Annotated in this window: 117 protein-coding genes and 1 riboswitch (1 of these 118 only partly in view); of the genes, 75 read left to right on the forward strand and 42 right to left on the reverse strand. The window is 47.0% G+C overall.

Annotation, left to right across the window (positions count from 1 at the left end):
• The 12 genes from B2U10_RS04495 to B2U10_RS04550 all read left to right on the forward strand — a co-directional run.
• Window positions 1-564, forward strand: a 564-nt coding sequence (locus tag B2U10_RS04495) for a phosphotransacetylase (protein WP_290785921.1), incomplete at its 5' end; no start/stop codon positions are given.
• A 70-nt stretch (window positions 565-634) separates the two neighbouring features.
• A riboswitch (purine riboswitch) is annotated at window positions 635-734 on the forward strand.
• A 76-nt stretch (window positions 735-810) separates the two neighbouring features.
• On the forward strand, window positions 811-1,395 hold the full coding sequence (locus B2U10_RS04500; RefSeq protein ID WP_035411444.1) for a xanthine phosphoribosyltransferase: 585 nt from the start codon (window positions 811-813) through the stop codon (window positions 1,393-1,395).
• On the forward strand, window positions 1,392-2,693 hold the full coding sequence (locus tag B2U10_RS04505) for a nucleobase:cation symporter-2 family protein (RefSeq protein WP_290785923.1): 1,302 nt from the start codon (window positions 1,392-1,394) through the stop codon (window positions 2,691-2,693). The genes B2U10_RS04500 and B2U10_RS04505 overlap by 4 nt, the downstream gene beginning before the upstream one ends.
• A 220-nt stretch (window positions 2,694-2,913) precedes the next feature.
• Window positions 2,914-4,290, forward strand: coding sequence for an amino acid permease (locus tag B2U10_RS04510; RefSeq protein ID WP_290785926.1), 1,377 nt, complete (start codon window positions 2,914-2,916; stop codon window positions 4,288-4,290).
• Between the two features lie 120 nt (window positions 4,291-4,410).
• Window positions 4,411-4,710 carry a rhodanese-like domain-containing protein gene (locus B2U10_RS04515; protein WP_035411426.1) on the forward strand — a complete coding sequence of 100 codons (300 nt, stop codon included), beginning with the start codon at window positions 4,411-4,413 and terminating at the stop codon, window positions 4,708-4,710.
• A gap of 154 nt (window positions 4,711-4,864) precedes the next feature.
• Window positions 4,865-6,844 (forward strand): methyl-accepting chemotaxis protein, encoded by a 1,980-nt coding sequence (locus B2U10_RS04520; protein ID WP_290785929.1) that lies wholly within the window; start codon window positions 4,865-4,867, stop codon window positions 6,842-6,844.
• 168 nt (window positions 6,845-7,012) lie between these two features.
• A complete protein-coding gene (locus tag B2U10_RS04525; RefSeq protein ID WP_035411421.1) occupies window positions 7,013-8,200 on the forward strand; it encodes a DUF2157 domain-containing protein in 1,188 nt (395 codons plus the stop codon).
• Window positions 8,197-8,640 carry a GDYXXLXY domain-containing protein gene (locus tag B2U10_RS04530; RefSeq protein WP_035411417.1) on the forward strand — a complete coding sequence of 148 codons (444 nt, stop codon included), beginning with the start codon at window positions 8,197-8,199 and terminating at the stop codon, window positions 8,638-8,640. Before B2U10_RS04525 ends, B2U10_RS04530 begins: the two co-directional genes overlap by 4 nt.
• Before the next feature lie 373 nt (window positions 8,641-9,013).
• Window positions 9,014-9,871 (forward strand): SAM hydrolase/SAM-dependent halogenase family protein, encoded by an 858-nt coding sequence (locus B2U10_RS04535; RefSeq protein WP_035411414.1) that lies wholly within the window; start codon window positions 9,014-9,016, stop codon window positions 9,869-9,871.
• Window positions 9,868-10,419: an ECF-type riboflavin transporter substrate-binding protein gene (locus tag B2U10_RS04540; protein ID WP_056064409.1), complete on the forward strand. Its 552-nt coding sequence runs from the start codon at window positions 9,868-9,870 to the stop codon at window positions 10,417-10,419. Before B2U10_RS04535 ends, B2U10_RS04540 begins: the two co-directional genes overlap by 4 nt.
• A 70-nt stretch (window positions 10,420-10,489) precedes the next feature.
• Window positions 10,490-12,193, forward strand: coding sequence for a DUF3744 domain-containing protein (locus B2U10_RS04545; RefSeq protein ID WP_035411408.1), 1,704 nt, complete (start codon window positions 10,490-10,492; stop codon window positions 12,191-12,193).
• Window positions 12,184-13,008, forward strand: coding sequence for an energy-coupling factor transporter transmembrane component T family protein (locus B2U10_RS04550; protein WP_035411405.1), 825 nt, complete (start codon window positions 12,184-12,186; stop codon window positions 13,006-13,008). The genes B2U10_RS04545 and B2U10_RS04550 overlap by 10 nt, the downstream gene beginning before the upstream one ends.
• A 61-nt stretch (window positions 13,009-13,069) precedes the next feature.
• On the opposite strand, the gene B2U10_RS04555 is transcribed toward B2U10_RS04550, so the two are convergent.
• From B2U10_RS04555 to folE2, 4 genes are all read right to left on the reverse strand, one after another.
• Window positions 13,070-14,863 carry a carbon starvation CstA family protein gene (locus B2U10_RS04555; protein WP_035411402.1) on the reverse strand — a complete coding sequence of 598 codons (1,794 nt, stop codon included), beginning with the start codon at window positions 14,861-14,863 and terminating at the stop codon, window positions 13,070-13,072.
• A gap of 139 nt (window positions 14,864-15,002) precedes the next feature.
• Window positions 15,003-15,698, reverse strand: coding sequence for a LytR/AlgR family response regulator transcription factor (locus B2U10_RS04560; RefSeq protein ID WP_035411399.1), 696 nt, complete (start codon window positions 15,696-15,698; stop codon window positions 15,003-15,005).
• Window positions 15,679-17,445: a LytS/YhcK type 5TM receptor domain-containing protein gene (locus B2U10_RS04565; protein ID WP_290785934.1), complete on the reverse strand. Its 1,767-nt coding sequence runs from the start codon at window positions 17,443-17,445 to the stop codon at window positions 15,679-15,681. The genes B2U10_RS04560 and B2U10_RS04565 overlap by 20 nt, the downstream gene beginning before the upstream one ends.
• A gap of 109 nt (window positions 17,446-17,554) precedes the next feature.
• Complete coding sequence (gene folE2, locus B2U10_RS04570) at window positions 17,555-18,460, reverse strand: GTP cyclohydrolase FolE2 (protein WP_035411393.1); 906 nt, start codon at window positions 18,458-18,460, stop codon at window positions 17,555-17,557.
• A gap of 325 nt (window positions 18,461-18,785) precedes the next feature.
• Between folE2 and B2U10_RS04575 the strand changes: the two genes are divergently transcribed.
• The 8 genes from B2U10_RS04575 (at window position 18,786) to B2U10_RS04610 (ending at window position 25,627) form a co-directional block, all read left to right on the forward strand.
• Window positions 18,786-19,643 carry a TerC family protein gene (locus B2U10_RS04575; protein WP_035411391.1) on the forward strand — a complete coding sequence of 286 codons (858 nt, stop codon included), beginning with the start codon at window positions 18,786-18,788 and terminating at the stop codon, window positions 19,641-19,643.
• A gap of 164 nt (window positions 19,644-19,807) precedes the next feature.
• On the forward strand, window positions 19,808-20,572 hold the full coding sequence (locus B2U10_RS04580; protein ID WP_035411388.1) for a TerC family protein: 765 nt from the start codon (window positions 19,808-19,810) through the stop codon (window positions 20,570-20,572).
• Window positions 20,573-20,623: 51 nt separating this feature from the next.
• Complete coding sequence (locus B2U10_RS04585; protein WP_290748306.1) at window positions 20,624-21,757, forward strand: YfbR-like 5'-deoxynucleotidase; 1,134 nt, start codon at window positions 20,624-20,626, stop codon at window positions 21,755-21,757.
• Entirely contained in the window at window positions 21,754-22,956 is a 1,203-nt protein-coding gene (locus tag B2U10_RS04590; RefSeq protein ID WP_035411382.1) for a multidrug effflux MFS transporter, read from the forward strand. The genes B2U10_RS04585 and B2U10_RS04590 overlap by 4 nt, the downstream gene beginning before the upstream one ends.
• Before the next feature lie 150 nt (window positions 22,957-23,106).
• Window positions 23,107-23,334: a hypothetical protein gene (locus B2U10_RS04595; protein ID WP_035411379.1), complete on the forward strand. Its 228-nt coding sequence runs from the start codon at window positions 23,107-23,109 to the stop codon at window positions 23,332-23,334.
• Window positions 23,324-23,845 (forward strand): hypothetical protein, encoded by a 522-nt coding sequence (locus tag B2U10_RS04600; RefSeq protein WP_035411376.1) that lies wholly within the window; start codon window positions 23,324-23,326, stop codon window positions 23,843-23,845. The genes B2U10_RS04595 and B2U10_RS04600 overlap by 11 nt, the downstream gene beginning before the upstream one ends.
• Window positions 23,842-25,362: a flotillin family protein gene (locus B2U10_RS04605; RefSeq protein WP_029343201.1), complete on the forward strand. Its 1,521-nt coding sequence runs from the start codon at window positions 23,842-23,844 to the stop codon at window positions 25,360-25,362. Before B2U10_RS04600 ends, B2U10_RS04605 begins: the two co-directional genes overlap by 4 nt.
• Before the next feature lie 49 nt (window positions 25,363-25,411).
• Window positions 25,412-25,627, forward strand: coding sequence for a hypothetical protein (locus tag B2U10_RS04610; RefSeq protein ID WP_290785937.1), 216 nt, complete (start codon window positions 25,412-25,414; stop codon window positions 25,625-25,627).
• Window positions 25,628-25,689: 62 nt separating this feature from the next.
• On the opposite strand, the gene B2U10_RS04615 is transcribed toward B2U10_RS04610, so the two are convergent.
• Window positions 25,690-26,538 (reverse strand): DegV family protein, encoded by an 849-nt coding sequence (locus tag B2U10_RS04615; RefSeq protein ID WP_035411370.1) that lies wholly within the window; start codon window positions 26,536-26,538, stop codon window positions 25,690-25,692.
• A gap of 16 nt (window positions 26,539-26,554) precedes the next feature.
• On the reverse strand, window positions 26,555-27,376 hold the full coding sequence (locus B2U10_RS04620; protein WP_290748296.1) for a lipoate--protein ligase family protein: 822 nt from the start codon (window positions 27,374-27,376) through the stop codon (window positions 26,555-26,557).
• A 145-nt stretch (window positions 27,377-27,521) separates the two neighbouring features.
• Here B2U10_RS04620 and B2U10_RS04625 point away from each other — a divergent pair, with 145 nt between their 5' ends.
• The 3 genes from B2U10_RS04625 (at window position 27,522) to B2U10_RS04635 (ending at window position 30,984) form a co-directional block, all read left to right on the forward strand.
• Window positions 27,522-28,829 carry an HD domain-containing protein gene (locus tag B2U10_RS04625; protein ID WP_035411364.1) on the forward strand — a complete coding sequence of 436 codons (1,308 nt, stop codon included), beginning with the start codon at window positions 27,522-27,524 and terminating at the stop codon, window positions 28,827-28,829.
• Window positions 28,826-29,683, forward strand: coding sequence for a phosphotransferase family protein (locus B2U10_RS04630; RefSeq protein ID WP_290773757.1), 858 nt, complete (start codon window positions 28,826-28,828; stop codon window positions 29,681-29,683). Before B2U10_RS04625 ends, B2U10_RS04630 begins: the two co-directional genes overlap by 4 nt.
• Window positions 29,684-29,805: 122 nt before the next feature.
• On the forward strand, window positions 29,806-30,984 hold the full coding sequence (locus B2U10_RS04635; protein ID WP_056064376.1) for a NupC/NupG family nucleoside CNT transporter: 1,179 nt from the start codon (window positions 29,806-29,808) through the stop codon (window positions 30,982-30,984).
• A 55-nt stretch (window positions 30,985-31,039) separates the two neighbouring features.
• Here the strand turns inward: B2U10_RS04635 and B2U10_RS04640 are convergent, their stop codons facing one another.
• Together B2U10_RS04640 and B2U10_RS04645 are read right to left on the reverse strand one after the other, a co-directional pair.
• Window positions 31,040-31,684 carry an NAD(P)-dependent oxidoreductase gene (locus B2U10_RS04640; protein WP_290773759.1) on the reverse strand — a complete coding sequence of 215 codons (645 nt, stop codon included), beginning with the start codon at window positions 31,682-31,684 and terminating at the stop codon, window positions 31,040-31,042.
• A 72-nt stretch (window positions 31,685-31,756) separates the two neighbouring features.
• The gene (locus B2U10_RS04645; protein WP_023466792.1) at window positions 31,757-31,942 is read right to left on the reverse strand and encodes a 2-hydroxymuconate tautomerase; all 186 of its coding nucleotides are present in this window, start codon (window positions 31,940-31,942) and stop codon (window positions 31,757-31,759) included.
• Between the two features lie 169 nt (window positions 31,943-32,111).
• On the opposite strand from B2U10_RS04645, the gene B2U10_RS04650 reads away from it, so the two are divergent.
• Together B2U10_RS04650 and B2U10_RS04655 are read left to right on the forward strand one after the other, a co-directional pair.
• The gene (locus B2U10_RS04650) at window positions 32,112-32,636 is read left to right on the forward strand and encodes a hypothetical protein (protein WP_290785940.1); all 525 of its coding nucleotides are present in this window, start codon (window positions 32,112-32,114) and stop codon (window positions 32,634-32,636) included.
• A 65-nt stretch (window positions 32,637-32,701) separates the two neighbouring features.
• A complete protein-coding gene (locus B2U10_RS04655; RefSeq protein WP_023466794.1) occupies window positions 32,702-33,196 on the forward strand; it encodes a YwhD family protein in 495 nt (164 codons plus the stop codon).
• A 35-nt stretch (window positions 33,197-33,231) separates the two neighbouring features.
• Here the strand turns inward: B2U10_RS04655 and B2U10_RS04660 are convergent, their stop codons facing one another.
• Entirely contained in the window at window positions 33,232-34,077 is an 846-nt protein-coding gene (locus B2U10_RS04660) for a metallophosphoesterase (protein WP_290785944.1), read from the reverse strand.
• A gap of 90 nt (window positions 34,078-34,167) precedes the next feature.
• Entirely contained in the window at window positions 34,168-35,724 is a 1,557-nt protein-coding gene (locus B2U10_RS04665) for a BCCT family transporter (RefSeq protein WP_290748276.1), read from the reverse strand.
• A 378-nt stretch (window positions 35,725-36,102) separates the two neighbouring features.
• Here B2U10_RS04665 and B2U10_RS04670 point away from each other — a divergent pair, with 378 nt between their 5' ends.
• From B2U10_RS04670 to B2U10_RS04690, 5 genes are all read left to right on the forward strand, one after another.
• On the forward strand, window positions 36,103-36,774 hold the full coding sequence (locus B2U10_RS04670) for an NAD(P)H-dependent oxidoreductase (protein ID WP_290748274.1): 672 nt from the start codon (window positions 36,103-36,105) through the stop codon (window positions 36,772-36,774).
• A 144-nt stretch (window positions 36,775-36,918) separates the two neighbouring features.
• Window positions 36,919-37,761, forward strand: coding sequence for a polyamine aminopropyltransferase (speE, locus tag B2U10_RS04675; protein WP_290785947.1), 843 nt, complete (start codon window positions 36,919-36,921; stop codon window positions 37,759-37,761).
• 114 nt (window positions 37,762-37,875) lie between these two features.
• Window positions 37,876-38,748, forward strand: a complete 873-nt coding sequence (speB, locus tag B2U10_RS04680) for an agmatinase (RefSeq protein ID WP_023466800.1) — start codon at window positions 37,876-37,878, stop codon at window positions 38,746-38,748.
• A gap of 525 nt (window positions 38,749-39,273) precedes the next feature.
• Complete coding sequence (locus B2U10_RS04685) at window positions 39,274-40,062, forward strand: DUF4397 domain-containing protein (protein WP_035411338.1); 789 nt, start codon at window positions 39,274-39,276, stop codon at window positions 40,060-40,062.
• Window positions 40,034-40,639, forward strand: coding sequence for a class F sortase (locus B2U10_RS04690; protein ID WP_052019137.1), 606 nt, complete (start codon window positions 40,034-40,036; stop codon window positions 40,637-40,639). Before B2U10_RS04685 ends, B2U10_RS04690 begins: the two co-directional genes overlap by 29 nt.
• 50 nt (window positions 40,640-40,689) lie before the next feature.
• On the opposite strand, the gene B2U10_RS04695 is transcribed toward B2U10_RS04690, so the two are convergent.
• From B2U10_RS04695 to B2U10_RS04735, 9 genes are all read right to left on the reverse strand, one after another.
• Window positions 40,690-41,991 carry a globin-coupled sensor protein gene (locus B2U10_RS04695; protein WP_056064050.1) on the reverse strand — a complete coding sequence of 434 codons (1,302 nt, stop codon included), beginning with the start codon at window positions 41,989-41,991 and terminating at the stop codon, window positions 40,690-40,692.
• A gap of 170 nt (window positions 41,992-42,161) precedes the next feature.
• Window positions 42,162-42,386 (reverse strand): hypothetical protein, encoded by a 225-nt coding sequence (locus tag B2U10_RS04700; protein ID WP_035411332.1) that lies wholly within the window; start codon window positions 42,384-42,386, stop codon window positions 42,162-42,164.
• A gap of 86 nt (window positions 42,387-42,472) precedes the next feature.
• Complete coding sequence (locus tag B2U10_RS04705; protein WP_023466808.1) at window positions 42,473-42,679, reverse strand: heavy-metal-associated domain-containing protein; 207 nt, start codon at window positions 42,677-42,679, stop codon at window positions 42,473-42,475.
• Window positions 42,676-44,805, reverse strand: a complete 2,130-nt coding sequence (locus tag B2U10_RS04710; protein ID WP_035411329.1) for a heavy metal translocating P-type ATPase — start codon at window positions 44,803-44,805, stop codon at window positions 42,676-42,678. Before B2U10_RS04710 ends, B2U10_RS04705 begins: the two co-directional genes overlap by 4 nt.
• 13 nt (window positions 44,806-44,818) lie before the next feature.
• Window positions 44,819-45,115, reverse strand: coding sequence for a metal-sensitive transcriptional regulator (locus tag B2U10_RS04715; RefSeq protein ID WP_035411326.1), 297 nt, complete (start codon window positions 45,113-45,115; stop codon window positions 44,819-44,821).
• A gap of 119 nt (window positions 45,116-45,234) precedes the next feature.
• Complete coding sequence (locus B2U10_RS04720) at window positions 45,235-46,770, reverse strand: DHA2 family efflux MFS transporter permease subunit (protein WP_290748258.1); 1,536 nt, start codon at window positions 46,768-46,770, stop codon at window positions 45,235-45,237.
• 259 nt (window positions 46,771-47,029) lie between these two features.
• Window positions 47,030-47,356: a bacillithiol system redox-active protein YtxJ gene (gene ytxJ, locus B2U10_RS04725; RefSeq protein ID WP_035411320.1), complete on the reverse strand. Its 327-nt coding sequence runs from the start codon at window positions 47,354-47,356 to the stop codon at window positions 47,030-47,032.
• Window positions 47,357-47,362: 6 nt separating this feature from the next.
• Entirely contained in the window at window positions 47,363-48,991 is a 1,629-nt protein-coding gene (locus B2U10_RS04730; protein WP_290748253.1) for an acetolactate synthase large subunit, read from the reverse strand.
• On the reverse strand, window positions 48,988-50,424 hold the full coding sequence (locus B2U10_RS04735; RefSeq protein WP_035411314.1) for an NAD-dependent succinate-semialdehyde dehydrogenase: 1,437 nt from the start codon (window positions 50,422-50,424) through the stop codon (window positions 48,988-48,990). The genes B2U10_RS04730 and B2U10_RS04735 overlap by 4 nt, the downstream gene beginning before the upstream one ends.
• 349 nt (window positions 50,425-50,773) lie before the next feature.
• Here B2U10_RS04735 and B2U10_RS04740 point away from each other — a divergent pair, with 349 nt between their 5' ends.
• From B2U10_RS04740 to B2U10_RS04755, 4 genes are all read left to right on the forward strand, one after another.
• On the forward strand, window positions 50,774-52,474 hold the full coding sequence (locus B2U10_RS04740; protein WP_290785954.1) for a glycoside hydrolase family 13 protein: 1,701 nt from the start codon (window positions 50,774-50,776) through the stop codon (window positions 52,472-52,474).
• Window positions 52,475-52,582: 108 nt separating this feature from the next.
• On the forward strand, window positions 52,583-53,005 hold the full coding sequence (locus B2U10_RS04745; RefSeq protein WP_231496909.1) for a DUF1934 domain-containing protein: 423 nt from the start codon (window positions 52,583-52,585) through the stop codon (window positions 53,003-53,005).
• Window positions 52,995-53,414, forward strand: coding sequence for a hypothetical protein (locus B2U10_RS04750; RefSeq protein WP_050677289.1), 420 nt, complete (start codon window positions 52,995-52,997; stop codon window positions 53,412-53,414). The genes B2U10_RS04745 and B2U10_RS04750 overlap by 11 nt, the downstream gene beginning before the upstream one ends.
• A 55-nt stretch (window positions 53,415-53,469) precedes the next feature.
• Window positions 53,470-53,907 (forward strand): NUDIX hydrolase, encoded by a 438-nt coding sequence (locus B2U10_RS04755; protein WP_290785957.1) that lies wholly within the window; start codon window positions 53,470-53,472, stop codon window positions 53,905-53,907.
• A gap of 48 nt (window positions 53,908-53,955) precedes the next feature.
• Here B2U10_RS04755 and B2U10_RS04760 read toward each other — a convergent pair whose 3' ends face one another.
• Window positions 53,956-54,303, reverse strand: a complete 348-nt coding sequence (locus tag B2U10_RS04760) for a hypothetical protein (protein ID WP_035411302.1) — start codon at window positions 54,301-54,303, stop codon at window positions 53,956-53,958.
• A 206-nt stretch (window positions 54,304-54,509) separates the two neighbouring features.
• Here B2U10_RS04760 and B2U10_RS04765 point away from each other — a divergent pair, with 206 nt between their 5' ends.
• From B2U10_RS04765 to B2U10_RS04790, 6 genes are all read left to right on the forward strand, one after another.
• A complete protein-coding gene (locus B2U10_RS04765) occupies window positions 54,510-56,645 on the forward strand; it encodes a (Fe-S)-binding protein (RefSeq protein ID WP_290785960.1) in 2,136 nt (711 codons plus the stop codon).
• 154 nt (window positions 56,646-56,799) lie between these two features.
• Window positions 56,800-57,168 carry a MerR family transcriptional regulator gene (locus B2U10_RS04770; protein ID WP_035411297.1) on the forward strand — a complete coding sequence of 123 codons (369 nt, stop codon included), beginning with the start codon at window positions 56,800-56,802 and terminating at the stop codon, window positions 57,166-57,168.
• A gap of 36 nt (window positions 57,169-57,204) precedes the next feature.
• Window positions 57,205-58,527: a hemolysin family protein gene (locus B2U10_RS04775; protein ID WP_035411294.1), complete on the forward strand. Its 1,323-nt coding sequence runs from the start codon at window positions 57,205-57,207 to the stop codon at window positions 58,525-58,527.
• Between the two features lie 178 nt (window positions 58,528-58,705).
• On the forward strand, window positions 58,706-60,382 hold the full coding sequence (locus B2U10_RS04780) for a LytS/YhcK type 5TM receptor domain-containing protein (protein ID WP_035411291.1): 1,677 nt from the start codon (window positions 58,706-58,708) through the stop codon (window positions 60,380-60,382).
• Between the two features lie 89 nt (window positions 60,383-60,471).
• Complete coding sequence (locus tag B2U10_RS04785) at window positions 60,472-61,503, forward strand: aldose epimerase family protein (protein ID WP_290785963.1); 1,032 nt, start codon at window positions 60,472-60,474, stop codon at window positions 61,501-61,503.
• A 70-nt stretch (window positions 61,504-61,573) separates the two neighbouring features.
• Window positions 61,574-62,428, forward strand: coding sequence for a DegV family protein (locus B2U10_RS04790; protein ID WP_035411284.1), 855 nt, complete (start codon window positions 61,574-61,576; stop codon window positions 62,426-62,428).
• Between the two features lie 48 nt (window positions 62,429-62,476).
• On the opposite strand, the gene crcB (B2U10_RS04795) is transcribed toward B2U10_RS04790, so the two are convergent.
• A complete protein-coding gene (crcB, locus tag B2U10_RS04795) occupies window positions 62,477-62,827 on the reverse strand; it encodes a fluoride efflux transporter CrcB (RefSeq protein ID WP_035411282.1) in 351 nt (116 codons plus the stop codon).
• On the reverse strand, window positions 62,828-63,226 hold the full coding sequence (crcB, locus tag B2U10_RS04800) for a fluoride efflux transporter CrcB (protein ID WP_290785966.1): 399 nt from the start codon (window positions 63,224-63,226) through the stop codon (window positions 62,828-62,830). It lies immediately after the preceding gene.
• A 154-nt stretch (window positions 63,227-63,380) separates the two neighbouring features.
• On the opposite strand from crcB (B2U10_RS04800), the gene B2U10_RS04805 reads away from it, so the two are divergent.
• From B2U10_RS04805 to B2U10_RS04815, 3 genes are all read left to right on the forward strand, one after another.
• Window positions 63,381-64,850, forward strand: a complete 1,470-nt coding sequence (locus B2U10_RS04805; protein ID WP_290785970.1) for a methyl-accepting chemotaxis protein — start codon at window positions 63,381-63,383, stop codon at window positions 64,848-64,850.
• A gap of 112 nt (window positions 64,851-64,962) precedes the next feature.
• A complete protein-coding gene (locus tag B2U10_RS04810) occupies window positions 64,963-65,898 on the forward strand; it encodes an NADP-dependent oxidoreductase (protein WP_290785973.1) in 936 nt (311 codons plus the stop codon).
• 169 nt (window positions 65,899-66,067) lie between these two features.
• Complete coding sequence (locus B2U10_RS04815) at window positions 66,068-66,652, forward strand: DUF4352 domain-containing protein (protein WP_290785976.1); 585 nt, start codon at window positions 66,068-66,070, stop codon at window positions 66,650-66,652.
• A 263-nt stretch (window positions 66,653-66,915) separates the two neighbouring features.
• On the opposite strand, the gene B2U10_RS04820 is transcribed toward B2U10_RS04815, so the two are convergent.
• Together B2U10_RS04820 and B2U10_RS04825 are read right to left on the reverse strand one after the other, a co-directional pair.
• The gene (locus tag B2U10_RS04820) at window positions 66,916-67,698 is read right to left on the reverse strand and encodes a nucleotidyltransferase domain-containing protein (protein WP_290785979.1); all 783 of its coding nucleotides are present in this window, start codon (window positions 67,696-67,698) and stop codon (window positions 66,916-66,918) included.
• A 104-nt stretch (window positions 67,699-67,802) separates the two neighbouring features.
• Window positions 67,803-68,153 carry a winged helix-turn-helix transcriptional regulator gene (locus B2U10_RS04825; RefSeq protein WP_290785982.1) on the reverse strand — a complete coding sequence of 117 codons (351 nt, stop codon included), beginning with the start codon at window positions 68,151-68,153 and terminating at the stop codon, window positions 67,803-67,805.
• A 121-nt stretch (window positions 68,154-68,274) separates the two neighbouring features.
• Here B2U10_RS04825 and B2U10_RS04830 point away from each other — a divergent pair, with 121 nt between their 5' ends.
• Complete coding sequence (locus B2U10_RS04830; RefSeq protein ID WP_290785985.1) at window positions 68,275-69,126, forward strand: VOC family protein; 852 nt, start codon at window positions 68,275-68,277, stop codon at window positions 69,124-69,126.
• A gap of 44 nt (window positions 69,127-69,170) precedes the next feature.
• Here B2U10_RS04830 and B2U10_RS04835 read toward each other — a convergent pair whose 3' ends face one another.
• On the reverse strand, window positions 69,171-69,956 hold the full coding sequence (locus B2U10_RS04835) for an NUDIX domain-containing protein (protein ID WP_290785987.1): 786 nt from the start codon (window positions 69,954-69,956) through the stop codon (window positions 69,171-69,173).
• 272 nt (window positions 69,957-70,228) lie between these two features.
• Between B2U10_RS04835 and B2U10_RS04840 the strand changes: the two genes are divergently transcribed.
• The 3 genes from B2U10_RS04840 to B2U10_RS04850 all read left to right on the forward strand — a co-directional run bounded on the left by B2U10_RS04840 (window position 70,229) and on the right by B2U10_RS04850 (window position 72,930).
• Window positions 70,229-70,810, forward strand: a complete 582-nt coding sequence (locus B2U10_RS04840; protein ID WP_290785989.1) for a DedA family protein — start codon at window positions 70,229-70,231, stop codon at window positions 70,808-70,810.
• Window positions 70,811-71,084: 274 nt separating this feature from the next.
• Window positions 71,085-72,452, forward strand: a complete 1,368-nt coding sequence (locus tag B2U10_RS04845; protein ID WP_056064001.1) for a PepSY-associated TM helix domain-containing protein — start codon at window positions 71,085-71,087, stop codon at window positions 72,450-72,452.
• Window positions 72,445-72,930 carry a FixH family protein gene (locus B2U10_RS04850; RefSeq protein WP_035411256.1) on the forward strand — a complete coding sequence of 162 codons (486 nt, stop codon included), beginning with the start codon at window positions 72,445-72,447 and terminating at the stop codon, window positions 72,928-72,930. The genes B2U10_RS04845 and B2U10_RS04850 overlap by 8 nt, the downstream gene beginning before the upstream one ends.
• 57 nt (window positions 72,931-72,987) lie before the next feature.
• Here B2U10_RS04850 and B2U10_RS04855 read toward each other — a convergent pair whose 3' ends face one another.
• On the reverse strand, window positions 72,988-73,992 hold the full coding sequence (locus tag B2U10_RS04855; protein WP_290785991.1) for a hypothetical protein: 1,005 nt from the start codon (window positions 73,990-73,992) through the stop codon (window positions 72,988-72,990).
• Between the two features lie 242 nt (window positions 73,993-74,234).
• On the opposite strand from B2U10_RS04855, the gene B2U10_RS04860 reads away from it, so the two are divergent.
• From B2U10_RS04860 to B2U10_RS04870, 3 genes are all read left to right on the forward strand, one after another.
• Entirely contained in the window at window positions 74,235-75,605 is a 1,371-nt protein-coding gene (locus B2U10_RS04860) for a copper amine oxidase (protein WP_290785994.1), read from the forward strand.
• A 63-nt stretch (window positions 75,606-75,668) separates the two neighbouring features.
• Complete coding sequence (locus B2U10_RS04865) at window positions 75,669-76,196, forward strand: copper resistance CopC family protein (protein WP_290785998.1); 528 nt, start codon at window positions 75,669-75,671, stop codon at window positions 76,194-76,196.
• Between the two features lie 47 nt (window positions 76,197-76,243).
• A complete protein-coding gene (locus B2U10_RS04870) occupies window positions 76,244-77,179 on the forward strand; it encodes a copper resistance D family protein (protein ID WP_290786001.1) in 936 nt (311 codons plus the stop codon).
• Window positions 77,180-77,230: 51 nt separating this feature from the next.
• Here B2U10_RS04870 and B2U10_RS04875 read toward each other — a convergent pair whose 3' ends face one another.
• The 3 genes from B2U10_RS04875 to B2U10_RS04880 form a co-directional block, all read right to left on the reverse strand.
• Window positions 77,231-79,024 (reverse strand): acyltransferase family protein, encoded by a 1,794-nt coding sequence (locus B2U10_RS04875; protein ID WP_290786004.1) that lies wholly within the window; start codon window positions 79,022-79,024, stop codon window positions 77,231-77,233.
• Window positions 79,025-79,160: 136 nt separating this feature from the next.
• Window positions 79,161-79,322, reverse strand: a complete 162-nt coding sequence (locus tag B2U10_RS15540) for an ATP-binding protein (RefSeq protein ID WP_313533213.1) — start codon at window positions 79,320-79,322, stop codon at window positions 79,161-79,163.
• Complete coding sequence (locus tag B2U10_RS04880) at window positions 79,323-79,460, reverse strand: hypothetical protein (protein ID WP_290748191.1); 138 nt, start codon at window positions 79,458-79,460, stop codon at window positions 79,323-79,325.
• Window positions 79,461-79,622: 162 nt separating this feature from the next.
• On the opposite strand from B2U10_RS04880, the gene B2U10_RS04885 reads away from it, so the two are divergent.
• Genes B2U10_RS04885 through B2U10_RS04895 form a run of 3 tightly spaced genes read left to right on the forward strand, consistent with a single transcriptional unit; the run spans window position 79,623 to window position 82,051 of the window.
• A complete protein-coding gene (locus B2U10_RS04885) occupies window positions 79,623-80,666 on the forward strand; it encodes a bifunctional transcriptional activator/DNA repair enzyme AdaA (RefSeq protein ID WP_290786007.1) in 1,044 nt (347 codons plus the stop codon).
• Window positions 80,663-81,709 carry a DNA alkylation repair protein gene (locus B2U10_RS04890; RefSeq protein WP_290786010.1) on the forward strand — a complete coding sequence of 349 codons (1,047 nt, stop codon included), beginning with the start codon at window positions 80,663-80,665 and terminating at the stop codon, window positions 81,707-81,709. Before B2U10_RS04885 ends, B2U10_RS04890 begins: the two co-directional genes overlap by 4 nt.
• Complete coding sequence (locus tag B2U10_RS04895) at window positions 81,710-82,051, forward strand: GNAT family N-acetyltransferase (RefSeq protein WP_290786013.1); 342 nt, start codon at window positions 81,710-81,712, stop codon at window positions 82,049-82,051.
• A gap of 37 nt (window positions 82,052-82,088) precedes the next feature.
• On the opposite strand, the gene B2U10_RS04900 is transcribed toward B2U10_RS04895, so the two are convergent.
• On the reverse strand, window positions 82,089-82,667 hold the full coding sequence (locus B2U10_RS04900) for an AAA family ATPase (protein WP_290748180.1): 579 nt from the start codon (window positions 82,665-82,667) through the stop codon (window positions 82,089-82,091).
• 132 nt (window positions 82,668-82,799) lie between these two features.
• On the opposite strand from B2U10_RS04900, the gene B2U10_RS04905 reads away from it, so the two are divergent.
• Window positions 82,800-83,327 carry an NUMOD4 domain-containing protein gene (locus tag B2U10_RS04905; protein ID WP_290786016.1) on the forward strand — a complete coding sequence of 176 codons (528 nt, stop codon included), beginning with the start codon at window positions 82,800-82,802 and terminating at the stop codon, window positions 83,325-83,327.
• 47 nt (window positions 83,328-83,374) lie between these two features.
• Here the strand turns inward: B2U10_RS04905 and B2U10_RS04910 are convergent, their stop codons facing one another.
• The 6 genes from B2U10_RS04910 to B2U10_RS04935 form a co-directional block, all read right to left on the reverse strand.
• Window positions 83,375-85,024 carry a methyl-accepting chemotaxis protein gene (locus tag B2U10_RS04910; RefSeq protein ID WP_290786019.1) on the reverse strand — a complete coding sequence of 550 codons (1,650 nt, stop codon included), beginning with the start codon at window positions 85,022-85,024 and terminating at the stop codon, window positions 83,375-83,377.
• Window positions 85,025-85,111: 87 nt separating this feature from the next.
• Window positions 85,112-85,288 (reverse strand): hypothetical protein, encoded by a 177-nt coding sequence (locus tag B2U10_RS04915; protein ID WP_023466867.1) that lies wholly within the window; start codon window positions 85,286-85,288, stop codon window positions 85,112-85,114.
• 143 nt (window positions 85,289-85,431) lie between these two features.
• Window positions 85,432-85,836, reverse strand: coding sequence for an NUDIX hydrolase (locus B2U10_RS04920; RefSeq protein ID WP_056063969.1), 405 nt, complete (start codon window positions 85,834-85,836; stop codon window positions 85,432-85,434).
• Window positions 85,833-86,483: a Type 1 glutamine amidotransferase-like domain-containing protein gene (locus tag B2U10_RS04925; protein WP_290786022.1), complete on the reverse strand. Its 651-nt coding sequence runs from the start codon at window positions 86,481-86,483 to the stop codon at window positions 85,833-85,835. The genes B2U10_RS04920 and B2U10_RS04925 overlap by 4 nt, the downstream gene beginning before the upstream one ends.
• 48 nt (window positions 86,484-86,531) lie before the next feature.
• On the reverse strand, window positions 86,532-87,530 hold the full coding sequence (locus B2U10_RS04930) for an ABC transporter permease (protein ID WP_290786025.1): 999 nt from the start codon (window positions 87,528-87,530) through the stop codon (window positions 86,532-86,534).
• Window positions 87,523-88,203, reverse strand: a complete 681-nt coding sequence (locus B2U10_RS04935; RefSeq protein ID WP_290786028.1) for an ABC transporter ATP-binding protein — start codon at window positions 88,201-88,203, stop codon at window positions 87,523-87,525. Before B2U10_RS04935 ends, B2U10_RS04930 begins: the two co-directional genes overlap by 8 nt.
• Before the next feature lie 149 nt (window positions 88,204-88,352).
• Between B2U10_RS04935 and B2U10_RS04940 the strand changes: the two genes are divergently transcribed.
• On the forward strand, window positions 88,353-88,790 hold the full coding sequence (locus tag B2U10_RS04940; RefSeq protein ID WP_290786031.1) for a hypothetical protein: 438 nt from the start codon (window positions 88,353-88,355) through the stop codon (window positions 88,788-88,790).
• The gene (locus tag B2U10_RS04945; protein WP_290786034.1) at window positions 88,787-89,149 is read left to right on the forward strand and encodes a hypothetical protein; all 363 of its coding nucleotides are present in this window, start codon (window positions 88,787-88,789) and stop codon (window positions 89,147-89,149) included. Before B2U10_RS04940 ends, B2U10_RS04945 begins: the two co-directional genes overlap by 4 nt.
• A gap of 55 nt (window positions 89,150-89,204) precedes the next feature.
• Here B2U10_RS04945 and B2U10_RS04950 read toward each other — a convergent pair whose 3' ends face one another.
• On the reverse strand, window positions 89,205-89,594 hold the full coding sequence (locus B2U10_RS04950) for a RidA family protein (protein ID WP_290786037.1): 390 nt from the start codon (window positions 89,592-89,594) through the stop codon (window positions 89,205-89,207).
• A gap of 89 nt (window positions 89,595-89,683) precedes the next feature.
• Here B2U10_RS04950 and B2U10_RS04955 point away from each other — a divergent pair, with 89 nt between their 5' ends.
• The 3 genes from B2U10_RS04955 to B2U10_RS04965 are packed head-to-tail and all read left to right on the forward strand — an operon-like array spanning window position 89,684 to window position 92,868.
• The gene (locus B2U10_RS04955) at window positions 89,684-90,007 is read left to right on the forward strand and encodes a nucleoside triphosphate pyrophosphohydrolase (RefSeq protein WP_290786040.1); all 324 of its coding nucleotides are present in this window, start codon (window positions 89,684-89,686) and stop codon (window positions 90,005-90,007) included.
• Window positions 90,004-92,316: a DEAD/DEAH box helicase family protein gene (locus B2U10_RS04960; RefSeq protein WP_290786043.1), complete on the forward strand. Its 2,313-nt coding sequence runs from the start codon at window positions 90,004-90,006 to the stop codon at window positions 92,314-92,316. The genes B2U10_RS04955 and B2U10_RS04960 overlap by 4 nt, the downstream gene beginning before the upstream one ends.
• 54 nt (window positions 92,317-92,370) lie before the next feature.
• Window positions 92,371-92,868, forward strand: coding sequence for a type II toxin-antitoxin system HicB family antitoxin (locus tag B2U10_RS04965; RefSeq protein WP_290786046.1), 498 nt, complete (start codon window positions 92,371-92,373; stop codon window positions 92,866-92,868).
• A 194-nt stretch (window positions 92,869-93,062) separates the two neighbouring features.
• Here the strand turns inward: B2U10_RS04965 and B2U10_RS04970 are convergent, their stop codons facing one another.
• Both B2U10_RS04970 and B2U10_RS04975 read right to left on the reverse strand, forming a co-directional pair.
• Entirely contained in the window at window positions 93,063-94,895 is a 1,833-nt protein-coding gene (locus tag B2U10_RS04970; protein WP_290786050.1) for a DUF262 domain-containing protein, read from the reverse strand.
• A gap of 1 nt (window position 94,896) precedes the next feature.
• Window positions 94,897-96,204, reverse strand: a complete 1,308-nt coding sequence (locus tag B2U10_RS04975; RefSeq protein ID WP_290786053.1) for a DUF262 domain-containing protein — start codon at window positions 96,202-96,204, stop codon at window positions 94,897-94,899.
• 130 nt (window positions 96,205-96,334) lie between these two features.
• Here B2U10_RS04975 and B2U10_RS04980 point away from each other — a divergent pair, with 130 nt between their 5' ends.
• Window positions 96,335-97,189: a hypothetical protein gene (locus B2U10_RS04980; RefSeq protein WP_290786056.1), complete on the forward strand. Its 855-nt coding sequence runs from the start codon at window positions 96,335-96,337 to the stop codon at window positions 97,187-97,189.
• Between the two features lie 34 nt (window positions 97,190-97,223).
• Here B2U10_RS04980 and B2U10_RS04985 read toward each other — a convergent pair whose 3' ends face one another.
• Both B2U10_RS04985 and B2U10_RS04990 read right to left on the reverse strand, forming a co-directional pair.
• Window positions 97,224-97,859, reverse strand: coding sequence for a DUF3885 domain-containing protein (locus B2U10_RS04985; protein WP_290786059.1), 636 nt, complete (start codon window positions 97,857-97,859; stop codon window positions 97,224-97,226).
• An 88-nt stretch (window positions 97,860-97,947) separates the two neighbouring features.
• A complete protein-coding gene (locus B2U10_RS04990) occupies window positions 97,948-98,370 on the reverse strand; it encodes a VOC family protein (protein WP_035411200.1) in 423 nt (140 codons plus the stop codon).
• A 207-nt stretch (window positions 98,371-98,577) separates the two neighbouring features.
• Between B2U10_RS04990 and B2U10_RS04995 the strand changes: the two genes are divergently transcribed.
• The 10 genes from B2U10_RS04995 (at window position 98,578) to B2U10_RS05040 (ending at window position 107,410) form a co-directional block, all read left to right on the forward strand.
• Complete coding sequence (locus B2U10_RS04995; protein WP_290786063.1) at window positions 98,578-99,591, forward strand: LacI family DNA-binding transcriptional regulator; 1,014 nt, start codon at window positions 98,578-98,580, stop codon at window positions 99,589-99,591.
• 189 nt (window positions 99,592-99,780) lie between these two features.
• Window positions 99,781-101,088 (forward strand): ABC transporter substrate-binding protein, encoded by a 1,308-nt coding sequence (locus B2U10_RS05000; protein ID WP_290786066.1) that lies wholly within the window; start codon window positions 99,781-99,783, stop codon window positions 101,086-101,088.
• 58 nt (window positions 101,089-101,146) lie between these two features.
• A complete protein-coding gene (locus B2U10_RS05005) occupies window positions 101,147-102,043 on the forward strand; it encodes a carbohydrate ABC transporter permease (RefSeq protein WP_035411191.1) in 897 nt (298 codons plus the stop codon).
• Between the two features lie 3 nt (window positions 102,044-102,046).
• Window positions 102,047-102,970: a carbohydrate ABC transporter permease gene (locus tag B2U10_RS05010; protein WP_081780419.1), complete on the forward strand. Its 924-nt coding sequence runs from the start codon at window positions 102,047-102,049 to the stop codon at window positions 102,968-102,970.
• 22 nt (window positions 102,971-102,992) lie between these two features.
• Window positions 102,993-104,339: a GH1 family beta-glucosidase gene (locus B2U10_RS05015; protein ID WP_035411188.1), complete on the forward strand. Its 1,347-nt coding sequence runs from the start codon at window positions 102,993-102,995 to the stop codon at window positions 104,337-104,339.
• 381 nt (window positions 104,340-104,720) lie between these two features.
• A complete protein-coding gene (locus B2U10_RS05020) occupies window positions 104,721-105,194 on the forward strand; it encodes a hypothetical protein (RefSeq protein ID WP_290786071.1) in 474 nt (157 codons plus the stop codon).
• 114 nt (window positions 105,195-105,308) lie between these two features.
• The gene (locus tag B2U10_RS05025) at window positions 105,309-105,827 is read left to right on the forward strand and encodes an RNA polymerase sigma factor (RefSeq protein ID WP_290786074.1); all 519 of its coding nucleotides are present in this window, start codon (window positions 105,309-105,311) and stop codon (window positions 105,825-105,827) included.
• The gene (locus tag B2U10_RS05030; protein WP_290774489.1) at window positions 105,811-106,665 is read left to right on the forward strand and encodes a DUF3298 and DUF4163 domain-containing protein; all 855 of its coding nucleotides are present in this window, start codon (window positions 105,811-105,813) and stop codon (window positions 106,663-106,665) included. Before B2U10_RS05025 ends, B2U10_RS05030 begins: the two co-directional genes overlap by 17 nt.
• A 114-nt stretch (window positions 106,666-106,779) precedes the next feature.
• Complete coding sequence (locus tag B2U10_RS05035) at window positions 106,780-107,076, forward strand: excalibur calcium-binding domain-containing protein (RefSeq protein ID WP_290786077.1); 297 nt, start codon at window positions 106,780-106,782, stop codon at window positions 107,074-107,076.
• 154 nt (window positions 107,077-107,230) lie between these two features.
• Window positions 107,231-107,410 carry a hypothetical protein gene (locus tag B2U10_RS05040; protein ID WP_290786080.1) on the forward strand — a complete coding sequence of 60 codons (180 nt, stop codon included), beginning with the start codon at window positions 107,231-107,233 and terminating at the stop codon, window positions 107,408-107,410.
• Window positions 107,411-107,487: 77 nt separating this feature from the next.
• Here the strand turns inward: B2U10_RS05040 and B2U10_RS05045 are convergent, their stop codons facing one another.
• Complete coding sequence (locus B2U10_RS05045; protein ID WP_023466923.1) at window positions 107,488-107,811, reverse strand: thioredoxin family protein; 324 nt, start codon at window positions 107,809-107,811, stop codon at window positions 107,488-107,490.
• 299 nt (window positions 107,812-108,110) lie between these two features.
• Between B2U10_RS05045 and B2U10_RS05050 the strand changes: the two genes are divergently transcribed.
• The 5 genes from B2U10_RS05050 to B2U10_RS05070 all read left to right on the forward strand — a co-directional run.
• A complete protein-coding gene (locus B2U10_RS05050; protein ID WP_053452503.1) occupies window positions 108,111-108,980 on the forward strand; it encodes a cation diffusion facilitator family transporter in 870 nt (289 codons plus the stop codon).
• Between the two features lie 332 nt (window positions 108,981-109,312).
• Window positions 109,313-109,798 carry a MarR family winged helix-turn-helix transcriptional regulator gene (locus tag B2U10_RS05055; protein ID WP_047391683.1) on the forward strand — a complete coding sequence of 162 codons (486 nt, stop codon included), beginning with the start codon at window positions 109,313-109,315 and terminating at the stop codon, window positions 109,796-109,798.
• A complete protein-coding gene (locus B2U10_RS05060) occupies window positions 109,791-111,515 on the forward strand; it encodes an ABC transporter ATP-binding protein (RefSeq protein ID WP_290786085.1) in 1,725 nt (574 codons plus the stop codon). The genes B2U10_RS05055 and B2U10_RS05060 overlap by 8 nt, the downstream gene beginning before the upstream one ends.
• Window positions 111,512-113,368 carry an ABC transporter ATP-binding protein gene (locus B2U10_RS05065; RefSeq protein WP_290786088.1) on the forward strand — a complete coding sequence of 619 codons (1,857 nt, stop codon included), beginning with the start codon at window positions 111,512-111,514 and terminating at the stop codon, window positions 113,366-113,368. The genes B2U10_RS05060 and B2U10_RS05065 overlap by 4 nt, the downstream gene beginning before the upstream one ends.
• Before the next feature lie 216 nt (window positions 113,369-113,584).
• Window positions 113,585-115,343: the 5' portion of a mechanosensitive ion channel gene (locus B2U10_RS05070; protein WP_056063872.1), read on the forward strand. The gene runs 65 nt beyond the window's last position; the window shows 1,759 of its 1,824 coding nt (coding positions 1-1,759); it begins with the start codon at window positions 113,585-113,587; the stop codon falls past the right edge of the window.

Genomic DNA, 115,343 nt, shown 5'->3' on the forward strand with positions numbered 1-115,343 from the left:
ATGCAAGAAGGCTATAAAAAAACATCTGGCGTCTTCATCATGGTTCGTGACGATGAGCAATACGTCTTCGCAGACTGCGCGATCAACATCGCACCGGATGCGAACGACCTAGCAGAGAACGCGATCGCATCTGCGAAAACAGCGAAAACATTCGGAATCGATCCGAAAGTCGCATTGCTCAGCTTCTCAACAAAAGGTTCAGCAAAATCACCAGAGACAGAGCGTGTCGTTGAAGCAACGCGTATCGCAAAAGAACGCGCACCAGAACTTGCGATCGATGGCGAACTTCAATTTGATGCTGCTTTCGTTCCAAGTGTCGCAAAATCAAAAGCACCAGAATCAGATGTCGCGGGTCAAGCGAACGTCTTCATCTTCCCAAGTCTTGAAGCTGGAAACATTGGCTACAAAATCGCACAACGTCTTGGTGGCTTCGAAGCAATCGGTCCGATCCTTCAAGGTTTGAACAAACCGGTCAACGATCTTTCACGCGGTTGTAACGAAGAAGATGTCTACAAACTCGCGATCATCACGGCGGCACAAGCGGTCGAAGAACGCCAAGCCTAAGCACGGTGTGAAAAAGTCTTTACTTTTTCGCTAAACCCCGTACAATGGTAAACATCACGAAAATCACGAAACGTAAACGTATAGCAACGCTCGTATAATAGTGGGAATTGGCCCACGAGTCTCTACCGGATCGCCGTAACGATCCGACTACGGGTGGTGAGTTACTGCTCTCTTTTTTGGCGTACAGTGGCTGCCCCCGGGTAGCGGCTGTACGTTTTTTCGTTTTTTAAAGAGGAGAATGCATGTATGAAACGTCTACACGACATGATTAATCAAGAGGGAATCGTCTTATCGGATCAAGTATTGAAAGTGGATGCTTTTTTAAATCATCAGGTTGATCCGACGTTGATGTGGGAAATCGCCTATGAGTTCATGGAACGCTTTCAAGATGCTGGTATCACGCGGATTTTGACAATCGAAGCGGGAGGTATTGCCCCGGCAATGATGACAGCACTTCGTCTTGGCGTACCAATGGTCTATGCTCGTAAGACGAAATCGGTCACATTGAACGAAGGAACGATTTCAGCTGAAGTTTTCTCATTTACGAAACAACAGACGAATACAATCACGGTCGCAGAGAAATACCTGCAACCGGGTGAACGTGTTCTGATCATTGATGACTTCCTCGCAAACGGAGAAGCAGCATTTGGTCTCGCTCGTCTCGTTGAACAGGCAGGGGCAGAAGTCGCTGGATTTGGAATCGTCATTGAAAAGTCGTTCCAACCGGGACGTCAAAAACTGATCGAAGCTGGATTCCGTGTCGAGTCACTCGCGCGTGTTGAGTCATTGAAGGACGGAAAAGCGACATTCGTCGACTCGGTGACCGTATGAGACTATCAAACTTCAAAGCAGCCAGTCTCGGACTTCAGCATGTGCTTGCGATGTACACGGGAGCAGCTGTTGTTCCACTGATCGTCGGGAGTGCGATCGGATTGTCAGGAGAAGAACTTGCTTATTTAGTGGCGATTGATCTTTTCATGTGTGGCGTTGCGACCTTATTACAAGTACTCGTCACGAAATACACAGGTGTTGGTCTTCCAGTCGTACTTGGTTGTACCTTTACAGCAGTCGGTCCAATGATTGCGATTGGAAGTCTTCAAGGCATTACAGCGATTTACGGTGCTTTGATTGCCAGTGGGCTGATCATTCTCGTCATTTCAGGTTGGTTTAGTAAGATCGCGGTCCTGTTCCCACCGGTTGTCCTTGGTTCCGTCGTGACGATCATCGGGATTTCCTTGATTCCGGCTGCGATCAACGATATCGGAGGCGGACAGGGAGCGAAAGACTTTGGTGACTTACGTTACCTCGGACTCGCCGGATTAACGATCGTCTTGATTTTAATCTTGAATCGCTACGGGACGGTCTTCTCAAAAGCGGCAGCTGTCTTAATTGCTGTGATGATCAGTACACTCGTTGCATTTGGCATGGGAATGATCGACTTCAGTCCGGTGGCAGAAGCGTCATGGTTCCAAATGGTGACACCATTTTACTTCGGTGTACCGACATTCAATGCAACTGCCATCTTGACAATGACGCTCGTTGGTCTCGTCTCGATGGTTGAATCGACAGGTGTGTTCTTGACACTTGGTGAAATCACGGACCGTCGTTTAACGGATAAGGATCTAGCGCGTGGTTACCGAGCAGAGGGTGTCGCGACGATCGTTGGTGGTATCTTCAATAGTTTCCCTTACACGACCTATAGCCAAAACGTCGGTCTAGTTCAGTTGACTGGCGTAAAGACACGCAAAGTCATTTTATTTGCGGGTGGATTTTTGATCTTGCTCGGTTTCTTACCAAAAGTAGCGACGTTTACGACATTGATTCCAAAACCTGTTCTTGGTGGAGCGATGTTGATCATGTTCGGAACGGTCGCGGCAAGCGGGATCCGTATCCTATCACGGGTCGATTTTTCGAAGAACGAGCACGTCATCACGGTGGCACTCGCGCTCGGAATTGGTCTAGGAATTAGCATGAATCCTGAAATCGTAGCAGGTCTCCCATCACAAATTCGCGTTTTGACGGATAGCCCGATCGTCGCTGGTTCACTAACAGCATTGCTATTGAACGGGATCTTCCGATTGACCGGGAAGTCCAAAACAGCAGATGTGCCACTTGCTAAAGTTGAATAACAATTGTAACTTTCCGAAAGGAGCTATCCTGTATACTACATAGTAGCAGGTAGTTCCTTTTTTATACTGCTAACGTAATCAGAATATTCCGAGTATGTGGATTTAGTGAAAAATATACATTGAAAACGTTTACAAAATCGACACATCTTCTTTATACTGACAACGTAGCGGTACGGGGAACTGCTAAGAAACAAACAGAGACTGGAAGGACGTCGTAAAAATGAAACAACAGACAGAGTTGAATCGGGGACTGGAAGAACGTCACATTACACTCATGTCGCTGGGGGCGGCAATCGGTGTTGGACTCTTCCTCGGATCAGCGAAAGCTATCCAATTGGCAGGTCCAGGGATCTTACTTGGTTATCTTATCGGTGGTGTCATCATTTTCATTATCATGCGAGCACTTGGGGAGCTTGCGGTGCGGGAGCCGATCGCTGGTAGTTTTGCGGAATATGCCCGAAAGTATGTCAGTCCATTAGCTGGTTTTTTAACGGGTTGGAATTATTGGTTACTCTGGATTTTTACGTGTATGGCGGAAATCACAGCAGTCGGTATTTACATGAAAGTATGGTTCCCGGATTCCCAGGGGTGGGTATGGGCGCTAGCAGCACTTGTTTTGATGACGAGCATCAACTTCATTGCTGTTAAATTTTATGGTGAATTCGAATTTTGGTTTGCGTTGATTAAAATCGTCGCGATCGTCGCCATGATCATCTTAGGGACATTGACGATCGTCATTGGTCTTGGAAACGGCGGCACACCGGTTGGGATTTCGAACCTGTGGTCACATGGAGGATTCTTGCCAAACGGTTTCACTGGTGTACTTCTTGCCATGCAGATGGTCATGTTTGCCTTCTTAGGGATTGAAGTGATTGGGGTCACAGCAGGGGAAGCGAAGAACCCGAAGAAAACGATTCGAAAAGCCGTCAATAACGTCTTCCTACGAATCTTAGTATTTTATATCGGAGCACTCTTCGTTATTTTATCGATTTATCCGTGGGATCAAGTCGGTGCGAACAACAGCAGTCCGTTCGTATTATTATTTGATTCACTTGGTATTCCGGCAGCAGCCGGCATCATTAACTTCGTTGTCTTAACGGCAGCACTCTCGTCATGTAACTCGGGTATCTTCTCGACAGCCCGGATGATGATGAACTTATCCGAGAACAGTGAAGCACCACGTCGTTTCTCGAAAATCTCGAAAAACGGTGTTCCGGCACTGGCGACGATTCTTTCAGGTGTCGCATTGCTCGTCGGTGTCGCTTTGAACTATTTCTTACCGGAAGACGTCTTTGCGATCGTTACGAGTATTGCGACGTTTGGCGCCGTCTGGACGTGGGCAATGATTCTAATCGCTCAGATGCGAGCACGGAAAGTACACGGTTCAGCAGAATTTGGTGTTCCGTTCTTCCCGATTGCGAACTATATCGCCCTCGCGGCGCTTGCCGGTGTCATCGTCTTGATGGCATTTGACGCAAGTACACGGATCGCTCTGGTCGTTGGACCACTGTGGTATGCGATTCTGATTGCTGTCTATTATGCACGGGGAATGCATAAGGAGACACGTCAGTCGACGCGTCAGGCATCAGGAGAATAAGGAAACGAGCGGATCCGGAAACGGATTCGCTTTTTTGACGCTTCGTATCAAACCGTTTCGTTTTGTTTTAACGATAGATTTGCTACACTTACGACAGAACCATACAGGAGGTCATACGAAATGAAAACGATTCATGTAGATGAATTACAAGAGCGATTAGAGGCAGGTGAGGCGTTGCATGTCGTCGACGTCCGTGAGCAGGATGAATACGATGCAGGACATATTCCGAACGTCCGCCTCCTTCCGATGTCTGAGATCGGCGAACGCTATACGGAATTGCAAGAAGGCGAAACCTACTACTTGATCTGTAAAGCGGGTGCGCGGAGCGAAAACGTCGGTCGTTTCCTCGAGCAATATGGATACGACATCGTCAACGTCGAAGGCGGTATGATGAACTGGAAGGGCGATCAAGAAGCATAAGGGTAAGCGTTACTAAGGAAGACGACTCGAACTGAGTCGTCTTTTTTCATGTGAACTAGTACACGTTTACCGATTTTTCTATGAACATTTTTCGTTATTCTTCCGATAGAGAAGGTAGAATAGCGAGTCCTTGCACTCGAGAATGGAGTGACACATGGAACAAAAGATCAAACGAACAATGAGCATCAAACAAAAATTAATCGTGACATCGATTCTACTTTTGATGATTCCTGCATTAGTAATCGGCTTTGTCGCATATGACCTCGCGAAACAAAAGATGACGGAACAGATTCTTCAATCTGCTCATAGTGGAGTCGACCGGATGAATGATGAGATCCAAAACATCATTGATCCGATGCGGCGCGATGTCGCCTTTTTTGCGGACCGAATTGACGGAACGCTCTATCAAAAAGGAAAACAAAATGCTGCGTTAAAGGAAAAAATGACTGAATATCTCGATATGCATCCGCAGGCGGCGAACATCTATTTCGCGACGACGGACGGGGATATGAATATTTTCCCGGAACAGGTCATGCCAGATGATTATGATCCACGGGAACGCTCGTGGTATCAGTCGGCAGAAGCAGCAGGTGGCAAGGTCGTCATCACGGATCCGTACGTCGATGCCGCCTCGAACAAGATGATGGTCACGCTCTCGCAGACGACAGGTAACGGAAGAGGTGTCGTGGCGATTGATGTCGATGTCGACCGGATCGCGGAAATCGCGAAAAAGATCAAAATCGGAAAAGAAGGATACGTAATGATTCTTGATTCTACGAAAAAAATCGTTACGCATCCGACATTAAAACCAGGTGAGAAAGCGACAGGCAAATGGGTGTCATCACTTTACGCTAACCCAGCAGGGCAGTTTGGCTATGAGTTTGAAAACAAAGGCAAACAGATGGACTTCATGACGAACGACCTGACGAAGTGGAAGGTTGCCGGAACACTGTACGATCATGAAATCACGGATGCGACATCGAGTATTCTTTGGACGACGCTTGTTGTCATCGGCGGGATGTTGCTCGTCGCAGCCATCTTCATCTACTTCATTCTTCGCTCGATTCTTCGCCCACTCGGTCATTTAACACGTGGAGCAGAACGGATTCAATCTGGTGATTTGACGGAGCCCGTCATCGTTGAATCAAATGATGAGGTCGGTCAAGTCGCCCAAAGCTTTAACGTCATGGTTGACTCACTTCGTTCGATCATCATTAATCTCGATCAGTCGATTACACAAGTAGCTGGCTCTTCTCAGGAATTGATGGCGAACTCTGCCCAAACGACTTCCGCTTCTGAGCAAATCGCGGGATCGATTCAACAAGTCGCAGCAGGGGCGGATCAATCGAAACGCCAACTCGATGCGAATGCTGTTTCGCTCCAATCGATTACAGCAGGCATCATGCGAATCGCTGAGAGCTCAACCGATGTCTCGGAATTGTCACGTTCAACGGCAACAGAAGCCGAGAATGGAACAGTTGCTGTGCTGAAGAACGTTGAGCAGATGAAAGAAATCGATGCTTCTGTTCAGAACTTCGGTGGTGTCATCAGCTCACTCGCCCATCGTTCGAATGAAATCGGAAAAATCGTCGATGTCATCAACGGTATCGCTGAGCAAACGAACTTGTTAGCACTGAACGCAGCGATCGAAGCAGCACGCGCAGGCGAAAATGGAAAAGGATTCGCTGTCGTCGCGAGTGAAGTGCGTAAACTAGCAGAGCAATCACAGGATTCAACGAAACAGATTGCACAGCTGATTCAAAACATTAAACAGGAGACGGATCAGTCGGTCACGATGATGAAGGAAGTCTCAGGACAGACGAAAGCCGGTTTGTCGACGACAGAAGCATCAGCAGAGCGTTTCCAAAAGATTCTCGAACGAACGCAGGAAATGACGCCACGGATCGAAGACGTGACGGCGACTGTCGAAGAAATTGCAGCGAACGTCCAAGAAGTATCTGCGTCAGCGACGGAAATCGCACATATCGCGCAAGAGAATTCGTCCGCTTCGAAACAAGTCGCAGCGACGACGGAAGAACAGTTGAGTGCGATGGAAGAGATTTCGCAATCCGCCAAAGTATTATCCGATATGGCGGAAGAACTACAGGTACTCGTTGCCCGTTTCCGTGTTTAAATGATCAAATCAAAAAAAGGCAAGGAAGCCCGTCTTCCTTGCTTTTTTGTCTGTCAACATTCGGTGACAAACGGAACAAATAGCTTATAATCCCTGTGAATCTGGGCTTGAGACAGTGTTAAATCGGGAATTTAATTAGTATCTAACACTTCGAAGGAGGTGGGTACGGTGAAGCAGTTTCGTAAAATAAGAGAGTGGCAAGATGCAGGTCTTTTGGATGAAGCAACTGTTGAACGAATTCTGAACTATGAAAATCAACGTTCAACAAAACAACGTCTGCCTTTGTTATTAATCATTGGAGGTACCTTCGTCGTATTGGCTGTATTCAGCTTTTTGGCTGCTAATTGGCAAGCGATGCCAGTCGGCTGGAAAATCGGACTCGTCGTAGTACTCATGTGGAGCTGTTACATCGTGGCAGATCTTTCGGAACGTCGTCATATTCTTCATCCGATTGTCTTTCGAATCGGTGGAATCCTAGCATTTGGTGCCTCAATTCTCGTCGTGGTTCAAAGTTTTCATTTGCCGATGGAAGGATCATTACTCGGTTGGTGTGTGTTTGTCGCCGCGTTAGTACATTATGTACTTTGGCGTCATGAGGCATACGGTGTCGTCGCCCTTCTTTCCGGATGGACGATCTTCACGAGTCTTGGGGGATTTGGTCAGGATCAGGCGAGTTATCTTGACTGGACGTCCTTTAGTCTTATGATTATACTTTCGTTCAGCTGGTTTTACTTCAGTCAACAGCTGCCGTCGCTTTTATTTAGCTGGCTGTTTCTTTTTTTCAGCGGTCTATCCTTGTTTCTCCTCGTATCATATGACGGATTCCTGTGGCCGATTTGGACGCTATTTTTGCTTGTTCCAGTTCTCTGGCTTGTTCGTGAGGAATCCAATCGTCGTATCGTCGAGATGGTCTATCTGGTCGTCGCTGCTATCAGTTCGATCATCTATTTATCCGTTCGTGCGGAATCAAACGTCGTATTACCCTCCGTGACAGAAGCGGTACTGTTAGCTATCGTCTCCACCGGTCTAGGAATCTTTCTCTATCAAAAACGTCGTGGATTGTTGTTTATCGTACCGCTTGGATTCGTCGGAGTACTCTGGATTGATGAACAGGCAATTCTACTTGCCATTCTCTTTGAATTATCCGCGCTACTGTATCTGTTATATCAAGAACGCCGTCATGCAGTCGTCTGGCCAGCCTTTCTCTATTTCATTCTCGTTCAAATTGCGATATATGTCATATATGCCTGGGATCGTTTAAACATGTCCTTATTTTTCCTCATTGGTGCGCTACTCATCTTCTTATTGTCTGGTGTCTTATGGTGGTTACGCCGTAAAGGAGGTGTGGCGTCATGAAGCGTTATCTGATACCAGTATTGCAGACATGCGCCGTCGGTCTGTTGATCGTCAGCTTTTTTGCGACCTCCTGGTTCGGGACATCGTACCGTTTTCGGGCAGAACCGTTTGATCCGTTTGATCCCGTTTACGGCGAATACGTGATGCTTCAGTACCCAGATTTAAAACCTGGTCCGAGGATTCAAAACGGACGTGTCTATGTCAGCTTCAAGACGGATGCTTCCGGTTATGCTCAAATCGATCGGATTTCGAATGAACGATTCTTCGGAAGTGTCGCCGGCGATTATTACGAGCAATATGTATCGATTCCGCAGTTGACGCAGTATTATGTCGAACAGGGAAGCGGAAAACAATACGAAAAAGCAAAAGCACTGGAAGTCCGAGCGGATGTGTCACCATGGGGAACGATCCGGACGACGAATTTAAAGATTTCTGAGTAAAAAACCTTGCGCCAGGAATAAAACGGTTGTACTATTAATTTAAATTTTCAGACAACTGAATCTGCATGTGTAGATGGGAAGAGTAAAGTGATTGGAAATCGATAGAGAGTCTCTGTTGCTGGAAATGAGACGATTTCGATACTTGAAGATGGTCCCGGAGCAGTCGGAAGAACGTGAACCGTGTTCATCAGTAGAACCGACCGGTAGGAAGGATACCGTTAGCATTCCATGGAGTCTCGTACTCCTAGAGGTGGCTGAGCGTGAGTTGAGTCATGAACGAAGGTGGTACCACGTGATCAGACATCACGTCCTGAGAAATAAGGGCGTGGTGTCTTTTTTTGTGGAGACGTTCCCGCAGGAGGAGGATGACGAGATGACAGAGGCATTGGTATTGCAATCAGACTTTGGTGTGAGTGACGGGGCGGTCAGTGCGATGTATGGGGTGGCCCATAGCATCAATCCGGAGATTCGGATTTTTGATTTAACGCATGACATTCCGCCATTCCACATTTGGGAAGCGTCCTATCGGTTACTACAGACGGTGCCGTACTGGACGGAGCAAACGGTGTTCGTTTCTGTCGTTGATCCGGGTGTCGGGTCGAGGCGAAAGAGTGTCGTCGCGCGAACACGGACCAATCAATACATCATTACACCGGATAATGGGACGTTGACGCATCTTTGGCAAGCCGGATACATTGCGGAAGTGAGACAACTCGATGATCGACGGCATCGTCTGCCTCGGATGGGTGAATCGTATACGTTTCACGGACGAGATATCTTTGCCTTCACGGGTGCGCGATTATCGAGTCACGTCATCACGTTCGAAGAGGTGGGACCGCTTTTACCTACTGAAGAACTCGTCTTACTCGACCGGACATTTGCTTCATCGTCGGACAACGGTGTTACCGGTATCGTCGAGATTCTCGATGTTCGCTTCGGAAACGTCTGGACGAACATCCCGGTCACGCTCGTCCGCCAGGTGGGTCTTGATATCGGCAACCACGTCAAGGTAAGGGTTTCGTACCGAGACCGGATCGTCTACGAACAAACACTGCTCTTCGGTCATTCGTTCGCCGATGTGCCGGTCGGTTCAGGAGTCGTCTACATCAATTCGCTGGATCAGATTGCTCTTGCCTTGAATCAAGGTTCGTTTGCACATGCATTTGAAGTTGGAATCGGAAATGATTGGAGTGTTAGCGTACAACACATTAAAGGAGGAGATCGAACATGAAAGGATTTACGACAAAACAAATCGTCGCAACTGGGATCGGAGCAGCTGTATTCATCATTTTAAGTCGATTCGCTGCGATTCCGACAGGCGTACCGAACACGTCAATCGAGACAGCCTATGCATTTCTCGCATTCATGGCGGTCTTGTTCGGACCGGTTACAGCCGGCTTGATCGGTCTGATCGGTCATGGCTTAAAAGATGCGATTTTATACGGTTCCCCGTGGTGGAGTTGGGTCATCGTCTCCGGGTTCGTCGGGTTTGGTATCGGATTGATTGCTAACCGAATTCGTTTAGAAGAAGGCGGATTGACGACTCGTAAAATCGTTTTATTCAACGCCACACAAGCCATCGTGCAAGCGATTGGTTGGATCATCATCGCACCTGTACTCGATATTTTAATTTACACGGAGCCGGCGAATAAAGTCTTCGTTCAAGGTGCGGTCGCTGCGACATCAAACATCTTGACAGTCGGTGTCATCGGAACGTTATTACTCGTCACGTATGCCAAAACAAGAAGTAAAGCAGGCAGCTTGAAACGCGAAGTTTGACCGAATGAGCTATGATCCTGTGCGAAGAAACGGCAGGGACATAGCTCATTTAGCTTGGGGGGAGAAAGACATGACAAACGTGATTGAATTTCAGGATTTTTCATTTACATATCGGAGTCAGTCGGAACCGACACTCCGGCAGATTCAGTTAACGATTCAAGCAGGCGAACGCATCTTAATTGTTGGACCTTCGGGTTCAGGAAAAAGTACGCTTGCTCAGTGCATCAATGGGTTGATTCCATTCTCGTACCCGGGAACGTGGAAAGGACAGGTTCTGATCAAAGGGCAGGATGCCCGGACGTTATCGTTATTTGATCGTTCGCTGCATATTGGCACGGTGTTACAGGATCCAGATGCGCAGTTCGTTGGTTTATCGGTTGGCGAAGACATTGCCTTTGCGCTCGAGAACAAACAGACAGGGCGACCGGAAATGCACGAGATCGTCGAACGCGTCGCACGGATGACGGACGTCGAGACGCTTTTGCAAGCGCGATTAAATGATTTATCAGGAGGTCAGCGACAACGGGCGGCATTGGCTGGAGTTCTCGTCGAAGATGCGGATATCTTATTGTTTGATGAACCACTCGCAAATCTCGATCCGGTAGCGGGTCAAGAAGCGATGATGTTAATGGATCGACTGCAACGCGATACGAACCGAACACTGATCGTCGTTGAACACCGAATCGAGGATGTACTGGTCATTCCATTTGATCGCATCATCGTCATGGTCGACGGAGAAATTATCGCCGATCATCATCCTGACGTCATCTTAAGTAACGGAAAACTGCAACAAGCAATATTGCGTGAACCCCTCTATGTCAGTGCCGCACGCTGGGCTGGCATGACCGTGGAGTCTGTAGATCAGCCGAGCCGCATCGATCCTTTTTTAGAGCAGTTCAACCAGAAAGACGTGTTAGAACGTTTAGAAGAAGCTCCTCAAAAAGAGGCTGCAATCTCTGATTCATTGCTTGAACTTGAGCAGTTGGCGTTTCATTATCATCAAGGAACGCCAGTGCTTGAAGATGTGACGGCGACTTTTCAAAAAGGAACACTGACAACGATCGTCGGTCAGAATGGTGCAGGAAAATCAACGCTTGCGAAAGTGTTGAGTGGTTATCAACGGACAACACGTGGTCGGATCCTACTTAACGGGACCGACATTACGCACCAACCGATCGCCGAGCGGGCAGGGTCAATCGGATTCGTCCTGCAAAATCCGAATCATATGATTTCGAAGCACCTCGTGCAGGAGGAAATTCGCTACGGGATGCAGACACTCGGATTGAGTGAAGCGGAAGAAAACGAGCGTCTCGAGCAGACGTTACGTCGCTGCGGATTATATCCGTTTCGCAATTGGCCGATCCAAGCACTAAGTTTTGGTCAGAAGAAACGGGTGACGATTGCTTCGATTCTCGTTCGACGACCGGATATCTTGATTCTCGATGAACCGACAGCTGGTCAAGATTACCGGCATTATTCGGATATGATGGGCTTTTTAGAAGGATTGAAACAAGAGGGGATGACGTTACTCATCATCACGCATGATATGCATCTCGTCTTAGAGTACAGCGATCAAGTCTGCCTGGTGCAAGCTGGACGCATCCGTTACGCCGGAACGTCATTTGGACTGCTAAATCAAGAACAGTTGCTGCATCATGCCCATTTAAAGCAAACATCGCTCTTTACGATAGCGAAACATCTCGACATCGATGCGGAACGATTCGTCGAGTCCGTGATTACGGCGGAGCGAAAGGAGCGGGAACAATGGCTGTAGAAATGCTTGGCTATATTGAAAAAGCGTCACCGATTCATCGATTGACGGGAACGACGAAACTAATCGGATTCTTGTTATTTACGACAGCAACGATGTTTACCTATGATACGCGTGTCTTACTTGTTCTTGGTTTAGTCAGCATCGTGTTATTCCGATTGTCACGTATTCAGTTTCGGGAAGTCCGATTCGTTTTGATCTTTACAGCAATATTTGTCCTGATTAATGCACTCGCCGTTTATCTATTCGAACCAGAGCAGGGCGTTGAAATCTACGGTTCGCGTCACGTTTTATTTGAAGGCGTTGGTCACTTTACGATAACATCAGAACAATTGTTTTATCTGTTTAATCTCATCTTAAAATACAGTGTGATCGTTCCGATTGCTGTGTTGTTTCTCGTCACGACCCATCCGACGGAATTCGCGTCATCGTTGAACCGGATTGGTGTACCGTATAAAATCGCCTTCGCTGTCTCATTAGCGCTCCGTTACATTCCAGACGTACAAGCGGACTTTCGGACGATTGCGAACGCTCAGGAAGCGCGGGGAATTGCCGTCTCGCATGGTTCGCTTTGGCAACGGGCGCGTAATAGCATCCAGATTTTACTTCCGTTGCTGTTTACGAGTCTCGAACGAATTGAAACCGTCAGCAATGCGATGGATCTCCGTGGATTTGGTGCGGGACGAAAGCGGACGTGGTACAACCAACAGACGATGACACGAATTGATTATGTCGCCATCAGTTGTGTAGTACTTTTGACAATTTTCTCGTTTGTCGTCACTTTCCATGACGGCAATCGATTTTATAATCCGTTCTAAGCATGAGATACGAAAAAGGCAGTGGATGCGTCCACTGCCTTTTATCATATAACTAATCCGCTTACGCAGAACGTTTTTGATTTTCCCAACGTGGTGAATTCAATAGTTCAATCCATTTCTTGACGGCTGAGATCGTAATGACGATCGCGAGCAGTCCCATCGTTACGGATAAGACGGTATTCAAGACGCTAAATCCTGGAGAATCTGGATTTGCATAAACGTTTGCGACCATCCAGATATCAGCAAATGTTACTGTGATCAGGAGGTAGACGAGCGGGATGAACGTCGTCAGGGCATAGACTTTTTTATCGGCGATTTTCAAGATGATCGTCGTTCCGATGATCAAGCCGATTGAAGCCATCAGCTGATTTGATACCCCGAATAATGCCCAAATCGAACCGATGTCACCTGAGAACAGGAGATAGCCCCAGAAGAACGTACCGAGTGCTGAAGCAAAGATTGCACCTGGAATCCAGTCGACGCGTTTGAGTGGTTTATAGAATTCACCGAAGAAATCTTGAATCAAGTAACGGGCGACACGTGTTCCTGCGTCGATTGCAGTTAAAATGAAGACCGCTTCGAACAGAATGACGAATTGGAAGAAGAAACCGGCAATTTCTTTGAACCATGGGATGGCGCGGAAGATGAACGTCATACCGACGGCGAGTGAAACGGCACCACCCGTTCGACCTGCAAGGTCGAGTCCGATTTCACGAGATAAATCATCCAAGTAGACCGTGCTCATACCTAGAGTTGCGAATACTTCTGGTGTTGAGTTGATGGCAAAGTAATCACCGACTTCAAGAGATGTCGCAGCAATCAATGCCATGACGGCAACAAGACATTCAACAAGCATGGCACCAAAAGCAACCGGTTTGATGTCACTCCACCGATTGATCATCTTCGGTGTCGTACCAGAACCAACGAAAGCGTGGAAACCAGAGATTGCACCACAGGCAATCGTGATCGAGATGAATGGCCAGACTGGACCAGCGATGATTGGACCACCGCCATCAACGAACTTCGTGAATGCTGGGAATCGAATGTCCGGGTTGATGATGAAGACACCAACGATTAAGGCAAGGAAAACACCGATCTTCATGAAACTTGATAGATAGTCGCGTGGTGCGAGCAAGAGCCATACAGGCAGTGCCGCAGCGAAGAATGCATAAATCGGTAGAGCGATTGCGAGCTGACGAGAGGACAGGTCGAACCAGTCACCGATGAATGTTTCCGTCAACTGAGGACCAAAACCAATCGCAGCTAAGATGAGTAGAAAACCGACTGTTGAAGCAAGGGCTAGGTTACCACCTTTACGTAAGTAAATCCCAACGAGCATCGCGATCGGAATCGTCGAGAAGACAGCGAATGTGCCCCATGGATTATGTTCAAGCGCATGCAAGACGACCATCGATAGTCCCGCCATCGTAATCGTGATGATGAAGAGCATCGCAAGACCGGCACAAAAACCAGCGACGGGACCTAATTCTTTTTTAGCGACTTCGGACAACGATTGACCATCTTGACGCATCGAGGCAAACAGGACGACCATATCATGGACCGCTCCCCCGATGACGGCACCGATCAAGAGCCACAGTAAGCCGGGTAGGTAGCCGAACTGAGCAGCAAGGACAGGTCCGACGAGTGGACCAGCAGCAGCGATTGCCGCAAAATGGTGTCCGAATGAGACCCATTTGTTCGTTGGAACGTAATCTTTTCCGTCCGCTAGTTTATGAGCAGGCGTTTCGCGATCATCTTTGATTTTTAAGACTTTCGCAGCCATGAATGTACCGTAGAGACGATACGCGATTAATAAGATACAGATGACAGCAATGACGATGGGAGTAGCGCTCATCTAAAATTCCTCCTCTTGAATGAACTATGATGGATTTAGTATACAAGTTGTGGAAGCGCTTTCTTTGATTTTTAGATGAGTTGTCGATTTTGTACGACGAAAGGTTGAAAAAGGACCTTGAATCACAAAAAAGAAGCGCTCAAATACCGAGCGCTTCTTTCAATAGTTTGACATACGTCCGACTGACCGGCACATCGATTTGGTGAATCTTTAAGTTGTAAGCCCCGTTAAACCAAGGTTCGATCGCGTCAATCGCTGATAAGTTCACGAGATACGAGCGATGAACCCGTAAAAACCGATGATCTTGAAGCTTTCGTTCAAGTTCGAGTAAGGTCTCGTTTGAAGGATACGCTTCATGTTCCGTTACGATTTTCGTTTTCCCATTTTCAGCGACGATGTAATCAATATCTTGCGGAGATAAGAGTTTGAGTCGATCTCCCGTTTCGACAGCTAAACGTTCAAGTCGAGGTGCTTTTTTGGGAAGCGGTCGTGCGACTTTTTCGATGGCGCGCACGATCCGTGCCGGATCATACGGTTTCAAGATGTAGTCATAGGCATTGAGTTCAAAGGCTTCAAGTGCATGAGCATCATATGCCGTTACAAACAAAAGAGCCGGAGGACGTGGCATCGACTTCAATCGTTTGGCGACTTCAAGACCGCTTCCGTCCGTCAGCTCGATATCGAGAAAGACTAAGTCGGGTTGAAGGGAGCGGACGAGTCGTTCCGCTTCTTCGACACTACCGGTTTCTCCGACGACTTCAAGACCGGCTGCGGTCACGTGATAACGGAGCTCGTCACGTGCGAGCGGTTCATCTTCAATCAACAAGGTGCGCATGCTGGTTCTCCTTTCTGACTTCAATGGGAAGGCGAATTGTAATCGTCGTTCCGTTTTGACCGTCACTCGTGATCGTAAACTGTCCTTTTTCACCGTACAGGCTTCGAATCCGTTCTGCCGTATTGAATAACGCGGTACCGGTACCAGAAGATGGAACGACTTCTCGACCGAGACGAGCAAGGCGAGAGGCTTCAATCCCGCGTCCGTTATCGACGACTTCGAGGTAAAGTTGATCTGCCTCACACCATGCCGTCACCCCGACATATCCCGTCTGCTCATTTAAAAAAGCATGAAGGAACGCATTCTCGATCAACGGTTGTAAGATAAACGGTGGAACGAGTAAAGACGTCGTCTCTTCCGCTAAATCGATATCGAGGAACGGTCGATTTGGAAAACGAGCAGCTTCAAGGGATGTATACGCTTCGATATGCTCGAGTTCCTTTTGGAGCGGAATTTTCGTCGAGCGTGCTCCTTGGAGGTTACTACGGAAAAACGTTGATAATTCGAGCAACAATGTCCGTGCCTGTTCGACATCCGTTCGGCACAGTGCATAAATCGTATTGATGGCATTGAACAGGAAGTGTGGATGAATTTGTGCTTCGAGTGCCCGGATCTCGGCATCCTTCAGTAAATCAGCTTGGCGCTGTGCGTTCCCGAGTGCCAGTTGTGTAGAAAACAGTTTTGCTAATCCTTCAATGAGTTCGACTTCCACGGCGTCGAGCAGTTCGGCATGTGGATAGTAGACTTTTAACGTCCCAATCGTCGTTTCCCCGACGATGAGCGGAGCGATGATGCCCGCTTGAAGTGGGCAATCCGTTACGGGACAGCCGATATCGAGTCGTTCCGTCACAAGACGAACTTGTCCATCCTGTAAAACATGTTCGGTTGGTTTTGTCGTCCAGTGACTACCTGCTTGATGGTGATCACTTCCGATACCGAGGTGAGCAAGGATAACGTATTGATCCGTCAAGGAGACGGCTTCGGCTCGTGTTTGTTGCAACAGAATTTCCGCGACAGCTTCTGCCGTATGGATATGTAGACCACGCGTCAGGTGCGGAAGCGTCAAATCGGCGATATGCAACGACCGTTCTGCTTCTCGTGCACGGACGGTTTCTTCTTCTCGCGCAGCAAGACGGATGATCGATAAAAATAACCAGACGCCAAGGACGTTGATGAGTGTCATCGGCAAGAAGATAAACTGGACGAGTTCAACAGCCGCGTCAAAGGGACGAGAAAATAGTAAAATCAATGACATTTCAAATAGCATCAAAAAAGCGGTCAGACAAACAGGTAACAAGGCTTGGCTGCCGAGTCGGTCACGCCAGTAAGGGCGAAGTAATCCACTGACACCACCGGCAATGACGGTCGAAAGCGTACAAGCAAATGCTGTGAACCCGCCGAGGGAATACCGATGAATCCCGACGATCAGTCCAGTCATCAATCCACCAAGCGGACCAGCGAGTAACCCACTGATGACAACGATCATCGTTCGTGTATTCGCGATTGCCGATGTTCCGTCGACCTCTTCGAGCCAAGCATGGGGCAAGAATTCTGCTAAGTCGACTTTGACCCCTGTATAGTTACTTAAGATCCCATACGTCGCAAAAAACAGGACAAGGACACGGAATTGCCAACCTGCTTCCGGTTGACGCAACAAGCGTCGCGTTGGTCCCCACTGGGCGAGGATGAACGCTAAGATGATCATGATACCAAGTCGCTCGAGTAAAAAAGGAATCAGTTCCAACATATGTATTCCTCCATTCGAGTTAAGTGTAAACGCTCGCAAAACGAAGGGCAATGCCGATAAACAAAAAAGCCGTACTCCCTCTAGTGGAGAGGAAGTACAGCGAGCTTGCTTATTGTGCGTCTTTATCGAACGTGATGCGTGCGATTGCATCATGTTGGTGAATCGTTTCTTCGTTGCGACATTCGACGTAGAACGAAGCAATTGGATCCATTTCGTATAGGTCAGCAGCAATCAAGCGCACCATGTCTTCTACGAAACGTGGATTTTCGTATGCCATCTCTGTCACGCGTTTTTCATCCGGACGTTTGAGTACCGGGTGAAGTGGGGCAGAAGCATTTGATTCAGCCGCATCAAGCAATGATTGTTTCCAGTCAAAGTCTTCTGCTTCATCACGTAACGAAGCTTCCATCGTGACGTAGCCACGTTGGTTGTGGGCACTGTACTCGCTGATTTCTTTCGAACATGGGCAAAGTGTCGTGACATTGATCGTCAAGCCGACAGATAATGTCGCTTCATTCGTTTCCGTGTTGACGCTGACCGTTTGCCATACTTCGGCATTCATCAACCCACTAAGTCCCGTTGCAGGTGCTTTACGTGTAAAGAACCATGGGTAACGGATCGTCAATTGACCTTCTGTTTGTTCCATACGGTCCGCTAAATCACGCGCGAATTGAATGAGTGATTCATTCGTAACTGTCCAACCTTCGTTGTGGTATTGATCAAGTTGTTCCGTTAAGCGACTCATGTTGATCCCTTTACGGTCTTGTACGAGTGACGTCGACAACTCGAACGTTGCGACTGTCGCTTGTGTTTTGTCCCCGTCTTGGATGACGACAGGATGTTTAACGTTTGAGATTCCAACAGCGTCAAGTGCGAACAGGAAGTTCTTCGGTGTATTTTGCAAGTCGACCATTTTATCTTTTTCAGTCGGTTTTGTTCCTTTGATTGGTGGTACCGAACCGAACAGCTTATGGCGCTCTTCTTTCGTTGGTAACGTAATCGGGTAGGTAGACATATTTATGAGCCCCTTTGTCCTTTTGTAGTGTTTCAATAGTAATAACATGACAGGAATGCTAGAGACGAGCAAGTCTGATGATTCCGCAAATGTGTTTCATCGTTTCATTACTAGAAGTGTTGTCTTGAATTTTATCACGAACGTTCGATAAACGAAACTCGCACGACTTAAAATCGACACATTCCATAGCCGGAGGAATAACATGCTTGCAATCGGGTATATTATCCTATAGTATATGTTCAGGTGAACGTGTAATTATTGTTTTTGTCATAGTCATACAATGTATTTTTGATTTTACAGATAGTCAGAGAAAGGGATGACAGAGATGGATTGGCAGTTATTACTTCAATATGCCTGGGTCGTACTCGTCTTGATCGCGCTTGAAGGATTACTTTCGGCAGATAATGCACTCGTACTCGCGGTCATGGTTAAGCACTTACCAGGAGAACAACAAAAGAAAGCACTTTTTTATGGATTAGCTGGAGCATTCGTTTTACGGTTCGCGGCACTGTTCGCGATTTCATTCCTCGTCGATATTTGGCAAATCCAAGCACTTGGAGCAGCGTACTTGCTCATCATGGGATTACGGCATATTTATAAGACCGCTAAGGCAAGGAAACTCGGTGAGAATCATGGCGCCGAAAATGAACTCGATGCAGAGCCGAAGTCGGAAGAGCCAGTTTCAAAAGGTGAATTCTGGCGGACAGTCGCGAAGATTGAATTCGCTGACTTAGCATTTGCTGTCGATTCGATTCTTGCTGCAGTTGCTTTAGCAGTCGCACTTCCGAACTGGGGATCGGGCGAAATCGGTGGTTTGAACACTGGTCACTTCATCGTCATCTTAACGGGTGGTTTAATGGGTGTTGTCCTCATGCGTTTCGCGGCCCGTGTCTTCGTGAAATTACTTGCAGAACGTCCAGGTCTTGAAACAGCAGCCTTTGCAATCGTTGCCTGGGTCGGTGTGAAGCTAGCTGTTCTTGCGCTCGAACATCCGAAATACCATGCATCAATCGAAGGAACAGTCTTCGAAGCCTTAAAACTTCCGGAAGGATTTGCTCACAGTACACCGTGGCAGGCATTCTTCTGGACGGTCATGGTCGGTCTTGCCCTTTGGGGTTGGTTCTCTTCACCAAAAACGAAAGCAAATCCAGATGCTGAAAAGAAAGTTGATCAAAACTTATAAGAAATGGAACGATCCGTCGATGACGGGTCGTTTTTTGGTGTTAGGTTTTCTTAAACAATGGGAATAAAACACAAGGTTAAGTACTTCAGTCGAGCTTTCATCTTTTTCTTTCCGATCGACCGGCATATAATGAATAGACTGAACAAAAAAGGGGATTCGTTAGTATGGATATTGGATTAATTACACAGTATGCGACCGTCGGGCTCGTACTGATTATTTTGCAAGGGTTATTATCTGCCGACAATGCGATGGTCATGGCTGTCCTAGTCCGACCGTTACCAGACGATCAGCGCAAAAAAGCACTTTTCTATGGTCTCGTCGGGGCACTCGTCTTACGTTTCGTCGCAATCTTCTTTGCCTCGTACCTAGCGACGATTTGGGAGCTTCAGGCACTCGGAGCGATATACCTCTTTTACGTGGCGTTTAAAGGAATCGTTGAGGCACGATCGAATAAACACCAAGTACCGGACTCGATTGCTTCACAAAAAGCCTCACCGAATTTTTGGTGGACGGTTGTTAAAGTCGAATTCTCTGATTTAGCGTTCGCTGTCGACTCGACACTTGCCGCTGTCGCCATGGCAACGACACTACCGATGATCGGAGGAACGATTGGTGGTCTGAATACAGGTCAATTCTGGGTCGTCTTCTTCAGTGGGATCATTGGTCTCGTCATTATGCGTTACTTTGCGAGTTGGTTCGTTGTCTTGCTCCAAAAGCGACCAGGTATCGAAGAAGCAGCGTTTTGGCTTGTCGCTTGGGTTGGCGTAAAACTCGTCGTCATGACACTTGCGCATCCGTCAATCGACGTCTTGCCGCATGAGTTTCCAGAGAGTACACTATGGCAAACGATCTTCTGGGTCGTACTTGCCCTGATTTTAATCATTGGTTGGTTCCGTAGCGGAAGTAGTTCAACCAAATCAGCAAAATAATACAATGGCGGGCAGGGTACTCTCTGTCCGTCTTTCGTTAGGAGAGATTTTATGCAAAACGGTAATTTCATTCGGATGCTGACGCGGATGCAAAACGTTCCACGGTGGGATGAATATGCACCACGTTTTCCGGATAACGCAGCCAGTCATAGCTTTCGTGTTGCCTTATTCAGTTTGATGGCAAGCTATTTAGAAGAAGCAGACGGACAAACACCAGTCGACCGCCTGACATTGCTCGGAAAAGCCCTATTCCATGACATGAACGAGGTCATCACCGGACCAATCAAACACCGGACGAAAAAAGAGCCGACGCTACATGCACACATTCAGGCAATGGAACAACAGGCGAGTGAACAGCTCGTCGCTTTACTCTCGAAGTCGCTTCAACCAGCCTTTACGACGTATCTTGTTCATGCAGAGGATGATTCACCGGAAGGACGAATCGTTGAAGCCATCGATACGTTTGATGCGATGTTATATGCACGCCGGGAAGCACGGATGACAGAGTCCGTCTTTTTCGAACAAAAAGCAGCGGAATTACAGGCTGTTCTGGAACGACACCCACTCGCTTCAATCCGTCGCTTGACACAGTCGGTCATGGAAGAGGACGAGATGTCTCATTTTATCGAAAACGTCTTGATGATGGATACGATTCGGCGCTGGAAAGGACGTTTTAATACGATTGATGATAACGACGCGACACATGCGTTTCGAGCAGCTTCGCTTGGTATCTTCAATGGATTGATTGAATCAGAAAAATACGGCGTCACGATCGACATTGAAGAAGTCGTCTCCCGTCTCTTGTGTCATGATCTCGTTGAAGGAACGACGGGAGATGTTCTTGGACCTGTTAAACATGCGACGCCGGTCACGGCAGCAGCCTTCGAAGCTTATGAACGGGCAGAAGGAGAGACGTTGATCAACAATTTACCAGAAGACATCCGAGCACCGTTCCGTCGATTCGTCGTTGAAGCAAAAGACGAGACGTACGAAGGGCAAATGGTCGATGTGATCGATAAACTCGATGCGTTGATCAAAATGAACATGGAACGAAAGTTAAATGGTGTCGAGTATGAGACCGGTTATCGGGCCCAACTCAAAAAGGTACAGATGACATATGAAAATCCATCGGTCGTCTTTTTCCTCGCTTATGTCTTGCATGATTTGGATTACGTGACGTCATGACAAAGACAACGATGACACCAGGCCGCTTAACGTTGATCTTGATCCTCGGTTCACTCGCTGCACTCGGACCGCTCTCGATCGACATGTATCTACCTGCTTTTCCGGATATGTCACGCTCGTTTGATGCGAGTGCGTCACTGATCCAATTGAGTTTGACGGCTTGTATGCTCGGAATGGCGCTCGGACAATTGATCGTTGGTCCGCTCAGTGATGTTCGTGGACGTAAGCGTCCGTTAATGATTGCTTTACTTGCGTATCTGCTCGCTTCTCTTGCGTGTGCGATGGCACCGACGATTGAAGTGTTGATTGCGCTGCGCTTCATCCAAGGGGCAGCCGGAGCGTCAGGAATTGTCATTTCCCGGGCAATCGTTCGTGATCTATTCGAAGGACCGGAATTAACGCGGTTCTTTGCTGCCTTGTCCCTCGTCAACGGAACGGCACCGATTCTCGCACCCGTCATCGGGGGACAGTTGCTTCGGTTCGGTGACTGGCATTTTGTCTTTTACTTGCTGGCGATTTTAAGTACGTTGATGTTGCTCGCTGTTGCACTGCGTTTGCCGGAAACACTTCCACTCGAAAGACGCGTTGAAGGGAATTTGACGACGACGTTGAAGACATTCGGACGTTTGTTGACGGACCGTGTCTTCATCGGCTATGCGTTCGCGCAAGCATTCGTCATGGGCGCGATGTTTGCCTACATCTCCGGTTCACCGTTCGTCTTACAGAATATTTATGGCGCTTCGCCGCAACAGTTCAGTTTTTTGTTCGGCTTAAACGGAATCGGAATCATTTTAGCGGCTCAAATCGCTGGACGTCTTGCTGGTCGAGTTGATTCAGAACGTCTGATGCGAATCAGCTTGACGGTTGTTGCGAGTGCAAGTATCTTTTTGTTCCTCGCTTTAACGTTAACGGACCAATTGATTTTCGTCATGATTCCACTTTTCTTCGTCGTCTCAAGCGTTGGTTTGATCTCAACGCTCGGTTTTACCTTAGCGATGCAAAACTACGGAGCAACGGCTGGAAGTGCCTCGGCACTTCTTGGTTTACTCCCGATGCTCGTCGGTTCGCTCGTGTCACCACTCGTCGGCATCATGGGGGAGCAATCGGCCGTTCCGATGGGGCTGATTATCATGACGCTTGATTGTTTGGCACTCGTCCTTTATTACGGACTAATCGTCCGACGTCCCGACCGCTCATAAATACTCCTTAGTCAAAAACGTTTGTTCCATTTAGGTGACAAGCGTTTTTTCTTTTGTGAAAGGAAAAGAAATGGGATTCATTTTGAAACATTTTCTAGATGGTTTGCGTAGAAGAGGGAGAAAGCCAGTACTTCAGAAAGGAGTGGAGCGATGAAACAGGAGTTGCCGCGTGAACGAGAACCGTCGATTGAGGCAAGATTAGCACGTCATTTTGCCGCGCAAAAAAAATACTTACGTCGTCAAGAAGAGGCGATTGATCAGCGAGACAAAGAGTTGGCTCGTTTATTGTATGAAGAAAACCGGACTGCGTATCAGCGGGCTTATCACGAACTGTATGGTTCACATCCTTACATCGAGGTGAACGAAAATGGACGTTAGTACACTTTATTTATATGCGTTAGCGGCCGCTGCTTGTGGTGTGTTTGTGTCCATCCTATTCTCAGACGTCATTCCGGGTGTCGATCAAATTTTCCATCCTACGTTGATCTTATCTTTCGTCATCATCACGTCAGCGATCGGCTTCGGACTCGAACAACTGAGTCCGCTTGGTTCAATTTTGATTTTGATCATCAGCAGTGTCATCGCGTTGTTGGTGACGACGCTGATGCATATTTTTTTGTTCGTTCCGATGGCACAAGCCGAACAGTCGCTTGGATTTTCGGAACAGATGCTAGAAGGGCGTAGCGCAACCGTCATCGTGCCGATTCCGACTGAAGGATATGGTGAAATTTTACTTGATGACGTCTCAGGACGTGTATCGAAGTCAGCCGTCCTGTTTGAAGGTCCTGCCTTACCACAAGGAACAAAGGTACTTGTTATCGAGATTAAACAAGGCGTCGCGTCTGTCGTGACGTACCCCCAACAATGGAAAAAGGAGATGTTTACATGAATCCAGTATTAATCGTATCGATCGTTGCAGTCGCATTGATCGTTGCATTGATTGTCCTATTCATCACGAAGTACCGAACGGTTGGTCCGGAAGAAGCATTAATCGTATCCGGTAGTTATCTTGGAGGACGCAACGTTAATACCGATGAGTCCGGCAACCGGGTGAAGATTATTCGCGGCGGCGGAACATTCGTGTTACCTGTCTTCCAACAAGCAACACCACTTAGCTTGTTATCGAGTAAACTCGAAGTCACGACACCAGAAGTGTACACGGAGCAGGGTGTACCGGTCATGGCTGATGGAACAGCGATCATCAAGATTGGCAGTTCGATTTCTGAGATTGCAACAGCAGCAGAGCAATTCCTCGGAAAATCAAAAGAAGAGCGTGAAGGGGAAGCGCGTGAAGTTCTTGAAGGGCATTTGCGTTCGATCCTCGGTTCGATGACAGTCGAAGAAATTTATAAGAACCGCGATAAGTTCTCGCAAGAAGTCCAGCGGGTCGCATCACAAGATCTGGCGAAGATGGGGCTCGTCATCGTTTCGTTTACGATCAAAGACGTCCGAGATAAAAATGGATACTTAGAATCACTCGGGAAACCACGGATTGCACAGGTGCGCCGGGATGCGGACATCGCAACGGCAGACGCTGAAAAAGAGACACGCATCAAACGGGCGGAAGCTTCAAAAGATGCGAAAAAAGCAGAACTCGAACGTGCAACGGAAATCGCTGAAGCGGAAAAAGAAAATCAGTTGAAGATGGCAGACTACCGCCGCGAACAAGATATCGCGAAGGCGAAAGCCGACCAAGCATATGATCTTGAGAACGCACGTGCACAACAAGAAGTCACCGAGCAACAGATGCAAATCAAAATCATCGAGCGTCAAAAACAAATCGAGCTCGAAGAACGTGAAATCCTCCGTCGTGAGAAACAATACGATGCGGAAGTCAAAAAACGTGCCGATGCCGATCGTTACTCGATTGAGCAAGCTGCCCAAGCGGACCGTGCGAAGCAATATGCGGAAGCAGATGCAACGAAATACCGGATTGAAGCATCGGCAAAAGCGGATGCAGAACGAATTCGTCTGGATGGTCTTGCGAAAGCGGACGCTGAGCGAGCACAAGGGGAAACAGAAGCAGACATCATTCGTTTGAAAGGTCTTGCCGAAGCGGAAGCGAAAGAAAAAATCGCGCAGGCGTTCGAACAATTCGGACAAGCAGCAATCCTTGACATGGTCATTCGGATGATGCCAGAGTACGCGAAAGAGATTGCAGCACCACTCGGTAACATCGATAAGATCACGGTCGTCGATACAGGTAGTGGTGAAGGTGGCGGTGCGAACCGTGTCACAGGGTACGCAACGGATTTGATGGCGTCACTGCAAGAGACGTTAAAAGCGTCGTCAGGATTAGATGTCAAAGAGTTGATCGAGAACTTCTCTGGTAAAGGAACAGCAAAGCCGTTAACGGTCAACTTGAATTCTCATGATGCGGTAGCAGCGTCGAAAACAGAAGACTGATATCATTACTATGTACTAGTAGAAGGAGTTTCTGAAAGGATATCTCATCATGGATGGTTTAGCGTTACTGCAAGAGCGTTGGATATTGTTGCTCCCGTTCGCTGTCGTCTTCTTGATCAACGTCGGGTTATTGACAGCCCTTCTAAAGAAGCGAAATGATTTACCGAAGATGCTGGTCTTCGGAATGGGTGGGATGGCGATCGTGTTCATCGTCTCCTCGCTCGGCTTAAGCGTAGCACTGCTATTCTTCGGCTATAATTCCTAAAAAAACGGGACAGACTCGATTAAGAGTCTGTCCCGTTTTAAATGAAGTAAGAATGAATACTGTTAACGTGGAAGGTCGTAACCAATGACGACGAGTCCCGGTCCAGTATGTGAACCGATGGCTGCGCCGGCGATCGTCAAGATGACTTCGCTTGGTGAGAATTGTGCTTCAATCAATTGTTTTAACTGTTCTGCCCGTTCGATCGAATCCCCGTGACCAATCATGATTCGGTGTCCGTCAATCGCAGGACGTGCTTCTTCCATCCACTCGACGATCCGGTTCATGACCTTTTTCTGACCTCGGATTTTTTCTTTCGGAATCAGCTTCCCATCTTCGACGGTCAACAGTGGCAAGATCGATAGGAGACCACCAATGAAGGCGCTAGCTCGCGAAACGCGTCCACCGCGCATCAAATATTCGAGTGATTCGACTGTAAACAGATGACGAATCGTATTCACCTTGGCTTCAGCGTAAACCACTGTTTCTTCAAACGAATGCGTTTGTGCATACTCTGCAACGTCGAGAACGAATAGTCCTTGTCCCGTTGAAGCGGTTTTCGTATCGAGCACGAGATAGGGGACGTTCGGATATTTTTCGGCGAGTTCATCTGCGAGCATCTTCGCGGTTTGGTATGTTCCAGATAACTCACTTGAAAAAGCGAGATAGAGGAAGGGATCACCTTGTTCGAAGTGACGCGTGAACACCTCGACCATCCGGCTGACTTCTACTTGGAATGTCTTTGGTGCTGCGCCATCGCGCATCTTATCATACAGTTGTTTTGGAGATATCGATTCTCCGTCGAAGAACGTGTCTTCGTCGATCAATACGCCGAACGGCATGATCGTAAAATCATAAGCATCTAACATGTCTTTTGGTGCATCAGCACCACTGTCTGTGATCAATCGGATCATCACGTTCTCTCCTTTCTTAACCTAGGGCTTTTTCATTTCGATCAAGCATTCGACTCAAGTTGACACCGAACCGCTCGTTCTCGAGTTCCGTCAAAGTCGCTGGTGTTAAATCAGCGCCGAGCGCAAGTAATGCCTCATAGGCACGACGTAAACATTCCTCAATCGTCAATGAGGTACCGAGTAATTCTTCAAGCGAAGCCATCGTTTCCGGGACAATGGTTGGATAGACGAATTTCGTCGCCTCGCCTTGAAGCGCTGCCGCGTAAAAGTCGCGGACTAAAGCGGCGCGCTGACTCCCGCTTCCGTTAACACAGAGGTAGATTTGGACGGCAACGCCACCGCGGACACGGCGCTGCGAGATACCGGCGAACTTTTTACCGGCGATCGACAGGTCGTAAGAACCGGGACAATACGATCCAACGACTTCACCGGCGACGATCGCGTCTGTTTCTTGCGCGAACATGCCACGGACGAGCGCAAGCATCGCTTCGTAACCACTGTCGATATCGATCCCACCGCGTTCCGGTAAGACTAGCGAAATATTCAAGACACCAGCGTCAAGGACGACGGCAAGACCGCCTGAGTTACGGACGACGGGCGAGAAACCATGTTCGTGCAAAACAGCTACGCCGTCTGCGAGGTGAGGAAGGCGGGCATCCTGGATGCCGAGGACGACAGTTTCGTGGTGAATCCAAGAGCGGAGTGCAGCTCCTTCTGTTGCAACGGAAGCGCATAATGTGTCGTCCATCGCAAACGATTGTGTCGCATGAAAAGCAGTTCCGAGTGACGTTTGATCAAAAATACGATAATGTTCTTGTTTTAAGAGTTCGATTCCCATAGGCTCGTTCCTTTATTGTAGATTTGCGACATCATTATAGCACAGGGTGTATAAAGTTTCTGTGCGAAGCGCCGCAGGAGACAGGAATCCTTGGAGACAAAACCGAACAACAACGACATAGACACGATTTAAAGGAGAGAAACATATGTATCAATCATTAGGTCAATTAAAGGAAACGAAGGTCTTCAAAGATCCTGTTCATCGGTATATCTATGTCAGTGATCAGTTGATTTGGCAATTGATCGGTACACGTGAGTTTCAACGACTACGTCGAATCAAACAACTGGGAACATCCTTTTTGACGTTTCATGGGGCGGAACACACGCGATTCCATCATTCACTCGGCGTCTATGAGATCACGCGCCAACTGATCGACGTCTTCAATGGTCGCGCCGATTGGGATGATCAGTACCGAGAGTTGACGCTGGCTGCGGCACTCTTACACGATGTCGGTCATGGTCCGTTTTCGCACGCTTTCGAGAATGTTTTTGGTGTCAATCATGAAACATGGACAGAGCGAATCATCCTCGGGGATACGGAAATCAAGAAAGTTCTCGACCAAGTGGGAGAGGGATTCGCGGAAGAAGTGGCGTCGATCATCAATAAAACGCACCCGAATCAACTGCTCGTCACGATGATCAGCTCTCAACTCGACGTTGATCGAATGGATTATTTATTACGCGATGCGCACTTTGCTGGCGTCAGCTACGGAAAATTTGATCTTGAGCGGATGCTTCGGGTATTGCGTCCGGCGCCGAATCAAATGGTCGTCAAGCAGTCCGGGATGCATTCGATTGAAGACTACATCATGCGTCGGTATCAGATGTATTGGCAAGTCTACCTGCATCCGGTGACACGATCGAGTGATTACCTATTAAAAGCCATTCTCGAACGAGCACAGGAGCTGTACCTTTCCGGTTATCCGTTTGCGATTGCACCGATTCATTTAATGCCGCTGTTTGATCAGAAGATGGAGTTGCGTGATTTCCTTGGACTCGATGAGACGATCGTCTACTTCTATTTTCAGCAGTGGGCGAACGAACAGGATCCTATCCTTTCTGATCTATCAGAAAGATTCGTTGACCGAAAGTTGTTCAAGTATGTTGATTACCCTGCTGAAAAACGTGAACTCGTCCATGAGAAATTATGCGAGCTGTTTGACGCGATTGGCTTGAATCCGACGTATTATCTGCTAGAAGATAAACTCAGTCGTCTTCCTTACGATTTATATGGAGATAATGGTGAAATCAGCAAACAACCGATCATGCTACAGATGAAGGGTGGGCAGATGAAAGAGATTTCGCAAGTTTCACCGCTCGTTCAAGCCATCGCGACGTCACGCCAAACGGATGAGAAGCTGTTCTTCCCGCAAGAAATTTTGCACGACTTGCGCGAACATGCGAATGAGAAGATGCAAATCGACCAGTTATTGATTGGTAATGTGACATCATGATATCGTCCGTTGTCCTTACGAAAATCTTGCAACAGCTTGGACAGGAGGGAGGAGAGGTCGAAGTCTTAAAAGGCGCGACATCCTCCCTTGTTTTTCGGGTCGGTGAGGGAATTCTTCGCGTCCATACGAATCAGGATTGGCTACATGAGGAGCCTGATCTTGTCTTGCACGAGGTGTTTGCGTTACGAGCAGCAGGTGACTTAGCACCAGATGTGTTGGACTATCAAACAGATGTTAGGGACGAAATACCGCCTTGGTTATATATGACGCGTTCACCGGGAGAGATCCGGCTTGATCAGGTGGATGAGCAATATGTCGAACGACTAGCACAGATGCTTGTGGCAATCCATACACTGCCCGTACCAGAATCTCTTTATGTCTATCAGCCGTATGCGTCGGAACGTTACGTTCCGACGTGGACGCAGCATCCGGAGAGATGGCGTCAGCTACTGGCGGTCGAACCGATCGAAAGTCAAACAATCCGATTTATTCATCGGGATTTCCATCCGGTCAATGTGTTATACGAAATGGATGGAACGTGTCATACGATTGATTGGATTAATGCGTGTTTAGGTCCCATTGAAGTCGACCTTGCGCATTGTCGTTTGAATCTTGCCTTGCTCGAATCCGTCGAGATGGCGGATCATTTTTTAAAAAGTTACCTTAAACAGACGAACCGTTTGTACGATCACGCGTGGGATATTCGAGCTGTTTTTGATTTTGGACCTGAAACAATTGACGTCTATTCGGGGTGGAAAGCATATGGAAGGCAAAACCTCAGTCAGGACAATGTTCGGGAACGCTTGGAAAAGTTTGTCTTGAAAGTCTATGAAAATAACGAAAGCGGTTACTAAATGAACTTTTTCTCTTGTAGTTCTTCGAAATATTGATTATTCTATTACTTGGAAAGAGATTAAACGTCAGACATCGTACGAATGTACAACTGATAAACAACTAATAGATAGAGGGGTACTTCATGAAATATCTTATCGCACTACTCGGACTGGCTATCGTTTTCGGCTTGGCACTCCTTGTCAGCAGCAATCGTAAAGGCATCAAATTGAAACCGCTTGCGGTCATGCTAGTTCTTCAGCTCGTACTTGGGTTCATTTTACTCAATACATCGTTCGGATATATCGTCATTCGTGGCGTCGCGAAAGTCTTTGAAAAACTGCTGAGTTATGCGGCAATCGGGATTGATTTCGTCTTTGGTGGACTAGCGAACGAAGGTGCACAACCGTTCTTCATTAACGTCTTGCTACCAATCGTTTTCATCTCTGCCTTGATCGGAATTTTGCAATTCACAAAGATTTTACCGATCTTGATGCGCGGAATTGGTTTCGTCTTGTCGAAAATCAACGGGATGGGGCGTCTCGAGTCTTACAACGCGGTTGCTTCAGCTGCGATCGGACAATCAGAAGTATTCATCACAGTAAAAAAACAAATTGGTCAATTACCAGCAAACCGTCTTTACACATTGTGTGCATCAGCAATGTCGACGGTTTCGATGTCAATCGTCGGTGCGTACATGACGATGGTAGAACCAAAATATGTCGTTACAGCAATCGTCTTGAACTTGTTCGGTGGTTTCATGATCGTCTCAATCATCAACCCATACACGGTTGACCCGGAAGAAGATATTCTTGAAATCGTCGAAGAGAAGCAAACGTTCTTCGAAATGCTCGGCGAATACATCATGGATGGATTCAAAGTCGCAATCATCGTTGGTGCGATGTTGATCGGTTACAATGCTTTGATCGGAATGGTCAACGATATCTTCCTGATGGTTCTCGGTATCTCGTTCCAAGAAATTCTCGGATACATCTTTGCACCATTCGCATTCATCATGGGTGTTCCATGGGCGGAAGCCGTCAGTGCCGGTAGTGTCATGGCAACGAAATTGATCACGAATGAATTTGTCGCGATGTTAAGCCTTCCTGAGTACACGAAAGAGTTCTCGGAACGTACACTCGGAATCGTTTCTGTCTTCTTGATCTCGTTCGCGAACTTCTCGTCGATCGGAATCATCGCTGGTGCGGTTAAAGGATTGAATGATCGCCAAGGAAGCGTTGCAGCTAGTTTTGGTTTGAAATTACTGTATGGTGCAACTCTCGTCAGCGTCTTGACGTCAATCGTCGTCAGCGTCTTGCTGTAATCGTTACACATGTAAAAGAGCAATGGATCAGCAGATCCATTGCTCTTTTTGTCTATTATTTCGTTTCACCGTGCGAAGCAATTCCGACACGGACGCGATGGTGGGTTCCGTCACGGTAGACTTCGTAAGCGAACTGCGCAACGTTCTCCCGGGGAACCGGTCCTGTCGATGCAGTGAAGCGTGTCGTCTCAATCAACAAGTCGTCAGCATCAAGTGCTTTATCTTCCGTCAATTGTGTTGGGCAGATGACGGTGAAGTCGACGTCTGCATCTTTTAAAGTTAAATAAGCTTTCAGGTGATCCTCTGCTGCGATTGTCGAGCGGCGACGGGATTCACTCGATTGGAAACGATACTTTCCAGGTTCTTCTGACGCATCGAGAATACCTGCTGTACCAATGAAGACGATCCGTTCGATGCCTGCTTCCTTCATCTTGGTGACGAGATGTGGAATTGCTGTCGAGAGAACCTGCTGTTGATCGGTACCGAGACAACTGAAGACAGCGGTACTTCCTGCGAGTGCTTGTTCAAGATCGTCCGGGTTTGTCGCGTCTCCCGTCAGGATATGAAGGCGATCGTGAACTGGTAAGTCCGATGACGCGGAACGCACGAGTGCTTGGACATCGTAGCCATCTTTTAATAAACGATCGATTAGAGGGCGACCCGTTCGACCGGTCGCACCAAGTACAGTAACAGTAGTCATAAGAATTCCTCCTTGGAGATCAAGTAGATGGGAAAAAGAGACGTGCGGTAACGACCGGACGTCTCTTATTGATTATTTATCTGCAAACATGACGCCAGCTTGACCATAATCTGTTTTTTCCATCTCTTCGATGAAGACCGTGATGTTTTCTTTTGGAGCATTTGTCGTTTCCGATACCGCTTCCGTGACTTTTTCAATCAAGGCGCGTTTTTGTTCGACTGTACGACCCGATAACATTTTAACCGTGACATATGGCATGACTTCATTTCCCCCTCTAGCATGATGACGATACGCCATCAGTATAGCGCATTCGATAGGGGATTCGTCAATTCGAACATCGTTTTCGAAAAAGAAGGGTATAAGGTAGGAGCTATTCTTGTCGGAAGCGAAGGTAGTCATACACATACGGCAGAAAAGGAGAGACATAATGGACGCGATCATACGAAAAAAAATTCATACGCTACTGATTTTTGATCGGACGTTACCAGAAGATACAGCTTATCCATTGTCTGGCCCTAAAGGACTCGAGGTTGCAGATATCGTCTTTAAACAGAACATCCCGTTCGGTCGACTCGTAACGGATAAAGAACTCGCTCAACTGCTGAATCAAAAAGAAGCGAAGCGATACGGGATGCTGACATTGCTTGAGGACGATGTACGTTTCAAACCGTTGTTTCAAAATCGAAAACCGACAGCCGACATGGAAGAAGAGGTTGAGGCAAAGGTGCGAGAACTGGCGCATCAGTTACGTGCGATTCGGTCGCAGTGTTCTTCGCTGGAACGTCTCTTTTTATTCGGTCGTGCAGCGCAAACCCTGTTTGATCGTGCTTTACTTCATCTCGAAGAGGTCAATCCCCCAGCCCACGAGGAGATTGCATCCATGACGTGTTATCGTCTCCCGACGATTCGCCGAGCGACAGAGGATCAATTACAGTTACTCCGTTACGAGTGACTGGTTGCAGACACCTCGGAATGCGGTATGATAGAAGCAACAGGAATAAAAGGGGACAAAACACGATGGAAAAAAAGATTAACTTCAATATCATTTCAGATAACTCTACAGACGGTCACGGAGGATTCGGTGTCGGAACACTCAGTTTAAATAGTATGTCACCAGTCATCATTTCTCCGGAAGACGGTGAAGCTTACATCGATATGGGTGCGATGCACGCAAAAGCAGCAATCGAGAAACGCGTCAAATTCACGACGGATAAAGCCGATACACCGAACGGTAAATTGTACTGGATCGTCTGGGTGACAGTCGGCCGTAAGCCAGAAGGCTTCTATTACGGTGGTGTCGCTGCGTGCGATCTGTTAGTCGATGCGGAAGCACGGCGCGGATTCAAGATTCTCGCTGATCACGTCAATAAGATGGATAAATCTCTCAAAGGACGGATCGTCGTCGATCACATGGATGAGCGTTCAAAGGAATTGTTACGTGATTTCTTACAGACTCATAAACCTGAGATGTGGGAAAATGCTGATGCTGCTTTACATGAAGCGTTGGTCTAAATAAAAGAACGTGTGCCGCGGCACACGTTCTTTTTTCATGGTCGTTTCAGCGTCAAGACGACGAGTTCTGGATGATTGAACAGACGAAACGGAAACAGGCTGTTCCCAAGACCACGACTGACGATCAGTTCAGTCTGCTGTTCCTGATAGCGGCCTGCCGTCACGGTTGGAAAGAATCCTTGACCAGGCGCATACAGACCTTCCGTAAACGGTAAGCGGATCTGTCCGCCGTGGGCGTGACCGGATAAGACGAGATCAACGGAACGCTCTGCATACAAGGATTTATATTCCGGACGATGCGCAAGCAGGAGCTGGAACGCATCAGGCGATACGTCTTGCAGTGCTTGATCGAGACTTTGACGAATCCCATCCGGTTCTGATAGTCCTTCGCGCCAACGTGTCGTCGTCGGATCATCGATACCGAGTAACGAAATCGATTGTCCTTTATACTCGATGACACGCGTTTCATTCCGAAGAACGGTGACACCGAGCTGCTCAAGCTTCGGTAAAATCGTTAAATTTCGTCGGACTTCATGATTCCCGGTGACGAAGTAGACAGGGTATCGATCGACGAGCGCTTTCATGAGTGTAAGGGCAGCTTCTTCTCCGTTTCGCCTCGAGTCAATCAAATCGCCAGTCATGACGACGAGATCTGGTGATTTACGACTAATTTTTTTCAATAGTCGTTTTTGATCCGATCCGAACGTTTTGCCATGTAGGTCGGCGATTTGAACGACGCGATAGCCATCAAATGATTTTGGCAAGCGACCCGACGTGACTGTGATCTCTGAGACGTCGATGACGTTATTTTCACGATATAAAAACCAACTACCTAGCGCTAGAATCCCAAGGGATACGAGCCAATGTGTACGTTTTCGCATGAGTCACCTCATTTCTTTCTGTTCAGCATAATTCAGGATAACAAAAAAGACCTCCTTCCGTATGCGACGGAAGGAGGAGTTCAAAACAATTTAAGCATCTTGCTTCAAATCAGTTACTTCTTTTTGGGCATCAGGTTCATCTGATAACTCCTTAAATAGAGCGATAATCATCATACCGACGACGAAGATGAACGGAAAGGCGGCAAGAACTGAAGCAGCCTGCAAGGCGCTCAATCCTCCGGCATAAAGTAAGACAGCGGCAATCGAAGACTGGAGAACACCCCAAGCGAGCTTAATGCGTAAGCTTGGCATGAGACTACCACCAGACGAAAGCATCCCGAGAACATATGTCGCGGAGTCAGCCGAAGTAATGAAGAACGTCGTGATCAAGAAGACAGCGACGATACTGAGGAATGTGCCTAATCCACCGAATGTCTCAAACAGAGCGAACATGCCGGTTTCGACTCCTTTATCGTTAATCGTCGTGATCAAATTGACGTTTTGGAACAGTTCATTCCAAATTGCTGATCCGCCAAAAACAGAGAACCAAAGCAATCCGAAAATCGTTGGGACGAGCATGATTCCGATGACGAACTCACGAATCGTTCGTCCCTTCGAGACACGAGCAATAAATGTACCGACGAATGGTGACCATGAAATCCACCACGCCCAGTAGAAGATCGTCCAATCGTTGATCCAACCGCGTTCATCTGGATTAAAAGCAGATGCGCGGAAGCTCATGACTGGTAAATTTTGCAGATAAGCTCCTGTCGTTTGGACGAAGAGGTCCATGATGAAACTAAACGGTCCGAGGAAAAGGACGGCGACCATCAATAGAACAGCAAGAACAATGTTGGCGTTACTGAGACGAACGATTCCTTTATCAAGACCAGATGCGGCACTCATCATATAAAGGACCGAGACGATCACGATAATGATCATTTGTGTAGCAAATGAGTTCGGAATACTACTTGTCAAGAAGTTCAGTCCACCTGAGATTTGTTGCGCACCGAGACCAAGTGACGTCGCGACACCGAACGCCGTTGCGACGATGGCGAGTACTTCGACGGTACCTTTACCGGCTGAAGCGAACTGAGGCTTCATCAATGAAGCGACCGTGTCGCCAATCGTAGCAGGACGTCCTTTTCGGAATGTCGAGTACGCGATGGCAAGTCCGACGATCGCATACAAGGCCCACGGATGTAATCCCCAGTGGAAGAACGAATAGCGCATCGCGAGTCGTGCCGCTTCCGTCGGATCATCCGTTGCGACCGGCGGTGTATGGAAATGCGTCAAAGGCTCTGAGACACCCCAGAAGACAAGACCAATTCCCATACCAGCGCTGAAGAGCATGGCAAACCAAGAAATGAGACCATATTCAGGTCGGTCCGAATCCTTACCGAGTCGGATGGAACCGAAGCGGGAAAAGATTAAAAAGATAGCAATGATTAAAAAAGCACTCATGCCGAGAAGATAAAGCCAGCCAAATCCGCCAGAGACAAAGGATTGTGCTTTAGCTGTGACATTTCCGAGACTAGCTGCACCGATTAGGGATTCCGGTAAGATTCCCCATATGGTAAAGAGCACACAGAAAATGACGGATACCATAAAGACTTTTGTAATCTTACTTTTTCGATTATTTTCCATCGTGTTCCACACCTTCTTTCGAATTTTACATGGTTGTTCTGTATCAAATGATGACAACGACATTATCATTACCCCGTGCATCCGATAACAAAACCTAATCACGCAGGGTACTACCGTAACAAACACTTTGGTGAAAAAGCAAATCGTTTGGGAAATGAAACCATAGAAACTAGGGAATTACCAGAGAGGAAAGGTGTAAAATGGCGGATAATCAAATGTTTAAAATGATTTTTAAATAGTGAAAGGAAAGACGTTAATATTCTTATTTCCCGTTTTACTTAAAAACTAACGTAATGACTAATCTGAGCAAATCAGAGGCGGTCGGAAATTAGATTTGATATAACAAAAGCAGTCATCATTTTGAAGGAGGCATTTCCCATGGAAAAACAACAACAAAAACAAGCGATTCTCGAAGCATTTCAATCTCGTCATGCCACAAAAGCATTTAATGGTCAAATGATCCCAGAAGACGATTTCCGGTTCATTTTAGAAACGGCGCGTCTGTCACCGAGCTCGTTCGGATATGAGCCATGGAACATGCTCGTTATTCAAAATCCAGAAATCCGAGAAGCCTTAAAAGAAATTTCTTGGGGCGCACAAGGACAATTACCGACAGCGAGTCACTTCGTCTTGTTTCTTGCCCGTACCGGAGAACAAATGCAGGCAGATGGTCCGCATGTCACGCAGATGATGGATTTCCTTGGTCTATCCGAAGAAGCGAAAGCCGGACGGACGAAGCGTTACGGTCTGTTTTTAGAAGAGGATTTTGCGATCGGTGATAACCCGAAAGCGATGGAAGACTGGGCAGCTAAACAAGCCTATATCGCACTTGGGAACATGATGTCGACGGCAGCACAAATCGATGTCGATTCATGCCCAATCGAAGGATTCGACCAGCAAGCTGTCGAGCAATTACTCGTCGATCGTGGACTGCTCGATCGTTCTGTTTTCACGGTGCCGGTCATGGTCGCATTCGGTTACCGGGCAGAAGAACCAAAACGTGAGAAGCAACGTCGTCCGCTTGAGGAAATCGTGACGTTCGTCGAGTAAAGACGGAAGACAAAAATTTTCAAATTATATAGAAGTTTCTTTCGAAATTCGGTATACTCGCATTTGTATGATTAAGAAGCGCCGTAAACGCCACTCGCATACGAACAACTTTTGTCTTGATGAAAGAAAGGGGTTCTATCGCAAATGGAACAAAAATTAAAGTTATGGTTCACGGAACACCAAACGGAAGATTACGGTATCACATTCCGTGTCAACCACGTTTATGAGAGCGAACAAACGGAGTTTCAACGCCTAGAGATGGTTGAAACGGACGAGTTCGGTACGATGTTGTTACTTGACGGAATGGTCATGACGACAGATAAGGACGAGTTCGTTTACCACGAGATGGTCGCGCACGTCCCATTGTTCACACACCCGAATCCAAAATCGGTTCTGGTCGTTGGTGGAGGAGACGGCGGAGTCATCCGTGAAGTCTTGAAACACCCGTCCGTCGAAAAAGCTGTTTTGGTTGAAATCGACGGAAAAGTCATCGAGTATTCGAAAAAATACCTCCCGAACATTGCAGATGGATTGGACGATGCACGCGTCGAAGTCATCGTTGGGGATGGATTCATGCATATCGCAGAAGCAGAAAACGAGTATGATGTCATCATGGTCGACTCGACAGAACCAGTTGGTCCAGCGGTCAACTTGTTTACGAAAGGCTTCTACTCTGGTATTTCAAAAGCATTGAAAGAAGACGGCATTTTCGTCGCACAATCGGATAACCCATGGTTCACACCAGACTTGATCCGTGATGTTCAACGCGACGTCAAAGAAATCTTCCCGATCACGAAGCTCTACATCGCTAACGTTCCGACATATCCAAGTGGTCTTTGGACGTTTACGATCGGATCAAAGAAACACGATCCGCTTGCTGTCGTACCAGAGCGTTTCCACGAGATCGATACGAAGTATTACACGCCTGAGCTTCACACGGCAGCATTCGCGCTTCCGAAGTTCGTTAAAGATTTGACGAACGGCTGAGCTCAGTCACTATAGCACACATGAACAGAGCGGTTTCGATCTTCGAAATCGCTCTGTTGTCAGGTAAACAGGCGTTTGCACCAGCAAGCGGCAAATGAACAGGGGGAATGGATCATGCGTTTTGATGAAGCATATTCAGGAAAAGTCTTTATCGCGAGTCAACCGACTCACGAAGATGCAAAAGGAATTTTGTACGGCATGCCGATGGACTGGACGGTCAGTTTCCGTCCGGGTTCACGATTCGGTCCGGCACGTATCCGTGAAGTCTCACTTGGTTTAGAAGAATATAGCCCGTACTTAGATGGTGACATCGCTGACGCAAAATTGTTTGACGCGGGAGATATCCCATTACCATTCGGGAATGCACAAAAATCACTTGATATGATTGAAGAATACGTCGATTCGTTACTGACAGCAGGCAAGTTCCCGCTCGGTATGGGTGGCGAACATTTAGTCACGTGGCCAGTCGTCAAAGCGTTCGATAAACACTATGATGATTTTGTTGTGCTTCACTTTGATGCGCATACGGACTTGCGTGACGAGTACGAAGGTGAGCCATTGTCGCACTCGACACCACTCAAGAAGATCGCGAACTTGATCGGACCAGAGAACTGTTATTCATTCGGAATTCGTTCAGGGATGAAAGAAGAGTTCGAATGGGCGAAGACGTCAGGCTACAACCTCTTCAAATACGAGATCGTCGAGCCGCTTCGTCAAGTTCTTCCAACACTTGCCGGTAAAAAAGTCTACGTCACGATCGATATCGATGTTCTCGATCCGTCAGCAGCACCAGGGACAGGGACACAAGAAATCGGTGGAGTGACAACGAAGGAATTACTCGAAGTCGTTCACATGATTGCACGAGCAGACGTCGACGTCATCGGCGCGGATTTGGTAGAAGTATGCCCAGCGTACGATCAATCCGACATGACAGCGATCGCGGCAGCGAAAGTATTACGCGAAATGATGATTGGATTCATTAAATGAAAAAGCAAAAGAGACCGGACGTGATGTCGGTCTCTTTTGTTTTGCTCAGAAGAAGAACTGAATGACCCCGAACGCACCGAATCCGATGATCAGACTGACAGATGTCTATTGGACGACGCGCAGAACGGACGTCGCAATCTGGTGTTTAAGCAGGTGTGTGATGTTTGCCAGGATGCTCCCCCAGGTGGCAGAACCAAGAAAAATACCGATTAGAAACAAAACGGCATCCTGTCCGCTCGTCATCGGATTCAAGAACGTCAGAAGTAAAACGGACAGGTAGGCACTTAACCGTGACGAGGCTGTATCATAACTAACCTTCTTTTCAATTGATTTGTTATGTATTTTATTTCGAAAACAAAAAGAAGGTCAGTGTGTTTTCAAAACAAGTTCATAGCACACTGAAATCTTTACACATATACGGAAGTATCTTAAGTTTAAGATGTCACCACGACGGAAATATTCTGAAGTGTAAGAACATTGGTTTGAGAGCGATGTACATTTGACAATCAGAAAGGTGGAAAAAAGATGAAGAAACTCTTATCGTTTGTGACTGCTACGTTACTGTTTGCACTATTCGTGCTTCCGGTAGGCGCAGCAGATGACGCAATGGTTCGTGTCATTCATGCTTCACCAGATGCTCCGGCAGTCGATATCGCGGTCGATGGCAAAAAAGCCGTATCAGGAGCAAAATTCAAAGATGTTACAGATTACCTCACACTACCAGCTGGCGAACATAAAGTAGAAGTATTCGCTGCAGGAACAACAAAAGATCCTGTGCTCTCTCAAACACTCAATGTGGAAGCTGGTAAATTCTATTCTGTCGCAGCAATCGGTAAACTTGCTGATATTAAACTTGCTGTCATGGAAGACAACGGCAAAGGCGAAGACGGCAAATCAATGGTCCGTGTCGCACACTTTGCACCAGATGCACCTGCTGTTGATGTCGCACCAAAAGGTGGAGACCCACTCTTTAGCAACCTTGAATTCTCAAAAGTCTCTGACTACGGTACACTCGATGCAGGTACGTATGACCTCGAAGTCCGCCCTGCAGGCGCAACGGATGTCGTCAAAGCACTTGATGGCGTCAAACTCGACAGTGGCAAAAACTATACAGCTCTCGCAATCGGTTTACTAGAAGGCGAGCCAGCGTTTGATGTTCTCTTAATTCCAGATGGCGGTGAAATGGCATCAATGCCAGATACAGGACTTGGTGGTTCTGCTGATACGACTTCTGCTACACCATGGGCAGTCGCAGCAGCAGCTGCCTTGTTAGTAGGAACAGCGTATGTCGTCCGTCGTAAACAAAACGCTTAAGAGTAGTCTGCTTCTCTTACTCGTATTAGCCGGATGCCAATCGGGATCACCTCCAGGTACTACAAAGCCGGAAAAACCAAAACAAACTGAAACGACGTCTTCTTCGTCCACTCCATCCGAAATGGTGGACGAAGAAGCATTCATTCCAACGCGTATTATGATTCCGACGCTCGATGTGAAAGCAAACATCGAAGTCGTCGGGAAGGATAAGCAAGGACGGATGGATGTGCCAAAAAAAACGGATCAAGTCGCGTGGTATAAATACGGTGCGAAAGCCGGTCAAACCGGAAATGTCGTATTAGCAGGACATCTAGACGATGAAAAGGGACCTGCTGTCTTTTATGATTTAGCCAAGATGAAAAAAGGGCAACGGATTGAAGTGACAGGGAAAACAGGACAACAGGTGTCATACGTGGTGACGAACGTCATGTCCTATCCTGTCGATGAAGCACCAGTCGGATCAATCTTTGGTGCGACCGTCATGAACAAACTGACGCTCATTTCATGCATTGGTACGTTTACAAACTCAAAAGGGTACGATCAACGTCTTGTCGTCACGGCAGAACAAGACAATTAAAAAAACAGGTCTCTCACTTCGGCTATGACCGAAAAAGAGAGACCTGTTTTTTAGTGTGTTTCTGAAGCTGCGACAAGATCCGTCGTCAGTGTCGTCAAGCCTTGCGTCGTTTTACTGAGACCTTGGATCGTCTCGACGATTTGTCCAAGGTTTTCTTTATTACGACCAAACAACGTCAGTGAGTTTTCCATTTCACTCTTAACGGTTTGGATTCCTTGTTTGACTTGTTGTAATTCTTGCTGAGATGCAGTATTGGCGCGTGTGATGTCTTCCATCTGAGAAACCAGTTGTGTAATGTTGCCATTGTTCTTTTGAATCAGACCATTGATGCTGCTACTTAATGACTTGGCATTTTCAGCAAGGTTCCGGACTTCCGTCGCTACGACAGCGAATCCTTTACCGTGTTCACCGGCGCGGGCTGCTTCAATCGAAGCATTTAACGCGAGTAAGTTCGTTTGATTGGCGATCGCTTCGATGCTTTGTGTCATCTGGACGATCTCATCCGACGTCGTTTTCAATTCGTGGATGCTTTCAAGCGAAGTACCAACTTGTTGTGTTGATTGAGCGAATTGTTGCTCCATCTGTTGCATCTGTCGTTCGTTAGCAATCGTCATTTGGACGAGTTGCTGGCTCGTCTGCTCCGTCTGATCTGTTTCTGCCAACACTTGTGAAGCACGTCGGCTCGTTTCGATGATGGCATGATCCGTATGTTCGACGGAGCTTGCGACTTCTTGACTGACACGAACGACGTCTGTCAGCAGTTGACGGCGCGACTCGTTCGCTGCCGTTACTTCATGAAGACGAGAATCGACGTACTGACTCGTTACGATTTGAGCATCTAAGTTCATCGCGTGAGTCAATGCAAGCACGGCTGTTGTCAGTTGCGCTGGGTCATGCTGATAATGTTCGACGATTTTAGGAATCAACAACGTCTGAAACGCAGCATATGAAGCGATGAACCAAGTGACGGGAACGAAGTTGTGTTTATGCGTCTGTCCCATCCGTGTCCGCATCGCAAGGAAGGATTCATCCATGTTTCCTGTCAGAAGACTCGTGAAGTAGTCCGCAAAGACTTTTTTCAATCGTTCGCGTGTCGATGATTGTTTCGCGATCGTTGCCATCTCTGGATTCAATAATAGATGGTCAAGCACTTGCTCGAGGACCTCATCTAAGATGCCTTGAACGACAGGTGCCATCGATTTAAGTGTCTGTAGCTGTTCTTCTGTATACCCCATGTATACGAGACGAGATGTAAGATCAGGATCTGCCGTCTTCGTGATGAGATGAGAATCAGGAAAGCCGATTGTAGCTTGATAAACCGAAGTAGTCTTACTTTTAAAAGGATTGCGCACGTAGTTGCCTCCAATACTCAAGATGTGAATAAAATGATGTCTGTTTCTTATCGGTTCATCTTGACGAAGCGATACTGGTTTTCGAAAAAAAGACGAGAATATTGAAAAACATTGACCGGAAACAAAAAAACTCATGGCAAGTGCCATGAGGAGAATGAAAAAAGACAGGATTAGACCGGTTGATCTTCCTGGAATGCTTTTTTGGCGTCCACGATCGAGCGCATTCGTTGAACGCAGGTCTGAACGAATTGAATATCGATGGAGGTGAAACGGGTGACAGGTCCACGAGCTGACTCGGCACTGAATGTGAAGGTTCCGAGATTCCAAAGTTCGATTTTGAATCGTTTTCCTTTGTTGTCGTCGAAGTGTTCTACGAATTCGATTTGCGGTACCATACGAACCCCTCCTTACTCCGTATATTCCCGCTTTTCAAAAAACAAAAAAGCCAAACTGCGTGTTAGAAGCAGTTTGGCATGGATGTTTAAGCAGTCGGCACATCATAGCCGATCTCTTCGATTGCATCGACGAGGCGCTCACGAGGAACGTCTTCATGCTGTACCGTCACTTGATTTTGTTCCAGTGAGACAGTAGCATGTTGTACACCTTCGACTTCAGATAAAGCTGATTCGACACTCGCTTTACAGTGATTGCATGTCATACCGATAACAGATAACGTTGTTTCTTTCATGATGAAGTTCCTCCTTCAGATAGTGGGGTACGTTTTAATCGTAACGCATTCGTCACGACAGAGACAGAACTGAATGCCATGGCGGCGCCCGCAAGCCATGGAGCAAGCAGACCAAGAAAAGCAACAGGGATGCCAATCGTATTGTAGCCGAGTGCGAAAACGAGATTTTGACGAATGTTTTTCATTGTCTGCTCACTTAGTTCGATCGCAAGTAAAACTTGTTTTAAATCGTGTCCAAGCAACGTCACGTCGGCTGCTTCGAGGGCGACATCTGTGCCGCTGCCGAGCGCGATGCCGACGTCCGCCGTTACAAGAGCGGGAGCATCATTGATACCGTCTCCGACCATCGCGACACGTTTCGTTTGTTGAAGTGACTGAATGACATCTGCCTTTTCAACAGGTAAGACGTCAGCAAAGACGAACGCTCGATCAAGTCCGAGTTCTTCTGCTAGATGATCAGCAACTTCACGACGATCACCGGTCAAGAGATACACGTCCTTAGTCTCTCGCAACCGCTGGATTGTTTCTTTCGCTGAATCTTTTAACGCGTCACGGATGGCATATCCGGCAGCGACTTCTCCATCGACGGCGACATACACGAGTGTCGCTCCGAGTGACGTCCAGTCAGGAAGGGCGATGTTTCGTTCCTGAATCATTCGCGCTGAACCAACGATCAAATCATGTCCCATGATTTGTCCTGTGATCCCACGTCCTGATTCGACATGGAACTGTTCGATATCAAAAACGACATCCCGCTCTGCTGTGATGGCACGGGCAAGAGGATGTTCGGATTGACGTTCGAGCGCGGCAGCGAAATCGAGCGCTGTCTCCGTGCCAAACGTCTCGACGACGACAGGGCGACCGACTGTCAGTGTTCCAGTCTTATCAAAGACGACAGCATCGACATGTTGGAGGTTCTCCAGTTGAGCACCGCCTTTAAAGAGAATCCCTCGTTCAGCGCCTTTTCCGGTTCCGACCATGATTGAAGTTGGTGTTGCGAGTCCGAGTGCACACGGACAGGCGATAACGAGAACCGCGATGGCAGGACGAATCGCTTCTGCAAAGGAACCGGTGAACATCCACCAAGCGGCTAATGTCAGAAGCGCGATGGCGACGACGATCGGTACGAACACACCAGAAATCCGATCGGCTTGGCGCTGAATCGGCGCTTTTTCGGTCTGCGCTTGCTCGACGACGCGAATGATTTGTGCGAGAACCGTTGCTTGCCCGATCTTTGTCGCCTCGATTTGCAAGGAACCGTTCGTATTCAGCGTACCACCAATGACGGATGCGCCAACAGTCTTATGAACAGGAACGGATTCACCGGTCAACATCGACTCATCGAGATACGCATCACCTGCGCGAACAATACCGTCTGTCGGAATTTTATTTCCGGGTTTTACGAGCAACACCATCCCGGCTTGGATCGCCTCAATTGAAACGATCCGTTCCTGCCCATCTTCCAAAACGATGGCTTCTTTCGCTTGTAAGGAAAGCAGACTTTTAATCGCTCCTGTCGTCTGTTGTTTCGCACGGTCTTCGAGAACCTTCCCAAGCAAGACGAGTGTAATCAGAATCGCACTTGTCTCAAAGTAGAGGTGTGGCATATCAGAGACGAACAGCATTTCAGCAACGGAATAGAAGTAGGCTGCCGATGTCCCGAGCGCGACAAGGACATCCATGTTAGCACTCCCGCTCCGTAAGCTTTTATAAGCCCCGCTGTAAAAGGGCGCACCGATGATGAATTGAACCGGTGTCGCTAAAGCAAATTGTAGCCACGGGTTCATCAAGAATGGAAGATGGAATGGACTATTCGGAATATGTGTCAGCATGCTCGCGAGCAAAGGGAGCGAAAGAACGGCTGCGATGACGAAGCGATACAGCATCCGACGATTCGATTTTGTTGCGTGTGGTGCTTGTTTGACCGTGGCCTCGTAGCCGATTTTGCGAATTTTTTCGATAATCGCTTGATCATCATAGGCATCAGAAATCGAGACACGAGCCGTCTCGAGTGGTAAGTTGACCGTTGCTTCGACGCCGTCCATCCGGTTCAGGACTTTTTCAATCCGAGCGGAACAGGCGGCACATGTCATCCCTTCAATATCAAACTCAATCGTTTTTGACATCAGAAAACCCTCCTTACTTTTTCAGACGGGCAATGACTGCCATCAACTCATCGACGTAAGCGTCCGTACTGTCTTGACGAGTCGCGACCTCATGCATGCACATTTTGACGTGGCGTTCGATGATTTGCAGTTCGACTTGCCGCAAAGCTGCTTGAATCGATGCGGTTTGCGTCAAAATGTCGATACAATACCGGTCTTCAGAAACCATGTTGGCAATCCCGCGGACCTGTCCTTCGATACGCTTTAATCGTTTCATTAAAGCGTCTTGTTCTTCATGTGTTCGTGGGACGACAGGGTGATCGTGTGCCATAGTCGTGCCTCCTTTAGTAATCTTGTTGTTATCTTTACTCTAACATATAGGTATGGGGGGTACCAGTATATAGCTCAAACAATAAAAAAAGCAGTCGCGAGAGACGACTGCTTTTGCACTTATTGATTGGAGACTTGCGGTTTGACGATCGTTTCGTTCAATGAGCGTTGATCGCTAATGATGTCTTCAGCTTGTTTCGCCCGTTTAATGAAGAAGGCGAGGACGAATGCTAGACCAGCAATGAACGTCGAGATGAAGAATGCATAGTTGATTCCGTCAAGCGTCGCTTGCATCGTAATCTGCTGTTTTAAAGCAGCAGCTGCTTCAGCTGTCGGTTGACTTGTCATGTTCTTCGCCGCTTCGGCCGCGAGCTCTGTGCCACGAGTCTTAGCATGCGTTGACATGATCGTAACAAGCAACGCCGTTCCGATTGCACCAGATACTTGTTGCAACGTATTGTTCATCGCTGTGCCGTGTGGATAATAGCGTGTTGGTAACTGATTCAAACCGTTCGTTGAGACCGGCATCATGACCATTGACATCCCGAACATCCGTAACGAATACAGGATGATCAGATGGGTATACGTCGTATCCATCTCAAGTTGACTGAAGTAATAACTCGTGACGACTGTGATGAACAAACCAGTCAATGCAAGAGGACGACCACCGATCTTATCAAACAGCTTCCCGTTGATCGGTGACATGACGGCCATTAAGATGGCACCCGGTAACAGCATGAGACCCGCATCAAGTGGTGAAATACCGCGAATCGTCTGGACATAGATCGGAAGCAATAACATGCCCGAGAACATCGCCATCGTGACGACCATCGAGATCGCAGAAGACAAGGCGAACATCGGGTAACGATAAATCTTGAAGTTGAGCATCGGACGTTCCATATGCAGCTGACGATAAATGAATGTCACGAGTGCGATGACCCCGACGATCAGTGCTCCATAGACGTGGAAACTATCCCAACCTTTAGAGCCAGCAGAACTGAATCCGTACAATAAGCCACCGAAACCAAGTGACGAAAGTGCAACGGAAGTCAGATCGATCCGAGTCGCAGACCGTTCCTTGACGTCACGAAGCAAGAAGAAACCAGCGACGAGAACGATTAAGGCGATTGGTGTGATGAAGTGGAACAGCATCCGCCAATCATAGTGCTCGATGATCCAACCGGATAACGTTGGTCCGATCGCTGGAGCCCCCATCATAATCAATCCGAAGAAGCCCATCGCAGTCCCGCGTTTTTCAATCGGGAAACTGACGAGCATGACGTTCATCAGTAGCGGCATCATGATGGCAGAACCCGACGCTTGAATCATCCGTCCTGCGAGCAACACAGGGAAGACGTCTGCGAATCCGGCAAGAATCGTTCCGGTCGAGAAGAGAGTCATCGCGAGTAAGAACAAGCGACGAACCGAATACTTTTGAATCAAGAAAGCAGATGTCGGAATTAAGACACCATTGACGAGCATGAAACCAGTCGACAGCCATTGAGCAGTAGCTGGTTCGATCGCTAGATCCTTCATGATTGAAGGAAGGGCGATGTTGAGCAAGGTATTATTTAAGAAAGCGATGAATGCCCCGATCATCAAAACGGCGAGGATGCCGTAAGGAGCTCGAGCTGTGTGAGTTGCACTTTGTTGCATGAATATCCTCCTAACTAAACTAACGGTACAGATTTCTATACGGTCGTTCTATCTGTAGTTTATCTTAATCCGATTTAGTTCGAATTACAAATAATAATAGCTAAGAAAGGTAATTTTATTTTTTATGTAGTTTTGAAAGCGTTTTTCTAAATGAGGAAAATGATTCGTAGGAAATAAAAAAGCGCAATCCTTCTCGTTAGAGGAAAATTGCGCTTTGTCTTCAGTTTGAAACAGCCAGAAGCTTGTTTCATAGTTAGCGTTACTGAACGTTCGTTTCGAGTGCATCCTTTGTAATGTCGTAGTGAGATGCTGTCCAGACAGATTTGCCGTCCTGAATGAAAAGAACTTGTGGCGACTCATGTCGGACATTATAGTGTTCAGCGATGTGATTCGATAAGGTCCGAGCTTCTTGGACGAAGAGATATGCTGTCGGAACAGAGGTTTCATCCGCGAACTTCGTATACTCTGAGAATCCTGCGGCACTGATCGGACATGTCGTACTGTGTTTGCAAATCACGAAAGCGCTATGTTCGGACGCAAATTGATCAAAATCAGAAATAGACTGCAGTTTACGTGGTTGTGTCATAATATATCACCCTCCATACGTCCGGAGACGTTCACTTAACTTTAGATTTTCCCGGTAATCGACCGGACAGTCAATCAATACGGGTCCATCGCTCGCGAAAGCTTGATCAAGACAATGGGCAAGCGAACCGTGTTCACCGACGCGAAGTCCAAGCGCACCGAAAGCATGAGCCAGTTGAACGAGATCCGGATTATCAAAGGTGATGTACGATGATTTTCCATATGCTTGTTGTTGTTTCCATTCGATGAGACCATATGTCCCGTCTCGCCAAATTAATACGACGAGTGGCAGCTTCAAACGAACGGCGGTCTCGAGGTCCTGACCGTTCATAAGAAAAGCTCCGTCTCCAGCGGCGCAGACGATACGTCGGTCGGGGTAGAGAAGTTTGGCTGCGAGTGCACTCGATAAACCATAGCCCATTGAAGCAAACCCATTCGAAATGAACAATTGATCTGGATGTGTCGTTTGATAATGGCGAGCGAGCCAGACTTTATGTGCTCCGACATCCGAGAAAACCATTCCGGCTTCACCAACCGTCCGTTCGAGCTCACGAACGATGCTTTGAGGATGTAAAGGGAGCGCGAGGGAATATGTTTCTTGAATCTCTTGGCGCAACTTATCGCGATTCCGTTGCCAACCGTTCCAGGAACGCTTTGGAAGCAGTGGTGTCAAAACGGTCAATACATCTGAAAGATTGCCGACTAGATTTGCAACGACTGGATAGTAGGCATCGATTTCGTGAAGGTTCGTATCCAGATGAACGACCGGCGTCTTTTTCGGATTCCATTTTTCCGGGGGCAGTTCCGTGATGTCATAACCAATCGTAATGATTAAATCACTCGCATCAAGAATTCGTTGGTTGTAATCAACATCCGGCAAACCGATCGTATGCGCGGCAAGCGGATGTTGTGAGGAGATGGAGCCTTTTCCCATCATTGTCTCGACGACCGGAGCATCCAGCTGTTCGACGAATGCCCGAAACGCCTCAAGTGCGTGTTGACGGTGAATCCCGAAACCGGCAATGATGACAGGACGTTGCGATCGCTCGATCAATCGTAAAACGTCCGGATCATCAATCGTCAACGGATGAAGATATGTCGGAGCACTGTCGTTTTTGACAGGAGTCACAGGTTGATCTCGTTCTTGTTTTGCGACGTCTTCTGGGAAAGAGATATGCGTCGCTCCCGGCTTTTCGCTCTGTGCCGTCGCAAAGGCACGACGGACGATTTCCGGAATCACTTCTGGTGTCAGAACGGACGTACTTGACTTCGTGACCGGACGATATAGATCAACGAGATCAAACATTTGATGCGACGCTTTATGTTGCCGTGATAGTGCTCCTTGTCCTGTGATGGCAACGACAGGAGAATGGTCCATCGTTGCACTCGCAATTCCCGTCATCATGTTAGTCGCACCAGGACCAAGCGTCGATAAGCAGACACCCGGTCGTCCACTCAGGCGACCGAACATCGCTGCCATGAACGCAGCGTTCGTTTCGTGACGCGTCGTGATGAACGTGATCGACGAACGACTAAGTGATTCGAGCAATGTGATGTTCTCTTCACCGGGAACACCAAAGATATGCGTGACTCCCTCTGCCTCTAAACATTGAACGAACCAATCCGCCGCGTTCATGCTAGTCCACCGATTGAGATGTATTTTGTCTCGAGATACGCTTCGAGTCCTTCACTACCGCCTTCGCGTCCAAGACCGGATTGTTTCATTCCACCAAATGGTGCTTGTGCAGCAGAAGGAACCCCATCATTCCAGCCGACGATTCCATAATCAAGCCCTTCGATTGCACGAATGGCACGCGCGTAATCCTTCGTAAAGACGTATGAAGCGAGACCGAATGGTGTCTGGTTGGCGTAACGAACCGCTTCTTCATCAGAACTGACACGCTGGACGGGAGCGACAGGTCCGAACGTCTCCTCGTTCATGATCAACATGCCGGGTTTTACGTCAGCGAGCACGGTTGCTTCATAATAATAGACATCGTTCTCCTCGTCCGTTGTTCCTGTTCCACCCGTGACGACACGAGCACCGGCTGAAGTAGCGTCATCGACATGTTTTTTAACTTTATCGTAACCCGCTTTATTAATCATTGGACCGATCTTTGTTTCGGCATCCAGACCGTTCCCGGTTTTCAATTTTGCCGTCTCCTGACCGAGTTTTTCAACGAACGCGTCATAAATCGAATCAGATACATAGATCCGGTTTCCGCAGACACACGTCTGTCCGCCGTTTCGGAATTTCGACTTGATCGTCTCCGCAACAGCTAAATCGAGATCGCAATCATCAAAGACGAGAATCGGTGCATGTCCGCCGAGTTCAAGCGACATCGCTTTGATCGTCTCTGCTCCTTGAGCCATCAGTGTCCGTCCGACTTCGGTCGAACCAGTGAAGGTGATCTTATCGACATGCGGATGTGTCGCGAGTGATTCACCGAGTGCTTTCCCGCTACCTGTAACGGCATTGACGACGCCTTCTGGAATCCCGACTTCCTGACAAAGTTCAAGTAAACGAAGTGCTGTTAATGGAGTCGCGGTGGGTGGTTTGATGACGAACGTACATCCGGCAACGAGAGCCGGAGCCAATTTTCGGGTAATCATGGCTGCTGGGAAATTCCATGGTGTGATCGCGGCGACGACACCAACCGGTTGTTTGATGACTTGAAGTCTTTTAGAAGCATCGTGTGTCGGTATGACACGTCCGTATGCCCGTTTTCCTTCCTCTGCGAACCATTTGACGAAGTTTGCCGCATACTGGACTTCACCTTCTGATTCAGCCAGCGGTTTCCCCATCTCAAGCGTCATTAACCGGGCGAGTTCATCTTTTTTCTCGATCATTTTGGCATAGAGTTTTTCCAAGAGTTCAGCGCGTTCATATACTGTCCGCTTCGACCATTCTGGAAAAGCCTTCCGTGCTGCTTCGACAGCATCATTGACGTCTGATTTTGTTCCGTTTGGTACGCTACCGACGACTTCTCCGGTTGCTGGATTCGTGACATCTGTCCGTTCTCGTCCGTGATCCAGCCATTGTCCACCAATAAAGAATTGTCCCTTCATCTTGAAAATCCCCCTTTTTTACGTGCATTGGTTAGGGTATACCCGAACGAATAAAAAAAGATTCATTTTGGAAAGGAAAGGTTATGCAAAAAGGTAGAAATTGACCGATAAACAGTGTAGGATGATTCAGTAAATGTAATGTAAATTCAACTGAAATATTCGATGTAAACGAAGAGTGATCCCCATTGATGTGAAATGGTGAAATCATCCTCGAGACATTGACTTTAAAAGTGGATTTGATAAGATAAAAGTAAAGGGTTTGCGCAATCGGTTGCGCAAAACAAAATGAAGGACGAACAAATATACCTAACTCCTACTAATGACTCACCTACGAGAGGATTTCTAACACATGACACAAATGATACCGCGCCCTGAGACGGCCCAACAAACAATTACACGAGCTTGGTGGAAAGAAGCAGTAGCATACCAAATCTATCCACGCAGCTTTTATGACGCAAATAACGATGGAATCGGCGATATTCCGGGTATCATCGCAAAACTGGATTACTTGAAGGATCTTGGCGTCGACGTTTTGTGGATTTGTCCGATGTTCAAGTCACCGAACGATGATAACGGATATGATATCAGTGACTATGAAGACATTATGGATGAGTTCGGAACAATGGCAGACTTCGATCTCTTAATGGAAGAAGCGCATAAACGAGACATCAAAGTGTTACTTGATCTCGTCGTCAACCACACATCTGATGAACATCCATGGTTCCTTGAATCGCGTTCGTCAAAAGACAACGAGAAACGCGATTGGTACATCTGGAAAGATGCGATCAATGGAGGAGAACCGAACAACTGGGAAAGTATCTTCGGTGGATCAGCATGGGAATATGACGAGAAGACTGAGCAATACTTCCTGCACGTCTTCTCCCGTCGTCAGCCAGACTTGAACTGGCAAAACCGCGATATGCGTCAAGCGGTCTATACAATGATCAACTGGTGGCTTGATAAAGGCATCGATGGTTTCCGAATCGATGCGATCAGTCACATCAACAAGGATCAGTCGTTCGGCGATCTCCCGAACCCACTTGGTATGCCGTATGTGCCGTCGTTTGACATGCATATGAACGTCGAAGGCATCCATGCGTATCTTGAAGAGCTAAAGGATGAGACATTCTCGAAATACGATATCATGACTGTTGGGGAAGCAAACGGCGTCTCGCCGGAAGAAGCAGACCTTTGGGTCGGAGAAGAGAACGGCAAGATGAACATGGTCTTCCAGTTCGAGCACATGGATCTCTGGCGCGCAGATGCGGAAAAAGGCGTCGACGTCGTCAAACTGAAACAAGTGCTGACGAAGTGGCAAAAAGGTCTTGAAGCGACCGGTTGGAATGCGTTGTACCTCGAAAACCACGATAAGGTTCGTTCGGTCTCCCTTTGGGGTGACGAGGAACAGTACTGGAAAGAGAGCGCGAAGTCGCTTGCGATGATGTATTTCTTCATGCAAGGCACACCGTTCATCTATCAAGGTCAGGAAATCGGGATGACGAACGTTCAGTTCCCGGACATCGCGGATTATGATGACGTCGCGACGAAAAACATGTATGAGATGCAACTCGCTTCCGGGAAGACACATGAGGAAATCATGGAAGTCATCTGGAACTCGTCCCGCGATAACTCACGCACACCGATGCAATGGACGAACGAGCAAAATGGTGGCTTCTCGAATCAATCCCCATGGTTCGGTGTTAACCCGAACTACGCGGACATCAATGTCGCGTCACAAGAACAAGACGAAGACTCGATTTTGAACTTCTATAAACGAATGATTCAAATCCGTAAGATGGAAGAGACATTGATTTATGGTGCGTATGATCTCATCTTACCGGAAGATACGAAAGTCTATGCCTATACACGGACGCTTGGTGACGAACAGTTCTTGATCGTTACGAACTTAAAAGGCGAAACAGCAGAAATCGATACGGATATCATCTTGCATTCGGATAATATGTTGCTTGGCAACTATCCGACGATGCACCACGAAGGAACAGAACTGGAACTTCGTCCATTCGAAGCTCGTCTGTACCGTGTGCGCTAATATGTTTTGAACGGATTCGAAGTACATCGAATCCGTTTTTTTGTTGTGCGTAAGCAGAAGATGCATCAGACGAAAAAATCGTGTACGCTAAACGATGAGGTGATAGAAGTGAAACCAGTAAAGTACTCGGTGTCATTACGACAGGTGACGACGATTGAAGATGGTCCGATGCGTGAATCGGTCGAACTTGAGGCGGACGGCACGTTGTTCGAAACAAAGGATGGTTTTGCCGTGAAATTCGTTCAACCGGATGAACAACCGATTGATACGACGATCAAATGGTCAAAAGACCAGATCGCCCTGAATCGCAAAGGTCCTGTTGCGATGCATCATGTCTTCATTTTAAAAGAGACGACTAAAAGCCAGTATGGCAGTCAGTTCGGTCAAATGTTGATGGAGACAGACACGGAGACGATTGAGATGAAACCGCAGCAGATGAAGTTTCGCTATACATTAAAAATGAATGGACAAGCAGTCGGTACGTATACGATTGATTTAACTTGGAAACGGAGTGAGACGAATGGCATTTGAACAAACAGTACGTCAAATGGAACAGATGTTGGAAGAGGAATGGTTCGAGTGGCTCGAGAACGATGAGCCGCGCTACAACGAATGGCGTGATCAACTCGAAGGACTCGCAGAGCAGGTCATCACGGAATACAATCCGAAGGTCGATCCGGAGTCAATCGATACGCTACTTTTAATCAATGAAGAATTACCTGTCTTATACGGTGAAGATACCGTCATGCTGTATACAGCGCTTTTGAAAGCACGTCAGGAAGACGATCAAGTATATGAGCGTTACTTGACGATCCTGGGTGCGTTTGCAGACGAACAGCATCCAGCGATCCGTGAAGTCGAAAAGTTAGTCGCGAAAAAGGATTATAAAAATGCCTTCGCACGTGCAGTCCGTCTGCCACAGTCGCTCGGTCTAGAATAAACACTCAGTGGACCATCTTGTTTTAGACAAGGTGGTCTTTTTAGGAGGAAGCGTCATGTATCCACTCTATCGAATCATCGTCGCGATCATCCGGAAGGGCGATCAACTGCTCATTGTCAACAATCAATCGGGTCAGGACAATCGGTGGAGCTTACCCGGTGGACAGATTGAAGCTGGGGAGACACTCGAGCAAGCACTTCGTCGTGAGGTTGCTGAAGAGACTGGCTTGGCAGTCACATCATCGTCGTTTGCCTTCTTGACGGAGAACTTCATGCCAACTTATCAAGCGCACAGTCTCGTCACTTATTTTGATTGCGAGGTGAGCGGAGTACTCGATCCGAATGATCCTGATGAAGAAATTAGCGAGACGAAGTGGATCAATCAAAGGGAGCTAACGGAATACATCACAAGTGAGGATGTCCGTCTTCCGTTATATACATACTTAACAGAACAACACAAAGGTTATTATATGTTTAAAGAGATGAAGTGGTAAGCAAAAAGAACGGATCATCCTTATAAAGGAGTGTATCCGTTCTTTTGCTTAGAATGCTGCTTCTTGACGAGCAGATGTTTCAGATAATAGACGTGTATGGATTCCGCGTTGTTTCAAAGCTTGTTGGAAGGAGGTGTCGATTGGACGATATCCTTTTTCAATCAACTCGTTTATATAGATTTTATTATAGATGAACGAAAATACGAGACTGACGAGACCTGTTCCAAAGCCTACCGTAGCAGTACCGACGACAAGTGCAAGAACGAGTTGAATCAATCCCCATTTAAAATCGCCTCGGAAAAAAGCTGGGAAAAAGCCGAAAAAGAATGTTGTCCAAGAAAAGCCTACTTTGACTTCTTTGACGAGACCGCTTGGATGTTGAAGAATACCTTGCATAATGAAAACCTCCTGATATGTATATAAATAAAATGACCACATATAAGATAACTTACTTTTTATGGATGTGTTTTATTTTTTTTTGACAGATTAAGTCAATGAATAAGTAAGAAATTTATTTAAAAATTTATGAATGAATAGTCATTCATTATATGCTATACTCATTTCAACACAACTGCTTTAGGGGGAAAGGGGTTTGTTCGAACATGAATACGTTTTTAATCATCAACTGGATTGCCTTCCTACTCGTCATCGGTTATGCAGGCTATCTGTTCACATCACTCGTCAAAAGTCGTTATGCCGCCATTAAACGGGGGAAAAAGGCGGAATGGACGCTGACGAATAAAAAACGACTAGACGCAGTTTTAGTTAACGTCTTTGGTCAAAAGAAACTATTAAAAGATAAGAAAAGTGGCGCCATCCACGTCATGATGTTCTATGGATTCTTACTCGTTCAATTCGGAGCGATTGATTTTATCTGGAAAGGACTTGCCGTCGGTCAGCGTTTTCCGCATGTCCCGCTCGGTCCACTTTATCCATTTTTTACATTCTTTCAAGAGATCGTCATGCTCGTCATCTTGATTGCCGTCGTCTGGGGTTTTTATCGCCGGTATGTCGAGAAGCTCGTCCGTCTGAAGCGAAATTTCTTAGCAGGTCTTGCCTTGATCTTCATCGGTGGCTTGATGGTTGCCGTCCTCTTCGGAAACGGATTCTTCCTTGTCTATGAGAACCACTCGACGCTCGGTGAACCCGTCGCTTCAAGCATTGCGTTCTTATTCGGCTGGGTACCGGAATCGGTCGCTTTCGGATTATTCGTCTTCTTCTGGTGGGCGCATCTTTTGTTCTTACTTAGCTTCATGGTCTACATCCCACAAGGTAAGCATGCGCACTTGATTGCCGGTACAGCAAACGTCTGGCTCGGGCGGACATCGAAAGTTGGTCGTTTGGCACCGATTGATCTATCCGTCATGGAAGAAGCAGAAGACGACGAAGCGGAATTCAGCTTCGGGGTCAATCGGATTGAAGATTTCAATCAAAAGCAACTCGTTGATCTATATGCCTGCGTCGAGTGCGGTCGCTGTACGAACATGTGCCCAGCAAGCGGAACTGGGAAGATGTTGTCACCGATGGATTTGATCGTTAAATTACGGGACCATCTTAATATGAAAACGGCAGCCATCACACAACGTTCACCATGGGCACCTGCTTTTGCGTTCGAAGGATCGCAAGGAAATCAGATTGCCTCGCTCGCAGCAGCCGGACAGATGGATATCGTCCCGGATTCATTGATTGGGAACGTCATTACGGAAGAAGAAATTTGGGCGTGTACGACGTGCCGAAACTGTGAGGATCAGTGTCCGGTCATGAACGAACATGTTGATAAAATCATCGACCTCCGTCGCCATCTCGTCATGATGGAAGGCAAGATGGATCCGGAAATGCAACGGACGATGGCAAACATCGAACGTCAAGGTAATCCGTGGGGGATGAACCGAAAAGAGCGCGAAAACTGGCGGAAAAACCGTGATGAACTCGTCGTTCCGACAGCGAAAGAAAAGAAGAAAGCAGGCGAAGAGTTCGAGTACCTGTTCTGGGTCGGTGCGATGGGATCGTACGATAACCGGAGTCAAAAAATCGCTATGGCGTTTGCGCGTATTCTGAACGAGGCAAATATCTCGTTTGCGATTCTCGGAAACGATGAGAAGAACTCGGGCGATACACCACGTCGAATCGGTAACGAAGTCTTGTTCCAAGAACTCGCGGAAGCAAACATCAAATCATTTGAGAAGTATGGCGTCAAAAAGATCGTCACGATTGATCCGCATGCCTACAATACATTCAAAAATGAGTACCCAGACTTCGGACTCAGTCTGGATGTCGAAGTCTATCACCATACCGAATTGCTCGCTCGTCTGATTGATGAGAAACGCATTACACCGTTACATGAAGTTAAGGAGCGGGTCGTCTATCACGATTCGTGTTACCTCGGTCGATACAATGATATTTACGACGCACCGCGTTATATTCTCGAGAAGATTCCAGGCATCACTCTCGTCGAGACAGAACGTAACCGTGAAAAAGGCATGTGTTGTGGTGCTGGTGGCGGTATGATGTGGCAAGAAGAAAAAGTTGGTGCACGTGTCAACGTCGCGCGGACGGAACAATTGTTGACCGTCCAACCATCCGTCATCGGGTCAGCATGTCCGTACTGTTTGACGATGCTTAGTGACGGTACGAAGGCGAAGGAAGTGGATGAAGCGGTCGCCACGTATGATGTCGTCGAATTATTAGAACGCTCGATCGTTGGTATAGCGGTCGAAGAGCCAATTGCCACAGTTTAAAATTAGAAGTGTATAAACGATTATTCTCGTATCAACGGGAGTAATCGTTTTTTTATTAAAAGCATGACGTTTTACTGTACGGTTTTGACATGATAAAATAAAAGGACTAACTATGGCAAGGAGGTGAGAATCTTTTGGGAAGGCGTTACTTCGAATCGGTCAGGTCGCGGAGACCACCGGCTTATCAAAACGAACGATTGATTACTACACATCACTCGGTCTCTTAACATCAGAGCGTACTGCATCGGGCTACCGTTTGTATGACGAATCGGTCATTCATCAAATCGAAAAGATTGAATATTTGAAGTCTCAACGGCTTTCCCTGCAAGAGATTCTTGCTTCTTTTACGGAACGAGAACAAAAAACAGGAGAGACGATTTATCAGGAAGTACAACAATTACAGACGACGGTTGAAGGACTCGAGCAACGTTTGTTGCAGTCGACGGAAGTCGAAAAACAAGCGATTCGCTTAGAACTGTCCCGGCGTCTGACATTGATTGCTTCTCTGATTGCACAGCTTTAATACAAAACAATGGAGGTGACCCCTGTTTAGGGGATTTTGGATACTATATTATTCATCAATTTATTTTTAGTTGTGTTGTTGATTGTGTTGACGGCGTTCTTCGTCGGATCGGAATTCGCTGTCGTCAAAGTGCGGATGTCGCGTTTGGATCAGATGATCCAGGAAGGCAATAAAAGTGCGGTCCTTGCGAAAAAAATCGCCGGTGATCTTGATTATTACTTGTCTGCCTGTCAGCTCGGTATTACCGTCACGGCACTCGGTCTTGGGGCACTTGGAGAACCGACAGTCGAAAAGATCTTGCATCCGGTCTTCGATGACTTCGGGATCTCTGCTGCTGTTTCAACACTCTTGTCGTTTGGTATCGCATTTGTATCCGTAACGTTCTTACACGTCGTCATCGGCGAACTTGCTCCGAAGACACTCGCGATTCAGTATGCAGAACGCATGACATTGTTATTTGCTCGTCCGCTGTATGTGTTCGGGAAGATCATGTATCCGTTCATCTGGTTACTCAACGGTTCAGCACGCATGTTCCTTGGTCTGTTCGGTGTCAAACCAGCAGGACATGAACAAGCCCACTCAGAAGATGAATTGAAAATCATCATGGCGCAAAGTTTCCAAAGTGGTGAAATCAATCAGACGGAACTTGCTCTCATGCAGAACGTCTTCGCCTTTGACGAGCATATTGTCAAAGACTTAATGGTTCCACGAATGCGGATGGAGACGATCTCGGAACGTTTGACGAAGAATGAACTGATGGAAATCTTCATGGATAATCCGTATACGCGTTATCCGGTCACAGAAGAGAACGATAAAGACCGGATTCTTGGATACGTCAACGTCAAGGAAGTCTTGACGGATTTTGCGAACGGGAACGAACATCCGGTGACACATTACGTCAAGGAACTACCGGTCGTTTCTGAAGTAACATCACTTCAGGACACATTGCGGAAGATGAAACGGACCCGGACACACCTCGTACTCGTCGTCGATGAATATGGTGGAACAGCAGGACTCGTCTCGATGGAAGACTTACTCGAAGAAATCGTCGGCGAAATCCGTGATGAATTCGATGCAGATGAAGTCGAAGAAATCGAACAAATCAAATCTGACGAATTTTTACTGGACGGTACTGTATTACTCGTGGATTTAGAAGAACGTTTCAACATTCGATTTACGAACGTCGAGGACGTGGATACGATCGGCGGCTGGATTCAGATGCACAACATTGATCTTCAACCCGGTGAGCACATCGATACACCAGACTTTTCGGTTGAAGTAATGGAGATGGAGAACTATCAAATCAATCGCGTCAAGATTTGGTTGCATCCAGCTGAACAAGTAGAAGCAGAAGGATAAGATGGTCGGTTCCTCATCGAGGAGCCGATTTTTTTATATCACATCAGTCAAAAAATTAAGAACTTGCGGATTGTGTGAACTTTCAGCGGTCATGATAGGAGAATGATGGAGTGAGCGGGAATGTAATCTACAACTACCGTATTGTCGATTCGCGTCCTATGAAACGAGGAGGTATTCCGTGCTTGATCAGATTCCATTCTTACTGAGTCGTTTAGGTATGTTAGCACTGTTAGCCTTTCTATTGTCCCAGTGGCGCATTTCTCGATACATATTCAAGATGGACCGCGGGATGAATGTACCACTTCTTTTAGCATTCGTATCATCTGGTATTTTAATGAACTATGCGGGAATCGTGCTTTCGAATGATACAACGATCGATCCGTTACTCGGGTTATCCGTCAAAAAGGATGCTTTATTACTTGATACACGTTTAGCAGTCATCGTGACGAGCGGTCTGATCGGTGGACCAATCGTCGGTGGGATCACAGGATGTCTAGTCGGGTTGCACCGCTATTTACTCGGTTCTCTAGGAGCAGAAGCAGGTTGGATCATTGCGATGATAGCTGGACTCGTGAGTGGATGGTACCGGAAACGTTGGCGCTTACGGGATGACTATGCCTTGATTCCACCAGTCGGCATCGTCTTAGCCGCATTGTTCTTTGAAAGTGGAATCACGTTGTTGCTGGCTCCAGACACGACGCAGGCGCTTGATTTAATCAGTCATGCGGTGTTTCCGCTATTGTTCGCGAACACATGTGGTGTGGTACTGTTTATCATGATTTTACGAACGCAACTTCGACTCGAAGGTGATCTCTTCGTCCGACAAACGGAGCGTTCTGATCGGTTATTACAAGCGTTGCAACCCTTACGAAAGCAGGGGTTGACGTCAGAAGTCGCCCGACAAATCGGAGCGACATTATTAAAGGAGACGAAAATGCAACGTGTCGTCTTACTCGGAGCGACGGAAGTCGTCATTGATATGACGGAACAGCAACCTGCTGTCTGTGGCGAACAACCGAGACGTGAGGAACAACAATGGATTGAGGCAGAAGAACCCGTCCGACAGGAAGATGAACTGACGGGACAGATTCTAAGCTTTCATCCAATACGCATCAACGGTCAAAAGGCGGGTGTCATCTGTTATTTCTCGAAAGATCTATTTGACGATACGGTCGAGCGAATGACGGAACAACTTGTCCGTTTATTAGCACGAGAGTTATACATGCACCGAGAAGAGCAGTTGCTCCGATTAAGCGGTAGAAAGATGAAACCTATGTTACACGTCAGTTATCTCAAAGGCATCATCGAAGAAATTCAGCGGACAGCCGATCCCGGAACTCCTGTAAAACATCAATTGAATGCGTTGCTTCAACTTTTGACGACAGCGACGCGGCACGATGAACATCCACTGCGTGAGGAACTAGCGACGCTAAAAGCTTATCTATCGCTCGAAGGTACACGCCGCCGTCCGAATCAATTGACATCCGCTGATATCACGGTCGATCTCGACATCGAGACTTCCGTTGAGGAATACTTCGTTTTCCCGTTCCTCGTGACACAGCTTGTCGATAATGCACTACGTCATGCGTTCGTAAGGGCAGGACGGCATCACCGGATTGATGTCCGCGCCTTTAAGTCGACGACGGGTTGGGTTATCGAAGTCGCAGACAATGGGCAAGGAATGCCGCTTGCTGTGATGCAACAACTGGATCAAAAAGAATCAGGTGATTCGAATCTGTTCTTGATTCGACGCGCACTGGATGTGACATATGGTCCGGCTGCGTCACTACGCGTCTATTCCATTATCCATCAAGGAACACGAATCGAAGTCCGGCTACCTTTTCCATCGCCTTGACGACAGTGGCACTTTGCTACTGTTGTTTTTTTGTGTTGCTTCAAGGGTAAATAGGAAAACAGCAAAACGTATTGTACAGGAGGAAGCAGATGATGATTACGACAACAGAAGTGGGTCAACTAGGAGATCAGTACTTGTTGCGGTTCACGTTAGAGAATGTTCATGGACATAGTGTCGATATCTTGAACCGAGGCGCAAAAATTCTTGCGATACGGGTTCCAGATCAGCAAGGGATGATTGAAAACGTCGTACTCGCATTTGATGACCTGTCAGAATACCAGGATGATCCACACCATTTAGGCGCAACGATCGGACGTGTCGGAGGACGAATCGCGAACGGAGCGTTCGCGCTCGAAGGAATGACGTATGTACTTGAACAAAATGAAGGCGAGCATCATCTTCACGGGGGAAGCGAGAATTGGGCGAACCGGATGTTCACGCACGAAATCAACGATGACCGACTTGTCCTACGATTAGATAGTCCGAATGGAGAGAACGGCTACCCAGGTCACTTATCGTTTGAGTTGACCTTCGAATGGACAGACGAGAACGTCCTGCATGTTCATTATGAAGCGGAGACGACGGCCTCGACACCGTTCAGTCCGACGAATCATACGTACTTCAATTTGACGGGTGAGGCGAAGACGACAATCGAACAGCACGTCCTGCGAATGGACGCCCCTTTTTATATTCCGTTGACGAAAGATGCCGTACCGACCGGTGACATTCTCCCGGTAACAGACACCGTTTTTGATTTTCTCGATGCCCGTTTTCTACATGAAGTCACACACGCACCAGACGAACAACTTCGTCAAGCGGGTAGCGGGGTGGATCATCCCTTCCTGCTTAGAGAAGGTGGGGAGATCGTTCTTGACGAACCAATCAGCGGGCGGCGGTTACGGGTCGTAACCGACCAACCGGGGGTCGTCGTCTACACGGCCAATCACTTGTCAGGCGAGTTCACGATTTGTGGAAGACGGGCAACGCCGTACCTGGGCATCTGTTTTGAGACACAAGGGCTACCGGATGCGATCAATCAACCAGATTTCCCTTCCGTTGTCTTGCGTACCGGTGAGCACTATCATAAGCGTACATCGTTTCATTTTCAGATGATGTCATGAGGTATCTTGCGATTTCCACTCCTGTATATGGTAGGATAGAGCGAGAAGAATCTAACGGAGGCTAAGGAAAATGACTAAAATTGCATGGGTGACCGATAGTATGGCCTATTTCACGAAAGAAGAGGCGGAAGCGATTGGCGTCAATGTCGTGCCGATTCAAATTTTACTTGGTGATACGGCGTATCAAGAGAATGCCATTACGGTCGAGCGTCTGTTTCGTGCCCTGGATGCGGACAAAAAGCTGATTGCAAAAACTTCACAACCGATCTTTGGTGAGTTCGTCGGGACATACGAACGGCTAAAAGAAGAAGGATATGACTGCGCGATTGCAGTACATTGTACGAATGGCTTATCAAGTACCGTTCAAAGCTCAGCATCAGCAGCGGAAGCGGCAAGCTTCCCGGTTCATATCATCGATTCCCATACCGCGTTCGAAAACCAACAGGAATTCATTCGTTATGGAATGGAACTTGAGGCACAGGGGAAATCGGTCGAAGAAATCGTTGCGGCGTTACAAGCATTGACGAAAAAGACCCATTTTTATATGATTGTCGGTAATATGGAGACGATGCGTCGCGGTGGACGTGTCTCGTCAGGAGACCTGTTCCTTGCGAACTTACTCAGCATCAAACCGATCATCACGACGGATGAAGCGGGAAAAGTCGTACCATTCAAAAAAGCGCGTTCTCTTAAGAAAGCCTACATCGAGATGGTCAAACAAATCGATGAGTCGATGCGTCAACACACGTTCTATAAGAACCGGATATATGTTGCGACGACGATGGCACCCGAAATGGCAGCAGAACTGCGCCAACAGGTCGCAGCGAAATTCCCGGATCTGACAATTCTTGAAGGCACGTTCGGACCGGCAATTGGGACACATGCCGGAGCAGAGACGGTCGGTCTGTTCTGGATGAATGATTAAAATTACATGTAAGAGGCGATGGATTTTTCCATCGCCTCTTTTTTTTAATCAAGCGGTCAAGGTGATACCGAAAAAGGCAGCGAGGATTCCGAATCCATAACTGCATATCAAGTAGAAGGCGAGTACTTTACGGTTTCCATCTTGTAAGAGCTGTAACGTTTCAATCTTGAACGTCGAGAACGTCGTAAACGATCCGAGAAAGCCAGTACCAAGCAGTAACGTCCAGGTCGTATCGAGATGCGATCCGATGACGAGTCCGAGTAAAAACGAGCCAAATACATTAATCAGGAATGTTGCTAGTGGAAATTCATGTTTCCAGAACGTCTTCATCCATTGACTGACAGCAAAACGACTGATGGCTCCACAAAAAGCACCGATGGCAAGGGCGAGTAATTCCATTCACTCACGTCCTTTCGTCACGTGCCGCAATCGTCTTGTTCCAAGCGCGTAACCAAGATAAGACAGGAACAGACCGCCGAACAGGCTGACGAGTACGTAGAGGAACGCATCCGCTAAATGACGTTCGTTAAATAAGGTCACAGTCTCGACGCTGAATGTCGAAAATGTCGTGAATGAGCCGATGAAGCCCGTTCCAATGGCTGTAATCGCATATTGATGCAAGAGTTTCGTTCGAAATAGGAAGTGTGTCGCATAGCCGAGCAGAAAGCTACCGATCAAGTTGATCGCAAGCGTGGGCCACGGGAAAGGACCGGTCGTAAAGTCGCCAATCAGCAGTCCAAGTCCATAACGTGCAGAGGCACCGAGAACACCTGCGAGACCTACGAGTACATAGAGCATAGGAATCCTCTTTTCTGAAAAAAGTCTACGTTAAACGTACTCCCGCTCTCAAGAAAGCGTCAAGAAAAAAAGTCATCCGAGGGACTTAACGATTGAATTCTTTCTGCCGATGAACAATTGTATGACTTTACTATGATGAAGGAGTTTGAACAAGATGGTATCTGCCCTCGAGCAACAAAGTACAAAGATTTTATCCCGTCTGATTGCAACGTTGATTACAATTGCGCATCCGTTGATTTTCGTATTTGCCCAAATGAATTACGTTCCCATCAGTGTGTTCTATCAGTTTTTAGTCGGTGGTCTGATCTTGACGGTCGCGTTGCTGGTCGGCAACCGCCTCCTCGGACATCGTCCGAGTGGGAAATATGTTCAAGTGACATTAACGTATCTCGTCCTCGCCTTGGTTTTGACGACATTACCGTCCCCAAGTATCTGGACGATTGCTTATCTTTATTTGACGATTTCGATCGTCTATTTGATTCCGCGTCTCGTCGTTCTGGCTGGGATCTTCGGACTACTTGAAATGGCGTTATTCACAGCCAACGGTACGATTGTTTTTACGAACACATTTGACTTGATCGTCGCATATGTCATCTACTTGATGATCTTCTCAGCGGCTGTCTTCGTTGCCGTCTTCGGACGGAACGTCATGCTGGCAGTCCGCCAAGAACAGGAACGGTCGGAAGCTTACGCGGCAACATCGCAAGTCGCCCTTGAGCAAACGGCAGCAACGGCAACGGAAGTGACGACGTTCACAGAAGAGATGAGTGAGACGGTCGACGCGGCGAAGGATTCCTTCAGTCAGGTCGATCTAGCGATGCAACAGCTGGCAAGTGAAGCGGCAGGCAGCGTCCAAGCGATTCGTGAAATCCGTCAACTGAACGAACAACAAGTTAACCGGATGCAAGAGGTAACGGTATCAGTCGACCGTGCGCTCGAGCGGAGTTCGTCATCGCGGACAACAGCTGAACAAAGCAGGCAGACGATCGGTCTTGCCGGACAATCGCTGCAACAATTAACGACGAGCATGGATGAGTCAGTCACGTCGTTCGGACAGCTTGCTGGGCGTTTCCAGGAGATCGTCGCGATCACGTCGAGTATTAACGCGATTGCGACGCAAACGAATCTGCTTAGTCTTAACGCGTCGATCGAAGCGGCTCGCGCGGGCGAGTTCGGAAAAGGTTTTACGGTCGTTGCGCAAGAAATTCGTAATCTGTCATCACAGACGGCAGAAGCGTCGAAGGAAATCAATACGATCATTGAACGTGTTGAGCAGGATGTTACGCAAACCGGAAACTCGATTCATGCCAGTACGACCTTGTTACGTGAGCAGGAAGAACGGATGGCAGAGAGTCAATTGGCGCTACAGACGATTGAGACGAATACAACGGAAGTCGTCGGTTCGATCCAGTCGGCGCAGACTCAGTTCGCGACGATGACAAGTAGTCTTACTGCTATCACGACAGCAACCAGTCAACTCGACACGTTCATGAATGCCTTGCTCGCGCAAAGTGAGTCATTATCAGGTCTGACACGTCATCAAGTCGGACAGGTCATGGAACTGCAACAGGCGATTCATGCCTTGAACGAGACGGCGTCTACCCTTCAGCAAACGAATCGTTAACGAAACAGCTCCTCATTGATCAGTGGGGAGCTGTTGTCTATTCTCAGACTGTTTGTTGGTGGAACGGACGGGGAAGAAGATAGGGAATGATTATCGAAGGAGGAGTCAACGGATGAAAGCAGCTTACATTGAACAGTATGGTGGATCGGAACAATTTAAGATCGGAGAACTGGAAAAGCCAGTCATCGGACCAGATGATGTTTTAATTGAAGTCTATGCCGCGAGCGTAAATCCGGTCGACTGGAAGTTACGAGAGGGGTACTTGCGTCAGATGTTGAGCTACGAAATGCCGCTCGTCATCGGTTGGGACGTTGCTGGTGTGATTCAGGAAGTCGGAGCGAATGTCTCGGATCTTCAAGTCGGGGACGCCGTCTTCAGCCGTCCGGAAATCGCTCGTCAAGGAACGTATGCGGAGTATGTCGCAGTCGATGCGCATTTAGTTGTGAAAAAACCAGAATCGCTCAGTTTCGCAGAAGCAGCGTCGCTTCCACTCGTCTCGCATACAGCGTGGCAAGTCATGTTCGAAGTGATGGATGCGAAGCCGGGTGACCGAATCTTCATTGGTGCCGGATCAGGGGGCGTCGGAACGGTCGCAATTCAACTTGCGAAAGCGAACGGGTTGTACGTTATCACGTCAACAAGTACGAAAAATGTCGACTGGGTAAAATCGCTTGGAGCCGACGAAGTCATTGACTACAAACAGGAAAATCCGGCCGATCGTGTTCGCGACGTCGATTTTGTATTTGATACGATGGGTGGCGACAAACAAGGGGAACTGTATCAGATGCTGAAACCAAACGGCATGCTCGTCTCAATTTCTACACCACCGGATGAAGAACAAGCGAAAGAGCACAATGCACGATCTGCGTATGTCTTCATGCAACCGACGGGTGAGCGTTTGCGGCATATCGCTAAAGCTGTCGAGCGAGGCGAATTACAACCTGTCGTCGACCGGATTTTTGATCTGGATCAAATCAAGGAAGCACATGATTATGGCGAAGAAGGGCACGCAAAAGGCAAAATCGTCATCCGAGTCAAAGGAGAATAAGGAGAAAAGAGCGCTGAAATCAGCGTTCTTTTTTTGTGTCCTGTCAATCTATTTTTCATACCTAAAACAAAAAATAACCTGGTTAAAAAAGTGTGAAGGGTAAAAGATTGCTTCTTCCTATACTAAGGCTATCAGACGTGAGTCAGGCAAATTAAAAGGAGGAAGTAACATGAAAAAAGGATTGAAGTGGGCAGGAATCATCGTAATCGGAGCAGTCATTCTCGGAAATCTAGGAGATGATGAAGAACAAGTGGCACCAGAGAAAAAAGTAGAAGTCGAACAAGAAGCAGTCCAATCAGAAGCAAAACCAGTGAAGGCTAAAGCTGTCGCAAAACCTGTCAAGAAAACCTACGGCATCAAGGATCGGGTGAAAGTCGGTAAATTGACGTACGTCGTCAATGATGTCAAGATGGTCGATACGTTATCAAACGTCCTTGGCGAAAAGAAAACGTCAGGACAATTCTTGGTCATCGGTCTGACGATTCTAAATGGAGATAAGGAAGAGCGCTTCGTCGATAGCAACATGTTTAAAGTCAATGTCGGCGATACCGAGTATTCAGCCGATACGGAACTCGATCTCTATGCGAATGAAGACGGCATGGGCTTCTTCCTAGAGACGATCAACCCGAATATCGAAAAAACCGGCAACATCGTCTTTGAATTACCGAAACAGGTCAAAAATCCGAAGCTTGAAGTCTCATCTGGTTTTGGCTGGGCAGGTGGACAATCAAAAAAGATTCAATTGACACGTTAATTAGCGAGCATAGAAGGAGCTGACTCCAAAAGTCAGTCTCTACAAAGATAAGGGTGGCAGAATGATGATCTGCCACCCTTATCTCGTAAAAAAAAGAATGACGCGTCACACGCCACTCCTACAGGAAAAAGCGCATTATGCGCTGTCAGAGACAAACAAGACCTGCTTTCCTGCTTGAATGAAGCAGGAAACTGGCTTGTGTCTCGCCTGAGGAAAGGGCGTGGAAAGACAAGTCATTCTTTTTTTGAGTCAGCCCCTTATTGTTACCGTCCTGATTGTTGGATCGAGAGTTCAGGCGTTAATCGATCGAGTAAAGCGAGCGTCTCCGGATGAGAGGCAAGCGTCTGGTCGAGCGCGTTTCGTTCGGTCTCTAGACATGCCAGATAACGTTGAGCCGCTTTAGCATGCGTTGCGGGTGTCAAGACTTCATAGATTGATTCAAGAGAAAGGCGTGGACCGTCAGGCAATGTCGTCGGAATCGTCTTTAATCCGAGCTGCGCCCGATCTGGAGTATGGTGATGAAGCAAGACTTTCGCGAACTTGATCAAGGCGCTCCGGAGCATCTCGACTGCCCATAAGTCGTTTCCCCGTGCCGCTGCTTTTTTGTATTGGAATAAAAACCAGACGGCATCAATCGCTTCATCGGTCGCTTCTTGTGCGGAAAGCGTCAAGTCGCAAGTATCCGTAAAGTCCGTCAATTGCTGTTTTGGATCGTACAGGACACGTAATTGATCCTTATGGTTTAGCGAATCAAGCGTCACCGTGAATAAATCGATATGTAACAAATCATCATAGACGACGATCATCTGTGGTGCGATGATGTCGATCTCATCTTTCCAGATGATGGGGCGATAAACAGAGAGGTGGGACAGTCGACGTGATAAAAATTTCGTTTGGCGTTCTTCCGAGACGAGACAGTACAGATCGATGTCTGAATGAACGTCTTCTTCTCCTCGTCCGAAGGATCCTTTCAAGAAGATGGCTTCGACTGCAGGATCTTGTTTGAGCCGAGCAACGAGTTGCTCGATTGCATGGAGTTGATGCATGAGGACTCATTCCTTTCCGAAAACAGAAGTCTATTAGGTTAGTATACGGGGGAATAGACAGTTTATTCCATACAAAAATGAGAAATCACATCGAAATGGATTTCTCATTGGGAGGCAGAAGTTACTTTTTCTTTATTTTCAAGATGAATGACGTGCTGTTCGCCCCATGCATTGATGGCGTCAAGAACCGGGATAAGTGTCCGACCGTAATCCGTCAGCGAATACTCAACGCGTGGCGGGACTTCTTGGTAAATCTCGCGATGCACGATATCGTTTAGTTCGAGCTCGCGCAATTGAGCTGTCAGCATCTTTTGCGTAATGTTCGGCAATTGTCGTTTCAATTCACTGAAGCGGAGCGTTCCGTGTGTGATCAAGACGAGTAAAATCGACGGTTTCCATTTTCCGGTCAAGATTTCGAGTGCGGTCTCGACTCGACAGCTTGGTGTCTCTTCCATCGGTCTTCCTCCTTCATGGTATCGTTTAGGATACTATACCACTTATTCGTGCCTACTTCCGCTTCCATCACTTCCGCGTAATAATAGAGGTACAAGCTATTTCATTGAAGGAGGAAACAACATGTCGATTCACCCACAGATTACACTCGGTCCCGTTCGTTTACGCGTCACCGATCTTGACCGTTCCGTTTCATTTTATACAGCATCCCTCGGATTACGTATACTGACACAAACGGATCAGCTAACGGTTCTTGGCGCACAAGGTACACCACTCGTTGAGCTCGAAGTTCATCCGAATGCCCGCCGTTTCCCACCGAACTCGGTTGCCGGGTTATACCATTTTGCGATTTTGCTACCGAACCGAAAAGAACTCGGTTTCGTCATCCGCAATTTGATCGAACAAGGGATTGAGATTGGTCAAGGTGACCATCTTGTCAGTGAAGCCTTTTATCTATCAGATCCGGATGGGAACGGGATCGAGATTTATGCCGATCGTCCACGTGAGACATGGACGTATGAAGCAAATGGAGATGTTAAGATGACGACCGATCCTGTCGATTGGCAAAGTATGCTCGTCGAAGCTGGAGAAGAAGACTGGTATGGTATGCCGGCCGAGACGGTCATGGGACATGTCCATTTCCACGTCAAGACACTGGAAGCAGCGCGGACATTTTATGTCGATACGCTTGGCTTTGAGGTTGCGGCTGACGCTTCGCGAATGCGTGCGTTGTTTGTCGCTGCTGGCGGTTACCATCATCACATCGGTCTAAACGTCTGGTCGGGAGTTGACGCACCGACGAATCCGGAAGATGCCGTCGGACTTGTCTACTGGACGCTGCGTTATCCGGATCAAGCGACGCTCCGAGCAGCAATCGAGACGTTGAAGTCTTCTGCGTATACCGTTACGGATCAAGCAGATGCTGTCTATGTCACCGATGATGCTGGAATCACTGCTCGATTGACACATAACTGAAAAAATCCCTTTGCAGAGAAAAATCTGCAAGGGGATTTTTTGTTTTATCGTGAAGATGACGTTGCATTACCGTCATACCGGCTGATCAGCTCATACGGTCTGACTTTATATAAGGCATGCGGGAAGTAGTGCGGATCCATGGCGTCGAGCGTCCGCAACTGGAAATGATCCCGTTTGATGTATTCACTCAGCGAGTCACGTGTCAGTGGGAAGAAGCCGATATCTGTTGTTTCGCCTTCTTGTGTCGTAAGTTCACCACCGACCGCTTTCCCGCGGAAGCAGACGCACAGGACGTGACTTGAGACATTTTGATAGATACCGGTAATTCCATCGATTGTGACATCAATCCCGGTTTCTTCTTTGACTTCTCGTTTGATCGCGTCAAGAATCGACTCATGATTTTCGACTTGTCCACCCGGCATCTCATACGTATCACCCCGGTGGAGGTTGCGAACGAGCAGGACTTCACCGGCATCGTTTGTGATGTACGCGGTCACACTGACGATGGCACGAGGAGGAGCGTACGTACCGGTCGCCGTCATGAAGTCTTCATACGACTTGATATAGAGATTTTTGCCGAGTCGGGCACGTTTTTTCATCGCTTCACGGCGTAAGGCACTGTTTCGGACATCACGATCGACTTGTTCGTAATGTTCACGGTCGCGGTATTCCCAGATAGCGATAACTTCATCTTCTGCTTCCGTCACCCAGCGACCAACGAGACGGGCACCATGACTGACTTGAAGCGGATACAGGTAGGTATGAAAAAACTCAGTGAATTCTTCTAGGCGTTCGGGACGAATCGTATAGGTCTTCCGGCGATGCAACATGGAAATTCCTCCTATCAGATGAGCGTTCGGATGTACGTTATACCCCTTCTCGAACGGATGGAGGAAACCCTTTTTCTCGATGTGGGAAAAGGATGTTTTATTAAACGATTGCGTATACATGTCATCCGGTCTAAGTGACTTTAAATCATCGATGATGATCTCTTTTGATCAGAAAAGTATAACTAAAGAAGAACTTAAGAAATGGATAGGGCTCAACTTCAGAAAAATCGGGGATACTGAATATAGAGAGAAACAGAAAGTAGGGATACGTGATGAATATCATGGCACTCGTCCGCCTGGCTGGCGGAATCATGTTCACCCCATTGTCGGACGATGTCTTGATGATGAGTTTTGCAGCACTTCGATTACGAGAGGGGATGTACCCGGTCGTCATCTGGCTGACCGCTTGGCCGGTCTTCTTCATCGCCTTTACGTGGTTTTATCTACTTGCTCGGTTCTTCCGTGAGATTCCGCTCGTCAAACGCTGGATGAAATCACGTTTCTTAGAACGAGCAGAAACAATCATTGAACGACGGGGATTATGGGCAATCGGACTATCGTTCTTCTTACCCGGCGTCAGACACCCGATTCATTATGTCGCCGGACTCCTCGGTTATCCGTTACCGCGCTATTTAGTAATGACATTCTTAGCAGCAGGCGTGTATACAGGACTGTGGACATTCATCATCATTCGAATCGGAGAAGCTGTGACGTGGTCGGAACTGTGGAACTGGCTACAGGTGAATCCTGGTGTCATTGGATCAATCATCGTGATCCTCATTGGAGCAGCGGTCATCGGAATCGTCCATCATCATCGTCAAAAGCAAGCGTTAGAAGAAGAGTCCTCGATGTAAATCACATATAAAACGGCGAATCCGATAATGGATTCGCTTTTTAGGTTAAAGTTTGGTTTTATGAATAAGGATAGTTTTTTGAAATAAGAAGTAATCTACAAAAAAAGTGAAATCATTGTCAAAAAATGACGCACATCACTTCTTAAAAGCTACCTGATTTACACACTGGATTGGCAATTTATCGTCACAAGCCAGTGCGTGGAAATGGATTGTAACCGCTTATACTAAAAGGTGTTCACAGAGTGGACATATTTTCTGTCGAAGGAGGATACATATGAATCTCATGCAGACGGAAGAGACGGTCAAAAAAGCACCGACTTCTTCTGCTTACCGGACGATTTGGCGGTGGCACTTTTATGCTGGTATCATTTTTGCACCGTTCCTCGTCATGCTTGCCGTGACAGGATCGATCTATCTATTTAAGCCGCAAATCGAAAACGTCCTGTATCAATCGTATTATGAAGTTACACCAAAAGCGGATCGCATCACGGCGACAGAACAAATCAATCGCGTCAAAGCGAAGTATCCGGACGCGCTCGTTACGTCATACCGACCGGGTGAATCGGACGATCGATCCAGTGAAGTGAACATCTCGTCACCTAAGATGTCGGCGACAGTCTTCGTCAATCCGTACTCCGGGAAAATCATCGGAACATTATCGGATGATGACCGGATCATGAACAAAATCGAAGAGATCCACGGAGAGCTGATGGCAGGAACGACAGGCGACCGGATTGTCGAACTTGTTGCGTGTTGGGCGATTGTTTTGATCGTGACAGGATTATTCTTGTGGTTCCCGCGTAAGCAAAAGGGGCTGTCAGGTGTTTTGTTCCCACGTCTTCGTCAAGGCAAGAAGTTATTTCGTCGTGACCTCCACGCCGTTCCGGCATTCTGGATCACAGCAGGAATGTTATTCCTCATCCTGACAGGTCTTCCGTGGTCTGGCTTCTGGGGGACGAACTTCCAGTCACTCGTCACGAACCAAGGTCTTGGTTATCCACCGTCCATCTGGGGTGGGGAGGCACCGACGTCAACGCTTCAAACGAAAGATATCGCAGAAGTCCCGTGGGCTGCCGAAACACTTGATGTCCCGCAATCAAAAGTCGAAGGAGCCGTCCCGGCTTCGATCGATGACATCGTTGCGATCGGCAAGCAACAGGGAATGGACCCAAGCTTTAAAATCAGCATCCCGAGTGATCCGAGTGGAGTCTACACCCTGTCCGCGTATCCCGCAAAGGCACAGGATGAAGCAACGATCCATCTCGATCAATATTCCGGTGCCGTCCTCGCTGACTATCGCTATGACAATTATGGCGTCGTCGGGAAGATCGTCGCGACCGGAATCACGCTTCACAAAGGAACGGAATTCGGCTGGTTCAACCAATTGATCAGCCTATTGATTTGTCTTGGGATCATTCTCGTAGCAGTCAGTGGTTTCTATCTGTGGTTGAAGCGAAAACCAAGTAAGGGGATGGGGGCACCAAAAGGTCCGAAAGCATTCATGTTGAAAGGATTCCTCGCTGTGCTTGTTGTGCTGGGAATTGTCTTCCCACTTGTCGGACTCTCGTTGCTCGTCGTCTGGTTACTCGATTTCCTCGTCATTCGTCGTATTCCGAGTGTAAGGAGGTTCTTCAATGCGTAAATCGATGCAAACATTCGTGCTTGGTGGACTGCTCGTCACGACGACGAGTCTTGCCGGCTGCGCCGTTGATTCTGATGCGGCGGAGCAGTACGCAGTCGTTCATCCGTTATCGATCAAAATGAATATCCCAAAAGACGTACAACCGGACGCAAAGAAAAAGCAAACGTTCGAAGCGACGGTTTGGCGTGAAGCGAAACCGGCTCAAAAAGTCGACTATGTCCACTTCGAAATCTGGAAAGCAGACGGAACAGTCCGCTATAGTATGGAACCGGCAGAAGAGACGAAGCCGGGTGTCTACACGATTGCGAAGACATTACCGAAATCCGGCTTGTATTATGTCAAAGCGCATGCGAGCAGTGAAGGTGCGATGATCATGCCGACACGGCAATTCATCGTCGGAAAACTGTCGGCGCAGGATTTAAAAATCTTACAAGGTGGAGCAAAACCCGCTGGTGGAAGTAGCGGTCACCATCATTAATAGGAGTATGAAAAAAGAGAGAGCGGAATTTTCCGTTCTCTCTTTGTGTATTGAGGATCAATCATCATCACCGTGACCACCATGATCATCGCCATGATCATCGGAATCGTCATCGCCTTCATCCCCAGAATCATCCGATGCACCATCGTCATCCGCGTGTTCATCTTCCGATTCAAGCTCTTGTCCATTGTAGAACTTGACTTGGACTTGTAATGTTTTAATGTTTGGCAATTGAAGTGCCTGAGCTACTAACGTTAATAATTCCTCTTCCGTCATCGATGGCGTGACGAGAAGGCGGTCTTTTAACGTCGCGACATCAGTGATGCCAATCTCATCTTTAAAACGAAGTTCTTTCCGTTGGTGTTCATTACTGTAGCGCCACTCGAACTTTTTCTTGTTCGTATCCGTTACTTTAATCATGATCCGCTTGAGTTCTTGATTATTTCGAACGCCGTCATGATCCGTATCTTCCTGATCATCTCGTGTTCCATCCTGATCGCTATCGGCTTTTGTTGGATCAGAACCGAGTTCAAACTCATCTTCGTTGATAAGCGTATCTCGATCCCGGTCTTCTTCATTGTCTTTGATGCCATCACGATCGGAATCCTTTTTCAATGGTTGCGTACCGACGATGAACTCTTCGCGTGTCGTTAATCGATCCTGATCTTGGTCTTCTTTATCATCGTAAATACCATCTTGATCAGAATCCTTTTTCAATGGATTCAGATGCGCTGTGTATTCTTGTTGATTCGTAAGGGAGTCGCGGTCCGAATCCTCTTTCCCATCCTTGATTCCATCACGATCGGAATCTGATTTTGTTGGGTTGAGACGAAGTTGATATTCCTGTGCATTCGTCAAACCGTCGCGATCGTGATCTTTTGTTGCGACTTGTTTTCCATATCCCAAATGATATTGTTTTTGCCAAGCATCCGGGATGCCATTTTTGTCTCGATCGACTTGCACGACAGATTTTTTCTTCGATTTACTTTTTGCTTCGACCGGTCCGACTGCTTGCGAGACGACGAGGGAAGCGAGCAATGCACCAATGACGATTCGTTTCATGATTCCACTCCTGTTCTAAAAAATAAAAGATGCGGTTATAAGAAGATTCTAATGAATTGATTAGAAAATAAGTCAGCTGTTTCGTGAAATGAGTAAATAAAAACTAAAAATAATGAAAGTACTACATAAGTTTATTTCTGATTAAAAAATATTTTAAATAAAAAATGTAAAAAGATAAAACCATTTATGAACTCCATACGTTATCTATGTGAAGTCCAAAAAATCAAAGGGGTGTTCATAAGATGAAGATGAAAAAGTCGTATCTCGCTGTTCCGCTAAGTGCCGCATTGTTGATTCCAGCAGCAGGTGTCAGTGCACATGGTCATGAGGACCATAGTAAGATGTCTCACAGTTCAGGAAAAGTCTCACTAGATGTCTCCTCTCCAGCATCGGATCTGCGAGCGACACTCGATCAAATTCTATCTGAACACGCATATCTCGCAGTCGTCGCGATGCAAAAAGGAATTGATGGTAAAAAAGATTTTGAACAAGCAGCAGGCGCATTGAATCAAAATACGGATGATTTAGCGGCAGCTGTCGGTTCTGTCTACGGTGACGATGCAGGAAAAGCGTTTAAAGATATCTGGTCGAGCCACATCGGTTACTTCGTCGATTACGTCAAAGCGACTGGAGCAAAAGATGAACATGCTAAACAAAAAGCATTGAAAGATTTGGATGAGTATCGTGTCGAACAGGCTGCGTTCCTCGATAAAGCAACGGAAGGACGTCTGAAGGCAGCGGATCTCGAAGCCGGACTAAAAGTCCATATCACGCAACTGTTAACATCGTTTGATAGTTACGTTGCTGGTGATTATGACGCTGCCTACAGCAATCTACGTGAAGCAATCGAGCATATGTATATGGTCGGAGAAGGATTATCTGGTGCGATCGTTGATCAGTATCCGGACAAATTCAAAAATACGAAAGTCGATACACCAGCAGCTGATCTTCGTGCCGGGCTCAACCGGAACTTCTCAGAGCACGCAGCGCTTGCGGTGCTCGCGATGCAAAAAGGAATTGACGGTGCAAAGGACTTTGACGCGGCAGCCGGTGCCTTGAGTCAAAATACAGATGATTTGTCGGCTTCAATCGGTTCCGTTTATGGCAGTGAAGCAGCACAACAATTCAAGAAAATCTGGTCGAGCCATATCGGCTACTTCGTCGACTACGTCAAAGCAACAGGTGCAAAAGATGATCAAGCACGCGACATGGCTGTAAAAGAACTCGATGAGTACCGTGTCGAACAAGCAGCATTCCTCGATGCTGCAACGGAAGGACGCTTAAAAGCAAAAGATTTGGAAGAAGGACTAAAGGTCCACATCGACCAACTCTTACTCGCCTTCAATAGCTACAACGAAAAAGATTACGACAAAACGTACCCAGCGATTCGTGAAGCGTACGCGCATATGTACGGCGTAGGGGAAGGAACAGCGACAGCAATCGTCGATCAGTTCCCAGATAAATTCAAAGGTGCACCATCTGGTATGCCGAACACAGGTCTCGGTGGTATGCAAGCAGCATCATCGGCGACAGGTATCGTGTGGTCATTGCTTGGTATTGCCGCAGCATCGATCCTTGGATTGTTCGCACTCCGTCGTCGCCCGCAACAATAAAGGACGACCCGCTGGAAACAGCGGGTTTTCTTATACACATCAAGTTGAAAGGAGGTAAACGACATGCGTATCATCCGATTTGCACTTCTATTCCTCATTTGTCTGCTTCCCATCTCCGTTGAAGCACACACGAGTTTCAAAAGTTCCAATCCGGCAGAAGGAGCGGTGTTATCAGAGCCCGTCAATCGAATCCGCTTGACGTTTAGTGAGGCTGTCGAAAAGACGAGTACCTTACGTGTAGTGGATACGAACGGTGTCGAACAGTCGCTTGCGAAACCGCTCATCATCGGGAATGAACTCAGTGCCGTCGTCTCGAAACCATTGAAAAAAGGACAGTACACGATTAAATGGGCATCGATTTCAGATGATGGTCATCCGGTCAAAGGGACGATTCGTTTTACAGTACTGGGTACGGAAAAAACTGAGGCGAAGACAGTTGAAAAGGCGGAGCCGATGGAAACAAAGGCAGCGGTCGTCCCAGAAGCTGAGCCTGTTTCAAAAGGACTCGTTCCGACACTACTTCCTTGGATTGTTGGTGGACTATTAGTCAGCATCGTCTTACTTCTCTTATTCCGTCGTCGTTCGATATGAGTGCGTTTCTAGGAGAACTGCTCGTCTACCTGGGTGGAGCGATTTGGATGGGTTATCTGGTGTTATGCTTCATCTCAACGAAACACAAACCGCCATTAATGGATGGTACGTCATGGGCGGTAGCGGGGCTCGGAATGCTTGTTCTTGGAACAAGTATCCCGGTCATCGCTGCCGTTCGTTTTCTGCTTTCGACGCAAACGATGATGGGGGCTCTACGAACGGGGTTACTTTTGCATATCGGTCAAATGTTTCTTGTCGTTTACTTCGCTGTCTTACTCCTATTGATCGTACTTGCTTGGCGAAAACATTGGTCCGTCTTACTCGCACTCTTGACGATCCCGATATGGATTGGCATTGCAGGAACGAGTCATGCCGCAGCGAAATACGGGGCGCTTGGGTGGACGCTTCAGTTCAGTCACTTCTTATGTGTGACGGCTTGGATCGGTGTCGTGTTTTGGGTAGCTGTTGGTGCCCGTTCGACCGAGCATTGGTCCGCCTTTTTAAACTGGTTCAGTCCGTTTGCTCGGATTGCTTTTACCGGTGTCATCCTGTCAGGTCTGTTACTGATGCAACTGGCGATTCCGCTTGAACGTTATCCGAATCTATGGGGCGTGCCATACGGTCAAGCCATGTTGCTGAAGCATCTTTTGTTGTTGCCGCTTTTGTTCTACGCCTTTTGTAATGGCACACTTGTCCGGCGTCGGTTACGTTTCGACTCGACATACGATCCGCGTCCACTACTCCGGATGGAAAGTATTATTTTAATACTTCTGTTCATGGCGAGCGCTTCACTCAGTCGTCTGGAACAACCGACGCTAGGGCAACTACCGGTCAGTGGTCCAGCAGGGGACGGGTGGGTCTTGATGATTGGGATCGCCACCTTACCACTGCTCTTACTCGGATTCAGACGACATGCATTGGGTGTCTTGCTAAGCCTTCTTAGTGTCAGTCTGATCTACCTTGGACTACTTGCGACAGGGTGAACACGAAAAAACAAGGTAGCGGAACTATCCGCTACCTTGTTTGTCGTGGTTTTATTTTGTCGAAACGGCGCAATTCGTGGCCTTCGCAAGAATCTTCGAATAGGCCCGGGCGCCCTTAATATTCAAATGAACACCATCCGCTTCAAAATAAGATGGGTGTTTGATAGCAGTGGCATGCCAGTCGATCAGTTCGACCCGTTTCCGCTTTGATGCCTCTCGTAACATCTGATTGACTTCTGCTTCCCACGGGCGTGGCACCCGTGCTGTCACGAGATAGATGTGATCGGCATTTGCAAATTGGTCGAGTAAGCTATTCAACTGATCTTTGCGGAAGCTGCCGTTCGTTCCAAGATGGAGGATGACTTGGCGTCCATGTTGATTGTACGACGCATACTGCTCACTTAGCGGAATCGCTTCTCGTAGCTGTCGACCGAGTTTCGCATCAATCGTCAGTTGTTTGAGTGTACTGCCGAGATAATCTTCGACACCGAGCAGGACGGAGTCACCGATCGCAAGCGTCGGTCGACAAATTTTTCGTTGATCAGGTTTTGCTTTCGGTGTCGTCGGTTTGAGGACCGGTTTCGGTTTTTCTTTTGGCGCCGCTATCTTATGGAAGGCGGGTTCTGGCTTCGGTGTATCGGAAACAGCAAGAATCGATAAGTTACCAATGAAGCTGACGATAAGGATCGTCAACACGGCAACACTCGCCCACTGTACCGTTGAGAACTGACGTAACTGTTGCGGATGTAGCGATAAACGCTTCAAGTAACCAGACAATCCGTGTTGACGAATCGGACGCTCGATGAAGCGATACGACGCTTCTGTTAACGCAACAAGAATAACTATGATCAATATAGTCCGTAGTACCGAGAATGTTCCAATTTGCTCGACCGGTGTCAGCAACGTGATGACGGGAAAATGCCATAGATATAAGCCGTACGACCGTTTGCCGATCGCAATAAGTGATGGATGCGCAAACCAACGACTCCAAATCGACGCCGGATGGGCGATCGTAGCAATCAATAGGGCGGCAAGGAGCGAAACGATGAAAAAGCCACCGCGGTATAAAAAGCTTCCGAACTCACTCGTGACAACCATCAGTAAAAGTAAGAGTGGCAACGTGACAGCACCTGTTTGATTCAACAATCGAACACCACGTTTTGGGATATCAATCTTAAAGCGGGTCGGTTGCCACGCGAACGCGAGCAAGCTCCCGATCAATAAGGCGAATAATCGTGTATCGGTACCGTAGTAGACACGACTCGGATCCTCACCCGGTGTGAATTGAATCGCCATCGCGAGCACGGATGCGCCGATCGCGACACCAATCAATTGAAGGAACAGGCGACGATTTTTCATGCCGAACCAAAGTAGGATCGGGAATAGCAGGTAGAACTGTTCTTCGATCGCGAGCGACCAAAGGTTTTGGATCGGTGACGGTTTCCCGAACGACTCGAAATACGAGACGTCATGGAAGATATACCACCAATTTGTTCCGTAAATAAGCGCAAAGGCACTATCTTGACGAACTGTATGCAATAGCTCGCGTTCAAAGACGGTTACATATCCGAGAACGAGTAACAGCATGACGAATAGAGCTGGGAACAAACGACGGAAACGATGAATCCAAAACCGTTTCAAATCGAGGCGCCCGGTCGTTTGCCACTCGCGTAACAAAAGACCAGTAATCAGGTAACCGGATAGGACGAAAAAGAGATCAACACCGAGGAAACCACCAGAGAAGAATGAAACAGATAAGTGGTAGAGAATGACAGACAGGACAGCGAAAGCACGTAAGCCGTCAAGCCCTGGCATATATGTAATCGAACGAGACGAGGATTTCATAAGACACGAACAACTCCTTTAAAACGACAACTAATTTCTAACAGTCTTTAGTGTATCGAATTCCAATTTCAAAGAAGTGTCTAAGAAGTAACAACCTAGCCCAAAAAAGCACCCGACGAGAGCATCGGATGCTGACTTACGAATGACGCGGAAAACGACACGTGACGGAAAAGCGGTTGTCTGCTGAAGTGAGCTGGACACTTCCGTGATGGCGCGCCATGATTTGTTGAACGATCGACAGACCAATACCGGAACCGCCGGAAGAACGCGATGCGTCAGACGTTCCGAACGGCGTCAGTCACGCGTTTAGTTCCTCTAGCGTATAGATCGTTTCAATCGCATTCGAGCAAATCAGTTGGATGCCTTGTGCTCCTTCTTTGATTGAAATCCGAAGATCACCGATTCCGTGAAGTGTTTCTTTAAAAAAATCAAACATGAAAACCCTACTTTCCGTTGAGTATAGCATGTAGTATGCACGTCGTCCCTTTCGAAAACAGGAGGAGAATTCTTAACTGAATCTTAAACAGATCAATGCCTGATTTTCGGCGACATCGTAACCGGACAAGCCGTTATACTAAAGGCAAAGGAGGAGAAAGCGATGGAACATCACACGTATTATGAAGCACTCGTTCGACGAGACGTGACGTACGAAGGAACGTTTTTCGTCGGGGTCAAGACGACCGGTATTTTTTGCCGCCCGACATGTCCGGCACGAAAACCGAAGGCGGAGAACTGCGAGTTTTTCGAGACGGCGCAAGAGGCATTGCTCGCTTCCTATCGACCGTGTCGGCGGTGTCATCCGCTCGCTTATCCAGGCGATCACGGTACGGTTCAACGTTTGATCGAAGCAGTCGAGGCAGAACCAGATAAACGGTTCAAAGAAGCTGATTTCCGAGCACTTGGTTTGGACGAATCAACAGCACGGCGCCAGTTCAAGAAACGGTTCGGGATGACGTTCGTTGCCTATGCTCGGGCACGGCGGATGGGGTTAGCGATGAAAGAGATTCGGACTGGGAAGCCGGTCATCGAAGGGCAGTTAGCAGGAGGCTATGAATCAAGCAGTGGTTTTCGTGAAGCGTCAGCACGGATGCTTGGGGAAGCACCGTCTCGTTTTGACGGACAGGTCTTGCGCGCGAAATGGCTCGATACACCGCTCGGTTCGATGCTTGCGATTGCGGATGAACAACACTTGCATCTCCTTGAATTCGTCGATCGACGGGGACTTGAGCGAGAAATTGAACAATTGCGTCAAAAAGCGCGTGCTGTCATCGTGCCTGGGGAGTCACTCGTCTTTAAACAGATTGAAGGGAAGCTCCGTCGTTACTTCAAAGGAGAACCGGTCTTGTTTCAGACGCCACTGATGCGGTACGGAACGCCCTTTCAACGCCGCGTCTGGGAAGAACTTGAACGGATTCCGAGTGGCGAGACGATCTCGTATCAAGAACTGGCAATCCGAATTGGTCAACCAACCGCCGTCCGCGCTGTCGCACGAGCAAACGGAGCAAATCAACTAGCAATCATCATTCCATGTCATCGGGTCATTCGAACGAACGGGGATTTAGGTGGATACGCTGGGGGACTTGCACGCAAGGAAACATTGCTCAAACTGGAGCGTACACGGAAGGGACTAGATATAGGATGAGTTTGATTAAAGATGTGTTTTCACCGAGTTGGCTCGATGAATTAGAAGAAGCGGTCGACGTACCAGACTTTCGCAGACGAGTCGAACGCAAGGACTGGGACGAGCTTGCGTTTAAACAACGCGTCCGTCGTGTTGCGGAGACGCTAGAATCCGTCCTGCCACCGTTTCCGGACTCGGTGCCGGAGCTAGAGCGACTCGCACCGCAGTTTACCGGACTACCGGGAATTGTTTTTCCCGAGTATGTCGAACGGACAGCAACACTCGTTGACTGGAAGCTTGCGTTAGAGACACTCGTTAAATTGACGCCGTATTCGACGTCTGAGTTCGCTGTCCGGCGTTTTCTACTCGCTGATCAAGAGCGTTATCTCGAGCAAGCACTCATGTGGGCAACATCAGACGATGAACATGTTCGGCGCTTAGCGTCGGAAGGGACACGACCGCGTCTGCCATGGGGACAAGCGATTCCGAGTCTGATTGCTGATCCGCGACCGGCGTTACCGGTTCTTGACGCGTTACTACAGGATCCGTCACTCTACGTCCGAAAAAGTGTCGCCAATCACTTGAACGATATTTCAAAGACACATCCGGAATATCTGATTGAGCGGATCGAACGTCATTTAGGAACAGATCCGAACACGGACTGGATTTTGCGCCACGCCTCCCGGACGTTACTCAAACGCGGAAATCCAGAAGTCTTACAATTGTTCGGTCACGTTACGCAAGGTGAGGTCGAGATTACAAATTTAGTCGTCTCGCCGGTTACGATTGGCGGAGAGCTCGACTTCTCGTTCACCGTGACGAGTTCTGTTCCACAACGTTTACGCTTGGAGTACGCGATCGATTACGTCAAACAACGCAGAACGAGTCGGAAGGTGTTTCAACTGCGGGAGCGGGAAGTTAAAGGTGTCTTACAAGTCGAAAGACGCCAATCGTTTCGGAACATGACGACGCGTGTCCATTATCCTGGTACACACACATTGACGATTTTGATTAATGGAGAGGCTTACGCGACAGCAACGTTTGAGGTCGAGGAGGAGAGCTGAATGCAAGGACGGCATCCGGATTTTAAAACGTCACGATTATTTGTCGAAGCAACGGATGAAGAATCGGGTTGTAAGTGGACGTTGCATACGATACGTGAGAAAACGATCATCGGAACGATTATCTTCACTTGGAATGCATCCACCGGAACCTTACGTTACACGACGACTGATGAGGACGATCGGCACGGGTACATCACAGAAGCCTTGACGTCGATTTTGTCTTATCTCGCACGGACGTTATTACTGACGCGTGTTTATAGTGAAGCGGGCAGTGACACGGTCTGGCGTCGGAACGGATTTCAGTTGCAGGCGAATCGATATGCACGCGAACTTCATCATTAAAGCCCCGTCTGCTGAGCAGAACAGGGCTTATTTGTGATTAGACCGTTGTTTTCGACCAGTTGAAATGTTCGCAAATCGCTTCAGCGCTTTCACGCGCACTTAACTGTTCCGTATCAAGAAAGAGGTAATTGACGTCCGGCAATTCGCCTGGTAGCGAGCGTGTCCGGTATCCGTCCGCCGTCTCGCGTAAGTCTTGTTCAGAAGCAGCGAGGTCGCGCTTCGTCACTTTGTGCGTCAATCGGTTTTCGGTCGTGTTCCGGTGCAGACGGGTCGCGACCGGCGCATCCAGTTCAACGATATAGACGTCAGCACCTGCTTGTTCGAACAACTCAACCGTTTCTTCGATGAACTCGAGACCACCACCTTCGACGCCGAATAGACAGAGGAATGTAAACAGGACACCTTCAAGCGAACTGTTCGCCATTTCCTTGAACATCTCGCGCCGAATCGTATCTTTTAAGCGGTGATGGGCGGGTTCAGAGAAATCAAAGTAAGGCAATAACAAGTCGATCGTCTGGTGGTTATGGAAGACTTTCATCTCCGTCAACCGTTCGATTTCCTGACCAATCGTCATCTTTCCGACTGCTTGGGGACCAAGTAACAAGACAAATTTCATGGACGAACCTCATTTCCTTTTTCTGCTAAGAATAGCACATTCCGATGAGTGACATCACTAGAACGTTTGTTCGTAATTTGGTATAATTCAGGTATGAAGTCCCGTCGTGTCCTTGTCTGAAGGAGGACAACTATGCAAGAGCAATGGAAGGCCGTCATCGGCTATGTAGGTATATATGAAGTCTCGTCACTTGGTCGCGTAAGGTCGCTTGATCGGACAATCGTGACGTGTCGCGGCGTCCGACAACGCCGAAAAGGTGTCTTGCTCCGACCGCGGCTCAATCGGGAAGGATATCGGAAAGTCACGCTCTATCAACGGGGGCGAGGAGAACGAGTGCAGGTCGGTCTACTCGTTGCGCAAGCTTTTCTGACGTTCGACGTTACGGAAGCGCGACTCGTCCGACGTAACGGTAAACGAGCTGACGATCAGTTATCGAATTTAGACGTTCTGCCTTCGATCGATCAGCAGTATACCGAACTACTTGGTGAGTTTGATCTCTTATTAGAACAACATGTGACACTGTCATCATTCCAGATTCGAGCGATTCGCGCCCAATATGAAAAAGGGAAGACGATTCGTCAACTGGCGGAGCAGTATCAGGTGACTGAGAACCGGATTCGCAATATCATCGATAAAAAGGAAGCACGTTATATCGGCTGAGAATAGAGGAAAAGAGCGCTTGCCAGGAATGGCAGGCGCTCTTTTTGTTAAGACGACGATTCGCTCGAGCGAACGGTCTGTTGCAACGAACTGATCCGTGACTCGAGTACCGCGCTATGTGTCTTCAATTCCGTTTGCTGAATGACGTGGTGTTGCATTTGATCCCCGAGTACTTGGCTATAGGACGAGAGCTCTGACATCAACTTTTGGACAGATTGTAGATGCTGTTGCATATTCGACTGGACTTCTGCGACGATTTGACGTTGGTGTTCAACGGTCCCCAGTGTCGTCTCGATCGTCGTCGCTTCAGTCAGCATCTGTTGCAAGTGCTCTGTTGCCGTCTCGAGCTGTTGTGACGTCGAGAGAAACCGTTCCGTCATCTGCGAGAGCGCTTGTTCGACTTGATTGAGCCCTGTCGTCCACGTCTGATTGACCTGACGGATGTGGTCCGTACTCGTCCGGATATCGATGGCTAGTTTTTCGACTTCCTTGGCCACGACCGTGAAGCCACGACCGGCTTCGCCAGCACGAGTTGCCTCGATTAGCGCATTTAGCGATAGGCGGCGCGTCTCTTCAGCGACACGCTGGATGTGGGAAATCGAGGTCTCCATCTGCTGCTGTAGATGTGAGGTCTGTTGCAAGATTTGCTCTGTCGTCGCGGATTGTTCCTTCAGCAAGTAGCTTTCTTGTTGTAATGTCCCAAGTGTCGTGTGATTCGTCTGAACAGTCTGTTGAAAACGAGTTACGGCACGTTGGCTGTTCAGAAGTGTCGTTTGCATTTCGCTTAACGCATCGTGTCCTTGGGCAGTCAAACGTGTGGAGGCGATGATCGTCTGATTCATCTGCGTCGATTGCGAAAGTAAGGAACCGGCGACTTCATCGACGGCATGCACCGATTCATCCATCGCGGATAAGTGCGATGAAAAGTGGGGCTGGACGGATTCAAGTTCCTGACTGGCTTGTTGCATTTCGGCCGTCAAATCCCCAATCTGTTGCATCAATTGATTGTATTGAAACGTCAGCTGTTGTAACTCAAAGGTCGTCGTCTTAAGTGTTAACGGACGATACGATCGCTTCGCATGGGCTTCTTCAATCTGTAGAGCGAGTTTCGATAACGGTGCTAGTTGTCGTTGAATTCGCCAGCGGATCAAGAGGCTGATGCTGACAAGTGTGATCACGCTCACCCAGATGAGTGTCCAAGCTAAATCTCGAGCAGGAGCGATTAATTTATCGCGATCGGTCGTCAGCAAGATGACGTCATCAAGTTCCGGAATCGTCATCGCGACAAGAAACTGGTCTTGATTTGAAAAGGCATATGTACGAGCTGTTTTTAAATGCTGTAGTAGTTGTTTCCGTTTTGCTGGGTCGAGTGTCAACGGTCGGAACGCCTCACTCGTGTTCAGGCTCTGAAAGCGAGTCGTGTAGTCATCACGTGATAAGTCGGTTCGCTGTTGCTGTTGCAATCGTTTAATGGCACGCGTACGGTCTGTTGCGTCATTCGGATATGCGAGAAACGTTGCCCGGACGTTCACGTCAAACATCGTTAATTCGCGCATCAGCCGTTCCTCAGTCGCTGCGACGGATTGTTGGTACGACGCGTAAACACTCAGACCACTGATCACGATCAGTCCGATGGCGACGATCGGAATCAGCCATCCATTTAATTGTTGTGCCAGTAATCGTTTTTTCTTTGGCATAAAACATCTCCTCCCGTATTCCTATCGGGAGGAGATAGCTCAACATGTATGAAGGCGTTGTACGACTTGTGTAAAGGTCTTGTGAATCTAGTTCACGTAAATCGGAAGGACAGTCGCAAGATGTGTCATAAGTGCTTGTGTCTCTTCTTTTGGTTCAGACGTGACATAAATGATCAATGCAGCAGCAACGATGACAAAGATGGCAATGACAAGAATGATGAAGAACGGCATCTTACTTTTTCGTTTTTCGGCTTGACGGTCCATGAAAGATTCCCCCTTAATAATGTATACGATAGATATATTTAAGGGATTCCCTGTTCATTACTTTAAAAACACGACAACTGTCCGGTAATGAAAAAAATACTGCCTTGTCTGACGAGAGCGTTGGACAAGACAGTATATTACGTTCAACTAAGGAGAGACCAGACGTCATATCGCTCAAAATCAGCCAAAATATTTGGCGCAATCAACTGACGGATCATTTCTTCGTCCGCCCAGAGATAAGCGTCGTGTTCTGCGGATAACTGAACGCTCGTCTGGTTCGTCGAGCAGACGTACATCAACAAAATGATTTGCCGATCGGGATGCGTTAGGAAGCTAGAGGCATAGAGTAGACGTTCTGGCGTAACCGTCAACTGTGTCTCTTCTTTTATCTCGCGAACAAGGCTGTCGAGCGGCAGTTCACCGAAGTCGATCTTTCCACCTGGACATTCCCATGTTCCGCCGCCGAAGTCAGCGACAGCCCGGCGGACGATCAAGAGACGTTGCTCGTGAATGATGATGCCTTTGACGGCAGGGACGATCGCCGTCATCTGACGGGACTCCGCGATAACACGACGGGATCGGTTCCTTCTGTTTCAATCAGGTACTGATCGCACAGATAGATCCCGCTTGCGTCGGCAAGTCCGAAGGCACGGCTCGTGCCTTCTTCCGTAAAGGATTGCACGAGGTGGGCGGCTTCGCCCCACGTCTCGTAATGCACACAGACGACCGCGTCTTTCAGCAGGGCAAGACCAGGCAAGCGAAGACGTCGATTGTCGCGTTGGTCGATCTCCGGAATCACACAACGTTCGGGTGAAACGAGGGCACCGGCAGAAAAGCCAGCGACCGGAACACCGTTTACGAAACGCGACTGGATGATGTCACCAATCGGTGTCGCGACCAAGTATTGCTGATACAATTCGGTCTCGCCACCGGAGAGGATGACCCCTTGACATTGCTGTAGTTGCGCAAGCTGTTCATCCGTTGGCGCGTCAGACAGTGGTAGATGGACGAAGGACGCAATACCCTCTTCCTGCAACGCTTCCGTATAGATCGAGGCGTAGGTCACCCAGTCCTTACCAGTACGTGGGACATACAGAATCGCGACCGGACCACCATTTGTTAATGCAGCAAACCGTTTTCGCAAATTCGGTGTAAATGGAGGACCGCCTCCAAATAAGAATAAATGAGTACGCATGAAGTCATCCCTCCAACTATGTATTAGAAAAAGTATAGCAGAAATCAATCAATTGGAAATATGTTGGTAGAATGATTGTCTGCGGAACCACGTGTGATGTTGTTTCCGTTCTTGAAAGAGAACGAATAGTACGAAGGTGATGACGAGACCGCGTCCAATCCATGGTAAGACGAGAAGACCGTAGTTCATCGCAGCGAACAGCTGGAGCAAGAAGCGGCGCTTACTCGGATCCCGCAGATACGTGAGCAGTGGGAGTTGCTGGTGCGTTTTCTTGAATAGTCGCAGATGAAGGAAGGGTCGCTTTCGATGAGACGGCTTCGGTAAGGCACCGTTCAACTCAAGGACGGTTGTTGATAAACTCGACTGTCGTTTCATCGACAACAGAATGTCCTCCGTTAATCCGTCCTCACGTCGTGACCAGTGCCGGACATGGAGAGATCCGAACAGTAACACACCCAGTGCGACAACGAAGAGAACAGGGTGCGGTTGAAGCCAAAGCAGGAGCAACAGGGAGATGCGTCCTGCTGCCAGGAAGAGATGACCGCTCCATTTCCGCAAGAATTGTTGCCCAGATAACCGGTATGTCCAGAAGCTAAAGAACGGTTGGAGTAAAGAAAGCACGAGACTAGTCAGCAGTACGGTGATACTGGATTGGTCAAACCGGATGTGATGTAGCGGGAAACAAAGTAGATGTAAGCCGGCCGTTAATAAGAAAATCCGCACGAAGTGATAGCGAACAGAATACCGCTTCATTCGGACGATCGCTCCAGAAACCGGTTTGAAGAAGAGACGATCCGCCGGTTCGAACCAAGCATAAAAGACGGGCAGGAATCCATACAGAATCCATCCGAGTAAAATCCAAGCGACCGGAACCGTTTGCACCCAGTCCGCTTGACCATTTAAGATCTGAATCGTCTCATAGATGAGGAACAGACCGACTGGAACGACAAGATACAGCAAGATCGTCCAGTCGAAAATTTCCCGAAAGAAGCGACGTTGTTCCGCGTGCCGTCGACGGATCCGTTGCATCAGAAAGGTTTCAATCATGCTTGAGTACCATCGCTTCCATGATGTCGAACAAGCGAGCGCCTGGCTGACCAGCGGCTGCACCGATTTGAGCGAGTGTTCCTTGATGTTTGATGCGTCCCTGATCAATCCAGACGAAGTCGTCACACAGCCGTTCCGCGGAATCAAGGACATGAGTGACGAGCAGAATCGCCACGCCACGCGTTCGTTCTGCTTCAAGTACATGCAATAACCGAATCGTCGCGACCGCGTCGAGACCGACGAACGGTTCATCGATGATCAAGCAGTCCGCGCGTTGCATCAAAGCACAGACGAGCATCACCTTCTGTTTCATTCCTTTAGAAAAAGAGGACACATAGTCACCTGTGACAGTATGCAGTTCGAATGTCTTTAAGAGTCGTTCTGTGTAAGCGTGATCTGTCTCGTGAAGTGAGGCGACCAGCTCAAGGTGCTCGGCAAGCGTCAAATATTCATAATAGGTTGGCTGTTCCGGAATATAGGCGAGTGAGACCGGTAAATCGATCTCTCCTTCGACCCAAGGCAGCGTACCGAACATCGCTTGAATCGTCGTACTTTTTCCCGCACCGTTCGTACCGATCAAACCGGTGATGGATCCAGGGTGTAAAGAAAACGAAATCTCTTGTAAGACGGGTTGACCGACGTCATAACCGGCTTGTTGAATGGATACATGCATGTGAAACATCTCCTTTCACTACATCTACTGATAGAAGAAGAAAAATGTTTCACAGCAACAGAAATCAGCAGAACCATAGTAAAAAATGTAACAGGTTAAAAATAACAAATGGGCTATAATGGAAATATCAATTTTAGAGGATGATCACGGTGCAAACAGTCGAACGAATTTATTTCCGTGAGTCCGGCATGGGAAGAGGACAGACGTTTTGGTGGGACCGTGCAAGTCGGACGGTTCGTGCGGAAGATGAGGAAGAATTATTAGGTCAGTGGTATCCGAAGGGGCGTCTCTTTGATGAAGAAGAGCATCCATTATTCAGAAAGCTGACAGAAGAGGACATCTACTTAATCGACATGTGGTCGGATCGGTTCGATGCAGAAGTTTGGCGAAACTATCCGTATCCTCAAGGCGTTATGATTTGTGACGGCACGGATTGGGAAATTCATGTGACGACAGAAAATGGTACAGAGAAACTTTCAGGATCAAATATCTATCCATCTGGGTGGTGGATGATTCGGGAACTTTTATACGGTTATTATGATGCCGGGAGTAATCGAAAAGATGAAGAATGGGAGGATGAACAATGAAACGAGCACTATTGTATCTGATTCCGTTTGCGTGGTTAGGACCTTATCTTGATTGGAAAGAGGGTTCGATATTAGGGTATGCCTTATTTTTGTTTGGACTTGGTGTTCTATCGTATTCACTTGCGCGTAGTGGAAAACCGAAATACATCGTCATCGGCAACATGGTTTCGTTTGCAATTTCGTACGGGATCGCACTCATTGTAGGGGAAGGATACGGCGAAGGATACTTCAAGCCATTGACAGCCAGTCAACTGGTTCTTGGAGTCAGCGCCTTGAATCTGGTCGTGCAAATACCGATTATGATGAATGCGATTCAAAACAAAGTGATGAAAAAGGAGTTAGGTGAAGAAGGCAGATAGTATTTAATCACTCTAAGTAGAAAAAACGCTACGCAACGAGTGCGTAGCGATCAGATTACACGAGTCCTAAGATCTCGACTTCGACCAATGCACCTTTTGGTAGTTCCCTCACAGCGATACAAGACCGAGCTGGGAAGTGATCATGTGGTGCGAAGTAATCGGAGTAGATCGTATTAAAAGAAGCGAAGTGTTCCATGCTCGTTAAGTAGCATGTTGTCTTGACGACGCGGTCTGGTGTCAGTCCTGCCTCTTTCAGAATGGCATCGACGTTTCGCATGACTTGTTCCGTCTGCTCGGTGATCCCGCCTGGTACGAGTTCACCCGTTGCCGGATCAATCGGGATTTGACCGGAAGCATAGAGTGTTCCGTTTGCGATGAAGCCTTGTGAATATGGACCGATTGCAGCAGGGGCGTTCGGTGTGTCGATTTGTTTGAATGTAGACATGAAAAGAACCTCCTCTTATAAAATACATATGTACGACACCGAGTGATTCGACTCGGATATCCCTCAACCCTTCAAAGGAGTGAATTGATATGCCACTTTATCATAAATTAGTTCGAGACGCGATTCCAAATATCATCGACCAAAACGGGAAAAAAGCGACGTTCCAAACGCTGGACGAACATAAATTCCTAGTGGAAGCGAAAAAGAAATTACATGAAGAACTCGCTGAATATGAGGAAGCAACGACGGACGCAGACGCTGTCGAGGAGTTAGCTGATTTACTGGAGCTGATCCAAGCGTTAGCGAAGACACATGGCGTGACTGTTGAGGAAATGGAAGCCGTCCGAGCGAAGAAACAGCAACAACGCGGTGGATTCGAAGAACGCCTCTACCTGATCGAGGTCGAGGATTGATCCCGGAAGCGAAGCTGACGACGCATCACTTATATGACTCACTCGTCGAAGCCATTGATTTGGCAGAGGAAGTCTATATCGTCGCAGCGTTTGCCCAGAAGTCAGGTGTCACCTTGCTCGTCCCGGCATTTCGTCGTGCCTTGCAACGAGGAGCCGAGATTCGGCTGTTGATTGGCGACTATCTACACATCACCGATCCAGAAGCATTGGCGCAGTTGCTTGCGCTGGATGGGTTGTCAGTTCGCTTTTATCGGTCAGGCAGACGCTCGTTCCATCCGAAAGCGTATCTGTTTCGAAACGCAGAGACTGGCTTATCGATCGTCGGTTCGTCGAACATCTCGAACAGTGCGCTTCGGTCCGGTATTGAATGGAACGTTCATCTACCGCAAGCTGTCGCACCACAAATCCTTGATGATGCGATTGATGCCTTCATGGATCTTTATCTCAGTGAATCGGCAGAAGAACTGAATCCGGTTGTCTTAGAAACCTATCGTCAAGAGTACGCGGCACGTCAATATGTCGCGGAACCAGAAGTCGAGTATGACGAAGGAACGGTCGTCGTTGCACAAGAAATCCTGCCACACCGGGTGCAGGAAGAAGCGCTGCACGCGTTACGGGAAACAATGGAAGAAGGGCGAACACGGGCGTTGACAGTGCTTGCAACTGGACTAGGAAAGACTTACCTTAGTGCGTTCTTTGCGGGAGACTTTACACGAGTCCTGTTCCTGGCACATCAAAAAGAACTGTTACTACAGGCCGAGCGTTCGTTTCAAAAAGTCAATCCGGCGTGGCAGACCAGCTTTTATATCGGCAGTGACCGGACCGTCACGGAGACGACAGAGATTGTCTTCGCTTCCGTCCAGACGTTAGCGCAAAAGCGTCACTTGGACCGTTTTGCAACGGATCAGTTTGATCTCATCATCGTCGACGAGTTCCATCACGCGGCAGCGACAAGTTACCGGAAGATCATTGATCACTTCACGCCCTGTTTCCTGCTCGGTCTGACGGCAACACCAGACCGAATGGACGGTGCGGATGTCTATGCGATCTGTCATCATAACGTTGCTTTCCAGATGCACTTCACAGCAGCGATTGCTGAAGGGTTTTTGACGCCATTTCATTATTACGGCATTCATGACACGATCGACTATTCCCAGATTCGACGAATCGGTCGGACTTATGATACATCGGAACTCGAGCATCGACAACTTGATCGTGAGGTCGCAGATAATATCTATCATTCATGGGAGAAGCATCGTCAAACGAAGACGATTGGCTTTTGTTCGTCGATCAAGCAGGCGGAATATTTGGCGCAAGTATTTCGGGATAAAGGAACGACAGCATTTGCACTGACAGGGCAGACGACGAATCGTGCAAAGTACATGCAAGCATTCGAGCAAGGCGAAATTGACGTTCTCTTTACCGTCGATTTATTCAATGAAGGTGTCGATATTCCGAAAGTCGATACACTGCTGTTCTGTCGACCGACTGAATCGATCGCCATCTATACGCAACAAATCGGACGTGGTTTACGCTTAGCACAAGATAAATCGCACTGCGTCATCATCGATTTGATCGGGAACTATCGTAACGTCGAGACGAAATTGAAACTACTTGGGACGATGAAAGAGTCGTTCAAGCGAGGAGAGACAGAACCGATTACGCCACCACCTGGCTGTGTGATTGAGTTCGATACGCGAGCACTGGAACTGATTCATCGACTCAGGCAACCAAGCCAGCGGAAGTTACGACTGATTGAGCAATACGAGCAAATCAAATACGAACTCGGTCGTCGACCATCCTATGTGGAAATCGGAGAATATGCGGCAGTTCCGCAAGGCTATAAACAAGAGTGGGGTTCTTACGTTGGGTTCTTGAAGGAGCATCAGGAGTTATCAGACGAAGAGGTCAAAGCGTACGATGCAAATCGCGAATTGATCGAGCAGGTCGAAAAGACAATCATGAACCGGAGCTATAAGATGGTCGTCTTGCTAGCGATGCTTGAGCGGGGCGAAGAGCGCTGGATGGAGCCGATTACGGCCGAAGAAGTCGCGCCGTTCTTTTATGAGTATTTGCATGCGGAGAAGTATCGGGAATTGAAGGATGCGCAAACGGCTGAGTTAAAAGGACCATTTGATGCAGCAAAAGTAGAACGGTTATTGAGGAAAATGCCGTTTCCGAAGATGGGGAAGCCATTTACATTTGATGGAGACGTGTTATCAATCGCAAGCCAAACATCAGGACGGGAACTATTTAACGTCATAAAAGACATACTTCATTTCCGATTGCACATGTATTTTTCGAATTAATGGATTAGACACGCTATGAGCTGAATATAACAAGAAGCAAGGGAGAGAACATAAATGGCGATATATAAGTATTATGCAGTACTGACAAAAATAGAAGAAGATGAAGAGTTTAGTGATGAAGGTAATGATGGATACGATGTTTCTTTTCCAGATTTAAATAATGTATTTACGTATGGAGAGACGTATGAACATGCACTTTTCATGGCGAAAGATGTTTTAGAATTAATGTTAGAGAGTATGTTGACGCATGGAGAAACGTTTAATAATCCATCTACATTACAGCAGTTAAATCTTAATGATTCAAAAGAAGCTCATATCGAATTGATTGAAGTGGATGTAGAACCGCGACCCGATTCAAAATTAGCGACACCAGACTCTTATTTATTGAAGTATGTGGATGCGAGAAATAAAGACGTTGAGATTGGCTTAGATAGTAAATTTTTGATGGAGTCTATTACTCGCGTACTGGATGCAGGAGGAACAATCATTTCTCTAGGTGATTATGATATGGATGAAGATGAGGTGTTTTATACAGGGCGGGTCGTAAAATGACACTAATATAAGATGAATAAAGATATGATTACTCGCTTCATAAATTAAATAAAAAATTCATCTAGAAAAAATAGTGAATTAATAATCTGTAATGAAGGTAGAAGAACGCTATTTTTAACGGAAATTCTATTATTGTGTAAGGAAATATAAAAAAGACTTTCCGTATTTTTTATCGGAAAGTTTTTTTATTTCTTTTAAGGTGTTACCTGCAATATTGAAGATGATACACTAGCATATTTCGCTAAATCTTTATTCAAAATAGTCGTCATCTCTATTTGATGCTCATTTGCTTTTTCTGTCGTCCACTTCTCTTCACTAGATATCGTTATGGTCTGCATAATCGCTAATTTTAGACTCTGTTTAATTAGATTTGGATAAGAGTCGATTTTACTGAGCGGAGATAAATTCGAGAATTTCGAGTTTCCGGAAATCGTTATTAAAGCTAGGTTACCTAAGTTATGCAAATCACGGTTATCCCATTTCATTCCGTCAATTGGATGTTGTGGGTAGAAGTGCTCGATAGAATTTCTGAACTGGAACTGCCAGTCATCATTTAATGGAGATACGAGTTGTTTGTTCTTATATGAGTAGCCATCACGGAAGATTAAATAATCTAGATAAGAAAAAACGATTCGTTCTATTTCAAACCCTGATTTCGTTTCATAATTAGATTCGCTGACTTTCTTACAGCAGTACTGCTCGAGTAATTTAATGAGATTCGTTGATTCATCATCTAGTAATTCAGAAAGGACTAGTGATATCCAGTGCATCGTTTTCGGAGAAGTGTAGGTGATACGCAAACACGATTGAAGCGTTCTTAATTTTTTATTCTGCTCTTCAAGTGTTAATGTTCCGACATACGATGGTTTAGCACTTGTTCTTTTTATATCCCAGTACTTTTCTAACCGTTGCAAAGACCACTTACCTGTTTCTTTATAATCTTTGGCAAATTCACGTTTTACAATGTATTTGTCATACAAAACACGACATTTCAACAAAGTGAATAAAAAGTGCTTGGCGTTGTCAGGACTTGTCCAAGACCATTCTAAAGTTTGGAGAAAGTGTTTGTCGTCCAGACTAGAGTTTGAGTTAGGATCCTTTAAGACAGCATTCACTTGTAGTAAGAAGTTAGGGAAAGAGATCGTTGATTCGAACCGCTCATTTTCATCTTCAAGTTCTTTGCTCTTCGTGTCCGGTGTTTTGCTGCTAGTTAGGATATTGAGTAACGACTTTTTAGATTGTGAGGTACTCTTTTGGTTATCGATCTGATCAACGATCGTATCAAAACTCTCAATTTTAGATTGAAGACTACTCCAATTATCAGTGAAGAGAAGCTTTCTGTGATTTGGATCAAAATTCATTTGTACGTAAGAATTCATATTTGAACACTTGTCCCAAATCATTGCCCCAACGTGTTTATCTTGATCGGTTTTAAGCACTTCGAGTAATTTTGCTTTTGCGATTTCGTGAAGTTCTAATTGCTCACCACGCGTATTCATAATCTCGAAGTAATGATTTAAATCAATATTTTTTGGAACTTGGACTCGAATCAAAAAGACGGATTCTAGTTTTTTAGCAAATTTTTCTTTTTTGATTGGATTCGTTTCGAAGTAATTTTGAATGATATGATACCCATTTAAAATTTCAGCGGAAGCTAGTTCTTCTGGTAATGTGTAAGCTTTATCATCATTAAGATAAGCAAGTGTACGATTTGATGTATCACGCGCTTCGAAGCGGAAGGAATCTCTTGAAAAAGAGAACTTTAGATAGCGCTCAAGTAAATACAATGTCGTTAAACGTTGTTGACCGTCAATAACTTCGTAGACGTTGTTGTCGGTCTGATTGACGATTAGGTTTCCTAGGAAATATGTCTGGTCTTCATTATCAAGAATGGCACTATCAATATCCTCGATCAACTGGAGGATTTGCAGTTCGTTCCAAGCATAATTCCGCTGATAAATCGGAACTGAATAATTAGTATTTGCGAATACATTTGCTGCTGGTATGACTTTTAGATTATCGGTCATATTAGCACCATCCATTCAAGTGATAGAGTTTGTCATACACTGCTTGATAATTCTCTTTGTTATTTGAATTAACGATTGGTTGTTCTAGTACATATAAATCTAATTCTGCCGGTGTATTCATTTCACTGATAATCGTGAAAATATCGAATCCCTCGTTGAGACGTTCATGCTTACCTTTTGCGTACTTGTTAGTCGTTTCTTGATAGACAGCATTCATGACTAATCGGAGAGAGTAACTCCAAGTATAAAAGTAATCGAGTACCGATTTATTCAAGCTTTCAATCCCAAAACGATCAGCAAAAAATAGCAATGAGCATTCAAACAATTGCATGATGTAAGTATCACCGGTTCCTTTACGTGGCATTTGGTTTTTGTGTTCTGCATAGGACTTAATGAGCTTCTGGATTTGTTCTAGTAGCTGTCCATAATGAAGGATATAGTCGAAAAAACGCTTTCCGGCAACTAACGGTTGTGTCAGTTGGAACTGATTCAAAGAATTTGAAGCGAGCAGTTCATGATGACCATTTTTATTAAATTGTTCTATGAATAAATTACTAGCTTTATGGTATAACGCATAATTGTAGACGTGGGTGGCGTCGATTCCCTTGAAAGCATCAATTTTACTCGAGGAATAACCGAGACCATGTTTTCCTTTATACCATTGAGTTAACGGATATAAGTAGTTTTTAAATAGGTTACTCAAATCCTCTTGATTGACAGCCTCCCAGCGACTAATGACATTTACCTTTTGTGACTCATCTTCGGCTGTCATTTCACGAAGGTGATAAGATTTGAGGAGATCATGAGGGGCTAACGCTTTTCCTCGTGAATTTTGAGAATCAAAAAATTGAAAAGCTTCTTGTTCCTTATCTGTGACGATTTGAACAGTTGTGCATTTTTCTAAAAGATAATTTTTAAAGCGAGTTTGTTCATCAGGGTTCAACTCATTCGTTTTTCTAGAGAGAATGCTGTGATTCGTCAGTATTGCATTTGTAGATAGCTCAGAATACTCTTCTTGCAATAATGATTGATCTGTATCACCTAGACAATAAAGTAATATCGAAAGGGTAGTGAGTCGTTGTTGACCGTCAACGATATTGTATGTATTGCTTTGATCTTTTTGAAGAATGACAGACCCAAGACGGTATTCCTCTAAATCATTTTGAAATGCTTTGTAAGTATCGATGAACAAAAGATTGGTTGAGCGTGCACTCCATTTATAAGGTCGTTGATACGAAGGAACATGGAGAGGAATGTTGAACAAATTACGTAATGGAAGTATTTCTAGCTCGTTTGTTAGTAAAGCCATTAAGAGTCTCCTTTATTTTTTCTTTTAATTATACCTATTTTTTACATATATACCGCTTTTTTATTATTTTATGTACGATAAAGATGAAGTATCAAAAAGTGAAGCGAAAATGATTTGAGGAGTGTATAGTATGAAAGCTAAACTTTATCTAATGGAAGGGCTACCGGGTTCAGGCAAAACAACAACAGCTGAAGCGTTGACTCGTCTACTACAAGAGCAACAAATCAATACGCGTCTTCATATCGAAGGAGACCTCAACCATCCTGCGGATTATGAGAGTGTCGCTTACTTAACGCTTAGTGAATGGGTAGAGTTTCAAAGTAAGTACGCTTCACTCGAGGTCTTACGATTTGCTGAGGTGTTCAATGATTATGTGCTTGTATCATATCGTCAGTGGCAGTCAAAACAGAATGTTCCTGAAGCTGCGCTTTCATTTTTGAAAGCACGTGATATCTATGAACTACCGTTCGAGTTACATCAATCACTGATACTAAAGAAGTGGGAAGCGTTCGTTGCTCAAGCGTTAACGACGGATACAACATATGTTTTTGAGTGCTGTTTCTTGCAAAATCCGTTGACGATGGGGCTCATCAAATACGATTTACCGGAAGAGACGTTGCGAGCATATATTGAACGCTTAGCGACGATCATCGCGCCTCTACAACCAGTTCTCGTCTATGTTGATCAACCGGATGTAGAACGAAGCTTCCGTAAAGCACTAAAAGAGCGTCCGACAGAATGGGCGGACGGATTTGTATCCTATTACACAGAGCAAGCATATGGTGTGAATCGCTCGTTATCAGGAGTAAAGGAGACGATTGTAATTTTAAGGGAACGAAAAGCATTGGAACATCAGTTGTTAAAAACGCTTCCCTTTAGGGTAGAAGTATTTGGAAATGAAGACTTTTCAACAGATGTGAGACAAAAATGGTTAAAGCAGTTGATTCAGTCGACTGTGCGTTCGATTTCTTTAAGCGAGAGCTAATAAAGAGGCGATTCTAAGTCAAAGAATCGCCTCTTTATAGTGAGAATGTCTGATCAATAGTGTTTTTATCATGGTTCAATATCCAATGCTTATAATCATCGTAGAGATCACGGATAGCCTCAGGTGTTTCGCCGATCAGGTCACAGCCTCGGTCATCATAGATGTGAAACAGACTCTTTCGTCTCGGATTAAAGAAAAAGGTACGATGGATAAAAGAAGGGCGATCCGTGACATCGTGACTGCAAATATCACGGATTAAAGCTGGATAATGAATCTCTTGCCGCGTACAGGTCAAAGACAATGTGTATGTAGCATAGGGATGCTCTTCCACATATTGCGGTGTACGATCGCACCGCAGGCGATAGCGTAAAGAAGGGGACTTCAAGTACTTCACAAATCCACTATGCACAACCGGTTTCCAACCGCTTGTTCTTTTGTAGGGACTGACCTGCACGATCCATGTGATAAGATCAGATGGAGCATGAATGGCTTCGAATAAGGTTAGGGCTTTTCGATAGGCGGACTCTAGATAATTCGGATCATCTAGACCAACGTTTTTGAGCAATGTTGAATCGCCTAGCTCAAAGCGGATTCCGTTCGCATTGTGATAAAATAAGTTCGGATATAAGACGAGCTGGGGAAAGATCGTATACAGCTCTTGGTGATTCAATAGGAACCCCTCCCTTCCATGTATGATGTGCTACACTTGTTTTTTGAATGAATAATGATCCGGCTTCTAAAAGCCGGATCATTATTCATTAGCCCATACTCGTTTCATGATTAACCTGCCATTGTACGCCAAACGCATCTTCGACAATACCGTATGCTTCACTCCAAAACGTCTTTTGAATCGGCATGATGATCTTGCCGCCTTCAGCGAGCCGCGCGAACGTTTCGTGCAATAGCTCCACATCGGCTAAGTGAAGGGCTAGCGTAATGTTTTGTCCGAACGTCACAGGGTTTTGTGGCATCGCGTCTGAGAACATGAGACGTGTGCCATGGACGATAAGCTGCGCATGTAAAATCAGTGTCTGGTGCTCCGGTGGATACGGTTGACCATCCGGTCCAGGACCTGGTCCGAACTCCATGATTTCCGGCATTTCTTCCTGAAACACCTCCGTGTAGAACGTCAATGCTTCACGGGTATTTCCATTAAAGACAAGATACGGATTAATCGGCATGGGAAAGCTCCTTTCAAAAGGAAGAATGTGTTTCTTTTAGTATACCAAACATTTGTTCGTATAAAAAGAGTGGGTTGCTGATTTATTTAGTATAAATGATAACGGTTTCAATTTATCTGATTTTTATAAAAAATAGGTTGCAAGTTCCAGAAAGACTTCGTATACTAAATTTATCGAAAGCGCTTTCGGTGAAATGGAGTGAGTAGTATGGGAACAATTTATGATTTAGCGAAGATGACCGGATTTTCGATCACGACGGTCTCGAAAGCCTTAAATAATTATTCAGATGTCAGTGAAAAGACGAAAGCGAAGATCGTCCAGGCAGCAGCTGAGATGGGATACTTGCCGAATGCACATGCTCAATCGCTCTCGACAAAACGTTCGTGGACGATTGGTGTCATGTTTTCAGAAGCACATGGTGTCGGCATGATGCATCCGTTCTTTAATGCGATCATTGAAAGCTTCCGGAAAGCAACGGAGCAACAAGGTTATGATCTGATTTTTGCATCACGAAATTTACGTAATCGGGACATGAGTTACTTGGAGCACTTTCGGCACCGAGCAGTTGATGGCATTGTCGTCATCTGTTCGGACCAGTTGGATCTGCACGTTCAAGAATTGATTCAAAGTACGATTCCGATCGTTGTCGTTGATATGTACAGTCCGGATTGTAGCGTCGTCTATTCCGACAATATTACGGGTGGGCGACTAGCCGTCGAGCATCTATATGAATTAGGTCATCGCCGGATTGCGCATATCGCTGGCGATACGACGACGGATGCTGGTGCAGCAAGGATCGAAGGTTATAAACAAGCAATGACTCAGTTTGGTTTGCCGATTCCGGACGGCTATATTGCAAACGGTGGGTTGTTTTCCGGAGAAGAAGGAAAACGGGCGATGCAAGAATTGCTGGTGCTACCGGATCGACCGACTGCTGTCTTTGCGGCAGGGGACCAAATGGCAATCGGCGCTATTGAAGCGATTCATGAAGCTGGCTTACAGATTCCAACAGATATCTCACTCGTAGGCTACGATGATATCGAGATGGCGAAGTATATCACACCGAAGCTGACGACTGTCCGGCAAGATACGGAAACAATTGGTCAGCAAGCGGCTTCAGTCTTGATCGAACAGATTGTCGATAAACAGCGGATGACGACACAAGACGTCATTCCCGTCGAGTTGATCGTTCGTCATTCGACAGGTCCTGCACCTGAGTGACGTGCGACGATTTCGGAATCGCTCTCGCTGGTTGTCAGGGAGAAAACGCGAGAGCGATTCCGAAATTATTTTTACGGCAGTTACGAAAGGGCTTTCGATTATTTTCTTGTCATTTTCGAAAGCGCTTTCGGATTAAACGATTAAATTGAAACCGCTTACTTAAAAACTATTAAAAAAGTATGGGATGAAATGAAAAAGGCGTTCATTAGTGCAGTCACGATTGGTGCCATGACAGCAACTGTCTTAGCGGGATGTACGGGAAGTGGCGAAGAAACTACAAGTGGTGGCAAAGAGGTCTTAAAGATTTGGTCATTTACGGATGAATTAAAAAAGCCAATCAAAAAATTTGAAGAAAAGAATGGCGTCAAAGTCGAATTGACGATCGTGCCAATGGCCGACTATCCGACGAAGTTGAAACCAGCTCTTGAAAGTGGCGTCGGAGCACCAGATATCTTCACGGGTGAAATCGCCTTCTTGAAACAATGGGTCGACGCTGGCTACTGGGCAAATTTATCCGAAAAGCCGTTTAATGCAGATGACGTCGCAAAAGACTACATTCCGTATGTATTTGACATGGGGAAAGATAAAGAAGGAAACGTGCGTGCGCTCTCTTGGCAAACGACGCCAGGAGGCATTTACTACAAACGAAGCATCGCAAAAAAAGTACTTGGAACAGACGACCCGAAAAAAATCGGCGGCATGATGAATTCAATGGATGGGGTGTTTGAAGTCGCCGATAAAATGAAGCAAAAAGGCTATAAAATGTTCCCAGATGAAGGATCGATTCGCTGGTTCGTGCAAGGCAATGATCCACAACCATGGGTCAACGACAAGCAGGAGCTCGTCTTGACCGATGCGCGAAAAGAATATATGGACTACGCAAAAGAACTCCGTACGAAACAATATACTGCCCTTGCACCGGAATGGTCACCATCGTGGTACGCCGGCATGGATAAACCAGTCAAAGTCAAAGAGAATGGCAAGGAAATTCAGACAGAGGTCTTCTCGTATGTGTTACCGACTTGGGGACTGCATAGCGTCTTGAAGGAAAACGTAAAAAAATCCGCAGGAGACTGGGCTGTCACGAGCGGACCGAGTCCTTACTTCTGGGGCGGAACATGGTTAGGCGTCTACAAAGATTCGAAAAAACAAAAACTCGCGTATGATTTCGTCAAAATGATGACGCAGGACGAAGAATTCTTGACAGATTGGGCAAAGGAAACGGGTGACGTCTTAGCATTCAAGCCAGTCACGGATAAAATCAAGACTAACTTTAAAGAAGATTTCTTGGATGGACAGAACAACTACGAATTTTTCTTAAAGCAAGCAGACCAAATCAAACCAGGCATCGTTACGAAGTATGATCAACAACTTGACACGCTCTATGGAGCTGCCGTGACAGAGTATGTTCGCGGAAAAAAATCAAAGGACGAAGCTCTTACGGAATTCTATAAAAAAGTCAAAAACGCGTACCCTGATGTAAAAGTACCCGAATAACGAGCAGGTGGGGCGCATCCTGCCTCACCTTTTCTCATGGAAGAAAGGAGCTTAACCTGTGAAAAAAATCGATCGCACTGGGTATCTCTTCATCGCACCGTTTTGGATCGTCTTCCTGATCTTCAGTATTTATCCGGTCGCCCTGACATTCTATTACAGCTTTACGAACTATACGGGGGCTGAAGGGGAACAAGTCGTTGGTCTTGCGAACTATACTCGGCTATTGAGTGACAGTTACTTCATCGAAGCGTTCTTTAACACGATCAAGATTTGGGCTGTCAACTTTACCTTACAAATTGGCGGAGCATTGTTGCTTGCATTGCTGTTCTCCGACCTCCAATTGAAATTGAAAGGGCTCGCGTTCTTCCGAGCGACCTTTTATCTGCCGAACTTGATTACGATCAGCTCCGTGGCGTTACTGTTTGGAATCTTGCTCGACTGGCAACATGGCTCGCTCAACATGATGTTGATGAAGATCGGTATCATTTCAGAGCCAATCAACTGGTTGACACAACCTGTTACGGCACAAGTATCTGTCTCGCTCATCCTGACATGGATGTGGCTCGGTCACTCGTTCATCGTCGTCATGGCAGGCGTGTCTGGCATCTCGAAAGATTATTTTGAAGCGGCCTTGATTGACGGAGCGACCCGATGGCAAATTTTTTCTCGAATCACTTTGCCGCTGCTCAAGCCAATCTTATTGTATATCATGATTACCTCACTGATCGGTGGTTTGCAATTGTTCGACCTGCCGATGCTGATCACAGATGGAATCGGGGCGCCGGACGGGGCACTGAATACGATGGTGCTGTATCTCTATAACCAGGCATTCAAATACAACAACTATGGCTATGCTGCAGCTGTCGCTTATGGGTTGTTTGCCATCACGCTTGTTTTTTCAATCATCGTCTTCAAAGGGATGTTCCGAAAAGAACGTTCACCGAAAGGAGCCTGACCGATGGAACGAAATGCAGAAGCACGCCGGCTCGTGCCACAAACGGAAGAACAACCAGAACGCTCGGAGCATCCGCTTCGATTGACGCCGCCTCCAAAACGGAAAAAACCATGGCTTGGAAAAACGATCATTTACCTCGCATTGATTGCCTTGACGATTGCCTGCATCATTCCATTCTTGATGATGATCGTCAACGCAACCCGGTCAAATGAAGAAGTCCTGTCCGGCTTTTCTTTGATCCCGGGCAACTCTCTTGCCGACAACTACGCGGCGTTGAGTTCGTACGTCAATATCTGGTCCGGCTTTAAAAACAGCTTGATCATTGCTGTACTCGTGACCGTCTTGTCGGGATACTTTTCCGCCTTGACCGCATTCGGTTTTGCATTCTATCAATTCAAAGGAAAAAATGTCTTGTTCGTGTTCATGCTGATCATGATGATGATTCCAGGACAGCTCGGATTGATCGGTTTTTATGAGCTCAGCAAAAACTTAGGATTGCTCGATAGCTTCATTCCGCTCATCGTACCGGCTATTGCTAGCCCGTTCACCGTGTTCTTCATCCGGCAGTACGTCCAGACGGTCCTCCATCCGAGTTTGATTGAAGCAGCACGTATCGATGGAGCAAGCGAATGGCGAATCTTCCATACGATCGCCTTACCGATGATGATGCCCGCGATTGCGACGATGTCGATCTTCACCTTCATCGGTTCTTGGAATAACTACATCATGCCGCTCGTCTTACTCTTCTCGCCAGAAAAGTATACGCTCCCGGTCTTGATGGGATTCTTGAAAGGTTCACAAGTCGCAGAGAACTTAGGGTCACTGTATCTCGGCATCGCGATTTCCGTCGTGCCGATCATGATCGCTTTCTTGTTCCTCTCGAAGTATATCGTTAGCAGTATCTCGGCTGGTGCCGTCAAAGAATAATTCATCAAAGGGGATGACATACATGAAATTTGCACCAAACTTTGTATTCGGAACAGCCACATCGTCGTATCAAATCGAGGGCGCTTACAACGAAGACGGACGGACGCCTTCCATCTGGGATGCGTTTTGCGCAGAAGATGGCAAGGTCTTCAACTGGCAAAACGGTAACGTCGCTTGTGATCATTACCATCGTTATGAAGAGGACATCGCCCATATTAAGAAGCTTGGCGTCGATACGTATCGCTTCTCGATTGCCTGGCCACGGATTTTTCCGCAAAAAGGAATTTATAATCCTGAAGGCATGGCGTTTTATAAGCAGCTTGCAACACGCTTGCGCGAAGAGGGCATTAAGCCGGCTGTCACACTGTATCATTGGGATTTGCCACTCTGGGCGTACGAAGAAGGCGGCTGGGTCAACCGAGAATCGGTCGACTGGTTCCTTGATTTTGCACGGGCATGTTTTACGGAGCTTGACGAAGTCGTCGACTCTTGGATTACGCATAATGAGCCGTGGTGTGCTGGGTTCCTCAGCTATCACATCGGGGAACATGCACCCGGTCATACTGATCTAAACGAAGCCGTTCATGCGGTGCATCATTTGCTCTTATCTCACGGAAAAGCAGTCGAAATGCTGAAGGAAGAGATGAAATCGACGACACCGATCGGCATTACACTCAATCTGGCGCCTAAATATGCAAAGACAGATTCGGTCAATGATCGGTTAGCGATGAATAATGCAGACGGCTATGCGAATCGTTGGTTCCTTGATCCGGTCTTTAAGGGACATTATCCGGTCGATATGATGAATCTTTTCTCAAAATATGTCCATTCGTTTGCTTTCATCCAGGAAGGGGACATGGAAACGATTGCTGTACCGTGTGACTTCCTCGGGATTAATTTCTATAGCCGTAACCTTGTCGAATTCAGCGCAGCAAATGATTTTCTACAAAAAGCTGCGTATTCTGACTACGACAGAACCGCGATGGGATGGGACATTGCACCGAACGCATTTAAGGACTTAATTCGCCGATTGCGGGCGGAATATACAGATTTACCGATCTATATTACAGAAAACGGAGCCGCATTTGACGATGAGCTGATCGAAGGACGGGTCGCCGACCAAAATCGAATCGATTACGTTGCGCAACACTTGCAAGCAATCTCGGATTTGAATGAAGAAGGCATGAATATTGATGGCTACTACTTATGGTCGCTTCTTGACAACTTCGAGTGGAGCTTCGGTTACGAAAAACGCTTCGGAATCCTTTATGTCGATTTCGAGACACAGGAACGAATTTGGAAAGACAGTGCTCATTGGTATGCGAACGTGATCAAGCGACATAAAGCTACGCTTCCCCAAAGCGTATAAGGAAAAGAGGCTGACTCAAAAAAAGAATGACGCGTCTTTTCACGCCCTTTCCTCAGGCGAGACACAAGCCAGTTTTCCTGCTTCATTCAAGCAGGAAATCGGGTCTTGTTCGTCTCTGACAGCGCATAATGCGCTTTTTCCTGTAGGAGTGGCGTGTGACGCGTCATTCTTTTTGTTAAAAGATAAGGGTGGCAGATCATCATTCTGCCACCCTTATCTTTGTAGAGACTGACTTTTGAGTCAGCCCCTTTTGCCCGGATTAAATAAAAAAATCAATAGAGATAGGGTGAAAAAATGTGTAAAAGAAAAAGGATTAAAACCCATCATATGGAATGTAAAGTGTAGAGGTGACATCTATTCGTTTTCAGGGGAGGAAACGTCATGCGTCAGAGGGACTTACCGTATCGGCTCATCTTTATTTTAAGTTTACTTGTCATGATCGGAATTAACGGATGGTCCGCCATGCTCCATCCAGACGGAACGATTAACGGATGGCAAAGCATTGCCTCCGTTGTCTGGCTTATTGGTCTAGTCGGGTCTCTATTCTATATCAAAGAAGATAAAGCGCTTCGACTTATGGTCTGGTATATCCGGATTGGTCTCGTTGCGGCGTTATTCATTTACGGTGTTTCGTTACTTGAAGGCGCGTTTTCTGAGACGATTTGGTTTGATGGGCTGGCGAGTGTTCAGTTCATATTCTATTTCCTCTTCGTCATCCCATTGTTTGGATTAAATGCCTGGACGGATGTTCTGTTTGGTGAGTTTTCGTTATACATGAGTGTTCTGTACGGTATCGCCTTGATCACGCTTCACGTAAAAGTCTGGAATGATGCATCACGGCATTTAAATTATTGATTCAAAAAGGTGACCTTGTGTCGCCTTTTTTTGTTGTGTCGTCAACTTTTTTCTCGACTCGCCCGTCTTAATGATGTATACACAGAACGATATCGAAAAAAGGAGCCGCGGCCTATGACCTCTCGCCAAATGAGAAAACGGGAAAAAGCATTCGTCCGTTTTTTAAAGCAATACAAACCGAATCTCTACTGGTTAGCCTACAGTTATATGAAAAATGAACAGGATAGTCTGGATGTCATTCAGGACAGCATCCAAAAAGCGTTGCAATCACTCGCCCGACTCGAGGATGATGAACGGATGAAAGCCTGGTTCTATCAGATTTTGACACGAACAGCAATCGATGCAATTCGGAAGCGTCAGCATAGTATCAGTTACGACACGGATCGACTAATTGAACTCGTTGCAACGAAAGAAGATACATATCCGGATGCCGATTTGCGACAAGCACTCGAGGAGTTACCGGTCATGTACCGGGAAGTCGTTATCTTACACTATTTCGAGGATTTGATCTTAAAAGACGTCGCGACGATTTTAGAGCTGAACCTAAGTACGACCAAGTCTCGCCTCTATAAAGGGTTGACCTTACTGAAAATGAAATTGAATGGAGATGATCTAGATGTCAAACAAACTTGATGATCTGAAACAGGCTTACCAACAACCACCGGTCCCAAAAGAACTCGATGAAATGATTGCCCGAGTCGAGCGTCGAACTCGTCCTTCGCGGACGAAGCAATCCGTGTTGATTACAGCGGCCGCCATCACGTTATTCGTCGGTGGATTAAATAGCAATACATCATTTGCGGACGCGATGGCGAAGGTGCCGGTCTTCGGTCAACTGACTGAGATCGTGACGATCGACTGGAAAGAGATGAAAACACAACAGTCGGCTGATATTAAAGCACCCCAAGTGACGTTACCGGACAAAGCGCTCGAGCAACAGCTGAATGAAAAGTATATCGCGGAAGGACAAGCGTTATATGAAAAGTTCAAACAAGAGACGCACGGACAGGAAGGAGCATTTGCCGTCGATAGCCGCTACGACGTCAAGACGGATACAGATGACTTGTTGTCGATCGGGCGAACCGTCACCGAAACACGAGCGAGTGCAGCGGAAAGTGTCCAGTACGATACGATTGATAAGAAGCAACAGCTTGTCCTGACGTTACCATCCTTGTTCAAGAATGACAGATATATCACGACGATCAGTGATTATCTAAAGGAAGAGATGCGGCGGCAAATGAAGGCAGATGAAGGGAAAGTCTACTTTGTCGAAGGAACACCAGATGTACCGGAGAGCGAACAGTTCAAGCGCATTTCCGCGAAGCAAAATTTCTATATTACAACAGACCACAAATTAGTCCTGTCGTTTGATGAATACAGCATCGCTCCAGGATATATGGGCATCGTTGAATTTAAGATCCCGACTTCAATCTTAAAAGACGACCTCGTCAGCTCATCCTATATTCGTTGATTGTCAGATTTTAAAAATCATTGACGTAAAAATGAAAAAAGGGAACAATTTCTAAAAATGACCTCTTATAATCAAAAGACGAATCGTTGTTTTTTGAAAAAAGGAGGAATCCCTATGAAAAAATGGAGTCGGCTTATACTCGCGGGTGTTGTTAGTCTCGCCTTGATCCATGTTCCGGCAGCTAGTGAAGCGGCGACGAAAGCCAAAGCCTTTAAGAACTGTACGGAAATGCAGAAGACCTATAAAGGTGGCGTCGCGAAAAAAGCGGGGCTAAAGAATCGAACGGGTTATGACAAGAATGGAAAACCAATCTACAAAGCAACAAAATATAAGGCATACGTGAGTCTTGCGACGTATAACTTAAACACGAAAAGTGACCGGGATAAAGACGGTATTGCGTGTGAACGTTAAATAAGAAAAAGTAGTCTTTCTCGAGCAGGAGAAAGACTACTTTTTTGTAGAGATTAGATGTTCCTTTCAATTATGTAATCCTTGGAAAATCATCATGTATGATAATGTTGTAGCGATGAAAGACGACAAGTATGTGTTGAGTAGGAGGATTACTATGCGAAAACGAGACTATTTAATTTTCTTCATTCTATTTTTCATTCTGAATCTCATTAATTTCTTAGGCGCATTAGGTATACAGGATTTATTAGCAATCGTGGTCGTCGTTCTGATCGAAGCAGCTATAGCTGGAACGATTACGAATCTGTTCACTCGCATCTTTTTTAAGAAAAGCTGAGAAGGATTGAAGTAGCACTCCAAATCAGATTGGTACATAAAAAATAACCTGACGCTGCGGCGTCAGGTTATTTTTGCTTAGTTGAAGTTTTGCTTTAAGAATGCTGTAACTTCTTCTGGTGTTTTAGCATTTGCACTGTGCAAATGCGCTAGTTTTTCATTGTTTTTAAAGACGAGCAAGCTTGGGATTCCCATGACATCGTGGTTCGATGCGATTTCAGGGAACTCATCCTTGTCGATCGTGTGGATTGGTAAGTGGTCGAATTGTGACTCGACGTCCGGCATGAAGTAATCCATTCGTTTGCAGTCCGGGCACCAGTCTGCTTCGAACTTGATGATGACCGGTGCATCACTTGAAATCAATTCCTTGAATGTTTCTTCACTCTTAATGAATTCTGCCATTGTGAGAACTCCTCCTCTTGGTGTTGTACCTTTAGTCTACCGATTCCCTTCAGAACTTGCACGAATTATGTTCGTCAAAGAGTCTGACAAGTCAAAAAAGTTGGTTACTCTTTAAGATAATGCTACCGATTTTCTTTAAAAGAGCCACATGACTAAATCAAATTCAGTTTGGTATAGGGAAACATTATTGCGCTTTTGTTAATTACCTAGTTCGAAACAAAATGATTTCTCTAGACCCACTCGATTTCCGACTGGTACGATGAGGTTTGCTAATCGCAGAGAAAGTGGGGGCGACGAGAATGGAACAACAAAAATACGATAATCTAAAACGCGGCGAACGCGGTGCGATGATCAGTATCGCAGCCTATATCTTGTTATCATCTTTAAAATTAATCATTGGTTATACAGCAGATTCCGCCGCACTCCGGGCGGACGGTTTGAACAACGCGACGGACATCATCGCGTCGATTGCCGTCTTAATCGGCTTACGGATCTCACAACGTCCTGCAGATGACGATCACAAGTACGGACACTGGAAAAGTGAGACGATTGCCTCGCTCGTAGCTTCCTTCATCATGATGGCAGTCGGTCTCCAAGTCTTGATCGATACGATCTCGACGTTATTCGAAGGCAAGCAGGAATCGCCTGATGTTCTTGCAGCGTACGTCGGAATTGGTTCAGCTCTCGTGATGTACTTCGTCTATCGTTACAATAAGAAGTTATCCGAGGAGATTGAAAGCAAAGCCGTCATGGCGGCAGCGAAAGATAATCTATCCGATGCTTGGGTCAGTGTCGGGACGACGATCGGGATCGTCGGATCACAGTTCGGCATGCCCTGGCTCGATGTCGTGACCGCGATCATCGTCGGCTTCTTGATCTGTAAGACAGCGTGGGACATCTTCACGGAAGCGTCACACGAACTGACAGATGGCTTCGATGAGAAGAAACTGAAGATGTACGAAGATGTCATTTTCGATCTCGAAGGTGTCAAAGGCATCAAGTCAATCAAAGGACGTAACTACGGCAACAATGAAGTCGTCGATGTCGTCATCCTCGTCAACTCCACCTTGAACATCCATCAAGCGCACGATATTGCGACACGTGTTGAGGATACGCTGACGGAAGAATACGGAGTCTATGATATCCATGTTCACGTCGAACCCGAATGAATTCAAAAACGTCTTTTCTACGCTGACAGTAGAAAAGACGTTTTTTTATGGCAATAACTCGATGTGAAGAGCCAGTGCTCCGTACTATTGCTCGGCTTCCGCTGAATAAATCGTATAAGTGGATGTTACGAGTTCATCGATTGACCAACTGACGCAGTCGATGGATTCCTGTCTCATCTGTCTCCACTCCTTCTCTACAAAAGCATAGAAAAACTATGTGATTTTTCACATCGCCTTTTCGTTGACAACTAGAAATAATCAGCGTATTTTAATTCATATAAGTAATTGTTCCTTTTGGAACGATTTGAAATGGAACAAGGAGGCGAAACAGGATGGAGCAAACGGAAACGGTTCGTTCAACGGCGATGATGCAGTCGTTTTGGAATGTACAACGACATCTCGTTCGAGCAGCACACCAGACGGCGCAGGAAAACGGACTCAGTTTACCGCAATTTCATAGCTTGATGACGATTGCGCCACGTGGACCGATCTCGCAAAAAGCACTCGCGACACATACGCATTTACCAAAGAGCACACTAAGTCAGTCGATTGAGGGCCTCGTTCAGTCCGGTTGGGTCATTCGGGAGACGAATCCTGAAAATCGACGAGAAGTCGTCCTATCGCTTAGTGATCAAGGACAACAATTCGTGACGGAGATTCAAGAACAAGAGAAGGGGATGCAACGTCAGCTCGAACAGGTCCTTGAGACGATTGATCAAGAGGTGTTCGACCAGATGCTTGCGACGCATGCTCAGATTGCAGAAGGCATCGGACGTATCTTACAGCCAGAAATGAAAGGAGGATGCTCGGATGATTAAGTTACTCAAACGGTTGACGGTCTATAAATGGGCAGTACTCGCGGTGCTCGTCTTGGTTTTCGCACAATCAATGTCTGATCTCTATTTGCCGACACTGATGGCAGACATCATTGATAAAGGGGTCGTCACCGGCGATACCGCCTACATTTGGAAAATTGGTGCCGTCATGCTCGGGATTACCGGTATCGGAGCGTTAGCTGCAGTTGCCGCCAGTTATTATTCATCGAAGGCGTCGATGGGGCTCGGACGGGATATCCGTCGCCAAGTCTTTAACCATGTTGAACGATTTTCTCTGCAAGAGTTCGACCAAGTCGGAACGGCGTCATTGATTACGCGGACGACGAACGACATCACACAAGTTCAACAAGTCGTCATCATGATGTTACGGATGGTCGTCAGTGCACCAATCATGTTCATCGGTGGATTGATCATGGCCGTCTCAAAAGACGCCAAACTATCGCTCGTCATCGTCGCTGCGATGCCGGTTCTTGTGCTTTCAATCCTATTGATTTTGTGGAAAGGGGTTCCGTTGTTTGGAAAGGTCCAAAAGCGACTCGACCGACTGAACCTTGTCTTGCGGGAGAACTTGACGGGGATCCGTGTCATCCGCGCTTTTAACCGGGAACGCGATGAGCAAGTCCGGTTAACGAAAGCAAACGCCGATTTGACAGAAGTCTCGATCAAGGTCAATAAAATCATGGCGTTTTTGATGCCGGTGATGATGCTCGTCATGAACTTGACGGTCGTCGGTGTCATTTGGTTCGGGGGCATCCGGATCGATAATGGTGGTATGCAGATTGGGGACTTGATGGCGTTCATCCAGTACGTCATGCAAATCATGTTCGCTCTCGTCATGGCTTCAGTCATGTTCGTCATGATTCCGCGGGCAGCCGTCTCGGCGAAACGGATCAATGAAGTCCTCGAGATGACACCAACGATGACAGATGAGGGAACACAAACCGCTGACCGTGAAAAAGGAACGCTCGTCTTTGATCGTGTCACGTTCCGTTACCCAGGAGCTGAGACACCCGTTTTATCCGATATTAGTTTTACGGCACGACCAGGTGAAGTGACGGCTGTGATCGGTGGGACCGGTTCCGGTAAATCAACGCTCGTCAATTTGATTCCCCGTTTTTATGACGTGACGGAAGGGGGCATTCGCGTCAATGGCGTTGATAGCCAGGACGTACCGCAAGAGGAACTGCGGTCGAAAATCGGCTTCGTTCCCCAAAAGGCATTACTGTTCACGGGTACGATCGCCGAAAACATTCGTTTCGGGAAAGAGGACGCGACAGATGAAGAGGTCGCGCATGCAGCACAAATCGCGCAAGCGACGGACTTCATCGAACGGATGCCGGACGGTTACGATGCGCGGATCGAACAAGGCGGATCGAACGTCTCTGGTGGGCAAAAACAACGCTTGTCGATTGCTCGGGCCCTCGTTCGTCGACCAGATCTATATGTCTTTGATGACAGTTTTTCAGCGCTCGACTTCAAGACCGATGCCGCTCTTCGGAAAGCGTTACGGGAAGAAACACGCGAAGCGACGGTCTTGATCGTTGCTCAACGTGTCAGTACCGTCATTGATGCCGATCAAATCATCGTCCTTGATGAAGGGAAAGTCGCTGGAATCGGCACGCACGACGAGTTGTTTGCGAACAACGCCGTCTATCAGGAAATCGTTAAGTCACAACTATCAGAGGAGGAAATCGCATGAGTGAGAAGAAACGACCTGCCGGCGGTCCTCCGCCTGGTGGTCCCGGTGGCGGAAATATGATGATGCTCGGAGAAAAACCAAAGGATTTCAAAGCAACGTTCCGTCGTTTGCTTCGGTATTTGCGTCCGCGTCGGACGGCACTCATTGGTGTTTTCCTTGCAGCCATTCTCAGTACGGTCTTCATGATTGCCGGTCCGAAAATCATGGGCACGGCGATCACGGAATTGTTTGAAGGGGCGTATGCGAAATTCCAAGGTGTACCAGGAGCAGAAATTGATTTCACGAAAATCGGACAGATCCTCTTGTGGCTCGCTGGACTGTATATCATCAGTAGTCTGTTCAATTACTTGCAACAGTATTTGATGTCGGGCATCGCTCAAAAAACAGTCTACGATTTACGTGAGGACGTCAACCATAAACTCGAACGCTTGCCATTAAAATACTATGATGGTCGTCCGAACGGGGAGACACTCAGCCGTGTGACGAACGACATCGATACGATCGGGAGTACGTTACAACAAAGTGTGACTTCATTCATCACGTCGATCGTGACAATCGTCGGGATTTTAATCATGATGCTGACGATTAGTCCATTGTTAACACTGATTTCACTTGTCTCGTTGCCGGTCTCGATTTTTGCGATTCGTCCGATTTTGAAACGATCCCAAAAATACTTTGCCGATCAACAACGGACACTTGGTCAGTTGAATGGACACGTCGAAGAGATGTATACCGGACACTCTGTCGTCAAGGCGTTCGGACATGAACGCAAAGCGGTCGAGCAGTTCGATGCCGTCAACGAGGAGTTGTATGAAGCAGGGCGCAAAGCGCAGTTCATCTCCGGGATCATCATGCCGATGATGATGTTCATCGGGAATATCAGTTACGTCCTGATCAGTATCGTCGGTGGGATTCTCGTCACGCAACGGGCCATCTCGATCGGGGATATTCAAGCGTTCATCACCTATACACGTCAGTTCACGCAACCAATCACACAGACAGCGAACATCGCGAACATCGTCCAATCGACGGTCGCAGCAGCGGAACGTGTCTTTGAATTACTCGACGAAGCAGAAGAGATCAAGGAAGTGACGACGCATCGTCTTGCGCAGGCTGAAGGAGCCGTTGCATTCGAACACGTTGATTTTGGTTACGGAAACGATCTCTTGATCGAGGATATGAACATTGATGTCGCACCGGGACAAACCGTCGCGATCGTTGGACCGACGGGTGCCGGTAAGACGACGATGATCAATCTATTGATGCGCTTTTATGAATTAAACGGCGGGACGATTCGAATTGACGGTATCGATACCCGTGAGATGTCACGCGAAGACTTACGGACGACGTTCGGTATGGTCTTACAAGATACGTGGCTCTTCAACGGTACGATCCGAGACAATCTTGCTTACGGTAAAAATGGAGCAACCGAAGAAGAGGTTATCGCGGCAGCGAAGACCGCACATGCTGATCACTTCATCCGGACATTGCCGGACGGGTATGATACCGTCTTGAATGAGGAAGCTTCGAACATCTCGCAAGGTCAGAAACAGTTGTTGACGATTGCTCGGGCAGTTCTTGCCGATCCTCCGATCATGATCCTTGATGAAGCGACTTCTAGTGTGGATACACGGACGGAGGTCTTCATCCAGCAAGCGATGCGACGGTTGATGGAAGGACGGACGAGTTTCGTCATTGCTCACCGTCTGTCGACGATCAAAGACGCTGATTTGATTCTCGTCATGAATCAAGGGCGTGTCATCGAACAAGGTACTCATGAGGAATTACTCGAGGCAGATGGATTTTATGCGGATCTGTACAACAGCCAATTCTCTGAAAAAGAAGTCGTATGATATAAGGCAGTGTCGTCATGTAGACGATGCTGCTTTTTTTAGAAATGATTATTACAAGTGTGTATTTTCACATACCGCAGTTATCCAATTTCTTGTAGGAAAAACAAGAACCGCCACATTCTGGTACAGGTAAGGGTTTAACAAATCCTTTAGCTGGGGAAATTAAAGAAGTGTCAGAAACATATAATTTTATCTTAGGTGAAGGAGTGTGAAAGGATGAATAACATTTGGAACGGAACGTCGTTGAACCTGAACGGCATTCTCGGATCACTCGGCAACTTGCTTGGAGCGATCATCGTCTTTTTAATTGGATGGCTCATTGCTAAGCTGATTGCGAACGGGATTCAAAAAGCGTTAGAGAAATCTGGAGTCGTCAACAAGTTATCGCCTCAAAAAGAAGGGGCGCCACCAAAGAAGAAAAAGTGGACACCTGAAAAAATTATCGGGACTGTCGTCTTTTGGGTTCTCATGGTCTTCGTTCTAATCTTGGTCTTCAATATCCTTAATCTGAACATCATTGCGGGACCACTTGCGGATACGATGAGTACATTGCTCGCGGCAATCCCAAATATCCTGAAAGCAGCCCTTATTCTCCTCTTGGCATATGTCATTGCGGTCGTTCTCCGCATGATCATCGTCAAAGCAGGTACGAAGCTGATGGCGAACGACAAAGTACGTTCGAACAAGATGCTTCAAGGTCAGACAGATCTTTCAACTTATCCAAAAATCGCAGGGGAGATCGTCTTCTACCTCGTCTTGCTTCTGTTCCTACCAGGTGTACTTGGTGCGTTGAACATTGAGAGTGTCTCACAACCGTTTAGCCAATTGTTATCGTCATTCCTTGGATTCATTCCACGCTTGATTGCTGCGGCAGCCATCTTCTTCGTTGGCTTCCTCGTAGCGAAAATCGTCCGCGATATCGTGACGAATTTCCTTCATGCTGTTGGAACGGATAAATTTGCATCTCGCTTCAATCTTGGGTCAAATGATCAAAAAGATTCGAAATCACTGTCGTCGATTCTTGGAACAGTCGTCTTCATCTTGATTCTGATTCCAATCACGATTTCAGCACTTGATCAATTAAATATTAAAGGAATTACAGGACCAGCGATCAACATGTTGAACGATGTCCTAGGTATGATTCCGAATATCATTGTCGGTGTCGTTCTGATTCTTGTCGGTCTTTATGTCGGACGTTTCATCAAGAAATTCGTTACGGATCTCCTGTCACGTCTTGGATTCAACAACCTAACACGTCACTTGAAAATCGGGACGTGGGATGCGAACCAAGCGTCTACATCACCAGCTTCCATCGTTGGTGCACTCGTTGAGATCGTCATCGTCGTTCTCTTCGTCGTCGAAGCCTTCAACTTGATTGGTCTTGATTTCATGGTCGACCTCGGTCGTGCCGTCCTTGCTTTCTTGCCAAGCGTCTTGACAGCGATCATCATTCTCGCGATCGGTATCATCGTCAGCAACCTTGTCAAACGTACGATGGACAGCCTGTTCGGTAACTCTGAACTGAAAGTCCTCTCAATCGTTGCGAAGTATGCGATTCTTGCACTTGCTGTCTTCATGGCACTTGATCAATTGGGTGTTGCGGATACAATCGTCAACTCAGCCTTCATCTTGATCCTTGGAGCACTTGCGCTTGCTTTCGGTCTTGCCTTTGGTCTCGGTGGACGTGATAATGCATCGCGTTACCTCGATCGTTTGCAAAAGAAAGCAGAGAACACGGAAGTCGACACATCGAATCTTCCAAGTAAGTCTGCATCGACTTCTTCTTCACCAAGCTTGAAAGATGCAGCAAAAGGTGCTGCGTCACAAGCAGCGGATGATGTCACACCAGATCGTGCACCACGTTCAGCGCGTTCATCTTCAACAGATGAAACGACACATGGTACACCAAAAGGTGCGTTGCCAGAAAATGATTTAGCACAACAAGATGATTATCCGATTGACCCAAATGATCATA

Source organism: Exiguobacterium sp. UBA7533 (assembly GCF_002479335.1).
Classification (GTDB): Bacteria; Bacillota; Bacilli; order Exiguobacteriales; family Exiguobacteriaceae; genus Exiguobacterium_A.

Coding starts and splice junctions, on each gene's coding strand:
- B2U10_RS04885 (WP_290786007.1), top strand. CDS start 79,623: ATGGAACATCACACGTATTATGAAGCACTCGTTCGACGAGACGTGACG.
- B2U10_RS04945 (WP_290786034.1), top strand. CDS start 88,787: ATGAAACGAGCACTATTGTATCTGATTCCGTTTGCGTGGTTAGGACCT.
- B2U10_RS04595 (WP_035411379.1), top strand. CDS start 23,107: ATGAAACAGGAGTTGCCGCGTGAACGAGAACCGTCGATTGAGGCAAGA.
- B2U10_RS04715 (WP_035411326.1), bottom strand. CDS start 45,115: ATGGCACACGATCACCCTGTCGTCCCACGAACACATGAAGAACAAGAC.
- B2U10_RS04965 (WP_290786046.1), top strand. CDS start 92,371: ATGGCGATATATAAGTATTATGCAGTACTGACAAAAATAGAAGAAGAT.
- B2U10_RS04515 (WP_035411426.1), top strand. CDS start 4,411: ATGAAAACGATTCATGTAGATGAATTACAAGAGCGATTAGAGGCAGGT.
- B2U10_RS04660 (WP_290785944.1), bottom strand. CDS start 34,077: ATGCGAAAACGTACACATTGGCTCGTATCCCTTGGGATTCTAGCGCTA.
- B2U10_RS04835 (WP_290785987.1), bottom strand. CDS start 69,956: ATGTTGCATCGCCGGAAGACCTATACGATTCGTCCCGAACGCCTAGAA.
- B2U10_RS04610 (WP_290785937.1), top strand. CDS start 25,412: ATGGATGGTTTAGCGTTACTGCAAGAGCGTTGGATATTGTTGCTCCCG.
- B2U10_RS04640 (WP_290773759.1), bottom strand. CDS start 31,684: ATGACTACTGTTACTGTACTTGGTGCGACCGGTCGAACGGGTCGCCCT.
- B2U10_RS04540 (WP_056064409.1), top strand. CDS start 9,868: ATGAAAGGATTTACGACAAAACAAATCGTCGCAACTGGGATCGGAGCA.
- B2U10_RS04895 (WP_290786013.1), top strand. CDS start 81,710: ATGCAAGGACGGCATCCGGATTTTAAAACGTCACGATTATTTGTCGAA.
- B2U10_RS04645 (WP_023466792.1), bottom strand. CDS start 31,942: ATGCCATATGTCACGGTTAAAATGTTATCGGGTCGTACAGTCGAACAA.
- B2U10_RS04970 (WP_290786050.1), bottom strand. CDS start 94,895: ATGACCGATAATCTAAAAGTCATACCAGCAGCAAATGTATTCGCAAAT.
- B2U10_RS04665 (WP_290748276.1), bottom strand. CDS start 35,724: ATGGAAAATAATCGAAAAAGTAAGATTACAAAAGTCTTTATGGTATCC.
- B2U10_RS04840 (WP_290785989.1), top strand. CDS start 70,229: ATGAATATCATGGCACTCGTCCGCCTGGCTGGCGGAATCATGTTCACC.
- B2U10_RS04550 (WP_035411405.1), top strand. CDS start 12,184: ATGGCTGTAGAAATGCTTGGCTATATTGAAAAAGCGTCACCGATTCAT.
- B2U10_RS04705 (WP_023466808.1), bottom strand. CDS start 42,679: ATGAAAGAAACAACGTTATCTGTTATCGGTATGACATGCAATCACTGT.
- B2U10_RS04615 (WP_035411370.1), bottom strand. CDS start 26,538: ATGATCCGATTGATCACAGACAGTGGTGCTGATGCACCAAAAGACATG.
- B2U10_RS04630 (WP_290773757.1), top strand. CDS start 28,826: ATGATATCGTCCGTTGTCCTTACGAAAATCTTGCAACAGCTTGGACAG.
- speE (WP_290785947.1), top strand. CDS start 36,919: ATGGAACAAAAATTAAAGTTATGGTTCACGGAACACCAAACGGAAGAT.
- B2U10_RS04750 (WP_050677289.1), top strand. CDS start 52,995: ATGGCATTTGAACAAACAGTACGTCAAATGGAACAGATGTTGGAAGAG.
- B2U10_RS04710 (WP_035411329.1), bottom strand. CDS start 44,805: ATGTCAAAAACGATTGAGTTTGATATTGAAGGGATGACATGTGCCGCC.
- B2U10_RS04805 (WP_290785970.1), top strand. CDS start 63,381: ATGGTATCTGCCCTCGAGCAACAAAGTACAAAGATTTTATCCCGTCTG.
- B2U10_RS04735 (WP_035411314.1), bottom strand. CDS start 50,424: ATGAAGGGACAATTCTTTATTGGTGGACAATGGCTGGATCACGGACGA.
- B2U10_RS04700 (WP_035411332.1), bottom strand. CDS start 42,386: ATGGTACCGCAAATCGAATTCGTAGAACACTTCGACGACAACAAAGGA.
- B2U10_RS04935 (WP_290786028.1), bottom strand. CDS start 88,203: ATGCATGTATCCATTCAACAAGCCGGTTATGACGTCGGTCAACCCGTC.
- B2U10_RS04810 (WP_290785973.1), top strand. CDS start 64,963: ATGAAAGCAGCTTACATTGAACAGTATGGTGGATCGGAACAATTTAAG.
- B2U10_RS04730 (WP_290748253.1), bottom strand. CDS start 48,991: ATGAACGCGGCGGATTGGTTCGTTCAATGTTTAGAGGCAGAGGGAGTC.
- ytxJ (WP_035411320.1), bottom strand. CDS start 47,356: ATGACACAACCACGTAAACTGCAGTCTATTTCTGATTTTGATCAATTT.
- B2U10_RS04505 (WP_290785923.1), top strand. CDS start 1,392: ATGAGACTATCAAACTTCAAAGCAGCCAGTCTCGGACTTCAGCATGTG.
- B2U10_RS05000 (WP_290786066.1), top strand. CDS start 99,781: ATGAAAAAGGCGTTCATTAGTGCAGTCACGATTGGTGCCATGACAGCA.
- B2U10_RS04720 (WP_290748258.1), bottom strand. CDS start 46,770: ATGCAACAAAGTGCAACTCACACAGCTCGAGCTCCTTACGGCATCCTC.
- folE2 (WP_035411393.1), bottom strand. CDS start 18,460: ATGTCTACCTACCCGATTACGTTACCAACGAAAGAAGAGCGCCATAAG.
- B2U10_RS04925 (WP_290786022.1), bottom strand. CDS start 86,483: ATGCGTACTCATTTATTCTTATTTGGAGGCGGTCCTCCATTTACACCG.
- B2U10_RS04790 (WP_035411284.1), top strand. CDS start 61,574: ATGACTAAAATTGCATGGGTGACCGATAGTATGGCCTATTTCACGAAA.
- B2U10_RS04565 (WP_290785934.1), bottom strand. CDS start 17,445: ATGTTGGAACTGATTCCTTTTTTACTCGAGCGACTTGGTATCATGATC.
- B2U10_RS04870 (WP_290786001.1), top strand. CDS start 76,244: ATGGGTTATCTGGTGTTATGCTTCATCTCAACGAAACACAAACCGCCA.
- B2U10_RS04890 (WP_290786010.1), top strand. CDS start 80,663: ATGAGTTTGATTAAAGATGTGTTTTCACCGAGTTGGCTCGATGAATTA.
- B2U10_RS05015 (WP_035411188.1), top strand. CDS start 102,993: ATGAAATTTGCACCAAACTTTGTATTCGGAACAGCCACATCGTCGTAT.
- B2U10_RS04670 (WP_290748274.1), top strand. CDS start 36,103: ATGGAAAAACAACAACAAAAACAAGCGATTCTCGAAGCATTTCAATCT.
- B2U10_RS04930 (WP_290786025.1), bottom strand. CDS start 87,530: ATGATTGAAACCTTTCTGATGCAACGGATCCGTCGACGGCACGCGGAA.
- B2U10_RS04910 (WP_290786019.1), bottom strand. CDS start 85,024: ATGCCAAAGAAAAAACGATTACTGGCACAACAATTAAATGGATGGCTG.
- B2U10_RS04500 (WP_035411444.1), top strand. CDS start 811: ATGAAACGTCTACACGACATGATTAATCAAGAGGGAATCGTCTTATCG.
- B2U10_RS04600 (WP_035411376.1), top strand. CDS start 23,324: ATGGACGTTAGTACACTTTATTTATATGCGTTAGCGGCCGCTGCTTGT.
- B2U10_RS04955 (WP_290786040.1), top strand. CDS start 89,684: ATGCCACTTTATCATAAATTAGTTCGAGACGCGATTCCAAATATCATC.
- B2U10_RS04625 (WP_035411364.1), top strand. CDS start 27,522: ATGTATCAATCATTAGGTCAATTAAAGGAAACGAAGGTCTTCAAAGAT.
- B2U10_RS04865 (WP_290785998.1), top strand. CDS start 75,669: ATGCGTATCATCCGATTTGCACTTCTATTCCTCATTTGTCTGCTTCCC.
- B2U10_RS04900 (WP_290748180.1), bottom strand. CDS start 82,667: ATGAAATTTGTCTTGTTACTTGGTCCCCAAGCAGTCGGAAAGATGACG.
- B2U10_RS05020 (WP_290786071.1), top strand. CDS start 104,721: ATGCGTCAGAGGGACTTACCGTATCGGCTCATCTTTATTTTAAGTTTA.
- B2U10_RS04740 (WP_290785954.1), top strand. CDS start 50,774: ATGACACAAATGATACCGCGCCCTGAGACGGCCCAACAAACAATTACA.
- B2U10_RS04845 (WP_056064001.1), top strand. CDS start 71,085: ATGAATCTCATGCAGACGGAAGAGACGGTCAAAAAAGCACCGACTTCT.
- B2U10_RS05035 (WP_290786077.1), top strand. CDS start 106,780: ATGAAAAAATGGAGTCGGCTTATACTCGCGGGTGTTGTTAGTCTCGCC.
- B2U10_RS04620 (WP_290748296.1), bottom strand. CDS start 27,376: ATGGGAATCGAACTCTTAAAACAAGAACATTATCGTATTTTTGATCAA.
- B2U10_RS04915 (WP_023466867.1), bottom strand. CDS start 85,288: ATGGACCGTCAAGCCGAAAAACGAAAAAGTAAGATGCCGTTCTTCATC.
- B2U10_RS04560 (WP_035411399.1), bottom strand. CDS start 15,698: ATGCGCACCTTGTTGATTGAAGATGAACCGCTCGCACGTGACGAGCTC.
- B2U10_RS04605 (WP_029343201.1), top strand. CDS start 23,842: ATGAATCCAGTATTAATCGTATCGATCGTTGCAGTCGCATTGATCGTT.
- B2U10_RS04850 (WP_035411256.1), top strand. CDS start 72,445: ATGCGTAAATCGATGCAAACATTCGTGCTTGGTGGACTGCTCGTCACG.
- B2U10_RS04555 (WP_035411402.1), bottom strand. CDS start 14,863: ATGAGCGCTACTCCCATCGTCATTGCTGTCATCTGTATCTTATTAATC.
- B2U10_RS04980 (WP_290786056.1), top strand. CDS start 96,335: ATGAAAGCTAAACTTTATCTAATGGAAGGGCTACCGGGTTCAGGCAAA.
- B2U10_RS05045 (WP_023466923.1), bottom strand. CDS start 107,811: ATGGCAGAATTCATTAAGAGTGAAGAAACATTCAAGGAATTGATTTCA.
- B2U10_RS04765 (WP_290785960.1), top strand. CDS start 54,510: ATGAATACGTTTTTAATCATCAACTGGATTGCCTTCCTACTCGTCATC.
- B2U10_RS05040 (WP_290786080.1), top strand. CDS start 107,231: ATGCGAAAACGAGACTATTTAATTTTCTTCATTCTATTTTTCATTCTG.
- B2U10_RS04590 (WP_035411382.1), top strand. CDS start 21,754: ATGACAAAGACAACGATGACACCAGGCCGCTTAACGTTGATCTTGATC.
- B2U10_RS05025 (WP_290786074.1), top strand. CDS start 105,309: ATGACCTCTCGCCAAATGAGAAAACGGGAAAAAGCATTCGTCCGTTTT.
- B2U10_RS04950 (WP_290786037.1), bottom strand. CDS start 89,594: ATGTCTACATTCAAACAAATCGACACACCGAACGCCCCTGCTGCAATC.
- B2U10_RS04635 (WP_056064376.1), top strand. CDS start 29,806: ATGAAATATCTTATCGCACTACTCGGACTGGCTATCGTTTTCGGCTTG.
- B2U10_RS05050 (WP_053452503.1), top strand. CDS start 108,111: ATGGAACAACAAAAATACGATAATCTAAAACGCGGCGAACGCGGTGCG.
- B2U10_RS04855 (WP_290785991.1), bottom strand. CDS start 73,992: ATGAAACGAATCGTCATTGGTGCATTGCTCGCTTCCCTCGTCGTCTCG.
- B2U10_RS04905 (WP_290786016.1), top strand. CDS start 82,800: ATGCAAGAGCAATGGAAGGCCGTCATCGGCTATGTAGGTATATATGAA.
- B2U10_RS04520 (WP_290785929.1), top strand. CDS start 4,865: ATGGAACAAAAGATCAAACGAACAATGAGCATCAAACAAAAATTAATC.
- B2U10_RS04830 (WP_290785985.1), top strand. CDS start 68,275: ATGTCGATTCACCCACAGATTACACTCGGTCCCGTTCGTTTACGCGTC.
- B2U10_RS04815 (WP_290785976.1), top strand. CDS start 66,068: ATGAAAAAAGGATTGAAGTGGGCAGGAATCATCGTAATCGGAGCAGTC.
- B2U10_RS04650 (WP_290785940.1), top strand. CDS start 32,112: ATGGACGCGATCATACGAAAAAAAATTCATACGCTACTGATTTTTGAT.
- crcB (WP_290785966.1), bottom strand. CDS start 63,226: ATGCTCTATGTACTCGTAGGTCTCGCAGGTGTTCTCGGTGCCTCTGCA.
- B2U10_RS04990 (WP_035411200.1), bottom strand. CDS start 98,370: ATGCCGATTAATCCGTATCTTGTCTTTAATGGAAATACCCGTGAAGCA.
- B2U10_RS04760 (WP_035411302.1), bottom strand. CDS start 54,303: ATGCAAGGTATTCTTCAACATCCAAGCGGTCTCGTCAAAGAAGTCAAA.
- crcB (WP_035411282.1), bottom strand. CDS start 62,827: ATGGAATTACTCGCCCTTGCCATCGGTGCTTTTTGTGGAGCCATCAGT.
- B2U10_RS04755 (WP_290785957.1), top strand. CDS start 53,470: ATGTATCCACTCTATCGAATCATCGTCGCGATCATCCGGAAGGGCGAT.
- B2U10_RS04785 (WP_290785963.1), top strand. CDS start 60,472: ATGATGATTACGACAACAGAAGTGGGTCAACTAGGAGATCAGTACTTG.
- B2U10_RS04690 (WP_052019137.1), top strand. CDS start 40,034: ATGTCGTCCGTCGTAAACAAAACGCTTAAGAGTAGTCTGCTTCTCTTA.
- B2U10_RS04510 (WP_290785926.1), top strand. CDS start 2,914: ATGAAACAACAGACAGAGTTGAATCGGGGACTGGAAGAACGTCACATT.
- B2U10_RS05055 (WP_047391683.1), top strand. CDS start 109,313: ATGGAGCAAACGGAAACGGTTCGTTCAACGGCGATGATGCAGTCGTTT.
- B2U10_RS04920 (WP_056063969.1), bottom strand. CDS start 85,836: ATGACGGCGATCGTCCCTGCCGTCAAAGGCATCATCATTCACGAGCAA.
- speB (WP_023466800.1), top strand. CDS start 37,876: ATGCGTTTTGATGAAGCATATTCAGGAAAAGTCTTTATCGCGAGTCAA.
- B2U10_RS04530 (WP_035411417.1), top strand. CDS start 8,197: ATGAAGCGTTATCTGATACCAGTATTGCAGACATGCGCCGTCGGTCTG.
- B2U10_RS04820 (WP_290785979.1), bottom strand. CDS start 67,698: ATGCATCAACTCCATGCAATCGAGCAACTCGTTGCTCGGCTCAAACAA.
- B2U10_RS04585 (WP_290748306.1), top strand. CDS start 20,624: ATGCAAAACGGTAATTTCATTCGGATGCTGACGCGGATGCAAAACGTT.
- B2U10_RS04575 (WP_035411391.1), top strand. CDS start 18,786: ATGGATTGGCAGTTATTACTTCAATATGCCTGGGTCGTACTCGTCTTG.
- B2U10_RS04860 (WP_290785994.1), top strand. CDS start 74,235: ATGAAGATGAAAAAGTCGTATCTCGCTGTTCCGCTAAGTGCCGCATTG.
- B2U10_RS04685 (WP_035411338.1), top strand. CDS start 39,274: ATGAAGAAACTCTTATCGTTTGTGACTGCTACGTTACTGTTTGCACTA.
- B2U10_RS05010 (WP_081780419.1), top strand. CDS start 102,047: ATGGAACGAAATGCAGAAGCACGCCGGCTCGTGCCACAAACGGAAGAA.
- B2U10_RS05060 (WP_290786085.1), top strand. CDS start 109,791: ATGATTAAGTTACTCAAACGGTTGACGGTCTATAAATGGGCAGTACTC.
- B2U10_RS04545 (WP_035411408.1), top strand. CDS start 10,490: ATGACAAACGTGATTGAATTTCAGGATTTTTCATTTACATATCGGAGT.
- B2U10_RS04975 (WP_290786053.1), bottom strand. CDS start 96,204: ATGGCTTTACTAACAAACGAGCTAGAAATACTTCCATTACGTAATTTG.
- B2U10_RS04880 (WP_290748191.1), bottom strand. CDS start 79,460: ATGTTTGATTTTTTTAAAGAAACACTTCACGGAATCGGTGATCTTCGG.
- B2U10_RS04655 (WP_023466794.1), top strand. CDS start 32,702: ATGGAAAAAAAGATTAACTTCAATATCATTTCAGATAACTCTACAGAC.
- B2U10_RS04825 (WP_290785982.1), bottom strand. CDS start 68,153: ATGGAAGAGACACCAAGCTGTCGAGTCGAGACCGCACTCGAAATCTTG.
- B2U10_RS05065 (WP_290786088.1), top strand. CDS start 111,512: ATGAGTGAGAAGAAACGACCTGCCGGCGGTCCTCCGCCTGGTGGTCCC.
- B2U10_RS05030 (WP_290774489.1), top strand. CDS start 105,811: ATGTCAAACAAACTTGATGATCTGAAACAGGCTTACCAACAACCACCG.
- B2U10_RS04875 (WP_290786004.1), bottom strand. CDS start 79,024: ATGAAATCCTCGTCTCGTTCGATTACATATATGCCAGGGCTTGACGGC.
- B2U10_RS04535 (WP_035411414.1), top strand. CDS start 9,014: ATGACAGAGGCATTGGTATTGCAATCAGACTTTGGTGTGAGTGACGGG.
- B2U10_RS04995 (WP_290786063.1), top strand. CDS start 98,578: ATGGGAACAATTTATGATTTAGCGAAGATGACCGGATTTTCGATCACG.
- B2U10_RS04580 (WP_035411388.1), top strand. CDS start 19,808: ATGGATATTGGATTAATTACACAGTATGCGACCGTCGGGCTCGTACTG.